The organism is Vibrio sp. Vb1166 (assembly GCF_033338695.1).
Lineage (GTDB): Bacteria > Pseudomonadota > Gammaproteobacteria > Enterobacterales > Vibrionaceae > Vibrio > Vibrio alginolyticus.
This window is the reverse complement of sequence record NZ_JAWOTE010000001.1, coordinates 115343-230685: the sequence shown is the minus strand read 5'-3', so window position 1 is coordinate 230685 and position 115343 is coordinate 115343. Positions and strand designations below refer to the sequence as shown.

Genomic DNA, 115343 nt, shown 5'->3' with positions numbered 1-115343 from the left:
GCTTACGCGTTTATTTTTTGCCGCTAGTTTGCTTGTCTTCTTCAGTCAGCTCACGAATGCGACGGCTGATGTCACGACGTGCTTTAGAGATCTCAGCGCTTTTAATGATGTGGTCATCAACACGATCTTCATAGTCTGCTTTCATATTTTTGATGATTGCGACGATTTCATCGTGAGTCATTTCTGGTTTGATGTAGTCTAGAAGGTTTTCTAGAAGATCAACACGTTTACGGTTATCACGAACTTTCTTCTCGTTATCAAGAAGCTCACGTTTTAGTTTGTTTTTACGACGAGCTTGGTTAACGATTTCAAATACGCTACTCATAGTTCTCTTTCCTAATTTTATGAATATCTTCCTCGATTAAAGCACAACATCCAGTGGCATAACAGTCTTTAGATCAATAGCAATGCAGAGTTGAACGTTTCTCAACCAATTGCGTTGTGTCCATATAATCGTGCTGCTTTCTTCGAGTTTTGGCCAACATTGTAGAATCCATCGATTCATTGTCATAACGTGGCCTTCACTATATTATCAACACCATTGAATGCAAAATGATGAACTTGATATGGACTCTGGTAACACTGCGGAGCAAGTAAATAGTCAAGATAATGAGCAAGTCACTCGCTCTGTGGCTGAAAAGTTAAAAACGGCGTATATCAACGCTCGCGAGCAACTCGAAATCATCGAAGTTGAGCTTAATCGTTCAAAAATAATGATGGTCGACCAAGATGGCAATTTGACGAGAGTGCCGATTCTCTCGGAGCATTGATACCTGACCCTATTCGTAAGGGGTGTCAGGTCTTACGCTATGCTTTAGCCTGACACCAACACCTGAACCGCTAACGCTTCTTGCACTGCTGTGTGAATTTATGGCGTATGATTTCGAAGCGATTTAGGTACAAAGTCAAATGCAAAAATAATAAGGAAATGCATTATGAAAGTTGAGCTAACGGCAATTGAAGCACGAGTTATTGGTTGCTTGATCGAAAAAGAAGTCACTACCCCAGACCTTTACCCCCTCAGCCTAAACGCATTAACCAACGCGTGTAATCAAAAAAGCAACCGTGATCCCGTGATGTCACTCTCTGAGTCAGACGTTCTCGATGCCGTTGATGCTCTTATTGAGCGCAGGCTCGTCAGTGACGAAAGTGCGTTCAACAGCCGCGTCAGCAAGTATCAACACCGTTTCTGTAATACGGAATTTGGTGATTTAAAGCTGACAGAGCAGGAGAAGGGCATTGTATGCTGTATGCTTTTGCGCGGTGCTCAAACACCTGGGGAAATTCGTACTCGTACTAATCGTCTCGCGACATTTCATGATGTAAAAGAAGTGGAAACGGTCCTTGAGCATTTAGCAAGCGAAGAGAAAGGACCATTAGTGGTCAAATTACCACGTGAGGCTGGTAAGCGGGAGTCGCGTTATATGCATTTGTTCTGTGGTGATGTTGATGCGTCCGAACTTGCAGCGCCTGTGTCTGCTGCAAGCTCGAGCTCCGATCGAGTAAGTCAGCTAGAGCTCGAAGTCGCTCAGCTGAAAGAAGAGCTGGATGAATTAAAAGCTAAGGTTGAGTCACTGCTTTCATGATGGAAAATACAACGCAGCGTTGGAGTGTCTACCTGATACGAAATAACCGCAACGCGTTGTATTGTGGTGTTACCAATGATGTTGAACGAAGATTCAATCAGCACCAAACCGGAAAAGGAGCGAAAGCTTTGAAGGGAAAAGGCCCTTTGGTATTGGAATGGTCATCGGATTTTGACTCAAAGACGCTTGCCATGCGAGCAGAGTACTATATTAAGCAACTAACTAAAGCGAAAAAAGAGCTGCTCGTTATGTCAAAAGCAAATATTGTCGTCGACGAACATCAACAAATGATGTTAGAGATAGTGGCACTCTGACAAGCCCTTGCTACGCAAAGATACACGGAAACCGCCTATGTCACATTGGCGGTTTCTTTTTGTTTTTGGAGTACCATGTAGGAATAAACTGACGCATAATGGGCTGGTGTTCTGTTTAAAGGTCCTGAATATGAAAAGCGCGAAATGTCTCTACGTTATCGAGACAAAGGAAGCGACTCAATGTACTTTATTTGCATCCACTCAGACCAAGAACCAATTTACTATTGAAACAGGCACTAAGAGGAAGGTAGATTACAAGAGTATAGGATGACTCGGCTAGGTAATGAATAGAGCTGAATTAGGCTCATAAAAAAGCTAAAAGAGCAGTAGATGAAAAAAGCGTTAGTATTCTCCCTGATTTCAATGGCCGCTTTTGCGCCGAATGTGCAGGCCACCCAAGTTCTTAATGGGTATTGGGCATATCAAGAGTTTTTAGACCAGTTTCCACAACAGAAGCAGTTAACTAGTGCGTTGGCTGAAGTGGTAAGAGAAACCCCTGTACCCGTAGCAAAAGACAAAAAGCGTCCACTGAAAATTTCTGTTGTTTATCCAGGGCAGCAGATCTCTGATTATTGGATTCGAAACATCGATGCGTTTGAAAAACGCCTAGATAAGCTTGATATCGACTATCAACTAAATCAAGTGTTTACTCGTCCTAATGCAGATATAAAGCAGCAAAGTTTGTCTTTAATGGAGGCGCTGAAAAGCAACTCCGATTACTTGATCTTTACTCTAGATACCACAAGACATCGTAAGTTTGTTGAGCATGTCTTAGATTCAAAGAAAACCAAGTTAATTTTACAAAATATCACCACACCTGTTAGGGATTGGGAACATCATCAGCCGTTTCTTTATGTTGGTTTCGACCACGCAGAAGGAAGTCGTGAATTGGCCGTTGAGTTTGGCAAGCGTTTCCCTAAACATAGCCACTATAGTGTTCTCTACTTCTCAGAGGGCTACATTAGTGACATCAGAGGCAACACTTTTATCAACCAAGTGAACCGCGATAATCAATTTAAACTACAATCTGCTTACTACACCAAAGCAACAAAGCAATCTGGGTATGAAGCTGCAAAAGCCAGTTTGGAGAAGTATCCGGACGTTGATTTCATTTACGCGTGTTCTACCGATGTAGCATTAGGTGCTGTTGACGCTCTTAAAGAGTTAGGTCGTGATGATGTCATGATCAATGGTTGGGGCGGCGGTTCAGCAGAGTTAGAGGCGCTTTCTAAAGGGGAGTTAGACGTTACCGTTATGCGTATGAACGATGATACAGGTATTGCAATGGCTGAGGCCATTAAGTGGGATTTAGAAGGAAAGCCAGTTCCCACCGTTTACTCTGGTGATTTTGAAGTCGTTACCAAATCGGACTCTCCAGAAAGAATTGAAGCATTAAGAAAACGTGCATTTAGATACTCAGATAATTGATGACAACTACATCAAAAACAAGAAAGCGTCGCTCACTGTCGACGCTTATTACCAAAATAATTATTCTCGTACTTGCTCCGATCATTCTAGGCATCTTTGTTCAGAGTTATTACTTCTCGAAGCAGATTATTTGGCAGGAAGTCGACCGAACCAAGCAGCAGACCTCTGCCCTGATCCTGAACATTTTTGATAGCCATTTTGCAGCGATTCAGATTCATCACAACAGCAATTCGAAAAGTGATGTTGTATTGGATTTTTATACAGAACGTGATGAAGAGGCACTCAATTACTTTTTCATGAGTATTGACCAGAGTGATCCTTCCCATACACCAGAGTTTCGTTTCCTAACCGATCATCAAGGTATTATTTGGGACGATGGCAACGCGCATTTCTATGGCATCAACAATCTGATACTTAGCCGACTTGCCAGTCAGGTGACCTTTAGCAACAACTGGTATTATCTACCCTCACAGACCCCGATGGGAACTCGCCATCTGTTACTTCGTCGCGTACCCGTTTTACAACCTAAAACCGGTGAAGTGATGGGGTACTCTTACAATGTTGTTGTTTTAGATAATAACTTTGGGTTGATGGAAAGGTTAAAAAATGAAGGCAACGTCGACAATGTTGTGTTGGTCGCTAACAACACACCATTGGCAAGCTCATTAGTAGGAGATGAGGCTTATCAAATATTTGACGTACTCAAACGACGAGAGTCCCAGCACAAGCTTGACCAATTATTGATCATCAAAACCCCTATTGAGGTAAATGCCGCCGAGACTGACTTGTGCTTGCTTACTGTGCAAGACAATCAGAGCGTGGTGACATTGCAAATCCAACACCTGCTAGCAATGCTAGCCTCAGTTATCGGTATGGTCATGATTGCGCTAATGACTAAAGAATGGATCGAGAATCGAGTAGTTGAAGAGTTAGGATCCCTGATGGCATATACCCGCTCGGCTCGTGAAGAAAAAGGATTTGAGCGTTTTGAGGGGTCAGATATTGAGGAATTCGATCATATTGGTTCGACACTAGAAAACACTTTTGAAGAGCTTGAAGCACAAAAGCGCTCTTTCCGCGACCTGTTTAACTTTGCGTTATCTCCTATTATGGTGTGGTCTGAATCGGGTGTGCTTGTCCAAATCAATCCGGCAGCACGCAAAGAGTTAGTCATGGAAAACGATATTGAAACCATGCACCCAGTGTTCAAAGGTTTCAAAGAAAAGTTGATGCCACACCTTCGCATGGCGGCTCAGGGAGCTACGTTGACAGGCGTTAATGTGCCAATTGGAGACAAAGTATATCGCTGGAACTTATCGCCGATTCGAGTTGATGGAGATATTAGCGGTATTATTGTTCAAGGTCAGGATATAACCACGCTAATTGAGGCGGAAAAACAGAGTAACTTGGCGCGCAAAGAAGCAGAGAAATCTGCTCAAGCCCGTGCCGACTTTCTGGCTAAAATGAGCCATGAGATCCGAACGCCAATCAATGGAATTTTAGGGGTTGCTCAATTGCTAAAAGACTCTGTGGAAACAGAAGAGCAGAATAACCAAATTGACGTACTTCGACATAGTGGTGAGCACTTACTTGCTGTTTTGAATGATATTTTGGACTTTTCGAAGATTGAGCAGGGTAAGTTTAATATCCAAAAGCACCCGTTTTCTTTCACTGATACAATTCGAACGTTAGAAAACATTTATCGTCCTATTTGTGAAAGTAAAGGCGTCAACCTTGTCATTGAAAACAAAATAGATCCCAATGTTGAAATCTTTACTGACCAAGTTCGTCTGAACCAAATTTTATTCAACCTAGTCAGTAACTCAGTAAAGTTTACGCCCTCGGGTAGCGTGCGCTTGCATGCTGAACTGGAGCAGTTCTATGGTGCTGACAATAGCGTGCTGGTCGTGGAAATTACGGATACAGGTATCGGCATCGAGTCTGACAAACTCGACCAAATGTTCGAACCTTTTGTTCAAGAAGAAGCAACAACGACTCGAGAATACGGTGGCAGTGGCTTAGGGCTGACCATTGTGAAGAGCCTTGTCGACATGCTGGAAGGTGATGTTCAAGTCCGCAGTCAGAAAGGCTTAGGAACGACTTTTGTCATTACAATGCCAGTGAAAGATCGTGAGCGAGTACTCACCCCTCTTGATTCGAGTTTGCGAGTTAAGCCAGGTGAACTATTTACAGAGAGTCTCAAAGTGTTGTTGGTAGAGGATAACCATACTAACGCATTCATTCTAAAAGCGTTTTGTAACAAGTACAAAATGCAGGTTGATTGGGCGAAAGATGGGTTAGAAGCAATGGAATTCTTAAAAGATCATACTTACGATTTGATACTGATGGACAACCAACTTCCGCATCTTGGTGGAATTGAAACGACCAAAGAGATCCGACAAAAGCTGAAACTAGGCACGCCAATTTATGCGTGTACTGCTGACACCGCGAAAGAAACCAGTGACGCCTTTATGGAATCGGGTGCGAATTACGTGCTTCTCAAGCCGATCAAAGAAAATGCGCTCCATGAAGCATTTGTGGATTTTAAACAGCGGTTCTTAGTTGAGCGAACATAAGGAATTGGCTCACTACGGGATAATCCAATTATTCATTATCTGAAAAGCACAACACCATGACTGTGGGTTGTGCTTTTTTGTATCTGACCCTTTTACTCTTATACAAATCAGACTTTTCAGACTTTATTGGTCTCGACGTTTGTTGTGTACATCGCTGCATTTCAAATTCAAATATAGTGTTGTGTTACTTAGATTTCTCCCCCTTCACTGACACACCTAACGTGATTTCAATCACAAAAAGATATTTACTTAGCGTGCTAACTATTTTATATTACTTAGCACGCTAAGTAATTGAGTAGATCTTATGATTCAAGACATCAACAGTTTGCGAGACCTTTCTCTGGCTGAAAAATTATCTCGTGTTGCTCGTTTGTGGAAAATGGTTGCAGATCGCGAGTTAGAGCCTTTAAACCTAACGTATCCGCGTTGGACTGCGTTATGGAAGCTTTATCGAATGGGTGACAACATCAGTCAGAAGCATTTGGCTGAAGCGCTTGAGATCGAGTTAGCGTCGTTGATGCGAACATTAAAATTATTAGAAGAGCAATCTCTGATCACTCGCCATTGCTGTGAACATGATAAGCGAGCACGCATTGTTAGCCTCACAGTAGAGGGGAAAACCCTACTAAAGCAAATGGAGGCTCGAATTCTTCAAGTTCGAAGCAAGCTCCTAACGGACATCAACGACCAGGAACTTCAGCAGCTTTCATTGATTCTTGATCAGATTGCTCACAATGCGCTTGATTCACTTAGCGAATAAGTCAGAAAACCGAATTAAAAGAGAAGTAAACGCCTATGACTCCAGATCAAAAATTCGCACGTTGGATCAAATATTCTTGCGTCGCGTTTGTCCTTGTCTTTGCCTATTTTCTAGTTGCAGATCTCGCCATGCCGTTGACGCCTCAGGCAATGGCAACGCGTGTGGTAACTAAAGTGGCCCCCCGTGTGAGTGGGCAGATTACACATCTTTATGTTGCCAACAACCAAGAAATAAGCCAAGGCGATCTACTATTTCAGATTGATCCCCAGTCCTATCAGCTCGCCGTAGAAAAGGCTCAACTTAACCTTGAACGTGTGATTCAAAACAACGAACAACTTGATGCTTCTATTGCTGCGGCAAAAGCAGACGTTGAAGCGAGCAAAATCGTGGCGGAACAAAAAGTTCGCGAAGCAAAACGTCTTAATACCCTGTTTCACCGTAATGGTACTTCGCAACAGCAGCGCGATGACGCACAGAGCAGTGCAACGGCAGCTAAAGCGAACTTACTGGCCGCACGTGCTCGTTTAAAAGAGTTGGAAGTAAACCGCGGTGATTTAGGCGCAACGAATGTGAATATCCGCGTGGCGCAAAACCAGCTAAAACAAGCGGAACTTAATCTGTCTTACACTCAAGTCTCGGCGGAACATGATGGCGTTGTCGCTAACTTGCAGCTCGAGACGGGGGCCTATGCGGCAGCTGGTACACCTCTTGTCGCTTTAGTCTCCGATGACGTGGATATCATTGCCGACTTTCGTGAAAAGAGTTTACGACACTTTAATCAGAACAGCCGTGCGTTAGTGGCTTTTGATAGCTTACCTGGTGATGTATTTGAAGCTCGTATTACGAGTGTGGATGCCGGGGTCAGCTCGGGTCAATTCGATGCGGATGGCCGCTTAGCAACACCAACTGACTCAAACCGTTGGGTGAGAGACGCGCAGCGCTTACGTTTACATTTAGCTATCGATGAGCCTCAGCAGCGTGCATTTCCAGCAGGGGCACGAGCAACCGTGCAGTTGTTGCCAGAAAACGCATTATCTGGCTGGTTAGCGAGATGCCAGATCCAATTCTTGAGTCTTCTTCATTATATTTATTAACGAGGAGGCGATATGAAGTTATGGGACCACCCCATGTCGGAAAACGACTTCCGTCAGTGTTTGCGCATTGCAACTGGTGCGACTATTGGTTTCACTTTATGTAAAGTATTTGGTTGGAACTATGGCGTATTCTTTACTGTAACCCCGATGCTGTTACTTGGAATGGTGCCAGTCATGAGTCTACATGCCGCACGACAACTGATTTTTTCAGCGGTTGTGTGTGGATTAGAAGTTGGTGTGCTTGGTGGGTTGTTTGGTGGGCACCCAGGCATGATGACAATCATTGCATTCGGGTTGTTCCTGTATAAATTCGCCTGTATGTCAAAAGGGAGCTTATTCTTATTTGGAGCGAACAGCGTACTGAGCTTAAGCATCATGCTGCACTTTGCGAGTTATCCAACCACTGACTTAAATGACCTAATATTTAGCAACCTGCAAGCGAATGTTATTTCAGTGATCGTTGCTTATGTGGTGACATTTTTGATTCCCGATGCGGAACCTCGTCAGCCACCAGCGAAACCGTCGCAGCCTAAACAGAGTCATCGAATGCGTCATGAAGCCCTTATGGGGGCGAGTATCGCTACAATGTCTTTCCTTGTATTCCAGCTATTTGACCTCAGTGACTCTATGTCTGCTCAGGCGACAACCTTACTTTTATTGTTTCCTATGCATTGGAACGGTGCTTTAGGGTATGCGCGAAAAAGAGCAATGGGGACCTTGATGGGGGTGACCTTTGGTATTGTCGGACAACTTGTATTATACGATTGGTCGGATACCTTATTGTTTATCGTCCCATTGCTTTGGATTGGTGCGATGATGTTCAGCTATATGCACGTGAAAGAGTCTAGCGGTTCGGGAGCCGGATTTGGCGGCTTAACCACATTAGGCATTTTGTTCGGCCAATATCTTACTCCGGATGGTGACTTAATGTTCAGTGCGCTGTATCGCGTGAGCAGTATTTTGTTTGCTATTGTTGCGACGCTGCTTGTGACCTATACGGTTCACAGAATACTCAACAGCTTTGAGGCGACGCGCTTTAGCGAGCAGTAAGTTCAGACGTTACTGGTTAGAAAGGATTGCTCCAGTAACTCTGTTTTTAGTTCGTGAGTCATCGCAATGGGACTGGCAAACTTAATTCCAACTACCCATCCCTTCACCAATTTCTTAATGTTGGCAATGACACATCGATTTTCTTCTCCGATATAGTGGCTTAACGGGCATTCGATGGTAACACTCTCACCCACGTTGAATTCGGGCTCAATCAAGGTTGATATACCAACACCTGCTAGAGAAAAATCGATAAGGCTACCGTCGTAGACATTCCCTGCATGAATAACGTTACAGTCCATTTGCAACTTGTAACGCTCATGTTCCCGAACTGGTTTGGTTGCAAATGTTCCTGGAATGCGGATAAACAAAAGGGGGGATGGTCGAACGGTCGTCGTCAGCACGCTGGACTTAAACGCAATGACATGGCCTAACTCCGTATCTGATACTCCACGCACGATGACATCGGCGTTGGGGAGTTTCCTCATCACTTGCTCTTCAAGCAAACGCATTGGTATATCAAGAATCAAATAAGCATTTTCTTTCATCCCAAGATAGGTGGTGGAATACGTATATTGATCCTTAGGCCCAAATTCGAAATTAGTAGAAAGTTTCATTCCCGGTTTGAGAAACCTATGCAGTTCATCTATAGTATGAGTGGCTGGCATCACATTGGCGTTTTAATTTTTAGTTAAGCTGAGGCTATCAAAACGCCATTTTGTTATTCAAGATAGTAAGGCATAAGTTTTTGTAAAATCATCGCTATCTGTGAAGTGGTGGGCGATAAGTTTGGTTCATTCCACCTTTCATAAAGATTTGGCTTGCCACAATACTGCCGCATGTGACCAACATCAGCGCTAACCAAGTGAGAGAATCTGGTTGTTCACCAAAAATTGGAACGGCAAGAAGTGTCGCGACGACTGGAGTTAATGAACCAAAAGCTGCGCTGGCTTCGGCACCGATGATCCTAATTGCATAAATGAAAGTGAAAGAAGCGATTAAACCTGCGCCAACACCTTGTAGCATCGCGTGGCCAAATAACTCCTCCCATGGCCACTGGCTGAACGGTGTTACCACCAAATAACTGTCTACCCACCCGAAACCAACGGCGATGATGAGCAGAGCCAAAGACGCAATTGCAACGAATCCTGCACAGACGTGTGCATTAAGATTGGCGACACGAGCGCTGATGGTGAAAGCAGCCCACATGATGCTGCCAGTTAGAAACAGGATATGCCCTTGTAATTGAGACCAGTTGTACTCTGCGCCGCTATTAGAAAGAAGGAATACGAAAATCCCTAACAACACCGTAGAAAGCCCGATTAAGCGGTGAGCACTCAGCGACTGTTGATAACAAAGTACCGCGATAGCAGAAACAAACAATGGCAAAGTGCCAGGTACTAATGCACTGCCGTGCGCCACGGGAGCGAAATGCATAGCCGTTCCGACGACCAGAAGATAGGGAAGGCCGCTTCCAACCACAACACCAACCAGGTAGCGTTTAGGCACGACGCGCAGCGACTGTTTATGCTTAATCACAAATGGTAATAAAATTATACTTGGGATGAGAAAGCGAACTAACGCGATATCGGCTGGCTGCAAGGCAGAAATTGCGCCCCCTTTTAAAGAAATAAAGAAACCAGACCAAAGCAGTAAGGTCGTTAATATAGCTGCGTATCCCAAGATCATTATCGACATGTCCATTTGTAAATGATGTGTTAATTGTTGAATAAAACTCTTGCCAAAGGGAGGCAAAGTTTGACGTAATTAGGCTTGATGTTGGTGATAAATTGCGTATAAATGTTAATTGTTAGTGATTAAAGGCACGGAAGAATAAATGGATAAAATTGACAGGCAACTTATCAACCTAATGCAGAAGGATGCCACTCTGACAACTGCAGAACTTGCTGACCAAGTAGGGCTATCGGCATCACCTTGTGCAAGACGCATTAAGCGTTTGGAGCAGGAAGGTGTAATAAGTGGTTATCGAGCTATTGTGTCCAGAGACACTGTAGGCATCGCGATGACTGTATTTGTTGAAGTGAGTTTAAATAACCACCAAGCTTCTTCGATTGATGAGTTTGAACATGCCGTTGTTGAGATGGATGAAGTGATCTCATGCCATGTCGTATCAGGGGCCTATGATTACCTGTTAGAGGTGGTCAGTAAAGATCTCGCTGGTTATGAAACATTTACTAGAAAGTTACAGCGATTAGAAAATGTGAAAGATATTCATACCCACCTGGCGATTAGACAAGTGAAAGGAAATGGCAGTTTGCCGATTTATGCATAAGAAAGATGAAATTTTTCGATAGACTTAAGATTGCCCACTATCATCGAAAGCGATATAGACAGTTTGGTAAAGACAGAGCCCGAACTCTGGGATGGGCAGATAAGTATAGTCAGATCAGCCGTTTTGAGGCGTTGTGTCGAGGGTTAACGTTAGACGGTTCAAGTATTTTAGATATTGGGTGCGGCTACGGAGACTTGTTAGCGTTTATCGAACTTACGGGGGGGCTTCCTCAAAGCTATATTGGCATTGATCAGCAAAAACAATTTATCTCTGAAGCCAGAAAACGAGATTTTCGTACGCAAAGTAAGTTTATATGTGGCGACTTTTCAACGTTGGTATTGCCTCGTTGCGATTTTGTTTTTGCTTCCGGATCATTGAACTATCAATCCACCAACCCAAATCATGCCATTGAAATGATTGATAAAATGTTCCGAGCGACAGAGAAAGGTTGTGTGTTTAACTTGTTGGATGAATCCAAACTACCCAGCATGAAAATGTTAGCGTCGCACAATAAAGAAGGTGTCTTTCGCTATTGTCGGTTGCTGTGTCCGAATACACGATTGATTGAGGGGTACTCCGAGCACGACTTTACGATTGCCATGATCAAAAAAGCGGAGTCCGTTTCCTGACTCCGCTTTATAAATTCTTAAGCCTTATTGGTTTTTGTATTGTGAGATTTCACAGTTACCTGTGTATCTATCAACCTTGAATGAGAACGCGGCTGAATGGTATTCCCTCCCATCACTCCATATTGTTTCTCCGAAGATTTTACACAGATCCAAATCACTGATTGAACCGAACTCTTTTACGTGCCTAACTACTGACAAAAACTTGGCTTTGGTAGCATTAGGACATTCCCTGTTACTTAATCGATTGATAACCATGTTTGTAGCATCATCTCCAGCCAAATGTGACTTTTTATTAAATTTTATTAATGGCTAAACTAACCAAAAAATGTCCATAAGTAAAGCATTAATGTGACGTATGTCTCTATAAATTGATTGTCTTGGTCATGGTTTAGTCAAGTTTGTCAAAGGGAACAATCCCATTATTTACATTTGATATCATTCACGACTAAGGAAAGATAAAAAGCACGAATAACGTCCAATATTGGAGTGAAAAACCAACATCGTCTATTCAAAACTGGCTCTGTTTTTACTTCGAAACATCTTGAGCGTATTGAAGCGCTCGAGCTTCTTTATCATAGACTTGTGACAGAGTTTGATATTGTGAAGAGAGGCGCTTGTAATCTTCAGCAAGTTCCAAAGCGTTGGTGTTATACCATTCCGCAGTTATTTGATTGGCTGTTTTGTTTGACTCGCGGCACTTCTGGGCCAGTATCTCCCACCCATTTGCTGACCATTGGGATTGTGTGCTCAATTTAAGCAGCTGATTCGCTTTAGTTGTGAGCTCTTCTTTGTATTGAATCGATGCTTTTAATTGCGCTTTGAACACATTTTGGTTCGACTTGGCACGCCAAAGTAGCACGAGCTCATGCAGTGAAAAGGTTTCGGACAATAACTGACGCTGTTTATGTTCGGTCAAAAGTGTATTGAATACCTCAACATGCTGATTGTAATTGGACTCTAAACGATTGAATTGGGTAAGATTGTCATTCCACGACGATGGGTTACATTGAATATTGGCGTGCCCCGTTATCGGGAACAGAAGAAATAGTAGTATCCAATTGAGTCTGTTGATCATTATTGCTCGCGTTAGTTGACCTGCTCTTTTGAGTATATACCCAAATTTCTACGACATGCGTGCTGCTGGTGGGATAAGAATAAAGAATGAAAAGGAAAAGGGCATGAAGAAAATTCTCGTCGCATTGATTGTCATGCTGTTGCTCGGCGGAGCGGGGGCTGGATACTATTTCTTCTTTATGCAGAAAGATGAACCTGAAGCACCAAAGGCTACACAAGTCGAGCAATCGTCACTGCAAAAAGAAACATCCAAACCGATTCTGGATTTAGAAGCCGCTCCCCCGGAAGTTACCGAGTACTACGTTATTGAGCGTCGTGTCAATGTTTACAACAAGCCTAACCTTAATGCTTTAGTTGTCGATACGCTCTATAAGGGAGAAAAAGTATCGGTGTTAGAAAAAGTAGATGGGTGGTACCGAATCTCCGGTTATCTTGTCTATGAAGAGGGTGGAGAAGAAAAAGCCGAATGGTTGAATGCTGAAGGGTTATCGGATGCAGAGCCAGTTATTAAAGAGCAAGAGCGCTTAGAGATATTGGATGAATACCTACAGAAGTCGGATGATTTAAAAGTTCACTTGGATATTTTCCGTAAGAAAACACAGCAATTGTTAGACGATGAAACCTGTGATCCGAGTGATTTTGAGGAGCTCGGTGGTTGGGTGCGTTCTGTGACGTTCAAAAAGCGCAACGTTTACTTCATCTATTGTGGCGGTTTGGAGCAAGAGAATAAGATCTACTTAGATGTTGATAAGGGCGAGATTTTTTATCGATAGCTCACCACTAATTACACTCGTTCTCTAAAGACGTTTTGATAAAAGCAATAACGATGCAAACCTGAAATCAGAGATTTATAACTTTTTAGTTGTGAACCATAATCAATAGGAATACTATCATTAAGCCAAGTGACCTAACTTGGTTCTTTGTTTTTTTAGTGAGTTCCTATGCCTTGGATTTACCTTAGAAAATTGATTTTGCTGCTATTTGCAATGGTATTGCTACCAGTGCATGTATCTGCTGCGCAAATCGATCACAAGGCTCACGTACCGCACTTTTCTAAGCTACAACCTTTTGTAGCCGTAAGTGTATCGCCAAACTCTTCCGTCGATTTTTCTGAAGCTTCAGAAGAAAGCTCTCAATCTCCAGTATCTGAAGGCCATGCAAGTCTCGATTCCGTTGCTTTGTTTAACTCTCAGCGCTGGACGTCTTACTTACGGGAAGGGCTTGATGACGAGCACGTAGATTTTGTCGGCGATCTCACTACTCCGTTTTACGCTGATGCGGGTTACGCATACAGCTTGATGGACATTAACTGGCGTAACAACCAGTCCACATTTTATCATTTCACAAGCGATCATCGCATTTCTGGTTGGAAAGAGACCAATGCCATGTACGTCGCACTCAATAGTCAGTTTTCTGCCTAAACACCATTTATTTGCACCATTGTGCACTCTTAACACGACGATTGTATTCGACAGGACGTGAGCGTTCTGAGCATTTCATACCTTGAATTTATTCTGGGAGCACCTGTCGTGTGTTAAGCCTTGTTATTAAAAGCTTCACTTCATCGTGAAGGGATGATGTTTACATGAAAAAAACACCAAAGCAGCAAAAGAACAGAAAGCTGATGAATCACTACTCAGCTTGGAAATATGCAGTATTAATCACGACGGTCATTATTTTAACCCTAAGTGCTATACCAACTTGGTTTGGCGAACAGCCTTCTATCCAGTTGACGTTTTCGGAGCAAAACAACAGTGAAATGTCGGTTGTTCATCTGAATCAACTGCTAAAAACCAACCATATTTCAGCCGACAAAATCATCGAAAAAGACGGCAAAACAACCATTGTATTCGATGGTGAAGATGCGCAAAGTAAAGCTCGTGCGTTGTTAAACAAAGAGCTAAATAAAGACGACAGCATCACTTTCTCATACGTATCGGTTGCGCCAGAATGGTTAAATGAGATGGGCTTTAGCCCAATTAAGCTCGGTCTTGACCTTCGTGGTGGCGTTCAGTTCTTGTTGAATGTTGATGTGAATAAAGCGTTTGAAGAACAACGTGATGCGTTGATTGATGAAATCAAAGCGAATCTGCGTGATCAACGTGTTCGTGGTGTGCAAGTTCGAGCAGAGAACGGCAACCGAATTACGGTAAACAGTGACAGCGAGCAAGCATTGTCGGAAGTGAACAAGTTCTTGCGTCAAAATTACCCGGGCTGGATTTCAAAAAGTTCATCTCGTGGCTTTGTGCTTGAACCGAGTGAACAAAATATCCAAGAATTTCAATCGTCGACTCTTCAACAAAACCTGAAGATCATGCGTGGTCGTATTGAAGAACTTGGTATCACAGAAGCACTAGTGCAACGCCAAGGTAAAGAGAGCATTCGAATTGAGCTCCCTGGTGTACAAGATCCTGCTCAAGCGAAAAACGTTATTGGTGCAACAGCAAGCTTGGCGTTTTATGAAGTGAAAGATGCGAGCCAAGCACACAGCAGCCAAGATCTTGTTCTTCAAGATAATGATGGTCGTACTGTGATTTTGGCAAAACGACCAGTTCTAACGGGCGAGCACATCGTGAACGCTCGTGCTGGTGTCGACAAAATGGGCATGTCAGAGGTAAATATTTCTCTTGACCACGCTGGTGGTAAGAAAATGAGTGACTTCTCAGCAACTCACATCGGCAAGCCAATGGCGACCGTTTACCGAGAGTACAAAACAAACGATCGCGGTGTAACTGAGCGTAGTGAGCGCGTTATCAGCGTCGCAACTATTCAATCTCAACTTGGTAGCCAGTTCCGTATTACTGGGGCAGGTAGCATGGACGATGCGCAGCAGTTGGCGCTATTGCTTCGCGCGGGGTCACTGACCGCGCCAGTTACTATTGTGGAAGAGCGAACAATCGGTGCTTCTCTGGGTGCAGAAAACATTGAAAACGGTTTTGCAGCACTGGCTTTAGGTATGGGACTAACACTGACCTTTATGGCACTTTGGTACCGCCGCTTAGGTTGGGTAGCAAATGTGGCGCTTTGTGCCAACATGCTTTGTTTACTTGGCTTAATCGCCTTGTTACCAGGAGCGGTTCTAACGCTTCCAGGTATTGCCGGTTTAGTGTTAACCGTCGGTATGGCAGTAGACACCAACGTTATTATCTTTGAACGTATTAAGGACAAAATGCGTGAAGGCCGCAGCTTCGCTCAAGCGATTGATCTTGGCTTTGACAGCGCATTCTCGACCATCCTTGATGCCAACATTACTACCATGATCACCGCCGTGATTTTGTACGCCATCGGTAATGGCCCAATCCAAGGCTTTGCCTTAACACTCGGATTAGGTTTGTTAACCAGTATGTTTACAGGCGTATTTGCCTCTCGAGCAATGATCAATTTAATTTGGGGCCGCGATGCCCGTCGTGATGTGAGGGTTTAATCATGGTCGAAATGCTAAAACAAAATATTCGTAAAATTCGCTACTTTACTACGCTAGTTTCCATCATTTTAACGGTGATCGCGATCGTCGCTCTAGGCTTTAAAGGGTTGAACCTAGGTTTGGACTTCACTGGCGGTATGGTGACAGAAGTAAAGGTAGATAAGCAGCTAACTAACCATGATCTGCTTGACGTTCTGCAACCAAAGCTTGGTGAATCTGCGTCAGTGACACGCTCTGGTGAAGATGGCCGTTGGGTGATTCGTTACTCTGCGCCGGAAGATGGACAAACGTTGCCAAGTGTAGAAGAGGTGTTGAAGCCAATCTCTCACCAAGTTGATGTTGTCAGCAACAGTATAGTTGGCGCTCAAGTTGGCCAAGACTTGTTTGAACAAGGTGGCTTAGCATTGTTGATTTGTGTGTTGAGTATTCTCGGTTACTTGTGTTTCCGTTTTGAGTGGCGTTTGGCAAGCGGTTCACTGTTTGCTTTGGCTCATGATGTGATCTTAGTGCTTGGTTTCTTTGCAATTACTCAAATGGAGTTCAACTTAACCGTTTTTGCTGCTGTGCTGGCGATTTTAGGTTACTCATTGAATGACTCGATCATCATTGCAGACCGAATCCGTGAGCTGTTGATTGCGAAACAGAGTTGGAAAACAGAAGACATCAATGATCAAGCTGTTATCGCGACGTTTTCACGCACTATGGTGACATCTGGTACGACATTGATCACTGTTGGTGCATTATGGATTATGGGAGGAGCGCCTTTGGCTGGTTTCTCAACCGCCATGTTTATTGGCGTTCTGTCGGGTACATGGTCTTCGATTTCGATTGGTACTGTGCTGCCGGAGTGGTTGAAACTGGAGCCGAAACATTATCTTCCAGTTGAGATTGACGCAGCGCCGTAGCATTATTTTTAAGGTAAAAGTGCTTGCGCCACTCATCTTGAGTGGCGCTTTTTTGTGCTTATTTCACGCGCATCAAGCGATGTTTCACAAGTCCCAAATCGAACTCTAAGACTTGTGAGCGCTTCATTGCTTCGACTTTATTCAACATCGACTCTTGGTAGCCTTTCTTCTTCATCCACTGAAGAGGTACAGAGAAAGTATCTTCATTAACGACATAAGACTCGCCTTTATGCTCACCGCTATAGACGTTCACAACCCAAACTCGGGCTTGAAAGTCCAATACTTCACCCATGACTTTAGCGATTTTATTCAGAATATTTTTCATTGTTTCCAGTTTGCCTTAGCTTAGTAGCAACCAGACACCAACTCCCATCATTAAAGTGCCTGCGATACGGTTCATTAGGCGTACATTCTTAGACTGACCTAATACGTGTTTCAACCCTTTACCACCAGTAGCGTACAGAGACATGCAAATGAACTCAAACAGTAAAATAATGGAGACAAGTATGATCAGTTGCGGTGCAAGTGCTGCGTTTTGGTCTATAAAAGGCGGTAAAAGAGAAATCATAAATGCCCAGCCTTTTGGGTTTGCGATTGCGGTAACGAAGCCTTGCATGATAAGTGCGATATTGTCACTCTTTGGTGTTTCTAAGTTGTCGACATTAATCGCAAGTTTCCCTCGCGACCGCCACATTTCAACTCCAAGATAGAGTAAATAACCGCCACCAATGAACTTTAACGCGATAAACATCCAAGGATAATTGAGCATAATCGCAGCGATACCTAACACCGCAGAGACTGACACCAGCGCGACACCGAGAAGTTCTCCTATCATCATCCATAACGTGCGACGATAACCGATACTCATACCTAACGTTAGGGCGAGAGTCATGCACATACCAGGCGTGATTGAGACAAAAAAGAAAGTAGGGATGAACATACTGAGCAATGCAAGATTCATATCTGTTGATGATTTAGTGATTAAAGAGAAGCCACAAAGATAGTGCAAAGTGGAAAAGGATGCTACTACAAAGCGAGCGATTACTTTCACTAGTAGCTAGTTGATGTTCTTCGAATATATAAATTTAAAATGAAATTATATTTTAATCTATGCGTCATAATAGTGCGTATTGCACCAGTATGAGACAAGCTCTTATATCATTTTTAGATTAAATATATTTAATTTATTATATTTTATCGGTATTAATCATCACTGTGTTAAAATAATCGAATTGATAACTAAATTATCATTAAATGCAGTAATTAAATGATATGTTTGATAATTATTTTTACTGATAATTGAATTATTATTCTAATCTCAAGTTTGTTGTAATCATATAGGCTTAAAATTCAGATCTTAAATCATGACATAATGTAACGTCTACCATTCTGTATGTAAGTGTATGATATTTAATAATTATATTTCTATTTCTGTTGGTGTAGCTTTTGTGGAAGTGTGATTTAAAACAATGACTTATGTAAAGTTAACCATTTTATAACATTTCACGGGTAATGAGATCTAAATCAATCTTATGCAATTGGGTGAGTTTTTTATTTGAAATGTAATATTTCTAGGTTAACTTAAAATAAAGGCAGCACGGGATTGGTTGTCAAAAGAATAAATAAACACGTCAGTTGGTGAACTATTTCATCAGTGTATTAAGTTTGCTTTTTAAATGCCGTTAAGAATGGAGTCTTCAATGAAGAAAGTCGCTTTGATCACTGGATCAAAAGGCGGAATTGGTTCTGCTATTTCCTCTCAATTAGTCAATGACGGTTACCGTGTAATCGCTACTTATTTCACAGGTAACTACGAATGTGCGCTGGAGTGGTTCAACAGCAAAGGGTTTACCAAAGATCAGGTTCGCCTTTTTGAGTTGGATGTAACAAACACGACAGAGTGTGCAGAGAAATTGGCGCAATTGCTTGGGGAGGAAGGAACCATTGATGTTGTTGTCAACAACGCAGGAATCACACGTGATGGCGTGTTTAAAAAGATGACTGCGCAAGCTTGGAATGATGTCATCAATACCAACCTCAATAGTTTATTCAACGTTACGCAACCCCTCTTTGCAGCAATGTGCGAAAAAGGCGGTGGTCGTGTCATCAATATCTCTTCAGTCAATGGTCTTAAAGGGCAGTTTGGTCAAGCAAACTACTCGGCGGCGAAAGCTGGGATGATCGGTTTCTCTAAAGCCTTAGCATACGAAGGTGCTCGCTCGGGTGTGACAGTTAATGTTATCGCTCCGGGTTACACGGGTACGCCAATGGTTGAGCAAATGAAGCCAGAAGTGCTGGAATCCATCACGAACCAAATTCCAATGAAACGTCTTGCGACACCAGAAGAAATTGCAGCATCAGTGAGCTTCTTGGTCAGCGATGCGGGCGCCTACATCACCGGAGAGACTTTGTCGGTGAACGGCGGCCTATACATGCACTAAGGAGAGAAGATGATGGAAAAAGTATTTATCGTAGCGGCGAAGCGTACTCCAATTGGTGCTTTTGGTGGCAGCCTGAAAAATACTTCTGCTGGCGATCTGGCAGCAGTAGCGATTAAAGGCGCGTTGGAAGCGGCAAAGTTGCCTGGCGACAAGGTTGACGAAGTGATTGTTGGCAACGTTGTTGGTGCAGGTCAAGGAATGGGTGTTGGCCGCCAAGCGGCACTGTTTGCGGGGATTCCTGAATCTGTTCCTGCATATGGCGTAAACATGGTTTGCGGTAGTGGCATGAAAACGGTCATGGATGCCGTGTCCCATATCCGTAGTGGCGATGCTGAGATCGTTGTTGCAGCGGGTGTTGAAGTCATGTCTCAGATTCCGTTTGCCGCACCAAGCAGCATTCGTGATGGCAACAAAATGGGCAATCTGGAGCTAAAAGATCTGCTCGTAGCGGACGGTTTAACCGATGTTTACAACCAATATCACATGGGTGTGACGGCAGAAAACGTAGCAAAACAAATCGGCTTAACTCGCCAGCAGCAAGACGAATACGCGCTGTCTAGCCAACAGAAAGCGGTAGCCGCTATCGAAGCTGGCAAATTTCAAGACGAAATTGTGCCAGTGGAAGTAAAGCAACGCCGTGAAACCGTGATGTTTGATACGGATGAATACCCAAAAGCGAACGCGACAATGGAAGCCTTAAGCAAGCTACGTCCTGCTTTTGACCGCGAAGGCACTGTGACTGCGGGTAATGCATCAGGCATTAACGATGGAGCGAGTGCGATTATCGTGGCGTCTGAAAGCGCAGTTAAAGCGCATGGATTAACGCCGCTTGCTGAGATCGTAAGCTATGCGCAATCGGGTCTTGATCCGAAGATCATGGGCCTAGGTCCTGTTGAGTCGGTCAATAAAGCACTCGAAAAAGCAGAACTCACAGTAAATGATATCGACGTTTACGAGTTAAACGAAGCATTTGCAGCGCAAGCACTTGGCGTGATTCATCAGTTGGCGGAAACAAACCAAGTTCCAGTTAACGCGATTCAAGATAAAGCGAACTTTAACGGTGGTGCTATCGCGCTAGGACACCCGCTTGGTGCATCTGGAAACCGAATCTTAGTCACGCTGGTTCACGAGCTTCATAAGCAAAATGGTCAATATGGCGTTGCTTCACTTTGTGTGGGCGGCGGCATGGGCACGGCTGTGGTTGTAAAGACAGTTAAGTAATTATTTAAACGGACATTTTTTAATTCTTTCTCTAGGAGACAAACCATGTACACAGATTTCTTCAAAACATTTAGCGATCAAACTGAAAAAAATCTAGAACCTTACTTGAAGTTCAACAAGCTAGTGACAAAAAACGTAGAAGTGTTGACCGAGCTTCAATTGAACGCCATTCGCACATACAGTGAAGTGGGTCTAAACCAGATGAAAGCAGCGACAGAAATCAAAGACGTAACGTCATTGACTGCTTTCAACAGTCAGCAACTAAGCGTACTTACTAAACTTTCTCAACAAATGATGGATGACAGCAACAAGCTTCAAGCGATTGCAAAAGAGTTCAAAGAAGACGTTGAGAAAATGACTTCGGAAAATCTAAAGACTGTTACTCCAGCGTAATTTGTCCGATTCTCGCCGCCCCTAGATTTGGGCGGCGTTGTTTTTTCCGAATATAGGAGTAAGACTATGTTTCAACACTTCTTTTCGGACTATCTTGTGAAGCTTCAGGAAACCAATCATCAGTGGTGGCATGATTTCGAAGTGAACAAGGCAGTCGTGAACTCTCCTTTAAACAAGGCCATGCAAGAAGTGAACTTTGAGGATACTGCCAAACTGTTCGAACAAGCTGCGAATCAGCCTGCTGCGATTTTAAAGCTGCAAGCACAGTGGTGGGAACAGCAGCTGCAAATTTGGCAGAATGTTGCATTGGCAGGGAACCAAGCACAAATCGTCGAAGCTGAAAAAGGGGATAAGCGTTTCTCAAACGAAGCGTGGCAAAATGAAGCCATGTATAGCTTCATCAAACAATCCTACCTTTTATTTAGTAAGACCTATCTGGACACCATCGAGTCTTTGGAAGGCTTAGATGAAAAGACGAAAGAACGTATTATTTTTTTCTCTCGCCAAGCCATTAACGCCCTTTCTCCTTCCAACTTCATCGCCACTAACCCAGAGCTTTTGAAGCTGACACTTGAGCAAAACGGCCAAAACTTACTGGCAGGCTTAGAGCAGTTGAAAGAAGACGTTGAGTCGAGCGCAGACATTTTAAAAATTCGTATGACGAATAACAATGCATTCCGCGTGGGAGATGACGTTGCGACGACACAGGGCAATGTGGTTTTTCAAAACGAATTGTTTGAGTTGATTCAATATCGACCTCTAACAGAGAAAGTGAATGCGACGCCGCTGCTCATCGTCCCACCTTTCATCAATAAATACTACATCCTTGATTTAACGGCAAAGAACTCAATGGTTCGATGGTTGTTAGAGCAGGGGCACAGTGTATTTATGATGTCTTGGCGCAATCCAGGCAAGGCACAAGCGCACATAGAGTTTGGTGACTACGTGACAGAAGGCGTAGTGAAAGCCGTCGCTGCAATTGAAGATATAACAGGACAAGAGCAAATCAATGCTGCTGGTTATTGTATTGGTGGTACTGTTTTAGCAAGCACGGTTGCGTACTACGCTGCAAAACGTATGAAGAAGCGCATTAAGTCTGCCACTTTCTTCACCACGTTGCTCGACTTCTCTCAACCAGGTGAAGTCGGCGCGTATATCAATGACACCATTGTTAGTGCAATTGAAGCGCAAAATAACGCGAAAGGGTATATGGACGGCCGTTCCTTAAGCGTGACGTTTAGTTTACTGCGTGAAAACAGCTTGTACTGGAACTACTACGTAGACAACTACTTGAAAGGCAATAGCCCAGTCGATTTTGACTTGTTGTACTGGAATAGTGACAGCACCAACGTCAGCGCTGCATCTCACAATTTCTTGCTTCGCGAGCTCTATTTAGAGAACAAGCTGGTGCAAGATAAAGGCGTCAAAATTGGTGGAGTATGGATTGATCTAAATAAGATCAAAATTCCTAGCTATTTTGTGTCAACGAAAGAAGACCATATTGCGTTATGGCAGGGAACTTACCGTGGTGCGCTGAACACGGGTGGTAACAAAACATTTGTCCTCGGTGAGTCTGGTCATATTGCGGGCATCGTGAATCCTCCAGCTAAAAATAAGTATGGTTATTGGTTGAACGATAATTTGGATGACTCTGCTGATGAGTGGTTGAATAACGCGGAACACAAAGAGGGATCGTGGTGGACACACTGGAACGAGTGGTTACTCCAATTCAACCCTAAAGAGCAAGTTGAGCCTTTCCCTATTGGCTCAGAAAACCATCCGGTTATTGATGAGGCGCCAGGACAATACGTCAAACAGGTTCTGCCAGTAAAAGAATCTTAAACAACTCCCTATAGCAGTAAATCTTAGCGGCCTTTATGGTCGCTTTTTTTATGTATGATTGCTTGTTTATTGTTGGCAAGTACCATTGAGTAATAAATAAAAAGCGCCGAGCATTTGCTCGGCGCTCAGTGTCAACAAATAGGCTAGTTGACGAGTAGAGATGCGTTACGTTACACCTCTTTATCCTTACCAAATGACAGCAGCCAGAGAGAGATTGCTGCTACCGCCACAAAGCCGGAAAGAATAATCACTGGCATAGCACTGTAGCCAAGGATATGCCAAATTACAGATTCTAATGTACTCATGGTAAGTCTCCTTAGTGCCAGCCTTCAACGCCGCTCATGTCTGGTAGTTTGTGCGCAATACCTTTGTGACAGTCTACACATGTTTTCTCGCCTGAAGCGAGAGCGGTGGAGTGCTGTTCTGCCGCACGTGATCCTTGCTGAGAGTAATCCATGAAATCAAACTCATGACAGTTACGACATTCAAGAGAGTCATTCTTTTTCATACGTGCCCACTCTCGCTCTGCGAGGTGTCCACGACGCTCTTGGAACTTCTCTGGCGTATCGATCGTCTTCGTTACGAAGTGTGCAAATAGCTCTTTAGATGCCTGTACTTTACGAACGATCTTATCCGTCCATTCATGAGGAACGTGACAGTCTGAACAAATCGCACGAACACCAGAACGGTTGGAGTAGTGAATTGTTTCTTGAATTTCAGCAACGATCGGCGCGTGACAGCCAGAACAGAATTCTTCTGTGTTGGTTGCTTCCATACCTGTGTTGAATGCGCCCCAAAATAGAAGGCCACCAGCGAAGCCTAGAAATAAAACCACACCAGCGGCAGCTTTACTCGGGCTCGACAGTCTCTTCCAAAACGCTTTAAGTATTTTCATAAGTAACCTCTTAGTACTCGCGTTTCAATTACTGAAGCGAATCGACTGCCTTAAACTCGTTTTCCACTAGTGGTTTTGCATCCGTTTGTGGAACGTGACATTGCAAACAGAAGTAACGACGAGGAGACATATCTGCCAGTACCGCATCTTCTCTGTTTACATAGTGCGTTACGCTAATTTTAGTCGCACCTGACTCTTTTGCATTTTTCCAGCTATGGCATGCAAGACACTTGTTAGCATTTAACGAAATTTCGTAGTGACGAATGCTGTGTGGGATCAACGGTGGTTGATAAACATAGCTGTCTTCAACAATTTGATCTTTAGGGAAGTCTTTGAACTCGTCTGCTGGACGCGTATCTTCCAATTGAGACATTCCACGTAAAGATTCTAGACCTCCAATACCACCTGGATTATCCAACTCAGCTTGCGCAATGCCTGTCACTAACGCACCTACAGATAAAACTGCGACAAGTAATTTTTTCATCATTTCATCTCCGCCTTTATGGCTTAAATTCTTTATTAGGCCGCCATAATGACGGCCGTAGCATTCAGTATCTGAAGGTTAAGCAATCTTAGTGATTTTGACTGGGCACTTCTTAAAGTCTGTCTGTTTAGACAGTGGATCAGTCGCATCTAGGATAAGCTTGTTAATCAAAATACGTGCATCAAAGAACGGTACGAATACCAAGCCTTTTGGCGGACGGTTACGACCGCGAGTTTCAACACGAACGCGTACTTCACCGCGTTTGTTTGCCATGAGTACTTCTTCACCACGACGAACATTGCGTGCTTTTGCGTCTTCTGGGTGCATGTAACACACTGCGTCTGGTACTGCTTTGTATAATTCAGGTACACGACGAGTCATGGTGCCTGTGTGCCAATGCTCAAGAACACGACCAGTACATAACCACATATCAAATTCATCGTTCGGTACTTCTGGTGGCGCTTCGTATGGCGCGGAAATGATCTTCGCTTTGCCATCAGCATTGCCGTAGAAGTCCCAACCAGAACCTTCTTTTGCGTATGGGTCTGAACCTTCTTTAAAGCGCCACTGTGTTTCTTTACCATCAACAACAGGCCAACGTAGACCACGTACTTGATGGTAGCGGTCGTATGGAGCCAAATCATGCCCGTGACCACGGCCAAATGTTGCGTATTCCTCAAACAGACCTTTTTGAACATAGAAACCGAAGTGGTGAGCATCGTCATTCAGTTCACGAGCTTCTTCGATAGGGAATTTGTCGACGTTACCATTGCGGTAAAGTACGTCGTACATTGTTTTACCACGGTATTGAGGCGCTTTCGCTAGAAGCTCTTCAGGCCACACTTCTTCCATTTTGAAGCGTTTCGAGAACTCCATTAGCTGCCACAGGTCGGATTTTGCTTGACCGACTGTGCCCACTTGTTGGTACCAAGCTTGAGTACGACGCTCTGCGTTACCGTAAGCACCTTCTTTTTCAATCCACATTGCGGTAGGAAGAATAAGGTCTGCTGCTTGTGCTGTTGCTGTCGGGTATGGGTCAGACACAACGATGAAGTTTTCTGGGTTGCGGTAACCTGGAAGACGTTCTGTGTTGATGTTTGGACCGGCTTGCATGTTGTTGTTACATTGAACCCAGTAACAGTTCAGAACGCCGTCATTCAGCATACGGTCTTGCAATACGGCGTGGAAGCCAGGTTTTGGTGGAATCGTACCTTCTGGCAGTTTCCAGATGTCTTCTGCAATCTTACGGTGTTTAGGGTTAGCAACCACCATGTCCGCTGGTAGGCGGTGAGCAAACGTACCAACCTCACGAGCGGTACCACATGCTGATGGTTGGCCCGTTAGTGAGAATGGACTGTTCCCCGGAGTCGAGATCTTACCGGTTAGTAGGTGGATGTTGTAAACCAAGTTATTCATCCATACACCACGAGTATGCTGGTTCATGCCCATTGTCCATAGAGACATCACTTTCGTGTTTGGATCCGCGTATTGCTTCGCAAGCTCGATAAGCTTCTCTTTCTCAACACCAGAGATTTCAGATGCTTTCTCTACTGTGTATGGCGCTACTGATTTCTTGTACTCTTCGAATGAGATAGAAGTGAGTTTGCCAGAGTTCGGGTTCTTCGCTGCTTTTTGTAGCGGATCATCGTCACGTAGACCGTAGCCGATGTCAGTGTCTGCTTGAGTGAAGTTCGTGTGTTTGTTCACGAAGTCCCAGTTTACTGCATCGTTTTCGATGATGTAGTTTGCGATGAAGTTAGCAATTGCAAGGTCAGACTGAGGATTGAAAATGTAGCCGTGGTCTGCCAACTCAAATGAACGATGGTAGTAAGTAGAAAGCACGTTCACTTTAACGTGAGGGTGGCTTAGGCGGCGGTCAGTAATGCGAGTCCATAGAACCGGGTGCATCTCTGCCATGTTTGAGCCCCAAAGAACGAAAGCGTCTGCGTTCTCAAAGTCATCGTAACAACCCATTGGCTCATCGATACCGAATGCGCGCATGAAACCTACAACGGCAGAAGCCATACAGTGGCGAGCGTTTGGATCAATGTTGTTTGATCGGAAGCCTGCTTTCATTAACTTTGATGCAGCGTAGCCTTCCATTACTGTCCATTGGCCTGAGCCAAACATACCTACGCTTGTTGGGCCTTTTTTCTCGAGGGAAGCTTTCCATTTCTCAGCCATGATGTCGAAAGCGTCATCCCAAGAGATAGGTGTAAATTCACCATCTTTGTGGAATTTGCCATCTTTCATTCGTAGCATCGGTTGAGTTAGACGGTCTTGACCGTACATGATCTTAGAAAGGAAGTAACCTTTGATGCAGTTCAGACCTTTGTTTACTGGTGCTTCTGGGTCACCCTGTGTTGCTACCACTTTGCCGTTTTGAGTGCCAACAAGAACAGAACAGCCTGTACCACAGAAACGACAAGGTGCTTTGTCCCATGTGATTTTGGTTTGATCAGAGCTTGCAATCAGGTTGGCTGCAGATGCTGGTAGTGTCACACCTGCGACAGCAGCAGCTGATGCAGCCGCGTTTGCTTTCACAAACGCACGTCTTGTCATTTTCATACTTCACCCTCGATTTGGGAATGTTGTGTTCCAGTGTCTTCTTCATCCGTTTCTTCAAGCCCAGTTTCGATTTGGTGATAAACCAATACCGTGCTTAAGACGTTCGGTAAATTGTTAATGGCATCGATAGTGTCTGTGATGAAACCTTGGTTCTCAGTTTCAAGTACGACGATAATCTTGCCTTCAGGACTGTCACCATAGATTTCCGCATTTTCGTGTGCTTCTATCTTTTGTTTGATTTCGTCCAAATGTTCCGGCAGCACATGTACTACCAAACTTGAAATATGCACTTCATTTAGTGACATATAGCTCTCTCATTTATTTTTATTGCCTTTGGCCGACGACATTCGGCTTAGGCTGTTGTATTGCTCACATTGATGGATGAAGTCGGGCAAACTGAAACACAGGCGCCGCAGCCGTTACACTCATCAAGGTCTAAATTGGGTTGTGCTACTTTCCCCAGTTCTAATTTGAACTGAATTGCCATCGGGTCGCACATATCCCCACAGCTTCGGCATTCGACATTTTGTTTTGCTAAGCAGTTATCGTTGATACTTGCTTTTGCTTGCCAAGGTTGTTCTGTTTCTGGCAAGAAAAGGGGCTCAGGACAGGCGTTTGCACATTGATAGCAAAATGTGCATTCATCGATGGAAAAATCGACCGAGGGGAATCCGCCATCACTTTTGGTTATAATCTTTGTTTCACAGGCCTCAATGCATTTACCGCAGCGAGTGCAATCGTCCGTAAACTGTTGCGGTTTAGTTAACCAAGGCAAACGTACGGCGTTGTCGGGGTGCGCTTTTCTTGCAAAGAGTCTTCTTCTGGAAAGGTCTACCACTTAGTCACCTCGAAACTTGGAACCCAAACTAAGCATAGTCCACAATTTTCATTAATAAACTGTCATTTAAACTAACGAAATTGTAGTTTTTGACATATTTGTATAAATACCTCTTAGGGGGTAAATGGTATGCAATATTGTTTTGGATCAATAAATTCCGTCGCAGGTGATCACATATTGATAAAGTTGAAAGGTAATGGGTTCATTGCACGTACAAATAGGATTGTTAATGGGCGAGGAACTCAGATTGTTTAAAAATGTGAAAAAGTCAGTGACGCGCACGATTGCGTCCGCGATGCTTCTTATTTTGCTGCTCTCAGTCGCTACGACTGGTTTTGCGATTTTTACGTTAGCGTCCAGTTTGAACGATGCTGAAGCCGTCAATGTTGCTGGCTCGATGCGAATGCAAAGCTACCGTCTGGCGAATGATATTCAGGTTAAATCTGTTGACTATTCTTCACATATTGACGCATTTGAACATTCGATATATTCACCTTCAATGAAAGCGCTTCAGCATTGGTCTGTGCCTGAAGACATCACTCACGATTACTACCGTCTTATTATCAGATGGCATGAACTCAAGGCGGTGCTGAGAGGAGACAACCCGGCAGAATATCAACTCCTAGTGGCCGGTTTTGTTGAACAAATCGATGAGTTTGTATTTAAGCTGCAAAGCTTTTCGGAGCAAAAACTGATTAACTTAGCCTGGATCGGCGGGTTAGGGTTGGGTGGCATCCTTTGTGTCAGTATGTTTGTCGTTCATTTTGTGCGCCTCGAAGTTGTTCGGCCTCTGCGTGCCTTAGTTTTTGCTAGCGAGCAAATTAAAAATCGCTCATTCAATATATCGCTCAATGTATCTAGCGACAATGAAATGGGAATACTGACTCGAACCTTTAACCGGATGGCGACAGACCTTGGTAAGTTGTACCGAGGATTAGAACAAGCGGTTGATGAGAAAACACGTAAATTGCAGCATGCCAACCAGTCTTTAGAAGTGCTGTATGACTCGTCAAAAGAACTCACGGCGTCGCGTATTAATCAAGACAATTTCCAGGCGATTTTGCAGCATATCGTCAGTCTTGAGGGCATTAAAGCGGTCAAACTTGAAATCGAGCAGCTGGGAGAACCGAGCTGGATATTGATGGAAGGAGAAGAATGCTGCCAAGATTGTGATGAAGATTGCCACGGTAAAGCCCTGATGCTAGATGGTGAGCACTTGGGCTATTTATATTGGAAAGCAGGGTTACCTTGTCCGAACGAGGCTCTTATTGACAACTTCGTGCAGATTTTATCACGCGCCGTGTATTACAATCGGGCGCAGCGCCAAGCAGAACAAATTCTGCTGATGGAAGAGCGAGCCACTATTGCTCGGGAGTTGCATGATTCATTGGCTCAAGCACTCTCTTACTTAAAAATTCAGGTCGCTTTGTTGAAGAGAAGCGTAAAGAACTTGCCTGACGAAAAGGCGATCGCGCAGGCTAATCAAGTTATTGCCGAGCTAGATACGGGCTTATCTGCCGCTTATACGCAGTTACGCGAGTTACTGACGACGTTTCGTCTTACGATTAAAGAGGGCAGTTTTGGCCAAGCATTGCAAGACATGGTTGAAACGCTCAGTGAACAAACTGCTGCGGACATTACGCTAAAAAATAGACTTTCATCAACTGAACTGGATGCACATCAGCAGGTTCATTTACTACAGTTGATAAGAGAAGCGGCAATTAATGCTATCAAACATGCGCAAGCAGATAATATTCACATTCAATGTCTCGATAATGATGGAAAAGTCACAGTAACCGTTAGCGACGATGGAATAGGCTTTGAACATCAAGACGAAAAATTAAATCATTACGGTATGAGTATCATGCAAGAGCGGGCCGCTAGACTGCATGCCGATCTTCACATCGAAGCATCGATAAACAAAGGTTGTACCGTAAAATTAGAATTCCAACATAGTAAGGAAGTAAACAGTGACAGTGTGTAAAGTAATGCTGGTGGATGATCATCCACTCATGCGAAGAGGTATCCACCAGCTTTTAAGCTTTGAGCCTGAGTTTGAGGTCATTGCAGAAGCAAGTAATGGCGCGGATGCAGTAGCGAAAGCGCATGAGCTGGAACTGGATCTTGTACTTCTTGATCTTAATATGAAAGGCATGTCTGGCCTTGATACTTTGCAAGCACTGCGTGCAGATGGCTGTGAAGCCAGAATTGTCATTCTAACCGTTTCAGATAGCCCAGCAGATATAGAAGCAATAGTTCGAAGTGGTGCCGATGGCTATTTATTGAAAGACACTGAGCCTGATGAGTTGGTTGAGTTGCTAAAACAAGCGCATCAAGGGGACAAGGCATACAGCCAAGAAGTTTCTAAGTATTTGAGTGAACGCTCAGAGCAAGAGGACGTGTTTGATACACTGACCGATCGTGAATCTCAGATCTTAAGAGAGGTGGCAAGAGGTTTCCGCAACAAGCAAATTGCCGATCGTCTTTTTATCTCTGAGTCTACGGTTAAAGTACATATGAAGAGTTTACTTAAAAAGCTTCAAGTTCCTTCTCGTACTGCAGCAACCGTCCTTTATCTTGAGCGCTTTGGCGACATCAAATAACATTGTTGGATTTGAATCTGTAATAATAAATAAAATCAAACAGTTATATTGATTCTGACGAATGAAAAAACCGCCTGTTAGGCGGTTTTTTTACTTGTCTGGGCGAATAGAGTACAAGTCACTGTTGTGCTTACCACACTCCAAATAGTACTGATAAGCCACTTTTTTGCTTTCAGCAATGACTCTCATGCAGTGCATTTTCCCCTGTTCAAAATATCGAATCTCATATTCTACACTGGTATCAAGTTGCTCAGCGGCTGCCATACTTCGCCTCCATAAACCATCCAAAAACATCCATGCAAATTATATGCCGTTATAGGGAGCGTCGTTCGGTACGTTTTTTAGCCGATAATTGCGCTCTAACTCACTTTTTTGCGGATAGCTGTGATCAAAAAGTTAATTTCAAACTCTATATATTATTAAGGTGGCAATCAATATTTGTCACACTGGTGTAAGTTTGCCGCAATACTAAGTGATACAGGTTGAGTATAGAACTTAATCAACAGAAAAGGGAATACGAATAAGTGACTAAATTAAAGGATGTATCTAATAAGGCGCTTCGTTATGGCCTTCTATTTTGTTTCGTATTTCTGCTTGCCGGTTGTGCGAAAAAGTTTTTATACAGCAATATCGATTGGTTCGTGCTCGATTACTTAGAGGACTATGTCTCGTTGCAAGGGGAACAAGAAGTCCTGGTGGAAGAGCGCTTATTATTGTTGGCAGACTGGCACAAGAAAGAGGAGTTACCATTATATATCGAACATTTAAAAGACCTTGAGAGATTAAAAGCGAGCGATATCACCTTAAATTACTTACAACAAAATCGAGATAGAATGCGAGCGCATTACGATAGAGTGGTAAGCAAAGCAGCACCAGATCTTTTTGCGTTAAGTTTGCAGTTAACGAAAGAGCAAGAACGCGAGTTTTTGAGTAATGTACAAGAACATTATCAAGAGCGAAACGCAAAATATGCCGATAAGACAGAAGACGAAGTGCGTGAAATTATTCTGGATAACACTGAAGAGTGGATGGAAGAATGGCTGGGGAATCTATCAGGAAATCAGCGTCAATTAGCTCAAAGATTTTCTCAGCAAGTTATTTTAAACAGCCCTTTATGGAGAGATTATCGAGCCACGGTATATCAAGAGCTCGAATACTTGTTCGACAACAAATCTAATGTTGTGACTTATCAAGATATATTTATGCGACTCTTGTTCGAGCCAGAGAGTTATTATAGTGAGCAGCTTTCTCTGAATATTGACTCTAACTTTGCATTGGTTGATCAACTGACATTAGATGTTTCTCGTTCGATGACCGATAAGCAATGGCGTCATTTTCGTGAAAAGGTTAAAGAGTGGCGAGTATTGGCTGAGGAACTTTTAGATTAAATTCATGCTTCAATGAGCGAAAGCAAAGCGCAAAAGCCTTTCTTATCAAAAAATGATTCAAAGCAAATTCTTATTGAGCTAAGAGCGTAACATAGCGTGAGGTTTGATGAGGCAACGTCAGCTTATCAATGCGTGATAAGGCCTCATCGTACAAAACAATGAGAATAAATATGAAACATTTAGTTGAAAGATTTCTTCGATACGTCACGTTTGATACCCAATCCAATCCACATGTGACGCTTTGCCCAAGTTCACCTGGTCAGCTTGTGTTTGCTGAGTTACTTAAAAAAGAGATGATCGAGCTTGGTTTAAGTGACGTGACTTTGGATAAAAATGGCTACTTGATGGCTAAACTGCCAGCCAATGTTGATTATGAGGTTCCTCCTATCGGCTTCATTGCCCATATGGATACCGCGCCGGATGCATCTGGCAAAAACGTAAAGCCGCAATTCATCGAAGATTACCAGGGTGGCGATATTGCATTAGGGTTGGGGGATGAAGTGTTATCTCCCGTGCAATACCCAGATTTACATCACCTACATGGCCACAATCTTATTACTACCGATGGCACTACATTACTTGGCGCGGATAACAAAGCCGGTATCGCAGAGATTCTTTCCGCGGTAGCTCTGCTACTGGAAAACCCAGACATTCCACACGGCGACATTTGTATCGGCTTTACTCCGGATGAAGAAATCGGTCGTGGTGCAGATTTGTTTGATGTTAAAAAATTTGGCGCGAAATGGGCATACACTATAGATGGTGGCCCGCAAGGTGAATTGGAATACGAAAACTTTAATGCAGCAAACGCTGATGTAATTTTTCATGGTGTTAGCGTTCATCCAGGTACTGCAAAAGGCAAAATGGTCAATGCGATGAACTTGGCTGCGAAATTTCAAGTTCAAATGCCCCAAGATCAAACTCCGGAAACAACCGAAGGTTACGAAGGGTTCTTCCATCTAAAATCGGCAGAAATGGGCGTTGCACGAAGCGAGCTAGGTTACATTATTAGAGACTTTGACCGTCAAAGACTTGAGGATCGAAAAGCCTTTATGCAGAAACTCGTCGATGAAATGAACACGGGTTTACGCCATGGTTCTGTAGAGCTAAAAATAAAAGACAGCTATTACAATATGAGAGAAATGGTTGAGCCTTACCCTCATATCATTGAGCTGGCAAAGCAAGCGATGGAAGCGTGTGATGTGGAACCGATTATAAAACCTATTCGTGGTGGTACAGATGGTGCTCGTTTATCTTTTATGGGTTTGCCGTGCCCGAATATCTTCACCGGTGGTTTTAACTTCCACGGAATTCATGAGTTTATTTCTGTTGAAATGATGGAAAAATCAGTACTCGTTATTGTCAAAATTGCTGAGCTCACAGCGAAAAAACACAGTTAAAAGACTACGTCGAGACCTCTTGCAGATTTAATAACAAAATAGCCCAGATCTTCCTGGGCTATTTAAATATTAAGATGGAATACTAGCGCACGTCTTTGTCTTCAATTTCAATGTCTTCTAGTGGTAACCAGTCGACTTTCACACCCGCTTGATCGAACATATCTTGACTGACTTGGATTTTATCTCCCCAGCGAGATAAAAAGTCTTCAGACTGCTCAGGGCAGTGTACGTGTGAGATCCCTGTTTGAATGATCTTTGCCGCGCAGTTAGGGCAAGGAAAATGCGTTACCCAAATATCACATCCGTCTAAGTCACGTTTTGAGAACAAAATTGCGTTCTCTTCCGCGTGCAGTGTTTTAAGGTATTTCAACTCGCGCTCATCGGTGTCGACACTGTCAGAAACACCATGCGGATAGCCATTAAATCCAACAGATACAATGCGATTCTGTTTAGTAATAACGGCACCGACTTGTGTTGATGGGTCCTTACTCCAAGACGCCACTAGTTCTGCCATCTGGTAAAAGCGTTTCGCCCATTTAGAAATCATAGTCATCCTCTCTGTCGAAGGCGTTGAATTAATTGAATGATAACCCATTTATATTAAAAAAATAGTCAAAATCGGGGTCTTGAGTATGAAGGCGTCACTTTTTACCTTTTTAGCCACAAAACGTTCTTATCTTGAGCACTGAATCTCACTTTACGCCCGAATACAATACTCCCGTTAGTGTTTCCAAGCACACGCTAAAATTCGCGATCTCCTAAGGCGTATATTAAATAGTTATGATTGAGTTGTATGTATATTGCTCATTGAATACCACTGTTAACTAAATTACTTTATTTTCCTTTTGTTTCTCATGTTTACATTTAGAAACACCTTGGGCGCTTTTCAGTGAAGTTTTCAGTGGCAGCAAGGAGTAAGGTTGATAGGAATTCAACAATATCCTGTTCTATAAAGACGGTAAATACATGCAAAAGAAACCACTTGTCGCACTAATGGCGGCTACAGCAATCCTCGCTGGATGCGGGGAAGCTAATAATGCCCAAACGAAAGGTCAAGCGCCTCTCGTAGTGACTCAGGATGTCACGGTTATCGACTACCAACCGAGCAAGTCTTATATCGGTCGCATTGAAGCAGTAGAAGATACCAATATTACCGCGCAGATTTCTGGCTACTTAAAAGCTCGTCACTTTGAAGAGGGGCAAATGGTAGAAAAAGGGCAGCTCCTTTACTCTATCGAGCCATCTTCTTTTGAAGCCCAAGTCGCGAGTGCTAAAGCCGCACTTGCACAAGCTAAAGCGGCGCTAAAAAAAGCCGAATTAGATCATACTCGAGGTAAAAACTTGTTGCCTCGCGGTAGTATCTCTCAATCTGAGTTTGATGCTTTAACTGCGGCACTTCTTGGTGCGAGAGCAGAGCTAGAAGCGGCAAATGCTCAACTTAAACTTGCTGAAGTTAACCTTTCCTATACTCAAATCCGAGCACCTTTTAGCGGACGTATTAGTGATACCAAAGTGAGTACGGGTGATCTGGTTTCTCCGTCATCTGGCGTGCTGACAACTCTGGTGAGTTTAGATCCAGTTCATACCTCATTTAGTGTGAGTGAGCGTGAGCGTTTAGCTATGGGTATGGATCAAGTAAAAGGTGATGGCTCGGCTGAATCAAACCGCGTTGAAGTTCAGCTTGAACTGGAAAATGGACAGTTTTTTGAGCATCTTGGTAAGCTTGATTTCTTAGGTAATCGTATTGACACCAAAACGGGTACGATTGCTATGCGCGCGCTAGTGCCAAACCCAGAGCAGAAGTTACTTCCGGGTCAACACATCAAAGTGAACTTGAGAGATAAGAACACGAAAGACGTTATTGTTATCCCACGACGTGCCGTACAGACTGACTTAGAAGGTGACTTTGTGATGGTGATGGCTGAGGGAAGTGTGGCAGAGCGTCGTAACGTCGAGCTTGGCCCTCAGGTTGAACAAGGCATTATCATTCGAGAAGGGCTCGATCAGGAAGATACGGTTATTACACAAGGCCTACAACGTGTGCGTAATGGTGTAGAAGTGCGCCTTCAAGCACCTGCTGAAGATAAGCAGTAGGGGGCACTATGTTAAGTCGTTTCTTTATTCAGAGACCTAAATTCGCGCTGGTTATTTCGATCATATTAACGCTAGCCGGCGCGATCTCACTGGCGATTTTGCCAGTGGCTGAGTATCCACAGATAAGCCCGCCATCAGTAAGCGTTTCGGCTTACTACACTGGCGCGAGTGCGGAAGTTGTCGAGCAGGCCATTGCGGACCCCATAGAGACCTCAGTCAACGGCGTTGAGGATATGATATACATGTCTTCAAAGAGCGCGAACGATGGCTCTTACAGCCTAAACGTCACGTTCGATGTTGGCACCGATCCAGATATGGCGCAAGTTAACGTGCAAAACCGCGTGTCACAGATTGAGTCAAAACTGCCTCAAGAAGTTCGCATGGTTGGTGTGACGGTGAAAAAGCGTTCACCTGACTTGCTGATGGTACTTAACTTCTATTCACCTGATGGCAAATACGATGATCAGTTCTTGATTAACTACATTAACTTGAATGTAAAAGATCAGTTGGCTCGTGCGAAAGGTATCAGTGAAGTTAACGTGATTGGTGGTGGCGAATACGCAATGCGTGTTTGGTTAGATCCTGAAAAAATGGCCAACCTTAAGCTAACCACGTCAGACGTATACGCCGCTTTGGCTGAACAGAACGTTCAAGTTGCGGCAGGGCGTGTAGGTGCAGCACCATACAACAATCCGCAAGAAGTTCAGTTTAACCTTGTGACCAAAGGTCGCTTGGAAAGCGTGAGTGAGTTTGAGAACGTAGTCCTTCGAGCTAATCCCAATGGCTCTACGGTTTATCTGAAAGATGTTGCTCGCGTTGAACTAGGCAAAAAGTTCTACGATGGTAACGGTAAGTTCCGTGGCCAGGACGCGTCAATCGTTGCGTTGTCTCTTCAATCGGATGCGAATGCGTTAGAAAGTGGTCAGGCCGTCATGGAGCTCCTTGAAGGCTTGAGCAAAAACTTCCCAGAGGGAATGGAATACGAGACCAGCTACGATACAACCGTGTTCGTATCTGAATCGATCAAAGGGGTAGTAAAAACACTGATTGAAGCGATTCTATTGGTGATTGCTGTAACTTACTTGTTCTTGGGTAGTGCGCGTGCAACGTTGATTCCTGTTGTCGCGATCCCCGTTTCTCTGATTGGTACGTTTGCCATCATGCAGGCAACGGGCTTCACCATTAATACGGTTACTTTGTTTGGCTTGATCCTTGCGATTGGTATCGTGGTGGACGATGCGATTCTGGTTATCGAAAACGTCGATACTACCATGGCGAAAGACCCAAGCATTTCACCGCGTAAAGCGACGTTGCTAGCGATGAAAGAAGTAACGGGACCAATCATCACGTCGACCTTGGTTCTACTTGCGGTATTCATACCCGTCGCCATGCTGCCAGGTATCACCGGTATCATGTATCGCCAGTTCGCTTTGACCATCTGTATTTCGGTTGTGATTTCATCCATCAATGCATTGACGCTGTCTCCAGCACTTTGTTCTCTGGTATTGAAGCAGGGTGGGGGCAATACCGCTAACTGGTTCCAGGCTTTCAACCGAGGCTTAGAGCGCATCACTACGCGTTATGGCCAGATCGCTGGTTTCTTGGTGAAGAAGTCTTTACTGCTCGTGACGTTCTTTATAGTTGCTATCGCTGCGGTCACTTTCTTTGCGAAAACCACCTCTACAGCGTTTGTTCCTCAAGAAGATAAAGGCATTTTGCTGGTTAACGTACAGCTACCAGATTCAGCCTCTTTATCACGTACTGAAGAAGTCACCAATGATTTAATGAAAATGATCGGTGAAGAACCTGGTGTGGATGGTGTGACGGTTGCGAATGGTTACTCGTTTATGACAGGCGCAGCAGCATCAAACGGTGCTTCTGTATTTATCAAATTGCATGACTGGGATACTCGTAACTCGCTGCAAGGAGAGCACTCTGCTAATGCTATCGCGGCACGTATTAACGGTCGAGCGGCGACAGAGCTACCTCAAGCGGTTGTTTTTGCGATGGGACCACCGGCGGTTCCTGGTATGGGCGCTGCGTCTGGTTTTGAGTTTGTGCTTGAAGACACGCTAGGGCGAAGTCGTACCGATTTGTCGATGGTCATGGGAGAAATGATCCAAGCGGCTAACCAAGCGCCTGAAATTGCCTACACGTTTAGCACGTTCCGCGCGAATGTTCCGCACTACTACGTTGATATCGATCGTGAGAAAGCGCAGCAATTAGGTATTTCGCTGTCGTCTATTTTCCAAACCTTGCAAGGCAACTTAGGTTCGCTTTATGTGAATGACTTCACCATGTTTGGTAAGAACTTCCGCGTAACCATGCAAGCTGATAGCCAGCACCGTAGCAGCATGGAAGATCTAGAGCGTTTCCATGTTCGTTCTTCGAACGGTGATATGGTCCCGTTAAGTACGCTAGTGAGCTACGAGCAAGTGTTTGAGCCTGATGTGGCGTGGCGTTACAACATGTACCGCAGTGCTATCATTCAAGGCCAACCAGCTCCGGGTTACTCTAGTGGTGATGCGATTGCAGCAATGGAACGCGTTGCTGCTGAAGTTCTTCCGCAAGGGTACACGTATGAATGGACAGGTATGGCTTATCAGGAAGTGCTTGCGGGTAACCAAGCCATTTATGCGTTTGCGCTGGCTTTGATCTTCATTTACTTGTTTATGGTGGCTCAGTATGAGAGTTGGAGTATTCCACTGGCTATTATTTTGGTGGTCCCAGTAGCAACGTTAGGTTCCTTCCTTGCGTTGAATCTAACTGGCACGCCGCTTAACTTGTATGCCCAAATTGGTCTTGTCTTGCTCATAGCCTTGGCGGCGAAAAACGCAATTTTGATTGTGGAGTTCGCCAAGCAAGAGCGTGAAGAAAAAGATGCTGATATCGATAGTGCAGCGGTTAAAGGAGGCACGTTACGTTTCCGCGCTGTGAATATGACCTCTTGGTCATTTATCCTGGGTATCTTCCCGCTTATCTTTGCCGCTGGCGCGGGGCACGTGAGTCAAAACTCACTCGGCGTGTCGCTGATTGGTGGTCTATTGTGTGTGCTTCTAGCAGGTACATTCTTGATCCCAGGCTTCTACGCTCTGGTGCAAAGACAGCGTGAGAAAGTTCATGGCGGCAACACCAAGCTGGTTCCTCTTGATGATGAGTAATCACATCCGAAGTGCGCAGTAAGCACGAAGTGACAATTGAAAAAAAGCCCGAAGCAATGGTTGCCTCGGGCTTTCTATTTTGAAAAAGGTTTATTTTAGCGCAGTTTTGAATTGTGCAACGGCTTCATCCATATCATGAGCTTGAGCAGAGACAGAGTTCACTTCATGCAAGCATTCCTGAGCAGATTGCATGTTATTCTCAGATATTGCGTTTAGCTCGGTGATTGAACCGCTAACTTGGTTCATAACGATACCTTGTTCTTCAATTGCTGAAGCTATGCGCTCCGAATTACCTTGAATTGAATGCATGTCAGTGATGATCTGCTGTAGGCTAGAATCCAGTTTTTCAGAAGCATTAAGTGTTTGTTGCCCTTGATCGTTACATTGATCAATATCAGCAACAACTGTAGACATTTGAGTTTGAATGTCTGCAACGACCCGCGTGATTTCCTCTGTGGATTGATGAGTTCGGCTAGCTAGGGCGCGTACTTCATCGGCGACAACTGCAAACCCGCGGCCTTGTTCGCCTGCTCGCGCGGCTTCAATTGCTGCGTTGAGAGCTAGTAGGTTGGTTTGCTCTGCTATTTCTTGGATGATGTTCACGGCACCACCAATTTTATCTACATGCTGATTCAGCGAGCCAATCGACTGCTGGCTGTTTGATAAAATCGTGGTTAGTTGACCGATGTTGGTTACCGTCGCCTCAACAACTCCTCGACCTTGTTCGGCATTATTCGCTGCCTGATGTACGCCTTCTACCGCAACTGATGTGCTTTCAGAGATTTCACCTATCGTGGCAACCATTTGCTGAACTGCCGTCGCCATTGATGCAGTGTGGTCAGTTTGAGTGTGGAATTGCTCCATAACGCCTTCTAACTCACGATGCATATTATCGGTACTTGCAGTGAGTTGCGCCGATTTTTCTTGGGTACTACTAATTAGATGCTCAAGCTTATCCAATAGGTCATTGAGGTGATGACTGATATCAAATAGCTCGTCTTGACCTTTCAAATCAGATCGAAGTCCCATGTTGTTCGTTTCGCTGATACTTCGAATGGTGCCAAGTAAGCTATTCACTCGCGTATTGATTGAACGTGAAATTTGCCAAATCAATGCGAAAATAACGACTAAGATCAGAGCTGTAATGACCTGCTTGATGGTCGACATTTGTTCATCACGTTGTGCGGCAGCAGAGCTAAGGGCTGTGGAAAAGGTTTCAAATTGCTCTTCTACGGCATGAGATAATGCGCGAGTTTCACCGAGTAGGCCTTTGTCATAAGCAACCCCAACAACTTGCTTTTGGGCCGCCAATTGCTTACCTGTTTTGATAAGCTCAGGAGCATATTGCCCCTCAAGCAAGTCACTATTGAATAGTCCTGCTTTTACCGCAGAGTCAAAACGGACTAATGCCAATAACTGCTGGTGGTCTGAACGTTGTTTTGCTTCTAATAGTGCTTGTTCGTAACCAGCGAGAAGCCCACTCTTTGAATCAAGCCCGTATCGTTGGTAAGCGCTGACCAGATTCTGAAAGCCCCTTTGGTATGCGAGCAAGTCTTGCTTAAATTGTTGACTGGAAGGTAATTCATTACTCTTGAGTATGTTCGCAAGCTCTTTTTCTGTGTCTATAAACTTGTCAACATTGGCGTCAAACTTATTTAGATATTTGTCATTACTACGTAGTAGGAAATCTTTTTCATTTCTGCGTAAGTTGAGTAAGCGTATTTCTAGATCACCAACGAGTTTGATGGCGTGATTAAGGTCATTGCTCTTATTTTCAAAATGGGATGACGTACCCAAAAGGGCCACGATGCCTAAAATGGCGATAACTCCGAGGAAGTAGAGTTTTTGCCTAATAGTCATATTGTTGTTTCCTGAATAAGTAACTAAAAAGAGAAATCCAATGAGATTTCCAAGGGCTAGCAAACGTTGTTCAACTAACATGTCGAGAAAACGACATGCACTAATACAGCACTTTTTTACGTTGCTGTTTTTTCGCTCCGTGCTTGTTTTTTGTATCAAGTCGTCGGCGTTGAGAAGCGCGGGTTGGTTTCGTTTTAATACGCTTCTTCTCCTGTAAAGCGGCAGCTTTTATCAATGCTTGAAGCCGATTTAGGGCGTCTTCCTTATTTTGTTCTTGTGTCCGAAATTGTTGCGCTTTGATGATGATCACGCCATCTTTACTTATACGACTATCAGAAAGTGCAAGTAATCGCTCTTTGTAAAAGTCAGGTAAGCTTGAATGCCGGATATCAAAGCGCAGGTGTATAGCGGACGCTACCTTGTTAACGTTCTGGCCACCATTTCCTTGAGCTCTAATTGGGGATAATTGAATTTCCCACTCTTGAATTGTGACGGAGTTCGAAATTTTGAGCATGATAAGTAAATGCCGGTAAGGACGATTGAAAGAGCTGATAAATTAACATTACAGATGCACAAATAGAAGAAAAGACATGAGCACGATTGATTTTAGACCCTATGAGGGATTCATATTTGATATGGATGGTACTCTAATCGATACCATGCCAGCCCACTTGGCAGCTTGGCAAGCAACTGCTGAGCGTTTTGATTTTCCGTTTTGCCAGGAATGGTTTCACAGTTTGGGAGGGATGCCGAGCTTTAAAATTGTTGAGGAACTAAATCGTGTGCATGAGCTTTTATTAGATCCTAAAACTGTCGCGACATTTAAAATGGAAACATTCGCTGCTATGGAGCTTCATGGTGACGTTATTCCTTGCACGAACATCGTGTTAGAGGAATATTTAGGCCATAAGAAAATTGCAGTCGGTACTGGCAGCCAACGAGAAAGTGCCATGCGCTTATTAAGTCATGCAGGTTTATTAGACAAGTTGGATGTGGTAGTAACCGCGAGTGATGTAGAGAACCATAAACCCTTTCCAGATACCTTTTTGATGGCCGCGAAACAACTCGACTTGGAGGCGTCACAGTGTCTTGTGTTCGAGGATACTGAGCTGGGGAAGCGAGCGGCGCATGCAGCTGGTATGGATTGCGTTATGGTGCAAGATAATGAGTTGATCTTTTTCCCAAAACCATAGTGGCAATATCCCTTAATATGAGATCAAAATGGGGTGCAAATGCACCCCATTAATTTTTACCACATCATCGATCATGAATCATAGATGCTTATTCTGGTTGAACTAGCTCTTGGTATTCAAATGAAGGTACCACAACTTCTACGCGACGGTTTTTCTCACGACCTTCGCGAGTGCTGTTGTCAGCAACTGGGTTTTCTTCACCCATACCTTTAACTGTCAAACGATCTGAACCAATGCCAGCTGCGGTTAGGTAATCAGCAACAGATTGAGCACGACGCTCAGACAGTTTTTGGTTGTATGCCGCAGGGCCTGAGCTATCTGTGTAACCAGTAATCTCTACTTGAGCTTGAGGATATTCGTTCAAGAATGAAACAAAGTTGTCCAGACGTTCAGAAACGGACTCTGTTAACTTAGCACTATCGAATTCAAACGTACCTGTACCGTACTCTTCTTTGTGCACCTTGCTCATCATCACTGGTTCTGGATCTGGCTCGATCACTTCTTCCGTTACAACTGCTGCAACAACTGGAGCTGCTGCGAATTTGTAGTTAACACCGATACCAAAGAAGTTAGCATCCATGTCGTCCCACACGTCGTCAGACATGTCTTGGTAGCGTTGGTATTCAGCGCGAACACTCCAGTTTCTATCGATCGAGTATTCAGCCCCCAAAGAACCTGTTGGGACAAAGTCTGTTTCGTCATCAGACATCATGTAAGCACCACCGATCTTAGCAAACAGATTCCAAGAGTCGTTTAAGTGCCAGTTGAATTTAGGTGCAAGTGTTAAAGCCGTTAGATTGCCGTCAATCGTATTAACCGTGTTAGCCCCTGACATCGAGTTAGCTTTGTAGTCGCCTAAGAAGTCTACGCCGTACTCTAGCCCAATGATATCGGTAAAGTCATAACCGATATGTAGTCCTGCACCGAACGCTTCATCATCACAAGGGCTATTTAGATAGCAAGCGTCGTCAAGTGTAGTCATGCCCACTTTGCCCCCGATGTACATTTCAGCTTGAGCAGAGTTTAAAAGCGCGCTACTACCAGCTACCACTGCTGCTACTGCAATTGCTACTTTGTTCATAATGTTTCCTTGTATTGATTGCATATTAACTTCTACTTCGTTTTATCAAAAAATTAGAAAAAACCAGCGTTTATAAGAAATTAGTTTAATATTCTAATCATTTCATATCAAGCAACAATATATTTGAACTTGATCAACATTTACTACCCAAAAATACCTCACAAACTTCTGATATTTCTTACATTGTAGTAAAGATTTTTTGGTGCATAAGAAAATTGATGATTATTTTGAACTTTTTTTCGTAAACTTTACTTTACATTGTGCGCGGTGGTTAACAGGTGGTTTTTATTTGCATTTATTTGCAAAAACTGATTGCAAGTCTACGCCTAAGCCGATAAGTTACTTAAACGCTAGACAGAAAATGACCACAGCCCTTGATGCTGCTCGCTTTGTGAACAATGTTGCAATGAGTTCAGTTGGTAAAAATGGGGTCGGAAATAAAACCAGGAAGTAGAAGTAATGTTTCAAACTGATGATGTAAGAATAAATAGAGTAAAAGAGTTATTGCCACCTGTTGCAGTATTAGAGAAGTTCCCAGCGACTGAAACCGCTTCTTCGACCACTTTTGATTGCCGTAACGCCATTCACAATATTCTTGAAGGAAAAGACGATCGATTACTCGTGATCGTTGGCCCGTGTTCTATTCACGATCCGGCTGCCGCGGTTGAGTACGGTAAAAAGCTAAAAGTACTACGTGATGAACTGGGCGAGCAGCTTGAGGTTGTTATGCGAGTTTATTTTGAAAAGCCGCGTACAACCGTTGGTTGGAAAGGCCTTATCAATGACCCTTACTTAAATGACACCTATAAGCTAAATGATGGTCTACGTATCGGACGTAAACTTCTTCTTGATCTAACCGATATGGGCTTGCCAACGGCAAGTGAATTCTTAGATATGATCACACCTCAGTACGTGGCGGATTTGATCAGTTGGGGCGCTATCGGTGCTCGTACGACAGAATCTCAGGTTCACCGCGAGCTAGCTTCTGGTCTTTCTTGTCCTGTAGGTTTCAAAAACGGTACAGACGGGAATATTAAAATAGCGAGCGACGCGATTCGTTCTGCAAGCGCTTCCCATCACTTCCTTTCAGTAACAAAATACGGTCATTCCGCGATCGTAGAAACCGCTGGTAATCCAGACTGCCATATTATTCTACGTGGCGGTAAAGAACCAAACTACAGTGCAGCACATGTAGCTCAAATTAAAGATGAGCTGGACACCGCAGGTCTGCCGAAAAAAGTGATGATTGATTTTAGCCATGCTAACAGCTCGAAGCAGTTCAAGCGTCAAATGCTGGTGTCTGATGATGTATCCGAGCAAATCTCTGGTGGCGAAGAAGCCATTTTTGGTGTGATGATCGAGTCTCATTTAGTTGAAGGTCGCCAAGACTTAGTGGATGGCAAAGCAGCCACTTATGGTCAGTCGATTACTGATGCATGTATTGGTTGGGAAGATACGGAAACGGTACTTCGTCAGCTTTCTGATGCAGTAAAAGCGCGCCGCAACAAGTAAGCTCAACAGAAAAACTTTTTAAAAGCGAAAAGTGAAGAGCCAGAGGTACTATGCCTCTGGCTCTTTTTGTTGAGAATTACTCTCATATCTTTCTATTGCTTCTGCTTTCCTATATGTTATCTGTATACGTTGTAACCAAAAGGAATTTGGAATTGAATCGTAATGTATGGCTTCTATCCCTCTGCCAAGCCTTATTAATGACAGGGAATATTTTACTCATATCTGTTATTGCCCTTATTGGCAAAACACTTGCGCCGTCATCAAGTTTTATCACATTACCAGTTGCACTGCAGTTTTTGGGACTGATGGCCGCGACAATTCCCGCGTCGCTAATTATGGGCAAGTTAGGGCGTCGCCTTGGTTTTAGCCTTGGTAATGTCATTGGCATTTTGGGTGCTAGTCTAGCGACGTATGCATTAAGTCAACAAAACTTCTATCTGTTCTGCATGTCTACGTTTTTGCTTGGTGTTGGTATAGGTTTCGGTACTCTATACAGGTTTGCTGCCATTGAAGTGTGTGAAGAGTCGGCAAGGCATAGGGCGATTTCGATATCTATGGCGGGTGGGGTGTTAGCGGCGATCCTTGGACCTAATTTGGCGGTGTACTCACAGCAGTGGTCAGGTGATGGCTTATACATTAGTGCATTTGCTGTGCTTGTCGTGCTTTATATAACTGCGTTGGTTGTGCTACAAACCATTCGTTTTCCACCTGCACACACGCAGGCGCTACACGCTAAGGCGGATAAGCTGAGACTGATTATTCGTCGACCTAATTTCATGCTGGCAGTTATCGCGGCAATGGTTGCGTACGCGGTGATGAACATTTTAATGACAGCAACTCCTTTAGCGATGATTGGTTGTGGCTTTGATTTTGATAAAGCGGCGGGAGTGATCGAATGGCACGTGTTGGGTATGTTTGCACCTGCGTTTGTCACGGGCCGTCTGATAGAGCGGTTTGGCGCTAAGAATATGATTTTGGCGGGTGGATTGCTATTTGTTGCTTGTATTGGAATTAATATACATGGAGTGTCTATCTGGCATTTTAGTCTTGCTTTAATCCTGTTAGGAATAGGGTGGAACTTTATGTTTATCGCAGCAACCGGGCTGTTTAGTCAAAGTTATGAAGCGAAAAACAGAAGCAAGGCTCAAGCGTTTAATGAATTCTTCGTGTTCAGTTGTGTCACCATCACCGCATTACTATCTGGTTGGCTTGAGTCTACCGTAGGTTGGCAGAATCTTAATTTGTATGTTCTTCCATTTGTGTTACTCGTTATCGCGATGTTTGCGTTAAAAACGAATAAAAAGCCAGAATCACAAACCGCTTAATTGAGGCTTAATATATAACCCGGCCGATCGTGTCGGGTTTGTTTATTAGCTCAAATCAACAATCTCTTCTTTATCTTTTTATCGATAATGTGAATTCCCACAATAAAAATGTCGATTTGATAAGACTTTTTATCTAACTTTTTGTAATAAAAATAAAAATCCTGTATATATCTTGCCGAAAATCAATAAAAACTAAAGAAGTTTCGTCTATGTCAGCCAATATTTCTCATAAAGCTCAAGAAACTCTCGTGAGGGAGTCTGAGGAACTCGTCTCAACAACGAACTTACAAGGTGTTATTACATATTGTAATGAAGCCTTTTGCCGCGTTGCTGAATACACTCACGAAGAACTTGTCGGTCAGAACCACAATATAGTTCGTCATAATGATATGCCTAAAGCCGCTTTCGGTGATATGTGGGCACGCCTTAAACAAGGTAAAGCCTGGCGTGGAATGGTTAAGAATGCCACTAAGTCTGGCGGTTACTATTGGGTTGATGCTTATGTCACCCCTATCTACGAAGACAACCATGTTGTTGGGTATCAATCAGTGCGCGTGAAACCAAAGCGAGAGTGGGTTGATATTGCGACAAAAGCCTACAAAAGCATGCGTGCTGCAGAGAAGTCTGGTCGAACTTGGTCGTTGAAAATCAATGAAACCATTCGCTATGCGATTCTACTTGGTGCACTAACCGCACCTGCAACCGCATATGCGTTGTCTGTTGAAGGGCCGTTGGCTTGGCTTGCAAGTGCGTTACCTGCAAGTGTTCTGGCTCTGTTATTCCGCCAAGAGTTAATTGATACACCTCAGCAACTTAAAAAGTTACAAAAGCAATATGACAGCGTAAGTCGCTTGATCTATTCCGGTAACACGGCATTTTCGATTGCCGATTTCCATATCAAAATGCTATCCGCAAGAATTCGAACCGTGTTAGGAAGGATGACTGACTCCGCATTGCCTTTGCAGCATTGCGCCGAAGAGCTTAGTCAAACAACGGCAGAAGTCTCGGCTGCATTAAATCAGCAAAATACCGATATTCATCGTGTGCGAGATGCTACCCAAGAGGTGGAGTCGTCGGCAAATTCGGTTTCTTCGAGTACCAATGATGCCCATATGTTGATTGATGATACATTGAAGTCATGCTTGATGGCGAAGGAGACCATCGATCAAACGCACACCAATCTAGCGAAGTTAAGCCTTCAAGCTGAAAAAGCGACGGAAACGACGTATCAACTGAGTGATCAGGCGCAGAAGGTGAACCATTTGATGGAAGAGATTGGTGGGATCGCAGAGCAAACCAATTTACTGGCACTCAACGCGGCGATTGAAGCGGCAAGAGCAGGGGAGCAAGGTCGTGGTTTTGCTGTTGTAGCTGATGAGGTCCGCGCGCTTTCTGGGCGAACATCCAATGCAACTGAACAAATCCAAGCCTCTATCTCCACTATGTTGGCAACGATTCAAAGTTGGCAGAAAGATATTCTGGCAAACAAAGAGCAAACCGATGCCTGTTCTCAAGTAGCAGAACAAAGCGCGTTGCGTTTGTCTGAAGTTGAACAGATGATGCAAACCATGAGTGGGCTGATGGTTGATGTAGCAGAAGCGGCGAATAACCAGTTAAAGCTATCTAGTGATGTAAACCAGCACATTCATTCTATTGCTTCGACCGCAGAACAAAACTTGGCAGCAACACATTCAGTTGAGCAAAATAGCCGACAGTTGAAAGACCAAGTACAAGATTTCTATCAGCTCGCACTTCGATTTGAAGACAAATAGTCGTAACGAAAGTTGTGATGTTTATGTCCTGGCTGCGTTTATGCGAATAGGAGCCAGATAAAAGAAAGCCCCGCCATTGCTGGTGGGGCTTTTCAGTTTTCACATTCGCAATAGAGAAAACTGACTATCTTTTTACTGCAATTACGCGAGTAGCTCTTTTGCTGTGTTCACTACGTTTTCAGTCGTGAAACCAAACATTTTGAATAGTTCGCCGGCTGGTGCAGATTCACCGAATGAAGTCATACCAATGATGCGACCGTCGAAACCTACGTACTTGTACCAGAAGTCAGCAATACCTGCTTCAATTGCGATACGTGCTGTTACGTCTGATGGCAGTACAGATTCACGGTAAGCGGCGTCTTGTTTGTCAAATGCATCTGTTGATGGCATTGAAACAACGCGTACTTTCTTACCTTCAGTAGTTAGCTGTGCTGCTGCTTCTACTGCTAGTTCAACTTCAGAACCTGTTGCGATAAGGATTAGCTCTGGCTTGCCTTCGCAATCTTTCAGAATGTAAGCACCTTTCGCGATGTCTGCTACTTGTTCTGCTGTGCGCTCTTGTTGCGCAAGGTTTTGACGAGAGAAGATAAGTGCTGTCGGTGCATCTTTACGTTCAATCGCTAGTTTCCAAGCTACAGCGGACTCAACTTGGTCACATGGACGCCATGTGCTCATGTTTGGTGTTAGGCGTAGCGATGCCATTTGCTCAACTGGTTGGTGAGTTGGACCATCTTCGCCAAGACCGATAGAGTCATGCGTGTACACTTGGATGTTCTGAATTTTCATCAGCGCAGCCATACGCATTGCGTTACGTGCGTACTCCATGAACATTAGGAATGTTGCGCCGTAAGGAACGAAACCACCGTGTAGCGCGATACCGTTCATGATCGCTGTCATACCGAATTCACGCACGCCGTAGTGGATGTAGTTACCAGAGAAGTCGCTTGCTTCTAGAGACTTAGAACCAGACCACATTGTTAGGTTAGAAGGTGCTAGGTCAGCAGAGCCACCCATGAACTCTGGTAGTAGAGCACCAAATGCTTCTAGAGCATTTTGAGACGCTTTACGTGATGCAATGTTTGCTGGGTTAGCTTGAAGATCAGCAATGATTTGGCTTGCTTTCTCTTCCCACTGTGCAGGAAGCTCACCGTTTACGCGGCGTTTAAATTCAGCTGCCAGCTCAGGGTACGCTGCTTCATAAGCTGCAAATTTCTCGTTCCACGCTGCTTCCTTAGCTGCGCCTGTTTCTTTCGCTGACCATTCTGCGTAGACTTCTTGCGGAATTTCAAAAGGACCGTGCTCCCAACCTAGTTCTTTGCGTGTTGCTGCGATTTCTTCTGCACCTAATGGCGCACCGTGACAATCGTGTGAACCAGATTTGTTTGGTGAACCAAAACCGATGATAGTCTTAGTACAGATAAGTGTAGGACGTGGATCCGCTTTCGCTGCTTCAATTGCTGCGTTGATTGCGTCAGCATCGTGACCGTCTACTGCTGGAATTACGTGCCAGCCGTAAGCTTCGAAACGTTTAGGTGTATCGTCAGAGAACCAACCTTCAACGTGACCGTCGATAGAGATGCCGTTGTCATCCCAGAATGCGATCAGCTTGCCTAGACCAAGAGTACCTGCAAGAGAACATGCCTCGTGCGAAATACCTTCCATCAGACAGCCGTCGCCCATGAACACGTAAGTGAAGTGGTCAACGATGTCGTGGCCTTCTTTGTTGAATTGCGCTGCTAGCGCTTTTTCAGCTAGAGCCATACCAACCGCGTTAGTGATGCCTTGACCTAGCGGACCCGTTGTGGTCTCGATACCTGGCGCGTAACCATACTCTGGGTGACCAGGAGTTTTAGAGTGAAGCTGACGGAAGTTTTTCAGATCGTCGATAGACAACTCGTAACCTGCAAGGTGCAGTAGAGAGTAAATCAGCATTGAGCCGTGGCCGTTAGACAGTACGAAACGGTCGCGGTCTGCCCACTCAGGGTTTGATGGGTTGTGGTTTAGATGAGAGCGCCAAAGAACTTCAGCGATGTCAGCCATACCCATAGGTGCACCTGGGTGACCAGAGTTAGCTTGTTGAACACCATCCATGCTTAGCGCACGGATTGCATTTGCTAGATGTTTACGATCCATAGTGATTACTTCTCGATATTTGATTTAAATAGAGGGAACTCGCCGAAACAAGTTCAAATAGAATTTTTTGAAAATAGTGTTGATGGTAAAAGCGAGTAGACGGGCTACTCGCTTTTGGTAAGCAATTAAAGCTTAGCTTCGATCATCGCTTCTAGTTTGCCTTGGTCAACGGCGAAGTTGCGGATACCTTCAGCCAGCTTCTCAACAGCCATTGGGTCTTGGTTATGTTCCCATAGGAACTCAGCGTGAGTCATTGGTGCTGGACGCTCAGCTGCGCCTTTAGAATCAACTAGTTTCTCAACTACTTCACCTTCAGCTGCTTCTAGTTCTGCAAGTAGAGCAGGAGCGATAGTTAGACGGTCACAACCAGCTAGTTCTAAGATCTCACCGATGTTACGGAAGCTTGCGCCCATAACTACAGTTTTGTAGCCGTATTCTTTGTAGTAGTTGTAGATCTTAGTTACAGATAGTACGCCTGGATCTTCTTGAGCTTCGAAGTCACGGCCTTCTTTCGCTTTGTACCAGTCCATGATACGACCAACGAATGGCGAGATTAGGAATACACCCGCTTCTGCACAAGCACGTGCTTGAGCGAACGAGAATAGAAGCGTTAGGTTACAGTTGATGCCTTCTTTTTCTAGGATCTCAGCTGCGCGAATGCCTTCCCAAGTTGAAGCCAGTTTGATAAGGATACGGTCGTTAGCGATGCCAGCATCGTTGTACATTTTCACTAGTTGACGAGCTTTCGCTACGCTGCCTTCCATATCGTAAGATAGACGAGCGTCTACTTCTGTAGAGATACGACCTGGGATAGTTTTTAGGATTTCTTTACCGATGTTTACTGCAAGCATGTCACAAGTATCTTGAACTTGTTGAGCTTTGTCGTTGCTCTGTGCTTTAGCGTATTCGATTGAAGCATCGATTAGAGGTGCGTACTCTGCGATTTGAGCGGCTTTAAGGATAAGAGAAGGGTTAGTTGTTGCGTCTTCTGGCTGATACTTTTTAATTGCATCAATTTCGCCAGTGTCTGCTACTACAGTCGTTAGTTTACGAAGTTGCTCTAACTTGTTGCTCATAATCGATCATCCTATTTAAATGGGCTTAAGCGTGATTTTTGTTATCACAGCTTGTGCATTTGCAAGCGAGTTAGCTAACCGTCTCATCGCATTTAATGAGACATCTGCTCAGCCAACTACGGAAAATTTCGTTACCGAACAAATGCTATGAACATTTGATCGATAGCTGAGTAAATGATGTGTCCATATTTATCCTATCTATGCTGAAAGTCAATCGCTGAAATGGACTTATAGTGAACTTCATCAACGTTTTTTTACTGTGTGTTTAGTGGTTAACCCAAATAAACGTTTGCCCTTATTGTTCAAAGCTTGAGCGTTGTCCAAGAGGGTAAAAAATTGTAGTGAGAAAATGTTATTGCGATGAGCAAATGTAGCGTTTAAATTGATAAAGAACATATGCTAAGTCAATGAGCATATGTTCACTTATTGCATACAATATCGATCCTCTTAAAGGGCGAGAGAAACCATGAGCAGTTCTAATCAAGATATTTCCATTGAAAACACGGATTTGTTGACAGAGATTTCCGTCGCGTATTATCAAGACGGTGCGACTCAGGAAGAGATATCGAGAAAATTTGCCATATCACGCGCAAAGGTCGGGCGAATGCTCAAGCAGGCGCGTGATGAAGGCATTGTTGAAATTACCGTTAAATACCATCCGGTGTTCAGCGCCAAGATCGAACAACGTTTGATCGAGCGATTCGGCGTTAAGCGCGCGCTTGTTGCTCTTGATCAACCGAATGAAGAAGCGCAACGACTACAGGTATCGGGATTGGTGTCCAATTATCTCACTAGCACGCTCAAAAACGGCATGGTGGTGACGGTCGGACAAGGGCGCAACGTATCGTCCGTCGCTCACCATATAGGTGTTATTACGCCGCGTGACTGTAAATTTGTGTGTGGCATTGGTGGTATTCACCCGCGTGGCGGTATGTATAACGCCGACCATATTTGTCGTCAGTTGGCGAAGAAGTATGGGGGAACCTCTGAAACCCTTTATGCGCCGGCATACGCAGAAAATAGAGAACAGAAGTTGGCCTTCATGCAAAATGCAACCGTGAAACAAACGCTCGACCTAGCGCGTAAAGCCGATGTCGCTTTGGTTGGTATTGGTGACATGAGCGAAAACAGTTACATGGTCGACTTAGGTTGGTTTACGCCTGATGAAGTGGTTCAGTCGAGACTTCAACAAGGTGTGGTAGGGGATTTTGCAGGTTATGACTTCTTTGATATTCACGGTAATGTAGCGAACACGGTAATGAGTGACCGAGTAATTGGACTTGGTATTGAAGAGTTTCGGCCGATCTCGGAAGTTATTGCGATCGCAGCTGAGAACAGCAAGCCACTCGCTCTACTCGGAGCATTAAGAACTGGAGCGATAGACGTGATCGCCACGAGCGTTAGCAACGCATTAACCGTGCTCAACTTAGATGAGCAAATGCACGGTAACGCGACATCTGAACGCTAACGGAAATAGTCGGCTTTTGATGTAGTCAGGCTATGAGGAGGGACAAATCACTCATAGCCAGTTTCTATTTCGAAATGACAAGTTTGGTTTAGAAGCTGCGTTTAGTTTATTGGAACACATCATCTTTAGATAAACGTAAGATACTTTGTTAAACAGACACTTGTCTTAACACTCGATAGGTAGAGAGTGGTCTGCACCCCATTCGGTCCAAGAACCGTCGTACACCGACAGGTTGTCCAGACCAATTTGATACGCCGCGAGTAATAAAATGCATGCGGTTACACCGGAACCGCAACTAAAAATAATCGAATTGTCACTATCTATCGTTAGTGCGCTAAATATCTGTTGCAACTCTGAATTTGGTTTAATGTGACCGTTGGTCAAGAGTTCTTGAAACGGTAAGCAAACCGAATTTGGAATGTGCCCACTACGTAGACCTTCTCGTGGCTCAGGCACTTCACCAAGGAATCGTGCTTTGGCTCTGGCATCGATGATGTTGGCACTTTTATTGGTTGAATGAGCAAGAACATCTTGTGCACTCAAAAAGGCATTTTGGTTGAGCTTACCTGCAAAGTTACCTTCTTCGCTTGGTTGCGATAGGGTACTTTCAACAGGGAGTCCGGCTTCAACCCAAGCGGGATGGCCGCCGTTTAAGACTCGAACATTATCATGTCCCATAGCTTTGAACATCCACCAAGCTCTTGGCGCGGCTAAAGTGCCAGAGTTGTCGTAAACCACAATCAAATCTTCGTTGTTCAAACCGAGTTGTAGCGCACTTTGGTTGAAGCCTTCTTCTGTTGGCATCATATGCGGCAGAGAAGAACCGGGTAAGCAAAAGTCATTGTCGTAATCAAAGCGTAAAGTATTTGGAATCCACTTATCTTGAATCTTTTTGCCTTCAGAAGGGATTTGAAACGCAATACTAGCGTCGAGGAGCTTGACGTTAGGTTGGCCGAGAAGGCTATTGAGTTCATCAGTACTAATCAGTGCTTGCATTGTCTTTAGTTTGCTAGGTGGATAATCTTACTGTTTTACAACAAAAAAATCGCATGTTCAAAAGAACGATACGATTTTTAAGCTTGAGATTGAAGATTTATGATGAAAGGTCGCTTTCGCTATGCCTTCAATCTATCTAGTTACATGGTCCAAGTGTTGTCTCCAGAAGTAATCACTTTCTGAATTGGGTCACTGCCGTCATAGAACCAAATTTCAACAAGTAGGCTACCTTGGCTATCAGAAACATTAAAGTCGACGTTTGCTGTACCGTTGTTGAGTGGAACCGATGCGACTTTGCTTGGATATTTTGCATCGTAGTTACCTGAACTGTTCTCGACAAACTCTTTGTACACGCTTAGGTGTGCACGTTGTGAAGAGAAACCACTGATGTCTACATTGAGCGTACCCTCCGTCACTGGGTTGTAGCTAAAGCCATCCGGTACTACTAGGTCCTGCATGGTTGCATTTTCTACAGTTACGGTAGTCTCTTCTACGGTTATTTCTTCCTGCTGGGTTGTGTCTTCCTCTGCAACGGTGGTTTGGGTTGGTGAAGGTGGTGTACTGTTACCACCTCCGCCGCCACCGCCACAAGCTGTTAGTGCTAATCCCATGATGATTGTGATAAGTGCTTTCATAATGTTATCTCCCTATGGAATGTAGCATTTGTTAGGTGTTGGAGCGGTGTGCCAATCTGTGCTTAGTTCGCCACCAGACTCAGCCCAAGTTTGGAATTGAGGGTATGCATCGACCATGTCTACTCGCTCTAGCGGCCAATCCCAATCTTCTACTATCAACAGTGCCCAAGGTAAGTTGTTTGCTGTTTTGAAGTACACACCTTGCGCAGGGTCACTTGCATCGACGCCGACACCGAAGAGGTTTTGGTCATCAAACTGTTCTGTTGGTGCTTGGTCTGCTAAGTGAACTTCCCATTTACGACCTGGTTGGAAGGTAATCCCATCGCCATGGTAAGTCCCCGGCGTTGCGAAGATGAACGGGTCGTATGGCATGGCTTGAATCGCAGAACGGTCAGAGCCTTCAGTGAAGTACACATTCAAGGTAAAGGTGAGTGAGACGTTATCATCACAGCCAGACTCTGTGCGGAAGTAGCTACAGCTGCTCGCCGCGTGTGTGCTTAAGTCTTCACTGATGATGAAAATGGCTTCATCAGAAATACTTTCCAAGCCATTAGATGCTTGCTCTACACCATTGAAGGATAGCGTTGTTAATCCGTTTTCAATCGAGCTTCTCAATACACCCGGTAATCGGATTGCGAAGCCATTTTTGTAACTTGCGCCGTAAGCCGCTAGGTCACCAGTAATTTGAATATTCTCAACATGCCCCGCAAGACTGGTTTCTGTGATGCGGAATTTCACGACCACATCGTTCATGTCGTAGTCTGCGGTGTATGGCCAGTTATCTTCGTAAGCGACGGTGGCGTAATCTTCTGCACTCGGGAAATATTCCACTGAGTAGCCATTACCGGTGATGGTAATTGGGTAATCTTCCACCTCACCAGACGTTGAGCCACCATCGTAGTTTAATCCGGTTTGTTGGCTAAAGCGGAATCGACTCCAGCTAGAACCCTCTGTTGCGGCTGTTGAGACTACAAACGGTAGAGGGTTATTACCCGCAGACAGTAATTGGTCGGTAAAGACTTGTTCGCCTTCATCATCAAAGTCACCATCGCGGTTCCAGTCAAACCATGCTGATAGGTAGCCGGAAGTAGAAGCTGTCACATTCACAATTGAGCTTAAGCCTGGATCAAGTGCGGATACAAAACCAACACCATCTTCATCGGCTGTGCCCACAGAGTTGTCGTTTGCTTGACCGTCGGCATCACCATCAGGAGCGACTGAACCAAGCCAAGTTACACCGTCGACTTCGTGGCGAGGACCGTTTGACGCAAGTGTTGTGTGGTAGCTGTCTGGAGCATCACCGAAATCAATTGGCTCGTCTTCGTTAATCACTGGAGCGTTTGCACAACGTGCGCCATCATTTTGGCTTGAGCTTGGACCGTTGGATACAAACTCAACCGCAGGAACGATACCTGCTGCGATATTGGCTGCGTTACCTTCCGAAAGGTCAACGCGATAGATTTTGCCATCTTGGTTACGTGACACGTAGTAGTTGCCGTTTACATCGAAGTAGCCAGCACCAAATGTGCCTTTCTCACCTGTGTCACCTATCGCAGTTGCGCTACCATTTGATGGGTTGAACTGATATAGCACACCAGAGTTGTTGTCGATGCCGTAAAGGGAGCCATCACCTGGATGGAATGCAAAGTCGGTTAGGTTCACAGTCGCTGTTGAGCTGATTTTCACGATGCTCAATGTCGCATTTGGATCAGAATCGAGCGGAGAAAGGTCAATGGAGAAAAGTCCTTTGCCTTTGCGGTACAAGTAGTAGACGTGGTTGTAAACGTCACCTACGTAAAACGTGTGGTCGGTAGGAAGACCCGAAACATCAAGTGTCTCTGCTTGGAAGTCTTGACCAAGACGAACAATCTTTTTGTTTGTGGTGTCGTAGCCGTAGATATAACGGTCAGTGAAGTTAAAGCCTACACCGTTGATGCCCGAAGCCAAACCTGTGTCGTCCTCTAAAAGAGTCGTAGAACCTGTAACCAAATTGACGCCATAGATTTGAACCGGGGTTGATTGGAACAGGTATGCTTTGCTTGGGCATGTGTCAAATGGCGCCGCTTGTGCATAAGCGCTCGCTATTAGAGACCCAAGTAGTAGTGATGTCCTTTTCATAATTCGCCCTCTCATTGGTTCGTGATATATGCAATGAAAGGAATGTGCCAACTTTTAAGTTGTTGAATTTTATTGGGTTAATATTTGTAAGAAGAAGGGTTTTAAATCTGATTGTCAAAATGAGAAAAAGCCCAGCATCGAGTTGGGCTTTTTGGGAATGATTAGAGGTTTAGAACTAGCTACAAACCGGACAGGTGGGCATTTTCATCAGATTCATTTCTCGCCAAGACATGCTGAGCGCGTCCAAAATCAGAATTTTGCCTTTCTTTGGTTGGCCGTAATCAGCAATCACTTTAATCGCTTCCATCGCTTGTACTGCGCCAACAATACCCACAACAGGCGCCATGACTCCGGCTTCGACACAACTTAGCGCATCGCTGCCGAAGAGGGCACTTAAGCACTGGTAACATGGTTGCGCTGGATCATCGTAAGTAAACACACTCACTTGGCCTTCCATACGAATGGCCGCGCCTGAAATCAGCGGTGTTTTGGTCGCAAAACATAGGCGGTTAAGTTGATTGCGCGTATCGACGTTATCTGATGCATCGACAACAATAGTGTGCTGTTCGATCAAGCTTTTTAGCTCTGTATCATCAAGACGCTTTGCGATGGTATCTACAATGATGTGCGGGTTAAGCTCGCGTAGTGCATCGGCCGCTGATTCTACCTTCTTACGACCAATATCCGCATCGTGATGCAGTACTTGGCGCTGAAGGTTAGACAACTCGACGATATCATCATCAATCAGCGTGATTTTACCGACACCAGCCGTCGCCAAATATTGGCTTGATGCGCAGCCTAAACCGCCAGCACCAAGCATCAATACCGATGCTTGTTTGAGTGCTTCTTGTCCTTCAAAGTCAAACTGACGAAGAATGATTTGGCGGTTGTAACGCAGCATTTCCTGATCGGAAAGAATATCCACAACGTCTTCCTAGTAAAGGGTTGAGTTGAATAGTTGAACCTGAACCGTTTCGCCCACTTCAACTCGGCCGCGCTCACGTTCCAAGACAACAAAACAGTTCGCTAGGCTCATTGAGCGGAATGCACCAGAGCTTTGGTTACCGGTTGTTTCAACCACAAACTTGCCATCTTCCAATGTGTAGATACCACGTTGGTAATCGGTACGACCTGGTGCTTTCTTAAAGGCGGTTTTGGTTGTTGCTGGAATAGACTCGGGTGCTTTCCATTCGGTATGGCCTGCAAGTTTTGCCAGCATTGGTTGAACAAGCACGTACATAGTGAGCACGGCAGAAACCGGGTTCCCCGGCAGACCACAGAACCAAGCAGTGCTTAGCTTACCAAACGCGAAAGGTTTACCCGGCTTGATTGCTAGCTTCCAGAAACCGATTTCACCAAGCTCTTCAAGAATGTCTTTGGTGTAATCCGCTTCGCCTACACTGACACCGCCGGAGGTCACAACCACATCTGCCAATGTTTGCGCTTGTTCAAAGGTTGCTTTTAGAGTCTCTGGGCAATCTGGAATGATGCCAAGATCAACGGCTTCACAACCGAAGTTCTCGATAAGTGGTTTAATACCGTAACGGTTGCTGTCGTAGATCTGACCTTCGTCTAGCGGCTCGCCCAGTGGTTTAAGTTCATCACCAGTAGAGAAGAACGCAACTTTTGGCTTACGTACTACTGTCACATGGCTAACACCAAGCGACGCAATCATCGGAATATCGCGAGGTGTTAAACGTGCACCTTTTGCCAGCACGATGTCGCCTTGCTTGATGTCGTCACCTGTTGGGCGGATGTTGTTTTGTGGCTTCACGTCGGTTCGGTTGAACTGAATGCCAGCATCTGTTACTTCAGTGTTTTCTTGCATGATAACGGCATCACAACCCTGTGGGATTTTTGCGCCAGTCATGATGCGAACACAGGTACCTTGAGGCCATTCACCTTCAAAAGGTTGTCCTGCAAATGATTTACCTGCCAGAGGCAATACAGAAGATGACTCAAGATCTTGAATGCGAATAGCGTAGCCATCCATTGCTGAGTTGTCGAATGGCGGTACGTGGATAGGAGACAAGATATCTTCTGCCAGTACAAAACCGAGTGCTTCAGCAAGTGGAAGAGAAAGCGTTGTTTGGATAGGTTTGATTCGCGATAGCATTTTGTCCATCGCTTCTTCAATTGGCATCAAGCCAGGTGCGTCGCAGCAGCCCATTGAGAAAATCCTGTGTTCTTTTGTTTTGTGGCAACTTTACCATAAAAGGGGACTGAGTAAGAATGTCCACCTATAAAATATGGGTGTAATTATTCAAAAATCCGAGTATCCTTGTCAGCCATCCAAAAGGGGTAAAAAACCTGCGGAGCTCAAGAAAATCAGCTCAGTACCTTCATCTGATGTGACTTGGTGTAAAGACACGAACTGAGCAACTCAAAGCGAAAAGTATGAATGCAATTTTGATTGGGTTTGTACGAAGGCTGAAGTAAAACAAAAGAGGAAGTGGAATGTCAGGTCTTAGCGAGTCAGCGAAGTTAGTAAAAGAAGCGCTAGAGCAACGCGGTTTGGAAACGCCAATGCGTCCAAACAACGTAAGTCGTGAAGAGAAGAAAGAGAAGATCGAACACCACATGCGTGAGATCTTAGGTCTACTTCAACTTGACCTTACCGACGATAGCCTAGAAGAAACCCCTCACCGCATTGCTAAGATGTACGTTGACGAAATCTTCTCTGGTCTGGATTACTCCAACTTTCCTAAAATCACAGTGATTGAGAACAAGATGAACGTGAGCGAGATGGTTCGCGTGAAGGACATCACCGTAACCAGTACTTGTGAACACCACCTTGTGACCATTGATGGCAAGGCCGCTGTGGCTTACATTCCACGTGGAAAGATCATTGGCCTGTCAAAGATCAACCGTATCGTTCGCTTCTTTGCTCAGCGTCCACAAGTACAAGAGCGTATGACTCAGCAGATTCTTGTTGCACTTCAAACGCTGCTTGAGTCCGATGATGTGGCAGTGACGATTGACGCAACACACTACTGCGTGAAATCTCGCGGTGTGATGGATGCAACTAGCGAAACGACAACAACTGCATTGGGTGGCATCTTCAAGAGCAACCCAGCAACGCGTGCCGAGTTTCTGCACGGTTTACGCTAGGTAACTAAGCAAGTTTCTAAGAGGATGGCAAACGCCATCCTTTTTTTATACTTGTTTAGAAAATGACTTCATGATTTCTGGCCAATACATTTTGACGTAACCTGCCGATACCCAAACAACCAATACAGTCGCGATACTGAGCTCTAGAAAACCAAAGTCGTGTAGCCAGTGCCAGTGAGGGTGCGATTCGGCAAAAAAAGAGGTTAAGCGATGCATTGCGATGGCGCTGATCACGGAAGGAAAGGTTACTGCCGCGATAGAAGGTTGAAACTTCAAGCGAAGTAAGCGGAAGTAACATAAGTAGATCAATAACGTCATAGTGATGGCGATCCCGGCCAATGCGCCTGTCAGTATCGGATCAGGTAAGGGAAAGTTCACCAAGTATGCTGCTAATGACAAGTTTACCGGCGCGGCCATAATCGCGAGGGTCGGTCTTGCTCGCCTTGGTAGAGAGCCGAAAAACACCAAACGATACAACACGAGTGGCAGCATGAAGAAATAAATGCCGATGCACATCATCGCTAACGTTTCGGAGAATAAGTTGTGACCTAGTTGAGAACCGGCTAGTGAACTACTGATCAGCCCCACCGGATAAAGAAACCAACTCGGTACGATATTGGACATTTTGAAGTTCATTAGCTGAAAGCTAAAAAACAGCACCATCATAGTAAAATGCAGCAAAAGCGCCATAAACCAAAGTGGATAAGCGATGATAGGCGCTACAGCGGCAAGATAATCTGCAAGGATCAGTAACGCCATACTCATTGGTGCCATTAAACTACCACTCAGCGGGTGACGAATGTCGACCATGAATAATCGTGGATTAGCGGCATATTTTATGAGTACAGGGGCGAGTAAAAGTGCGCCGAGTGACGCCAAAAATGGGCGTATCGGTTCACCAATCTCAGGAACATAGAGTGCCCAAGCTTGCCCTAAACCTATCATACCTAGTGCCAACGCGGCTTGAGACGGCGGGACACTATAAAACTGCACAAGTCTTCTCCAGTTCAAATCTACTCCATTTGATTTTTGCCTGAATGAAACAAAACATGACGATTTGGATGAAATGCTCTATTTAAGTAGCGAATACTAACAAGTATGGAGAGGGGTTTCTCATGAAAGGTGGTGAGCAAATATCAGAGAATGATAATTTTGTGAGTTTGGTATCGAATATTTGGGAAAAGATGTAAAAATGCAGAGTTTATCGCTCCAAACCCTTCGATAGTCTGGAGCGAAGTGATAACAAAGAGAATGTTATGTTGATTGATTCTCCGGTAGATCCTGCTGGCGTAACTTTTCGTTTTTGATTGTGCGATGCAGCAGCTGGCTGTAAATAGGTTGTCCACCCAACAATTGAGCAATAATCACAGCGCCCAAACAAGTAATGATCAATGGCAGGATTAAGTAGTAGTTATTCGTCATTTCAATCACTAACAGAATACCAGTAATCGGTGCACGTACCGTTGCAGCAAACAGGGCACCCATGCCCGCAATCGCAAATACACCAGGCTCGATATCAAGCGCAGGGAGCAAGACATCAGCACTTGCTCCGAACGCATAACCAAATAAGGTTCCCAGAGCAAGCATAGGTGCAAAGATGCCTCCCGGCGCACCAGAACCAAAACAGAGCAGGGTTGTAATTACACGACCAAAGAAAAGCAAAACTAAAATGGATACCGAGTAGTTACCGTTAGTAATGTCAGGAATAAGGCCGATACCACCACCAGTTAGTTGGGGTACGTACAAAAGAAGCAAGCCAAACACGCCTCCCAGTAACGAACCTACAATCAAGTAGCGCTTACGATCGTTTTTGTGAATTGCGACAAAACTGTCTTGTGCCACGGTAATCAGTTTATTGAAGATCACGCCAAACACGCCAAACAATGCGCCAAGCAATAAAAACAGCCATAGGGTTTGAAGCTCTGGCGACTGGTATTGCGGCATAGTGATAACGGCGTCTTGCCCGTTGATGGCGCGAAACACTATGTTCGCCATAATGGCAGAAATGATCACTGCGCGAATTGAGATCAAAGAGTAGCGAAACTGAGGTCGCATTTCCTCCACAACGAACATAATGCCTGCGAGCGGGGCATTAAAGGCCGCAGCCAAACCACCAGCAGCACCAGACGCGAGCAGGGAGTGGCGGGTATCGTCATCCTTTACCCGGAATATATCGGTCACCATTCGACCTACAGCACCACCCATTTGAACGGTTGGGCCTTCACGACCAAGCACCATACCTGAGCCAAGTGCGCCCATGCCGCCGAAGAATTTTACTGGTAGAACTCGCCACCAGCGCACTGGACGAATATTATCCATTGCCCCTTCGATTTCAGGAATACCAGAACCTGCCGCTTCTGGCGCAAAGCGGTGCACAAGAAAATAGCCAATAAAAGCTAAAAGTGCGCTAATGAGAACCGCTGCCAGCCACAACGGTAGAACATTACCAATTTCGCTTCTTAACCATTCTGTTCGTGTTTCAGAAACGAAATGAACGGCAAGCTCGAAATACGTACCGACAAAACCAGCCAACGTACCCACAATGGCGGCCATAATGAGAACAGAAAATGGTGTTGACCCTCGAGAGACAAACTGGTTAATCGCATCTTTCGGTACGTGCGCCAACACAGATTTCACAATTCTCTCGCGTTTGGTCATTAAAAAGCTCTCCTGTTGCTGGGGGAAGGGACGAAAGAAAGTATACGCTTCGCAGAGTCTAGACCTAATCAATAAAGATGCAATTTAGCTTTTCACTATTGAGTGTTCGAAGTGTCGCGATATTATTCATTCACTCAGATTGTGCTATTGCTCTCATAATTTAGGATAAAAAACTTGTTTTTTGAGAAAAATGAACCATGCTTTAATTGTAAAGCAACATGACTGCTTCAGAAGGAGGGATGTGAGGTTTTACACACAATTTGGATGGATTCAAACCCTACGGTAAGTCCTCGTTTTATGTTCGGGATGCATCAATAGACATCGCCGATTCGCACACTCACGATTGAGTAACGAGGTAGAGGCGCACGAACATGTGCGCCTTCTTAATTTCTGCGTTATAACTTTCATCACCATAACTTTCATCGCCACCTGCCACTATTTTTCTCTTGAACATTTTCTTGCAGTTAGTAATGTCTTGGTTCGATGTCAACCAACTAGAGCAGTGCATGCGCTTTTATCTTCGACTCTTACTTTCTTTATGTTGTTGTTCGGTAACGTTTCCGGCACTTTCAACGCCGAGCTGGTGGCAAGACACGTTGTCAGCAATGCCATATTCCAATTTAAAAGAACGTATAGAAAAAAGTGGAAGCTGGTATGGTTGCGAAGTGCAGTTGCGAGACAACTCAACGTTTATCAGCGCATTTTGTTTGGATGATTTTTCGTACTACCAGCAGCACTTGTATGGTGAAGTGATTTTGAGAAGAGAAAGTGCTCAGTTCTCGTTTCTCACTGAATACGAGTGGCAGCGTCTGAATGACTTACTTCTCAACTTAAGAAAGGATGGGTTAGTTTTACGCAGAGTTACTATCGGACAAGAACACTATGATGTCGTTGAAGCTCTGGAAAAGAAATCTTCCGAACTTGTCGATAAAGAAGTTGTTTTGTTGATGAACCGCTATCCACAAGAAACGATTCGAAGTTTGCTTTGGGTAAAACCGGACGAGTTTCTGACGCCATCACCGTCCTTAAATGTGCAATTGCGCAGTGATGGCGAAATTATCGAGGTCAAAGTGACTCGTTTTTAGATTCTTTATGGAGAGATAGGAAGGTCGCCATTGCAGACTCATCCAAAAAACCATCCGATTTTTTGTGAGCGCGCAGGTATTGATAGCCTGCAATTAGCTTGCGGTGTATCTCTTCTGCATCGTCTGACAACGGCTGATTCATAACGTGTTGAAAGGCAAGTTTGTACGCATCCATATCCACGACTTCAGCACGGCGATATAAATAACCACATCCCGTTGCTAACCATTCGAGAGAGCAATTGGCGCGCATTGCAATTTGATTTGCTTTGGTTAGGCTAGGTTCACTGCCTTTAAGGTATTTGCGTATTAAAGCTTCAGACACATCGACGCGTCGAGCGAACCCGCTGATGCTTTCTTCTCCGATCAGGGTGGCTAGGCGTTGGGCAAAAGACATATTTCGTACTCCAGTTCGAATTGCGAAAGTTTACCCGTTGAGCCGGTACGAAAACAAGACTACGATGAATGCAGATCAATTGAAGGAGAAAACCCATGGTTGCAAAAGTAGTAACTGCACCAAAAGGCCCAGAGTTCTCAGAGCTGGTTCAAGGATATTGGCGTGCAGTTGAGTGGGGAATGACGGCTCAAGAGCGTTTGTCATTTCTTAAGCAACACATTGAGTTAGGCATTACGACAGTCGATAACGCCGACATCTACGGTAATTACGAGTGTGAGGCGTTGTTTGGTGAAGCGTTAGCTTTAGACAAGAGTGTTCGTGAGCAAATTCAGATCGTGACGAAATGCGACATCAATTTGTGTGGCGATAAAACGCCAGAGCGTAAGATCAATCACTACGACACGAGCTCAGCACATATCTACCAATCGGTGAATAACTCGCTAGAACGTTTGAATGTGGATGAAATCGACGTACTTTTAATTCATCGTCCTGACGTGTTAATGGATGCAGACGAGGTTGCAGAAGCATTTTCTGAGCTTCACAAAGTCGGCAAAGTGAAGCACTTTGGCGTGTCTAACTTCACTCCACGCCAGTTTGAACTGCTGCAATCTCGCTTAGGTAAGCCGTTGGTTACTAACCAAGTGGAAATCAACCCACTTAACTTTGAGGTTGCTCACGATGGAACGCTTGATCAAATGCAAATGTTGCGCACGCGACCAATGGCTTGGTCTTGCCTCGGTGGTGGTTCAATTTTTAGTGGTGACAGTGAGCAAGCTGTTCGTGTCCGTAACGAATTAGAAGCAATTCGTGAAGAAGTGGGCGCAGCGAGTATTGATCAAGTAATTTATGCCTGGGTACGTCGTTTGCCATCTAACCCTATTCCAATCATTGGCTCTGGTAAAATCGAGCGTGTGCAAACTGCAGTTAATGCATTGAACATCGAACTTACTCGAGAGCAATGGTATCGCGTATGGGTGGCTTCTAAAGGCCATGGTGTGCCATAGAATTGATATCTTATCGATGAAATTATTATTAAAGGCATCCTCTAGCAGGGTGCCTTTTTAGTTTTAGCGCGTTACTGTTTACCCATTATGGAAATGGAAAGAATGAAATTCGAGCAAAAATGGGCTTTGGATGTTAGCTGCAACTTTTTGCTTACTTTTGGTGGAGGAGTTTTACCCATGTTTGTTTTATGTCACTAAACAGCGAATGTGATGCTTGCTTTTTAGTCATTTTGTTCACTCATTCATTCATATTGCGTATGCTTATTGAATAATAAAGAAATAAAAAACTCGTCAGTTTTCTCGTATTACATGCTGTAACAATCTGTTAGACTCCGGCGCAGATTGTGGAATATAAAAAGGTGATTGAATGTCTTTTCCCGTACTCATCTGTGATGATTCAGCGTTAGCACGCAAACAGATGGCGAGATCACTACCAGCCACATTGAATGCCGATATTACGTTTGCTATCCACGGAAAAAACGCGCTAGAAGAACTCGAAAAAAACGAGTTTAAATTGATGTTTCTTGATTTGACCATGCCAGAAATGGATGGCTTTGAAACACTAGAGCACATGCAACGGTTGGGGGATAAAACTCCGGTGGTTGTTGTGTCGGGGGATATCCAACCTAAAGCGAAAGAGCGCGTGTTCGCACTGGGTGCAAAAGCGTTTATTCAAAAACCGATCGCCAAAGATGAACTCAAGAAGGCGCTTAAAGAGTTGGTCGAGCCAGAACCTCGTCCTCAAATTATCACGCCTGTCTCTATTGAGTTACCGATTTTACGTCGTCGCGATATTTACATGGAAGTGGCTAACGTTTCAATTGGTCGAGCAGCCGATGCGTTGGCGCGTCACTTTGACGTGTTTGTGCAACTACCTCTGCCGAACGTCAATATCTTTGAAGTGAGCGAACTTCACATGGCGCTACGCGACTTGGCGTCGCATGACAACGTATCGGGCGTTTGTCAGGGATTTTGTGGCGAAGGTATTGCTGGCGAAGCGCTAGTGATTTTGAGTGATTCAAGCGTATCTGATCTCAAAAAGTTGATGAAAGTACCAGCAGACAGCGAAGAGCTAGAAGAGCTTGAGCTGCTAATGGATATTTCTAATATTTTGGTGGGGTCGTTCTTAAATGGTTTAGGCGAGCAGTCTGAAGTCCGATTCTTCCAAAGTCCACCGGTACTCCTTGGTCAGCACATCTCAATTGACTCGATCATTGAATCTACAACTGGAGCATTCAGCCGCACGATGACATTCGAAGTGAGCTACAACATTGAAGGAACGTCGATTCGTTGTGACTTGTTGTTTATGTTTGTGGACGAATCCTTGCCGCTGCTTGATAACAAACTGTCTTATCTAATGGAGGAGTTCTAATGTTGAATATGCCAGCAGAGTTTGAACAATTCCATTGGATGGTGGATATGGTACAAAACGTTGACATGGGCTTAGTGGTCATTGATCGAGATTACAATGTACAGGTCTGGAATGGGTTTATGACTCATCACAGTGGTTTGCAGTCTCATGATGCGATAGGTCGTTCTATATTTGATATCTTCCCTGAAATCCCACAGGAGTGGTTTAAATTAAAAACAAAACCAGTGTATGACCTAGGCTGTCGCAGCTTCATCACATGGCGACAACGACCTTACTTATTCTGCTGTCGCAATGTTCGACCAGTTACGCAGCAAGCGGAGTTTATGTACCAGAATGTTACGTTGAACCCAATGCGCACACCGACTGGAAAAATCAACTCGTTGTTTTTGTCTATACAAGACGCGACGGCTGAAGCTCTGATGTCTCAGAATCAATAGCGATAAAAAACTTTCTCAAAAGCCAAGGTCCGCCTTGGCTTTTTTGTATACTTATAATTGTGTTTCCCAATGCGTAGAACGTGAATATGGACTTTAATCTCGCCCTAAAACTCTACACCGCAGAGCAAGTAAAAAACGGTGAAACGCTGGCTGCGCAAATGACTGGTGTTTCTATGTATAGCTTAATGCAACGCGCTGGTATGGCCGTGTATGAGCGCTTTTTACATCTGTATCCTAAATCAAAAAATATCTTAGTGATTTGCGGTAAAGGGAATAACGGTGGCGATGGTTACGTATTTGCATCTCTTGCGAAACAAGCTCAACTCAATGTACATGTTTTCCAAATTGGTGATGTATCTGTGCTAAAAGGTGATGCTTTGCGCGCATACCAAGACTGGCAGTCAATCGACGGTGTTAACAATGATTGGGATGAATGGAATACCGCATTGCTAGAAGCAGATGTGATCATCGATGCCATGTTAGGCACTGGTTTAAGCGGTGAGGTTCGTTCGGAGTATCGTCGCTATATTGACCAAATTAATCAAATTCATACCCCTGTGATTGCAGTCGACGTTCCTTCTGGTCTGTGTGCTAATACAGGTGCAGTTTTAGGTGATGCTATTCGTGCCGAGCATACTGTAACCTTTATTGGGGTTAAACAAGGCTTATGCACTGGACAAGCGAGAGATCGAGTTGGCGAGCTCTACTTTTGTGGTTTAGGCGTCAATACTAAGTTTGATACTATCGAAGTAGAAAGTGCATTAGGTATTGATCATCAGGTTGTTTCAAGATTAATGCCCAAGCCAAATCCAACGGTCCATAAAGGTGACAACGGGAAGTTGCTTTGTGTTGGTGGCAATCAAGGGATGTCTGGAGCGATTCGTTTATGTTCCTCCGCTGCGATTAGAGCCGGAGCGGGTTTAACTGCCGCAATTACTCACACGAGTAGCCTTATTCCACTGCAGGTTGGTTGCCCAGAAGTAATGAGCCAGAGCATCACCGCTGACTTACTCAGGGATACTGAGAACGACTTAACTAAACGCATTCGCTGGGCTGACGTATTCGTGTTTGGTCCTGGCTTTGGAGATGATGAGTGGGCTTATCAAGCCTATCAATATCTGGCTCAAGAGCAGAAACCTAAAGTTGTTGATGCTGATGGCCTCAATATTCTAGCGATGCTGAGCCAGCGGTGCGATGGCACTCTGGTGTGCGACAACCATCGAGTGATCACGCCGCATCCTGGAGAGGCAGCTCGACTACTAAATGTAACCATTCAACAAATAGAAAGTGACCGATACTCTGCGGCAAGACAACTGCAAGAGCGTTATGGCGGTGTAGTGGTTTTAAAAGGCGCGGGGACGCTTATTTACGATGGAACGAGAATGTACGTCTGTCTAGCGGGTAACGCCGGAATGGCGACGGGGGGAATGGGAGATGTGTTATCTGGAGTCATTAGTGCATTACTAGCCAAAGGTTTACCAATTTCTGTTGCCGCACGTTTAGGTGTGGTACTTCACAGTCATGCTGCTGATATAAACGTGAGTCAGAATGGTCAAATTGGTCTTTTGGCAAGTGATGTCGTTAGCACTCTTCGTACCGCTATCACCCAAGAGCTCTATCGAGTTTAATTAGATTTCATGCATTTTTGAGAAAATTGGTCGATTTTTTTGAGTACTTTTTTACGAATTAGCAGGGCATCTTAGTATTAGGTGATTGAGTTTTAGGCAGATTTGAGAGGTGATGCGTTTTAATTTTTAAGATATGACGCAAAGGTTTGCGCAATGGGTTAACTTAAGTGCTTTCTCAAGTTGTTGATAGTTATAAATAATAAGAGGTTTTGGTGACTTGGGGAGCGTTTTTGATATGCGATTTTCAAGATGGTATCACAAAAAAAATTCAAATATCAGACTTGTAGGAAATAAATCACAGCCTATAATGCTGAAAACCGGAGCGTCTGCCAACGCTCCGGTTTTTTTGTGTCCGAAGAACAGTGAACTCGTCTGCCAACGAAATCACTACGCACTCTGAAATGACACATATACATATGAATCAAGGAATTACACAATGCGTATCGAACAAGAACTTAAGTTAGGTTTTAAAGATGTACTGTTTCGCCCGAAACGTTCTACCCTTAAGAGCCGTTCTCAAGTAAATTTAACCCGCGATTTTACATTCAAGCATAGTGGTCGTCAATGGTCTGGTGTGCCAGTAATCGCAGCAAACATGGATTCGGTTGGTAGCTTTGCAATGGCTAAAGCCCTAGCTGAGCATGGTGTAATGACCGCTGTTCACAAGCATTACACGGTAGAAGATTGGGCTGAGTTTGCTAAATCAGCAGATAAAGTAACCATGAATAACGTTATGGTGTCTACTGGGACATCTGACGCAGACTTCCAAAAAACCAAAGACATCATGGCACTTTCAGATGAATTTATTTTCATTTGTATCGACATTGCAAATGGTTACTCAGAGCATTTGGTCGAGTATGTTGAACGCGTGCGAGCAGAGTTCCCAGACAAGGTCATTTCTGCAGGCAACGTGGTTACTGGTGATATGTGTGAAGAGCTAATCCTAGCTGGTGCAGACATCGTTAAAGTGGGTATCGGCCCAGGCTCTGTATGTACAACTCGTGTAAAAACGGGTGTTGGTTACCCGCAGCTTTCTGCAATCATCGAGTGTGGTGATGCAGCGCACGGCCTTGGTGGCATGATCGTCGGTGACGGTGGCTGTTCTTGTGCGGGTGACGTAGCGAAAGCATTCGGTGGTGGCGCGGATTTCGTAATGCTAGGTGGGATGCTAGCGGGTCACGAAGAGTCAGGCGGCGAAGTGATCGAGAAAGACGGCGAGAAGTTCATGAAATTCTATGGCATGTCGTCGAAGAGCGCGATGGACAAGCACTCAGGTGGTGTCGCTGGCTACCGTGCGGCCGAAGGTAAAACCGTATTATTGCCATACCGTGGTAGTGTTCACGGCACTATTCAAGACATCCTTGGCGGCGTTCGCTCAACATGTACATACGTAGGTGCAGCAAAGCTTAAAGAGCTAACCAAGCGTACTACATTCATCCGTGTTCAAGAACAAGAGAACAACGTGTTCGGTAAAGAGTAAATCGACTGAATGTAAAAAGTGTAAAAGCAACCATACGTTATATCTATAGCAGATAAAACTATACTATATGCAGCTATGAGCCAGAGTGAGATTGATTTCTTACTCTGGCTTTTTGCTTCTCATTTGTTTGCGCTTCAAAATTAACTCTAAGCGATTTTAATAGTTGGTCGAGATTCGACTTGTTCAAACGGTAATGATGTTGTAACTGGCATGAGCTGTAAAACGCTTGAAATCTGACAGTCTCTATTTAACCCAATATAGTCTTTGACATTAGCGACTCGCCAAGTCATGTCTCCGTAAGTACGCAGATAGAACGCGGGTGATTGATGACTGTTATGTCTAATAACGCTCCATTGGGTAATATCACTAAAAAAGACTTCAGGGTTATCGGATGTCTCAAACTCATTCGCCATGATGCCCAAAGGTATATCAACGCGATTAAGTAGCTTTTGTCCGAGTGAGAAGGCTTCGTCGAAGTTAGTTGGTTGTTCGCTTAACTGCTTAATTGCATAGGTTTGTACAAATCGAGACGGCGGTGTTGGGTCGGCGGGTAGACCCATCAAGCCAGCGCCATTGATTGATTGAAGTGGGCCAGGCACTTGGACATGACGTTGCATGGTTGCTTCATTGTTCGGTTCTGGGTTGTAGTTGCGCAAATTGGAAAAATAAGAGAGGTGATTGACATGCCAATGGTAATTTGGGCAGTTAGTCATTACTCCAACGTAGGAGTGGTCCACAACCACTTTATAATCATCAAAGTCGTATTCGGTACATTGATAGCGTGCTTGCTGATTTTCCTCTTTGCTGAACATATCGCTTTCTTTGAATGCTCGATAGATATGCATATTACCGTTAAGAAACTCAATGACGGCACTGTCATTATTTGCATCGTGAATCACGAAATGCTGGTCCAAAGCCATGTTGTCACTCTCTGTTTCACCAGTTGAAATAGTCGAGTTAAACACGTAAACGGGGTGGGTGGTGAAGTAGGTCACCATCTCGTCCACAGTATTAAACGTAGACAAGATAAAAGTACCAAACAGGCCGCTGCCTAATGCAAAGGCATCATCAGGGATGTGAGAGGTCGATACATTTTGATTGAGAATGGGCAAGTACAGTGACCCAACAGAAAGGCCAGATTCATTAATGCCATCAGCTGTTAAAAGAGGGTTATTATACCGGGTAATGGCATTGCAGTGTATGAAGCTCAACTCTCCCTGCCAATTTGCTCGAAACTCACATTCTTTACTGTGACGTTTTGGCGGCTGACCATTGAAAACACGGTCGGCTTTTCCGTCGGAAGTAAAGGTCGTAATTTGGTAAGTTTGTTGGGCTCTAAACCAAATCTCGGTCTGAAGGTTAACTGCAAACTCCATGGTTCTAGCGGATAAGGTTTGGTTGTTGCAACCATAATTGATATTAACATCTGTACACATAGCCATGCTTTCCGTTGTTTATCTTGAATGATGAATATCCAAGAAACCCTCTGAATCAAATGCTTAGAGATTACGTGGATATAGATGAATTGCGCTTTAGTAATGGTTTTAGCCATTGAGATAAGCGCATGCTATTAAGTTAAGCATTCAATCAAAAAACGTCAGTAGCAGTTTAGTATCAGTTGATAGAGTTAAAATAAAAAGTGATGTATTAAGTAAAACTCTTTGATCTTAGAAATTAATAATATATTTATTTTTTCAATCTTGGTTACTCTAGATTTAAAGTTTATTTTAAAAGTGATTTGTATTTATTCGATTATCTTGCAGTGGTGATATAAAGTGAGAACATAAAGTTAACAATTTCAGATTGTGATTGAAAATGGGGAGAGTCTTCAATCCAAATACCGAGAAATGAAACTGCCCGAGAAGTTGTGCAACTGTCTCGGGCGAAGTGATGAATCAGGTGAGCAGCTATAAAGTTTTCTCACAAGAACCGCTAAGTGGTGGAGATATTTTTAAATTATCATTAAAGATTTCTACAACGACGGGGCCTTTATTTTCATCTTTTGCATAGTATGCACAGGACTTGTCCCCAGTATAGGTTTTACCTGCCTTTTTGAAACTGTAATACCAGGAGTCATGGGTAGCGGCACCGGATTCAAAACTAGCAGATTCAGATTGTTCGCCAATATTCAAGTCGAAATGAACCTCCATTTCCGGAGAGTCTTTAAATCTCACATATCCGGTGATTTTATCGTTGGAGTTATTTTTAACGTAAAATGAACCCTTAGTTGTCATAATTTTTCCTCTTTTTTAATTTCTATACGTGATAGAACGGCCAAATGACGTTCTGTTAATATATGCTTTTTAAGATGCATATTGATGTTAAATGATGGTCTTATTAGTTCTAAGGTGATTAAACTTATCCTTAGCGTATTTTTCTTTTATACCGATTAAGTCGCGGTAGCTTCGATCAAAATAAACGCTTGTCGGAATTGCCGGATCTTTAAAGCTGATGAAGGCACCATAGGTTCCCGGTATATCAGCTTCTCTGGCTTTATCAATCCAGTCCATGGCTCTGTTTACATCAACAAGTACTGGGTTATTTTGTAGTTCTAGTTTTTGCTTTATCTCTTCATTCCACCAGGTTTGGTATTGGACTGTATATTGACACTGGCGGTAGGGGAAAGATATGTCTTCAAGGTCGTCTGAGTGATGATAAAAACCGCCAGTGATCGCCCCTAAGGTTACGTAACTAAATAGCCCTTGATCGCGGTTTTCTGGCTTTATCAAAGGTGAAGTTAAGCTTTGCAAAAGTGCAGTATAGCCTTCTGGTTTAAGACCTCGCTCTGACACCAATCGCGAAGTGATTTTGTGAGGTGCTGGGGCGTCATAATCGGGAGGGAAAGGAGAACCGTTTTGACACAAAGAATCGCGCCCCCATGTGCTCATCAGGGAGTGATCGTATTTCTTCCCGTCAAAGTCAGTGCCATGTGCTTCATAGACTTGAACTAAATCAGGGAAGCAAGCGCCAAATTGAACGGCTATAAATTGGTGAAGATCTTGTTCTGTTCCTTCCCAGTAGCCATACATGGTGCAGTGATGGCTGATGGCTGATGGTTTCAATATCACAGTGGTTAGATGATTCAGGCAGAGCATCAATTTGCAAGTTGGTGCCAAGAAGTTTAGGCGTATCGAGGCTTTTTATAGCCTGCTCCCAATTTTTTAGCACATCTATGGTAGGGTGCGTTGGTATTGGCTGAAGCATACCGTTGATTTTTGGATAGAGGTTCCACTGAAGCTCGAAGCGGTGGATCTCTTTGGGTAAAGGGAATGTTTTTACGCGTAGCTCGGTAACAATGCCATAGCTCATGCCTCCGCCGCCTCTTAGTGCCCAAAATAGGTGAGGGTTGGACTCTGCTGAGACTTCTGTGATCGTACCATCACCCAATACCACGGTTGCACTCACTAGGTGCTCACAACACATGCCGTATTTTCGCGTCCAAGGGCCCCATCCTCCGCCTTGAATATAGCCAGTCAACCCAACTGTGGCACAGGTTCCATGTGCAATCATTCGATCATGCTCTGCAAGTTTTGGTGTCAGTTGATAGAAGCGATAGCCAGCACCAATGGTGGCAATATTGTCACACAATTGGAAGGTCTTAATTCTGCTCACGTCAATCAAAATGACGTTGTCACCACTGCATTCACCTGCGTGATCATGCCCTCCTGAGCGAACACGAATCGGGAGATTGAATTGAGTTGCTGTTAGATAGGCTTGCTGAACTTCTTGCGTACTTTCGCACATGACAATGACAAAGGGTTGGTGTTGATAGCGAGTATTGAAGATGAGTGACTCGACTTGATATTGGTTCAAACCGGGAACCGGTGAAACCGTGTTTTCAAGAGGTGTCAGTAATCGTTCTTTAGGAAAACCGCACTTATCCATTTTCTGAATAAACAGTTTGGCATTATTGCCTGAGATTGAGTACGCGCTAAGTACAGCGAGGCGTTGTATTTGAGGGTTAGGGTGCTGTTCTACCACTTGGTTTTCTTTAGTTCCCTGCATCCATTCATGTTCCATTATTTTTTCCATTTGGCTTATGTATTGAATAGTTGTTCAAATATTAAACCAAATGCATACATTCACCATATCAGTTTGGTATCAGTTGTTCTGTACAAATCGCCAAAAGCATCAGCGAGAGAGCAACAATATCTGGTTGATGAAAAGAACGATCGGCATCTGCGTGACCGTGGATAATTTATGTAGTCAAGTAGATCTGAGCCTAAATTGATACTGAACCAGAATGACGTGTTATCTACATTGAATGGGTCACTAACGACAATAAATTCAGTTGGAGAACACAATGAAAATGGACTCAAAAGAATCACAAGCAATTTTTACTGCTCATTATCAAATTGGTAACGGCTTACCTGGAGGAGTGAGCTTCGATGTTAATCTACTCGTGGCCAGCGAAGACAAATCAATAGTGGGTAAAGGACATATCTTTCAGGCCGTTAACCCACCGTTAAATGTGGTGTCTGATCTCAATGGTAGTTTCAACTATCAATGCACGATGCGTGATTGTCATATCATGGTGACGTTGCAGGGCTACCAGCCTTATCTAGGCATTGCTCCTTTAGGAGCTGATCTTCATAACGTAACGCTCAACCTCCTACTTAATGATGATTGGAAATCAGGCGTGGCATTCTATCGATATAAAAATAGTTCAGGTAAATGGATTGAAGCAGCAAATCAACGCGTTACTCTACTTTTGCCTGAGCATGTTCCTAGCATCGAGAACTTTAAGGTGGAGCAAAATGATCTTGCGCCAGCATAAATCTCATCAGCGATGACACTGTGCCAAAACACAGATATTCGATGGTTTCGAATATCTGTGTTTGACGAGGTAAATCGAGTAAACACGATGACTTGACGGTGCAATTAATCGACTTTCTTCGTTTATTGAATATTTCATGGTTGAGTAGATGTGGAGAGCCAATGGTCGAGCTCATCAACACTTATTTGAGCCTGATTCAGTTGATGCTTACGCGCGGCCTGATTGAAGTTTAACAACTCAGAGACGGAGCTGGACTGGTCGAGTAAGGCAAGCATCAGATTCGCTTGTTCAATATAAAAATCACCCCATGGATGCGGATCTTCTTGGGTGAAGTTAGACAGCTTATCGCGATATTTTCGAAGTAGCGTAGGCTGCTTATACTGCCACGCTACTTGGATTCCTTGTTGGTAAAAGCGTAAATAGTTATGACCAACACAGGTAGATTCTAGCCAAGCCTCACCAGTGCGCAAAGCGGAGAGGGCCGTTGATTCATCGCCACAAATAAGTGCCTTGGTAGATACGAGCCAAGGACCAATAAAATTGTGTAGCTTATTGATATGAACAAGATCTAGAGCCGTGTCGATGTCCGAAAGGGCTTTCTCCTCTTTTCCCTGATACCAGTGCAATCTTGCACTGGACTCCAAAAGAAAAGCGACAAATCGATGAGCATTAAGCTGTTTTGAAAGTTGTAGAGCGGTCGAGATTTCGTTTTCAGCTTGCACCAAGACATTACGGTCGAGAAAGATCCATGCAGCCGTAAGCCTAGAAACAATTTCTGCTCGGCGGTTTGCCGTGAGATAGGCAAGATTCGAGGCATGCTGAGCCTGTTTTAGTGCTTCGTCAGATTGCAGTTGATAGATCATCACTGTTGCCAGCATGTAGCGATTGGCAGTTTCAATCGAAAGCAACTGATGCTCTTCACACAGTTGCAAACACTCGGTTAAGTGCTCGTATGAGCGAGCCATTTTTCCTTGTGCGTAGGCACAATCACCGAGGCCGCCAAGCGATTTTGCTTTCGCGCGAAAACAGTTTGCTCGTTGACTGTAATCTAATGCAAGTAAATGTTCTTTCTCACATTCGTCTAGCTGCCCAGTGGGGAACAGCATATTACCTCTCATCGAGTGAATTTCACACAAAGATTTATTTAACGTCAGCTTTTCGCACAGGGCTTGGGCTTGGTCTAAAATCGACATCGCTTGTACAAAGTTGTCGGTTAAACGGTAGGGGTTAATGAGGTCTAAATAGTATTGAACACGTTCAGAATCATTTTCTGTGTGATGAATCGCTTGCTCAAGAACCTCAATACTCTCTTTGATGCGTCCCATCGAATACAGGCAGTTTCCTTTCATATTTAGTGCATACGCCATCTGTGCTTTAGGTGACTCTTTAATAGCGTATTCAATAAGAGTCAGTGCTTTTTCAAATTGATAATTGCTCAGGTAATGTTTGGCGGTCTGGTCAAGAACAGTAAATACACCTTCGCCCTTGGCATGATTGATATGGACTGCATATAAGAACCGATCTCGGTTCTCATACCATTTTGCGCAGGCCATGTGTATTTTTGAACACTGTGACTTGTCTATTTGACGGAAAACAGCATTACAAATCAAATCATGATGGAAAAGGTATTGATCGCCATTGAGTTTTACTAAGCCAGCGTCGACTAACTTATCTGGTACGTAGCCGGGAATTCGAGTGATTTCACGCAGTTGCTCCAGTTGAAAGTACTGCCCCAACACAGATGCAGTACAGAGTGCTTGGCGATCTTGGGCTGGAAGTTGAGCTAATTGTATCGAAACTAAATGTTCCAATGACTCCGGAACGTCTTTATCAAACTGAGAACAAAGTAGTGTTTGGCGTAAGTATAGAGGATGGCCTTTCGCAAGCTTTATACAGTCATTGATATGTTTATTCTGTTGGCATGTGATTGAGCAAGCTAACTCGTAAGACTCTTCAGATGATAACTCCCTAAGTTCGATTAGATTCACGTTGGCAAACCAAGATTGTTTGGAACTAAGTCGTTTTTGCTGCCTAAACGTCAGAAAGAGTAAAATATTGGTGTTTGTAATATAAGGTAGCAGTGTCTCAAGAAATGCCAACATTACCTCGTCGGCCCAATGGACATCTTCAACAATAATCAAATGCGGTTTGCTGCTCTGCCGTTGTTGAATTAAGAAAGGGATAGATTGCTCTATCGTTTGTTTCAGCGTTTGGAACTCCATTAAGTTCAGCAGCTGTTTTTCTGATTCGTTGAGTGTTACCCCCATTAACCAATAAAGGCAGAGATGGAAAGAAGAGGGAATTGATGACTCGACAGTCTGCTGACGAATAGAATCATCGGTATCTTCACGAGTAAATGAACAAATTGCCCGAGTGAATATATTTTGAGGGGACAAGAGATCAGCACTGCCATGATTCAGGATTTGAATCTCTGTGGTTAAACACGAAGAACGACTCAAAGACGAAATGACCTGGTTGAGTAGGCTGGTCTTTCCTATCCCTGCGGTACCAGTAATACAATACGTTTGGCCTGCTTCTTGTTTTTGCCATCGCTTGATTCCGCTATTCAATGTTTCTAGTTCAAGTTTACGCCCTACGAAACAGTCAGTATGGTTTTGGTGTAAGGATACAAAATGCCAGTTGTTGAAGTCTGGCTCTCCTGTTAGAAAAGGTTTTATTGGTCTGGCACAATTGGACGAGATAAAGCAAGGACAAGCAGCTATTTCTCCCCAAGGGATTTTAACTAGGATTTCATTGATTGGGGTTATCGCATTCGGATGTTCCGATAGCTCAGTGATTCGATGCATGTATTTCACATTGATAAAAGACCGAATCGAAGCCGAAAGAGCAACCTTTAATTGAAGGGCTAGTTGTCGAATTCGCTCAAAAATATATTCGTCCGATTCCTGTAAAGACCAAGTAAGAACAAACGTTCGGTTTTGTATTATGGGTGTAGTGTTTTGGCTGAGAAGTAAGGTTTGCAGAGCCTTTGCGGTCAAATCACACTTTGCTTCGATTGCAAAAATAAAAAAATATGGTGGTGATGAAGATACATTTGTAAATAATGGTTCTGAGGCCCGATCTATTAAAAGGTCCTCTACGGGGACAGAAAAGTATTCCGCGAGATTGGATGCGGTACGATACAGCACATTCGCCCCAGACTCTGCTCGCTTTATAGAAGCAATAGATACGACAAAACCCTGTTGAAAGCATTCTTCCGCCAGTTTTTCTTGGCTCAGTCCTAATTTCTTTCTCAGTTCTTTGAGTCGTAATACGTTGAGTGGAATTCTTCCATCCCTATTTGCCATATTTCACTCCGTTGTAACGTATAGCTTTTCCCAGTAAACCTGAATCGATTGGATATGTTGAGTGAATAAATTTATCTTATTTCACCACATATATAATACTAGTAGTTAAAATGTTATATACGAAAATGAAATGGGTATTTTAATCTTCAAACCACCTTAATTCATTGTTATATTAGTGGTGTTTTTTTTATTAATAATTTTGATATTTATTTTTGTGAGTTCATGTTTTTCTTAATAAGTTTTTTGAAATATCTTTAAACTTATATCTTTTAAAAGATTGCACACCTTAAACTTATATTGGGCTTCATTAAACTTTAAAAATTAAATTCTTTAATTTTAGAGATATAAATTGACAATCTTATTTTTAGTGTTTTTTTTGCTCTCTATTCTGGCTAACTGATTTTTTCTAGTCTATAAATCAAATATCGGCAATTTCAAAATAACTGCCGAAAAAATTATTTTAATTTCAATATTATAAATAGTTGGCTTTATACTATGGATATTGGCTTTTTCTGCCTGTTAAAAGGCTTTCATATTACACCACACTTGAGTGCCGCGCTTACCTCTATTAAGGAGACTGCGTGGCTGCCATATGTCAAACGATCTTGCCATCGAGGGGATTGGCAAGCGCTTGCTTTAGAAGAATCACATCGAAAGGCCTATTACCCTAACTATTTACTACTCTCTGAATTTACAGGATTAGAACTGTTTTTATCTCAATTTTTCTGCCCAATTTTGTCAGTACGGTTTATGAAGTTAGAGCCGGGAGCTGAGATATTGTAACGCGGACCTCTGGCATATGTTTTTCTCAAGTACAGGTGTGTTACATCATTAACTACTGCTACAGCGGCAAGTGAGGTTCATGAATTATGCAAAAAGGCTCATCTATAGAATTCTACCAGCAACGTCCTCAATCTCGTGAGACGGTCGGTGTTGAAGAAGTGCAGCAACAAACTCAACAGTTTGGTTTTGCTGAACCCGAAATGGATGAGCTGCTTAAGTACTCATTACGGACTCAACTTGAGGCTATGCTCCCAAACCAACTCAGCACGGCTGAACGCCAACGGCAACTGAAAGAGAGTTTCGCTGCGGCAGTTGAGCTCGTATTGAAGGAGACGAAAGTTGAGCACCGAACACTGGTGCAAGCCTTTCAGAGCATGTATGGCAACGCTTGCCAATCTCTTTCTCTGGCTAAACTCACTCAAGAGGAACTGACCCGACAGTACATTTCCACGTCTGGGCTGGTGATGTCCCCACTTAACTGTAAACACACCATCAAAGATGTGTACCGAATTAAAGGCTTTGCGTGTGGTATAAACAAAGCTATCCAACATATGCTTGCCAACAAGTCACAGGTTAAAGTGCTTTATCCAGCTTGCGGCCCCTTTGCACCATTGCTGCTGCCTTTACTTGCTCACTACAAACAAAGTGATCGAATTAGCGCAGAGCAGCTTCAGGTGACACTAGTAGATATTCACCCCGGAGCCATTAAAGCACTCAATCAATTGATCGCGGATCTCGATATCGCAGACTACATTGAAGCCTTAGTGGAAGAAGATGCTACCCAATTTTCGCCAACTCAAACGTTTGATCTCCTGATACTTGAAGCGATGCAGCATGGCTTTAGTCGGGAAGGGTTCCTCAGCATCGCGAAACATTTGGTTCAATATTTACATATTCAAGGCGAAATGATCCCCAATCAGGTATCTGTGCGCGCCATGATGGTCATCGGGGAGACGGAATTTAATCAACAATGGGAAAAAGCAGAGTATGCACATTCCAACCATTGCCAGCCGGAAGCGATCGATGATCGAATTGATCTGGGAGAAATTCTTAACGTCAATAAAGCCATGTTGCTCAGAAGCGAGATTTTTGAGCTAGATGGTGGAATAAAAATGCTGCAAGGCAACACCATTGAGCTGCCGAAAGATGTGCCAGATATGGCAAAACGTATCCTCGCCATTTACAGCCATATCGATACTTACGGAGATGCGATGGTCGGACAATACGACTCTGGTATTACCCATCCTAAACCCGACATGACTTTTTATGTGGATGCCAAGCCCAAAGCTGTTGAACACCATTACTTTGAAGCGAAGGGAGGGGATAAGGTCAGTTTCTATTATCAGTTAACCGGATTGCCAGGTTTTGTCGCCACCCATGGATGATTTCGATATGCAGCAAAAATACGTCGTTTTTACAGGAAGTTGTTACGCCTTGCCCATCATTCAGTTGTTGGCACAACAGCATAAATTGGCGGGCGTGGTAGTACCGGAAGGAGAACTAAATCCTGACTTACAGCAGCTACAGAGCTATCTGAGCGCTCAATCGATTCATATTGCTCAGTATACCGCCAATGACAGCAGTGCTTTGATAGCGCAACTCGATGTTTGGCGAGTCACGGATGGCGTTATCTATTTGTTCAGGCACATAGTTCATTCCTCGCTGTGTCAGTTTTTCAACGGAAACTTGTACAACATTCATCCGGGAAAGCTGCCCGAGTATCGAGGCCCGATGCCTCTCTATTGGCAATTAAGAGAGGGTTTAGACACCTTTAGCCTCACCCTGCATCGTCTTGAGGCATCGGCTGATTCCGGCGCTATAGGAATGGAGTTAGAGGTACCATTTCACCCGTTTGAGACCTTAACCAGTGCTCAGCAAAAAGCGTCACAAATGACGGCTAAGCTGATGTATGACTTCCTCATCGCGCAACAAAAGCAAGGGCTGGTTTGGCGTGAACAAGTATCAAACCCCAACGAAGTGGCACGAGCAGTAAACCAACATGATCTGCACCTTCGTTGGAACGTGCAAACGAGTCGCGAAATCGTCAACTTAGTGCGAGCAGGCAATCATGACTTCGGTGGTGCGATGTTGAGCTTGCCAAGTGGTGTCGCCAATGTTTTGCAAGCAAGCGCAATGGAGACTTCTTTAGTCGGTGTAGAGGCGGGGAGAATTCTCGAGATCAGCCCACAACATGGGTTACAAGTGAAAACGTTAGATAGCGCCATATCAATAGATGTTATTGCTACACCGCAAGGCGTGTTTTCGGGTTATCGCTATGCGCAAATGGCTGGGCTAGATGCTGGGATGTCATTGCTCCAGCACGCTTCTGCTTGTGAGTAAATAAATATCTCAATACGGCTCTTTGCGGCAGTGATGAAGCCCGTAACGGTATTTAGTAATGCGAGATTGGAAAGTTTTAACCAACCACACCAATTTCGTTATGGGCTGGTTTTAACTTAAGTGTATACGTTGAAAGGAAGAACAGTATGGCTACAGAACCGTATCTTGGGACACTAACCGCATTTGGTGGCAATTTTGCAATTAGAAATTGGGCAATGTGCTCGGGGCAAATGCAGGCAATTGAAGATAATCCAGCGCTCTTCTCTCTAGTTAGCACTCTATACGGAGGTGACGCCCGAACTACCTTTGGTTTACCTGATTTGCGTGGCCGCAGTCCAGTTGGTGTAGGCACACGACCTGGGGGGATGGATTATCATCAGGGAGAAAGATTGGGTACTGAACTGGTAACTATTGATATAACTCAAATGCCAGCACACTTACATACGGCAATTTTTACCCCTCTTGGCACTTCTGCACCTGTAACAGGCAGGATGCAGGTTGCTACCAATGCTGCAAATACACAGGTACCCGATAGTAATTCGTATATAGCGCAAAACTCTACCCCCGGGTTCTATAAACCGACGTTTCAGCAACCAGATTTGACCGAGATCGAAGGCTTAAGTGTGTCTGGTAGTGGCTCGGGCGGAGGTACTGTAACTGTGACTGAAACAGGCGGTTCAATGCCACTTAATATTCTGAGCCCGGTATTGCCGATTAATTGGTTAATTGCCACTGCGGGAGTATACCCACCGCACAGCTAATCAACCAAGAAAGAATTGGCTGAATCTTTAGCTAATCCTTTCCTATAAAAAAATTAAATATTTAAGTTGATTATGATAACCCGGCCATGTTGATAAGGCCGTCATCTTCAGGAGAGGAAAATGAGATTACATCGTCAGGTTGCGATCGCAATTACAACAGCATGGGTGTTCTCAGCGTTTTTTTCCGGTGGAGCCTGGGCTGCACAGCAAACGATTAACTACTCTAATGGTTCAGGTTCCAATTTTAGTGAGGTGGAGACCGGCGTCACAGGGGGTATGCCCTCAGTCACTCTTACCAATGCAGGTACTGTATCTATGGTATTAGATGCGGGCACTAGCTCGGATGGCACTCCGTTTACTGGCCTAAATGACCTCGGATTTGTAGCTGGTGTTCTTTACTCAAATACCATGATTAATGAGTTCAACAATCGTGGCTTCCGCTTTTTTGAGAAATCAAGTACTAACTTCAGTTTCGACGAAATTACCTATATGCAGGGGTCGGCCCGAGACTCAGATAAAACGTATCAACTTGTGTTAACTGGCTTCTCTAATGATATTCAAACAGTGACCGAAACTGTCACCTTGCCAAAAGGTGGTGAAGCAAACTCAGGGTTACAGGACTTGTTTACCCTGACCCGTGGTACAGATTTTAATGATTCGGCATGGCAGGACGTTGATACAGTGACTATGGCGTTTACCCGAAGTCCGGGTGCTGACTCTCGTTATCTTATCAGAAGTATCAAGATTGATGACGCTGCGGTTTCAGACTCTACCGCGCCTACTTTTGTCAGTGCGAGCTCAACTCCCACTGATGATGCAACCAATGTTTCTGTTAGCAACAACATCGAGATTGCCTTCGATGAAAATATTGAGCTGAAGAGCGGCAATATTACCATTCGTAATGTTACCGACAGTCGCGACTTTGAAGTATTTAATGTTGCCACCGAAAGCGATGGCACAACAACATCACCAGGCGCTGGTCGCATCAGTGTTACCAACAATAAAGTTTACTTAAACCCAACCAGTGATCTGGCAGGGAACCGGACCTACGCCATTCATATTGAATCCAGTGCCGTGGCTGACAGCGCAAATAATAGCTTCGCTGGGATCAGCGATGATGCCACATTTAACTTTACTACGGTCGATACCACGCCAAATGCGCCATCTACACCCGATTTAGATGCTAGTTCGGATACCGGATCATTAAATACTGATAATATTACCAGTGACACTACTCCAACGTTTAGTGGGATTTCCGAGAGTGGATCGATCGTTACTTTATACAGTGATCAAGTCGGTGGAGGTGCAACGGTTATTGGCACAGGCACTGCTACTGGAGGAAACTGGCAGATAACAACCAATGAGTTGGCGTCTGGTATTACACATGCAATAAGTGCTAAAGCGTCTGATAGCGATGATAATGTTAGCTCGGCATCCAACGCGTTAAGTGTCACCATTGATACAATAGCACCATCCGCAGTGAGCATTACTACGCCGATTGAGGCTGACAGTATCGTCAACGCTGCAGAAGACAACGATGTGTTGATCGCTGGCTCCGGCGCGGAAGCAGGCAACAGCGTGACCGTGACTATCACAGACAATAACAGCTCTGTCAGTCGTACGGTGACGGCCGACAACTCAGGCAACTGGACGCTGAGCGGCAGCGAGCTGGATGTCAGTGGCCTGAACAATGGCACCCTGACGGTGTCTGCAACCCAAGCAGATATAGCAGGTAATATCTCCATCGCAGCTAGCCAGAGTGTTACCCTAGACAATGCAGCCCCATCAGCAGTGACCATCACCACGCCGATTGAAACCGATGGTATTGTCAATGCGGCAGAAGACAACGACGTACTGATTGCTGGCTCCGGCGCGGAAGTAGGCAACAGCGTGACCGTGACTATCACGGACAATAACAGTTCTGTCAGTCGTACGGTGACGGCCGATAACTCAGGCAACTGGACGTTGAGCGGCAGTGAGCTTGATGTAAGTGCGTTTAACAACGGCACCCTGACTGTGTCTGCAACCCAAGCAGATATAGCAGGTAATACTTCTACCGCAGCCACCCAGAGTATTACTCTGGACAATGCAGACCCATCTGCTGTAATCATCAATACGCCGATTGAAACTGATGGGGTCGTCAATGCGGCAGAAGACAACGACGTACTGATCGCTGGCTTCAGTGCGGAAGCAGGCAATAGCGTGACCGTGACTATCACGGACAATAACAGCTCTGTCAGCCGTACGGTGACGGCCGACAACTCAGGCAGCTGGACGTTGAGCGGCAGTGAGCTTGATGTCAGTGGCCTGAACAACGGCACACTCATAGTTGCTGTGACGCAATCGGATACGGCGGGTAATACCTCCAGAGTGACCACCCAGAGCATTACCTTAGATAACGCCGCACCATCAGCTGTGACCATCACTACACCGATTGAAACCGATGGTATTGTTAATGCAGTGGAAGATAACGATGTGTTGATTGCTGGCTCCGGCGCGGAAGCAGGCAACAGCGTGACCGTGACTATCACGGATAACAACAGCTCTGTCAGTCGTACGGTGACGACCGACAACTCAGGCAACTGGACGTTGAGCGGCAGCGAGCTGGATATCAGTGGCTTGAGCAATGGCACCCTGACTGTGTCTGCAACCCAAGCTGATATAGCAGGTAATATCTCCACCGTAGCCACCCAGAGCGTAACCCTAGATAACGCAGCGCCATCCGCTGTTACCATTTCCACGCCGATTGCAATCGACGGTATCGTCAATGCGGCAGAAGACAATGATGTGCTGATTGCTGGCTCCGGCGCGGAGGCTGGCAATAGTGTGACCGTGACCATCACGGACAATAACAACTCAGTCAGTCGTACGGTGACGGCCGGCAATACCGGGGCTTGGACGACTATTGGCAGTGAGTTTGATGTAAGTGCGTTTAACAACGGCACCCTGACGGTCGCGGCGAGCCAGAGCGATGCGGCGGGCAACACCTCCAGTATAGATAGCACAACAATTACGTTAGATAACGTGAGGCCAACTGTTTCTTTGAGCAGCTCAGACCTTGATTTGATCTCTGGCGAAACGGCGAGTATCACGTTCACCTTAAGTGAGTCCTCAAGTGACTTTACTGAGTCAGATGTCACCGTCACTGGCGGCAGTTTGTCTAACTTTGCGGGCAGCGGTGACAATTACACGGCCACCTTTACGCCGGATAGAGACAGTACAAGTACAGCGACGATTAACGTGGCGGCAGATTTCTTTACCGATGCTGCCGGGAATAGCAACACTGCTGCGTCTCAACTGTCTATAACCGTTGATAGTTTAGTGCCGAGTGTGACTATCTCCAGTGATAAATTGGCGCTGAAAGCGGACGAAACGGCGACCATTACCTTTACCTTAAGTGAAGCGTCGAGCGATTTTACCGAGGCGGATATCACGGTTAGTGGCGGTACTTTGTCTGGTTTTGCTGGCAGTGGTAGCAGCTACACTGCGACCTTTACACCAACGGAAGAGAGTGCGACGAGCGGTACTATTGAAGTTGCCACAGGCACATTTACCGATGCCTCTGGTAACACCAATAGTGCAGCTACACCACTTTCCATCAGCGTCGATACTGTGCTTCCAACCGTTAGTATCACTAGCTCCAGCGCTGCGTTGAAAGCGGGTGAAACGGCAACACTCACGTTTACCTTGAGTGAAGCCGCAACTGATTTTTCCGAAGCCGATGTGACCGTGGCTGGAGGAACTCTTTCTAACTTTGCGGGCAGTAGCGCCAGTTACACGGCTACCTTTACACCTGCAGAAGAAAGCACTGAGGATGCAACTATTGATGTTGCAGCCGAGAAATTTAGCGACGCAGCTGGCAACCTCAATACAGCAGCGACTCAGTTGTTGATCTCAGTGGATACGGGGATCCCGACTGGACATAGCATCAGCATTGATCAGGAGAGCATTAACAAAACCAACGAACAGGCGATGAGCTTTACCTTCGCAGCAGCTGAAGTGAACGCGATGTTCACTTATAGCGTGACCGACGGTACCACGACCATTGACGGCGCTAGTCAAACAATTTCTTCGGAGACCATGCAAGTAACGGGCATTGACGTCACTATTTTGCAAGAGGGGACGTTGACAGTAAGCGTGGTGGTAACCGATGCCGCAGGCAACGCATCTGATGCAGTGACGGATACTGTGACCAAACGCTACGATGTCGCGCCAACGGTAGTTGATGATAGCTTCTCGACTGAGGAAGATACGGCGAAACAATTTAGTCTGTTAGCCAACGATTCCGATGTTAATGATGACATGGTCGCTTCTTCTACAACGATTAAAACGCAACCAATTAAAGGTCAGGTGTCGATCAGCAACGGCGTTGTTACCTATACGCCAAATAATAATGAGACAGGCACAGATAGCTTTACCTATACCGTGAAAGATGCCCTGCTGCAGGAGTCGCAAGAGGCGACAGTGACCGTCACTATCATGGCTATAAATGATGCGCCAGTCGCTAAAGCGCTGACCATCAACACCGACGAAGATACCGCAAGCGCAGCAGTCAGCGCGCGTAGTCAAGCGGAGGATGTTGAAGATGGCATCCCAACGGGTGATTTATCGTTAGTTAGTTTGCCTCAAAAAGGACAAGTAGCCATTGATCAAACTGCAGGCACTTTTGTATATACGCCGAATCCGAATGAAAATGGTAGCGATAGCTTTACTTACACGATCGCAGACAGTGAAGGCGGCGTTTCTCTTGCGGCCACGGTCAGCGTCAATATCGGTTCCGTCAATGACTCACCAGTAGCGGAGGAAGACAGTTTTACTTTTGATGAAGATATCACATCGACACTCGATATTTTAAGTAACGACAGTGATATTGAAGATGGGTCATTCACCCCGAGTAGTATTACCCTGCAAGATCTTGGTCAAGGAGAGGGGGTATACAGTTTTGCCACGGTCAGTGTCAATGTCGATGGGACCTTAAAGATTGTGCCAACAGCGAACGTTAATGGTCAACATAGCTTTACCTACATGCTAACCGATAGTGGTCAAGCAGTCTCAGTGCCTGCAACCGTCACGCTCAATATTACGCCAGTGAATGATGCCCCCGTTGCTGTTGATAACAGTGCACAACTACTAGAGGGAGGCTCCTTCGAGGTCAATGTATTAGGCAATGATAGTGATGCCGATGTTGGAGACAGTTTTGAACTCACTAGTGTCACAGTCGTCGATACGCCAGCACATGGCAGTGTGAACGTGACGGCGTCAGGAGCGATTGTTTACAACCCCAATGAGAACTACTTCGGTGAAGATAGCTTCACCTATACGGTGGCAGACTTAGCAGGTGCTGTATCTAACGCCGCAACAGTGACCATGACAGTAACACCAGTCAACGACGCACCAATGGCGCAAGCACAGTCACAAACGCTTGATGAAGACAATAGTTTGGTGATCACGCTGGTTGGTTCAGATATTGATAACGATGATGACACTCTGCAGTATCTTATCACTGAGCAAGTCAGTCATGGCGTGCTAGAGCAGTTGACCAATAATAGTTGGCGCTATACACCAGAAGCGGACTTCAATGGCTCCGACTTCTTCTTGTTCAAGGTCAACGACGGTGATCTCGACTCGACAGAGGTTCGTGTCGATTTGACGGTTAATGCAGTCAACGATACACCAACCGCGACCGATATCAGTGCTACGGGAGAGGAAGAAATACCGCTGACCATTACTTTAAATGGTAACGATGCAGAAGGCTCATCTTTGAGCTATCAAATTGTAAAATCGCCAGTCAACGGTAATGTTACCGTCACAGGCAATCACGCGGTTTATACGGGTAACAGTAACTTCTTTGGTCAGGACAGTTTCACTTACAGCGTAAGTGACGGAGAACTTACCTCTGGAGTGGCGTTAGTGACCATCACGGTGAATAACGTTAATGACGCGCCAGTGATTACGGGTACCCCATCGGCGCAAGTTGATGAAGATAGTGTGTATCAGTTTGTGCCCGCGGCATTGGACAATGACCCAGCGGATACTCTGACCTACTTGATAGCTAACAAGCCACCTTGGGCTACATTTGACAAGACAACAGGAGCGCTTTCTGGCACGCCAAGTAACCGTTATGTGGGGACTTATCCAGGTATCGTGATTAGCGTATCCGATGGCTCTATTTCTTCCTCATTGTCAGCTTTTTCGATTACTGTGAATAACGTTAACGATGCACCCGTTATCTCTGGTTCACCAGCAACACAAGTGAATGAAGACAGCACCTATCTGTTCACGCCACAAGTGTCAGATGTTGACAGCCAAGCCTTCACCTTCAGTATCGTGAACAAGCCATCTTGGGCTAGCTTTGATGCATCAACAGGCACGCTTAGTGGTACACCAGATAATGGTGATGTTGGCAAATATCAGGGCATTGTTATCTCGGTTTCTGATGGTCTCACGACCACAATGCTCAATAGATTCAGTATTGTGGTTAACAATGTCAATGACGCGCCAGTGATCAGTGGCACTCCTGCTCTTACCGTCAACGAAGGCAGTACGTACCGCTTTGCGCTGCAGGCATCGGATGTTGATAGTAGTAGCTTGAGCTTTTCAATCCGCAATAAACCATCATGGGCAACCTTTGATAGAGCAACTGGGTTGCTAAGTGGTACGCCGGAAAATGAGCATGTTGGCAGCACCAATAATATTGTTATTAGTGTCTCAGACGGTGAGCTAAGCACATCTTTAGCAGCGTTTAGCATCACGGTAATCAACGTTAATGATGAGCCAGTGGCGGTTAATGATACCTATGTCTTTACCGAGAGTAACGATGGTAGCTACTTATTGGATGTACTCAGCAACGACAGCGATGTTGATCTAGATACATTACAACTGGAATGGGTTAAACCTACATCTGGAACGGCAACGATTGTGGGCAGTCAAATCCAATTGGTAACGACCTCAATTGGTACAGTGGCAGTGCAATACAGTGTGAAAGATGGTAACGGTGGAAAGGCCACCGCGAAAGCAATCGTGACAATTAAAAGTGCGAAATTGGACGCACCAACAATAGCCGCACCTTCAGATATCGAAGTGAACGCAACTTCGCTCTTTACTAAAGTTGCATTAGGCTCTGCTGTGGCACGAGATAGTACAGGCAAGCTATTACCTGTTTCATTGGTCGACAGCACGACCTTTTTCCGACCTGGAACTAATACGGTCTATTGGCGCACTCAAGACTCTGATGGAAACGTCGCTGAAGCTAGTCAAACGGTAACAGTGTATCCACTGATAAGTATCTCCAAAGATGCGCAAACCACGGAAGGCACCAATCATAGCGTATCGATACACCTTAACGGTCCTTCGCCGAGCTACCCAGTAATCATACCTTATACGGTTTCAGGAAGCACGGACAGTGATGACCACACGCTCACCTCTGGTGAAGTGGTGATACCTAGTGGTACCGAAGGCAAACTTTCGTTCGAACTACTTAATGATGGACAAAATGAGGGCGTTGAAACCTTAGTGATTGATCTGGACAGCACCCTTAATCTAGGTAGTAAGCGTCGTTACACCTTGACAATCTTTGAAGAGAATGTGGCTCCGAAGGTCACGGTAAGTGTATCTCAGGCGGGGGAGCAGCGGAGCCAAATTGAAAATGGTGTTGAACCGGTCACAATCACGAGCAGTGTTAGTGATGCCAATATGTCCGATATACACAGTTTCAGATGGAGTAGTGATAGCGATGTACTTAACCAAGCGATTGCGGGGCAGATGTACAGCGAAACATTGACTTTCTCTCCGCAATTACTGAGTTCAGCGATTTACAATTTGCAATTGACAGTTACTGACAATGGCACTCCACCATTATCAGTGACACGGAATGTCTATTTAGAAGTGGTACAAACATTGGCGGAGCTCGGGAGTGAAGACAGTGATGGCGACTTAATCCCGGATGATCAAGAAGGTCATAATGATAGTGATGGTGATGGTATCCCTGATTATCTTGATGCAATTTCTGACTGTAACGTAATTCAACAGGTTGTGTCAGAAAAAGATCGCTTCCTCATTGAGGGGCAGCCAGGTGTCTGTTTACGCAAAGGAATAACCATTCTGACTAACGCAACAGGAGGAGCTTTATTGCTGGATGAGGAGCTTCCTAAAGATATCAACATGAAGAGCATAGGGGGAATCTTTGATTTTGTAGTAACTAATTTGCCGCTGCCCGGCCAAAGCTATCAATTAGTTTTGCCTCAGCGTTTACCTGTTCCAGCAAATGCAGTGTACCGAAAGTATAACGCTGAACAGGGGTGGATAGACTTTATTGAGGATGCTCAAAACACGGTTTCTTCTAGTGCTGGCGAGGCTGGTTATTGTCCGCCACCAGGGCACAGTTCATGGTCACAGGGTCTGACTGAAGGTGACTGGTGTGTACAACTTACCATTGAAGACGGTGGTCCGAACGATGATGACGGATTGGCTAATGGCAGTGTCGTTGACCCTGGCGTCGTTGCCGCTCGTGTAAGCAATAATACACTCCCTCAAGCGATTGACGACAATGCGTTTGTTAGTCTCAATGGTACGGTGACGATCGATGTATTGAGCAATGATGCTGATGCTGATGGTGATGGGCTGAAGGTAAGTCGCGCTTCTGTAGATATTGGTAGTGTTAGTGTGGTTGATAACAAACTAAGTTATGTCACTCAACCACAGTACTACGGGGAGGCTTTGATCACTTATAGCGTAACGGATGGTAATGGTGGAACGGGATCGGCGAAGGTGACGGTAAATGTGGTAAACAGTCAGAATCCGAATGCGGTGGACGATAATATTACCACCGATGATCGTACCCCTGTCACGGTTTATGTCCTTGCTAACGATACCGATCCGGATAACGACACATTGAAGTTGGTTTCAGTCCAAGCGCAGTATGGGCAGGCGGTCATGAATGCAGATCAGAGCGTGACCTATACCCCTACCTCAGGGTTTGAAGGCAATGATGTGTTGACATATATCATTCAGGATAGCCAAGGCCTGCAAGACGCGGGGAAAGTTATAGTGACCGTTAAGTTGGTAAGAGATGTAAAGGTTGAAAATACTTCAGCAGGATCATTGGGTGGCATGGTGTTGATGCTTTTGATTTTGTTAGGAGCTATGCAACGTTATGGAAGAAACAGTGCTCTAGCACTAATTGCTGTGTTTAGTTTTAGTAGTCAAGCGGGCTGGTATGTTGATGTTCAAATGGGGTCAAGCCATGCAGATGAGCGTGATGCTGTTAAAGGTGATAACGTAATCTCTACTGACAACACCGGGTTCTATCGCTCTGTCGGGTTGGGATATACTTTTTCTGATCAATGGTCTGGAACTATTCGTTATATTGATATGGGTGAAGGTAGTGCTACATTGCGTAGTGCTACTACTTCACCAGAAGACTATCACGCCAATGTCGCATCTATAGCCCCACTCCTTGTTAAGGGCATGGGCTTCGACATCGGTTATAAGTTCTGGCAATACAATTCATGGTCCGCAAAACTGAGTTTGGGGGGCTTGTTCTGGGATACCGATATTGAAAGTACGTATCAAGGCAGCAAGATAACGACGGAAGTGGATGGTTTTGATGGATATATTGGTGCAGAAGTTGGCTACAACCTCTCAGATAATTGGGAGATCGGTGTCCAAGGCGCTCGTTATTTTTTACATGAAAATGATGTTGATATAATTGCGCTACAACTTCGTTATTTTTTTGAGCCGTTAGCAGCGTATTAACTTATGGTTTGGTATTTTTCGATAATTTATATCCCAATTGCTCATGAAGCGGTATGGTAAATCACTGGAGATTAATGTCGTGATTGTGCTCTTTATTATGTAGGTCAATAGTCTATAACAAATCCTTAATTACCTTGAAGTCTTTTCTTCTTTAACATCTAGCGAAAGATAGTGTTTTGATAGAGTGTTAAGCAGAACTTACTGTTCGATATTAGAAAAATAAGGTTCATTGAATGCTCGATGTGAACTTAAAAGAAGATGATTTACGCAATAGGGTTGCTGGTAGTGCTGCAAATGTCAGCGTGATACGTCGCTTTACTTTGAACCTAGTACGTTTACAGTCGAAGAAATATAGTGTTGGGGCTGAAGCCAAACCAAGCGTGTCAGAGCGACACAGTTCGTATTGAACCCTTATTGGGTTGAAAAGCGTTCCACGCTGGCTGTCGCCCTGATGCTGATAACTGCGACGATAAATTGATACCGAGCAAAACGATAATTTTATATCTGTTTTAATCCAATATTGATTGAATAATATCAAATGCTTTTTCTATTTTTTGGGTAGGAATAATGCCAAATCCAAATAAGAGGGCATTAGAATGATTGTTGATAGAAAAATGCGATGATGGGTAAACCGCTACATTTGATGAAGCAAATTTATTCATCATTTGTGTCGCGCATCCCGATACTTCAGCTGCTATATGCAATCCACCTTGGCTTGGAATACGTTGTAAGCAATCTATGTTGTCAATTAATTGAGTTAGCTTATTATACCTTTCGCTGTAGATTTTATTCATATTGAGTAAATGGTGAGAGAAATGACCGTCACGCATGAATTCGTCAAGTAGGATTTGAGACACTACAGATGTACTTCTTCCCAAGTGCCATAACATATTTGAAATTGGCTCTATTAAAGACTTTGGCGGAATCATATAGCCAATGCGTATGCCGGGAAATAGTATTTTAGAGAAACTGCCTATCATAACGACGCAGTCATTTTTGTCTTGTGACTTGAGAGCTTTCTTACTGGTATTGAGATAGTGATATTCCGAATCATAATCATCTTCGATAATGATTGCGTTATTAACTTCTGCCCATCTCAGCAGTTCTAACTTCCTGTCAGCTGAGTAGCTAAAGCCTAAAGGGAACTGATGACTAGGCGTTGTATAAATAATTTTGGCATTAGAAGCGATTGATTCAACGACAACACCTTGGTCGTCCATCGGCACGGAGCCTATTTGCGCGCCAAGTAATCGAGCTTGATTTCGAAAAACAGGATATCCTGGATCTTCCGTCGACACGAGATCCCCGGGAGAGAGTAATGTAAGGAGAGTCGTCATTATTGCCTGCTGGCACCCTTGAGTAATGATGATGTCTTCAGGGTCACAGATTACGCCTCTCGAGTGTCTCACATACTCGCAGATAGACTCTCGTAAACAAGCTAACCCTTGTAAATCACCGCCATGTGCAAACTCTGGAGTTAATGCATTGAGCCTACTCAGTCTTGAGTGTCGCCAAATATGCTTTGCTATTCTCTGATGATCAGGAACGCCTAAAGTGAAGTCATAGTCTAGATTCTTTGGTGCGATGATCTCTGGCTTCTTCGATGCGTTAGTGCCAAACACCCCTAGTTGGTAGTGTTTTATTGGTCTCTTATCTTGATTCACCGTTTGTTCTAGAGCATTACTTACGTACGTGCCAGATCCTGCCTTTTTTACTATCCACCCCTCGAACTGAAGTCGCTCATACACCGAAATGACAGTGTTTCTTGCTATGCCTAACTTTTTCGACAGCATGCGGGTTGACGGTAATCTCTCATTTGATCGTAATCTGCCTTCTAATATCCCTTGGTATATCTCGGAGTAAAGTTGTTGGCTGGTGACTTTTCCAGTTTCGAAGTGTAGTGAAAATGGCATCGTTTTCTCTGTAGACGTTGAAAAGTGGTTCTAAAGCGTTGTGAGGATGTGGATCTGTATATACCAAGTATATCTACCTAGTATACCGTTATCGTGATATGGAGAAAGCGTAATTGAGTACACTATTTCCCCATTTTGGAAACGGATGTTACTTACATTCGTATCTAACCGGCCTACCTATCAACGGTGATCAGGTTTAGACCTGTTTATATCGCACTAAAAATTTGAAGACACAGTGTTATTCATCGAGGGTTAACGATTGGAGTTCTTCAAGTCAGGATTACTTTTATATAAAAAGTTAAAAGCCTTGGAATAAACTAGAAATTAATTATAAGTTAAAATTAAAAAATTGAGGGTTCAATGAAGTTAAACAATGCCTTGCTGGCCATTTTATCGCTCACTTCTTTCGTCACGTTTGCGAAAACGGAGTTAACGGTTAGCAGTCAATTAAAGAGCGTAGTTGATGAATGCGCTAAAGGATTAATCAACGAATACGACATTCCGGGGTTGGCTGTTGCAGTAACGATTGATGGTAAACGTTATTTTTATAATTACGGTTTGGCTGACGTAAGTAAGGGGAGTTTAGTCACCAACGACACAATTTTTGAACTCGGCTCTATCAGTAAAACTTTTGCTGCTACTTTGACTGGGTACGCCCAAGAAAAAGGTAAGCTAAACATGGATGACAAGGTCAAAGATTATATTCCAGAATTAGAGAATAGTGCTCTGGGTAATACCAAGCTAGTTAATGTCGCCACCTACACTGCAGGTGGTCTACCATTGCAATTCCCTAGCGAAGTAACGAACGACGCTGAAATGATGCAGTACTACAAAACGTGGAAACCGGAGTACGAAGCCGGTACTAAGAGGAAGTACTCAAACTCTAGTATTGGTCTATTTGGCTACATCGGTGCCTTGAGTATGAAGTCAGACTATACGGAAATGATGGAAACCGTCATCCTGCCTGAGCTCGGTATGACCAATACCTTTGTCGATGTACCAAAGGATAAGCTTAATAACTATGCTTTTGGTTATAGTTCTGAGGGAAACCCCGTTAGAGTTAATCCAGGTATTCTTGATGCGCAAGCCTATGGTATTAAATCAACGAGCTCAGATATGCTTCAATATATCGAAGCAAATATGGGGCAAGCGCAACTGAATAATGATATGGAGAATGCGCTAGAGCAAACTCACATTAAGTATTTTAATACCGATACATTTACGCAAGCAGTAGGGTGGGAAGGTTATGATTATCCCGTCTCACTTTCACAATTATTGAAAGGTAACTCCAGCGACGTAATTCTCAACGCTAAACCGGTTCAAGCAAGTGAATCCGGTACTCTCGGTCGAGACATTTGGTATAACAAAACGGGCTCAACAGGTGGCTTTGGGGCATATGTCGCGTATGTACCCTCTGAAAAAATAGGCATAGTGATTCTGGCGAATAAAAACTACCCTAATGCAGAAAGAGTAGAGGCTGCTTACCATATTATTAGCTCAGTGGTGAAGTAAATTTTAGTGGTAATAGGCACTACGTAATTATTAGAGCTTATTTAGATACATACTATCTACAGTGTTTTATTAGATAGTATTTATAGGAGTATTCATGAAAACTAAGCATTGGTCTAAGGTGACTTTGCTACATGAAGTTGTTACGAACCCAAATATAACGATTAAAGGTAAACATAGTTATTACAGTGATTGTTGGGACGCCGGTTTTGAAGAGTCTGTTGTAAGATATCTACAAGGCGATGAGTTCAGCCGAGATTGGGAACCAAAATGGAAGATTGATAAGTTACATATAGGTGACTTTGTCTGTATTGCAGCGGAAGTTGTCATTGTTATGGGGGGAAACAGTACACATAGAGCTGATTGGTTCTCCTTGTACCCATTTATGGACTTTATTGAAGAAGCGTACGTCGGGAAAGGAGATACTCATATTGGCGATGGCGCCTGGCTCGGTATGCGATCCATGATAATGCCGGGTGTGACTATCGGAGAAGGAGCAATCGTTGCGGCAAACAGTGTGGTGACGAAAGATGTTGAGCCTTACAGCATGGTTGCGGGGTCACCAGCTAAGCATGTCAAATATCGCTTTTCTCGAGAGACGATAGACGAACTGCTTGCTCTTAGGATATATGATTGGCCTGATAAGAAAATCGACAGCCTGAAGAGATTTTTATGTTCAGACGATTTAGAAGGGCTGAGAAAGGCAAGCGCTGAATATGATAGAAACCACTCATAATCGTGACAGCGTCACTGTTTAGAAAGTAAGAAAGAGGTATTGTTGGGCCTCTTTGTATTAGATATCTAGCCAATACAATGAGTAATCATTTTATTCTTTTATTGATCTTTTACGTGAACATGATAGGGCGCGTACCATTTGCGTTCAAGAACAAGAGGACAACGTGTTTGGTTAAGGGGAAACCGATGGGATATCGGGAAATTATAATCATTAAGAGCCGCATGTAGCGGCTCTTTTTGATCCTGAAATTGGTTAGTGGCGACAGACTACGAAGCGCTCAGAAGGTTACGAGGACTCGCTTCAGATAAATGAAGAAAGAGCGAATCGAAGTGGCTGTTGTTACCTATTTGACTGCTCATACCGTTGCCATTCCGCTGTTAACTCTGCTTTTTCTTTTCTCGCTGCAATCAGCATTTCTATATTTACGTCAGTGTTTGGGTGCCTTTGAATGTATCGCTCGTAATCAACCGGAACACCATTGATGTGCAGTTCAAGATGTAAATGCGGCCCTGTTGTTCTTCCTGTGTTACCCGTTTTCCCTATCACTTGTCCTCGGCTGATCTTCTCTCCAACATGGACGTTGCGCTGAGATAAGTGTAGGTAGCGTGATACAGAGCCATTTGTGTGGCGGATATTAATGTAGTTGCCTGCAAAACGGTTGTAGCGGGACTTTAAAACGATGCCATCAGCAATACTACGAATCGGTGTACCTACAGGTGTGGCATAATCAGTGCCTAAGTGCGGAGTCGTTATATTGGTCACTGGATGTGTTCGCTTTAAGTCATAGTCAGAGCTCACTCTGTAGTTTTTATCAAAGGGTGAAGAAAACATGAACTGATTATTTATCGACACACCATGCTCATCAAATACGTTACCGTGACCATCATTGATAATAAATAAATCAGTTTTACTGCCTAAATAGTAAAAAGAACTAATGTAAGTTTCATTTTTACTATTTAATTTAGTTCTTAAGATAAAGTTATCACCTCTTTTAATAGAGTCAATAATATTAAACTTGCTTTTGATAAGTGCTAATAGCAAGTTGATCTCTTTTTGACTCACTCCTGATTTTAATAATGAAGCGACAAAAGAGTATTCAACAACACCGGTAGTGATTTTTTGCCTACGAGTCTTCTTTTTAATTGATGGCTGCACATTCTCACTTTCGAATTCTAAAGGCTTGATGGTAGGTAGCCTATCCACAGGAGTGAGGAAGTAGTGAGAAAGCGATACGCTAATCAATATGATTAACGCAGTAGTGATAAGGGCTACGGTAGGAGCTTGCACACTCCTTTTTATTATTAAAATAGTCATTAGTTTTGTTGGTTTATCAATACTGACAGTTGTGCGTAGAGTATAATATTTTAAATAAAAACTAGCATTAAAGCATGAGTAATTCCTCTGTTTTAACTAAGTTAATAATTATAGGATGTAAAAATAATTTTAATAATTCAGTCAAAGTGACGGTTGGCTTGGTGTTTATGCCTATTTTGTTGGTGTTAATGTCACGTTGAGAAAATATTTTTCAATAATATAATCTCGGGAAAATATATTTTGCCAAATTACTATGTTCGCTAAAAATACGCTGAAATTAACATTAGGTCTTACGCTTACATCTCTTTTATTGAGTGCATGTGGTGGTGGTGATGGAGGAGACAACACACCTCCAGCTAGAAGCAAAGGAAGCATTTCCGGTATGGTGTTTGACGCCCCAGTCAATGGCGCCAAGATTGAGGTTTTCGAGTTCAAAAATGGAAACTTAGGTCGGAAGTTGGCTAACACGACGTCTGATGCCTTCGGAAACTATCTGCTAGAGTTTGAATCGTCGTCAATGCCTCTTTTTGTTGTTGCAAAAGAGGGGAGTTATACCGATCCGTTTACAAATGAAACGGTATCTGTGAGCAATGCGAAGACACTTAAATTTGAAGGTGTTGTGAACTTTAAAGAGGGGAGTGAGCAAAAGTTAATGCTTACTCCGCTGTCGAACTTGGCAGCAGGCTTGGCAAAGTACAAAATTTCTCAGGGGGCCACAGATGAAAGTGCCTTTTCAACCGCTTTGGGTAGTATCAATAGCATGTATGGTTTTGACGTAAATGAGACCAAACCTATTGATATAACCAAAGGTGGGCAAAGCAGTTTTGCTAGTGCTGGGCATCAATACGGCGCTTTATTAACTGCATACTCGTCTTACTCTTACGATCTTATAAAAAAATACGGCAACAGCGATAACGTCTACACTTCAATGCATTTCGCTGACATCCAATATCGGGATGTTATTGCAGATGGTGTTCTTGATGGTCTTGAAGTGAGCCAGACTTCAGGAGCAGTGACTCCCCTCAGCTTTGGACAGAAAAAGATAAACAGCGACGTTTACACACGTGACTTATCTCAGCACGTTTTGATCGTGGTAAACGACCCAAGTATCAATATTTCTGGTACTGATGCTGCCGACTATGTCGACTTTAGTAAGAAGCTTAATGACTTAGGTACATATGGCAGTACAGATGGCGTCATTCCACCGCGAGATGGGACGGAGATTGATACCACAGCGCCTATCGTGACACGCATTGACCGTGATGTACTTGCAGGCACCGATAAAGTTGACCTAAAAATTGTTGATGATATCGGTGTAGAAGACGTATCCGCCTTTATTCAGTATCAGATTAATGGCTCGTGGTCTGGTGAATTTCAATGTAACGACATACAAGATTTTGGAAGCACATTCTGTTCGGTTGAATTTGATGATTTTGAAGTTGGCCTTCGAGAGACCAACGTTAAAGTTAACATTAATACCAAAGAGATCGATAGTGTAGATATGAACCCTGCCACAGGGCTCTCAAACGTAACAGCAGCACGGTTAGTCTTGTATACAGCGGATGTACTGGGTAATGAGTTAATTCCAGGCAGCCATTCGGGTCTTCATATCAACTTTAAATGGGATAACGATGCGCCTGTTATCGATATTACATCGGCGAGTGCAATTAATAACCAACTTAAAGAATACGTTCTGAAAGGAGTTGTAAAAGAAAGCTCGCAAGAGATTAGTTCGGTCAGTATTTCATTTAAAGATGGCTTACATGAGGGCGTCACATGTTCTCCTGTCACTGTAGAGTCTGGAAATGCTTGTGAGTTTAGTAAGGCTTACCCAACTGATGAATTCCTATCTACGACGGTCTTTGAGGTTCGAGCGAAGGATAGCAAAGGCAATACGGGCTCTGCGCAGCATGCAGTAAGTCGTGACGATCAAGCGCCAGCACAGACGATAACCTATCCTGAAGGTACGTCAATGACGTACGTAAATGTGGGTTTAGATGGTGAACGAACCACTTACGATGGTATCTACTCTCAAGATACGTACACCCCAGACAATGTTCAAGCAAGCCGCGATTTCCTGAAGATTGACTATGCGTACGCAAGTTTAGGGATTCAGAACTCATTAAAAGGGATAGATTTTAGTAACTTCAACGCTAATTTATTGAAAGAGAATAAAATCCCTTATGTTCGTGTGAAAGTATCAGACGTAAATACCGATACGGTTTTAGGCTCCAACGCTAATAAGCTAAAGCTCGTCGTCAAGTACTACGTAAGCCAAAACAACGATAACAACTACTCACTTCAGCAAGTTATTGACACAACCGCATCAGATAACGATTACATCGCAAAAATTCCGCACGAAACGCTGTTAGATAGCAATGGGCGAGTAGAGGATGTCATCTATTACATTCCTTTTGTAAGAGATATTTTGGGTGACAGCTTTAAATCGGTATCAGAAAACAGTAGTCAAAAGTTAGTCATTCAAACCGTCGATGAGTCTGATAACGAAAGCACTCCAAGAGAAGTATATTTTAGAAGTAGCTTTGACCTACCAACCATAAAAGTGGTGACACCATTTATTGGTGCGCGAGCTCAACTTGAAGGGTTGAGCCCAAGTGGTGAATTCACTTCACTTGCAAGTTGTACCACTATCCAGCAACTGGAAAGTGACCAGTCTATGGCTCTTGACGTAGCGAGCTGTGAAACCACAACTGACGTAGTGAATTATGATTTCATGCGTGTTCGTTTAATTGGTATCGAAGGTAGTGAGCCATACTATTACCAATGGAAAAGAGATCCAGGGACCAAGAAAGTAACGGTTGACTTAAACAAGGCCAATATTGGTGTGTATTTTAAGCTCAACGGTTCTCAAACTTACTATATTACTGAACTATCGACATATCAGACTGGTTTGTTTGATTTCCAGTGGGATCAAGTGACAGCGGGAGAGAAAACTTCAGAACGTGCGATTCAAATTCTTGATGAGGTGCGCTACGCGTTATCAGGTACGAATAACAACTCATTCTTTGGGTTTGACCCAACGGTTGTGTCTTATGCAACCAATGAAATGCTTACGACTAAAGCGATTCCAGACAAGCCATCAAATGACTATCTACACCGATTCCTTGTTGAAGCAATTGATAGTATTGCCGAGAGAATGCCAAGAAATAACTCATTAGATTTTGCATCTGCTATTTACGATGATTTTAGCTACGATGGAAAAGCAAATGGTATAGGGGCCGGAGGAAGTCAAGTTACGCTCGATTCTTACACGTTTGGCGCTGAAACTTACCGAAAAGATCTGGCGCAATCCTATTATGAAATCATGGCGAGCAAATACGGTATTGAGACCAATATCGCGCAGCTCTATGCTGATGATATTTCGATGGCTAATCCTGACTTAAATGGTAAGAACATTTTTGATACAGAGGGTAGCAGTATCGATACCTTGCCTCCGCAGCCAAAATTAACCATTGAAAGCGGTAGAGAGACGATGGTTGGTAATAGGCTTTATATCGCTGGCGAGGTTGTTTCTAAAATTGTCCTAGACGATCCTTCTGGTATTGTAGGAACCGACGCTTACGGTCCGAAGTTTAGCACGATGTGGTATCAAGCCAATGAGCCAAATATTGAAATACCACTGGACATCAACATCGTAGAAAACTCAGGCAACAGCAATGCTTATCGAAAAGAGTACTTCTTCACCCTTAACTCCCAGTCTAGTGAACTAAAAGACATTATAGAGTTTGCCGTGGAGACCAGTGCTATGGACCCACATGGCAATGCGTATGGTTATAATGGTAAATCTCCGTTTATAGAATCGGTGTTTATTGATAACGATTTCCCTAAGGCCAGTTACCTTCCACCCAATGATGTCGATGGTAAACCTGTAGAAAACGGTATTTATTTAAATGCGAACAATACTCATGAATTAACCTTCAAGGTTGAGGATATTGTTGGTGATAAGCTTGCCTCGAGGGGCCTTGTTTTCTACCAGCAAACCGGTGAAAAAGTAACATACACACCAGAAAACTTTGCAAGTAACTCGAAAGACGCGTTTAAAGTCAAACTATGTACGGGAGAGATTTGTTCAAATCAAGGCTCTACGATTTATCCTGGTGATGGAGATTGGTTAGTTGTTGCCGCAGCAGAGGACAACTTAGGTAACTCCGTTTCAGAGTTAACTAGCACCGCTCCGAGATTCAATATTCGTATCGACTCTGAAGCTCCTATTGTAAAAAGTGAGCAGGTTCAAAGCCGTTTAGGTGGTAATAACCAATGGACACCTGTCATTGATTGGGGGACGTTAAGCTCTGGCAATAACGTAAAAATAGATTTGCGCCGCGGATCTGGTCAGGCTCTGACATTAGAAAGCTGTGACCCTCTAACAGAGGAGTGTGACGTACCATACCTAGTTGGTGAACAGCCTGACGTCAAAGTCCAACTGGTTTCAAAAGCATTTGATTACGATGAATGGAATGAGTTTTACGTCACTGCGACGGACAACGCTTACCCTGCCAATGTTAGTACAACAGGGAAATTTACCTTCCAAGTCGATAACAAAGGCCCTGAAATCATCCTAAACACGCCTTGGGTTGAAGACACATTGTCTAAAGAGAACTATGTCATAGGGCGTGAGTTCAATGTGCGATTTAAATCCGTAATAGACGATTCAGACCTTGAGCAAGTCTCGCTGTATCAAAGTGGTAAAGATTCGCCAATTAAGACAATTGTGCCAACGGATTCATCTAAAGAGTTTGTCATGTCTCTTATCAAGAGTGACACAGATAAAATAGACATTTCTGAAGATGAAAAAACAACGTCATTGTATGTAAAAGCAACCGATATATATGGTTTTGAGTCTAGTTCTAACACGCACAAGGTTATTCTTGATCGTGATGGGCCAACATTAGGATTAAGTGGTTTCAATGCGAATGACTACTACTTAGGTAACTATGTCTTTGACCTAACGGCGCTAGACCTAAATGCTAACGGTGATGTTTCAATTAATGGCGTAAATAGAGAAAGCCTAGAGTATTGGACGTTTAGCGATCTGGAACCATTACCTGGCTCTCCTGGTACAAAAATCAATGAGGATCTCAAAGTGAGCCTTGGTGATTTAGGTACGGGTACACACAAGATTCGTTTAAAAGGGTCTGATGTTCGTGGCAACACAACCTTAACCAGTGATGAGCAAGATTTTACCGTCAAAGTGTACAACTCAATCCCGCAGGTGACGCTGGCGATGAGTTACACGGATGGAACGCCAATTACAAACAACACCATCTATCAAGATGGGAATATCGTACTTACGCTTGATATTGTTGATGATAGTGGCGTTGATCGAATTGACTCAACGTATAGATTCTCTGGAGAGCAAAACGGGACTAACTTTACGTTCTCAGAAACCGCAGATGGCACTTGGACTGCAACGTTGCTTTCTACACAAATTGCCAAAGATGGTAATTATGAACTTGATATCAAAGTTTATAACAAAGTTCGTTACCTTGATGAAAAAGACCGAAAGGTTGGAAAAGTAAACCAAACCTTTAGCGTACAGCGTGAAGGCGTGGTTCTAACAGTTGAAAGCCCGCTGGACTTCCAAAATTACTTATCTGATGGTGTTCTTGATGTCACCTTTACTACAATGAGTGCGGTCAAAGCCAAAACGTTAGAGTGTTGGGTTCGTGAAGAATACAACTCTCTAGATGCGCCACCAACTAATGAGCAACCAACTTCTGGTGTTATCAACGTATCGCAAGAACCTTACAGTTGTAGTGTCAATGTTGGGCAAAACATGACCAAAGCACCTGTCACTTTGATCACTAAAACCTTGGGTACAAATGGGCGTGAAACGATCAACAAGTTCAATTTCTCGATGGTGGATATTGATGCACCGACAGTCGTGGATGGTAACTCATACAGTTTTAAAGGAAGTGATGTTTGGTTTGATGAAGCTTTGAAGAAGAAGATGCTCACATTTGAGCTCTCTTTTAATGATGCTTTATCAGGCGTGAATACCGAAAGTTCAGATGAATATCCAAAGTTGGTTCGTAATCTTGGCAACAAAGCTTATACACCAACGACTTGTGCCAAAGGTGTTGGAAATATCAAGTGTACGTATTCTGAATCCTATGCCGATATTATTGATGGCCTGAGTACAACTCAAGAATACAAAATCAAGAACTTATCTGATTTAGCAGGAAACTTGACGCCAGAGCACGATCTACTGCTTGAATTACCTAAAGGTTCGGTAGTCGTTGAAATTACTGATCCGGTTGGAAACACAACCATTAATGGTCAGCAGCTTGTCGCCAAGTTCAGAATTAAGCTGTATGAAAACTCTAGACTAGACAATGTGATGGCCAGATTTGGAACGGAATCCTACAACTATAAAGATAATCCGGAGAAGTTTGCACAATTAGAGGTGTGTGCAGATGATCCAACCTACAAGTGTTCAACATTTACAAGTGAACTTCCTAGCGATGCGGATGGAAAAACGATCAGGACAACGATTACTGCAACGGATGTGTGGTCGAGAGTCGGTGAAGCGACCGTTGATATTAAAGTTGACAACACACCTCCAAGTGTTGGCGATGAGATTATCGTAACTGAATCGCCAACAAATCCAGATAATGTTCGTTTTCGTTTCGACATAACGGACACTGGTAGCAGCCTGGCAAAAGTAAACTATTCGGTTTTAAACCCAAGCTATCAAGAAGAAAGAGTAGAGGATGGGAACGGTTCATCTACGTACTTTGAACTACCGAAATCTCAGTTAGAGGGGCGTGGTTCAATCACGGTTGATATCAAAGCGACAGATAGCGTCGGACTGTATTCTGATATCAGAAAAGTCATTGATATTAGTGTTCCTAAAGTCACAGTTGATTTCGATGGAATTACGAGTTTGCAGGGTGGGAAACTGTTTTTAACCAAGGCAAGCCAGCCGTTTACGGTATCTACGGTGGAAGGAGAAAGAGTGAAAGCTTCACAATATTCTGTGGAGCTTATTCCAAGCCTCGGTGATTCCTTGCGTTACTCAGGTGATGTTATCTCATCTAGTGGTAATGGAATGATGAACTTTGCCGTCGATAACCAAGGGGCATATACCCTTAAGGTGACGGTGACGGACTCAGTTGGAAGAGAGAATACAAGCTTTGAATTACTAGGCAAAAGTTATGATGGAAAGGTTATCGAATCTATTGTTGATTATGACGCTCCAAGTATTTCGGGCTTAAGTGCTAATCAAACCTCTAAGGTGCCGACAAACGATAAGTATCAACTAGAAATTAGTGCATACATTACAGATAAAAATTTAAATCTCGTCACGTCAAAAGCGGTGAGTGGTGGTAGCACAGTGGCTCCTCAAGCGATTACTGAGCCGACAACTGAAGCGGGGCCTTATGTTATAAGCTATTTGTTACCGAAAGGCGATCATACGATCACGGTGGCAGCAACAGACAAGGTGGATAACAAGAGTGAAAGTTCTATTGATGCGCATGTGGAAGCGGCAACCGTTCCCGGGCTAAGTATCTCTACCGCCTCAAGCGCCCCTCTTTTTGGAGGTGAAGAGATTACACTTACGTTTAACTTTACAGAAGAAGTTACGAACTTTGATATCTCAGATGTCCATCTTGTCGCTAGTGATAACGGCGCAACAGGAACGTTAAAGCAAGATACGTGGTCCACTTCAGACAACGTTACGTGGACGGTTAATTACATCAGTCCAGAAAAGCAAGATAAAAACATAACAATACAGGTAGAGGACGATAGCTACCAAAGTACCAACACCATTCCTGGAAAAGGAAGCAGCTTAAGTACCGCGGTTGAAGGAACCTTACCAAAACTGACCAATGTGACATTTAACCCTGAGCATCAGAGCGTGGGGCAAAGCGTGAGTGTCTCGCTTCAGTTTGATAAAGAGATCCAAGAGGCGACCGCTACGCTTGGCGGCAATCGCATTAGTTCTCTGTCAGCAACGGCAGATAAAAAGGTCTGGGTTGGTGATGTACAAGTTCCGAGCACCGCGCTGTTAAGTGTCGACTTGGTTGTTAGTCAATTTAAAGATTTGACTGGCAACATAGGTGAGGATAACACCGCTCACGAATTACCGATCACGCCAACCTTAGCCATCACGCCAGTGGGCAATGTGGATGAAACGCATGCCGCCACGCTACAATTCGAAGGCACGTCGACACGTTTTGACGGTCAGTCCCTGCGTCTTGAAGTAAAAGCCCAAGGCAGCGCGACGGTATTGAAAAGCAGCAGTGCGACGGTACAAGCCGGTGGCAATTGGACCAGTGACGCGATTGATATGAGTCACCAAACCAACGGCACTTATACCGTGATTGTGACAGGGACGAACTCTGCGGGCATTGAAGTGAGTGAAAGCCAGAGCTTTACACTGGCGCAGTCTCTGCCAACGCTGACTAACGTGACGTTTACGCCTGAGCACCAAGCCATCGGCCAAAGCGTGACGGTGACGCTGGAATTCGATAAAGATCTGCAATCCGCCGCAGCGGAGTTAGGTGGCACGACGATCACCTCGTTAGTGGCAACCGCGGACCCAAGTGTTTGGACTGGTGATGTAGTGGTACCAGACTCGTCAGAGCTGAATGTGGCGTTACTAGTTCGTGACTACCAAGACTTATCAGGGAATACCGGTAGCCAGAACACGGCTTACTCCATGCCGATCACGCCGACCTTAGCTATTACGCCAGTGGGCAATGTGGATGAAACGCATGCCGCCACACTACAATTCGAAGGCACGTCGACACGTTTTGACGGTCAGTCCCTGCGTCTTGAAGTGAAAGCCCAAGGCAGCGCGACGGTATTGAAAAGCAGCAGTGCAACGGTACAAGCCGGTGGCACTTGGACCAGTGACGCGATTGATATGAGTCACCAAACCAATGGCACTTACATCGTGATGGTGACGGGGACGAACTCTGCGGGCATTGAAGTGAGTGAAAGCCAGAGCTTTACACTGGCGCAGTCTCTGCCAACGCTGACTAACGTGACGTTTACGCCTGAGCACCAAGCCATCGGCCAAAGCGTGACGGTGACGCTGGAATTCGATAAAGATCTGCAATCCGCCGCAGCAGAGTTAGGTGGTACGACGATCACTTCATTAGTGGCAACCGCGGACCCAAGTGTTTGGACTGGTGATGTGGTGGTACCAAGCACGTCAGAGCTGAATGTGGCGTTGCTTGTTCGTGACTACCAAGACTTCTCAGGGAATACCGGTAGCCAGAACACGGCTTACTCCATGCCGATCACACCAACCTTAGCTATTACGCCAGTGGGTAATGTGGATGAAGCGCATGCCGCCACGCTACAATTTGAAGGTACGTCGACACGTTTTGATGGTCAGTCCCTGCGTCTTGAAGTGAAAGCCCAAGGCGGCGCGACGGTATTGAAAAGCAGCAGCGCAACGGTACAAGCCGGTGGCACTTGGACCAGTGACGCAATGGATATGAGTCACCAAACCAATGGCACTTACATCGTGATGGTGACGGGGACGAACTCAGCGGGCATTGAAGTGAGTGAAAGCCAGAGCTTTACACTCGCGCAGTCTCTGCCAACGCTGACTAACGCGACGTTTACGCCTGAGCACCAAGCCATCGGCCAAAGCGTGACGGTAACGCTGGAATTCGATAAAGATCTGCAATCCGCCGCAGCAGAGTTAGGTGGTACGACGATCACTTCATTAGTGGCAACCGCGGACCCAAGTGTTTGGACTGGTGATGTGGTGGTACCAAGCACGTCAGAGCTGAATGTGGCGTTGCTTGTTCGTGACTACCAAGACTTATCAGGAAATACCGGTGGCCAGAGCACGGCTTACTCCATGCCGATCACGCCGACCTTAGCCATCACGCCAGTGGGCAATGTGGATGAAACGCATGCCGCCACGCTACAATTCGAAGGCACGTCGACACGTTTTGACGGTCAGTCCCTGCGTCTTGAAGTAAAAGCTCAAGGCAGCGTGACGGTACTAAAAAGCGGCAGTGCAACGGTACAAGCCGGTGGCACTTGGACCAGTGACGCGATGGATATGAGTCACCAAACCAATGGCACTTATACTGTGATGGTGACGGGGACGAACTCAGCGGGCATTGAAGTAAGTGAAAGTCAGAGCTTTACACTGGCGCAGTCTCTGCCAACGCTGACTAACGTGACGTTTACGCCTGAGCACCAAGCCATCGGCCAAAGCGTGACGGTAACGCTGGAATTCGATAAAGCATTGCAAGGTGCTGTGGCGGAGTTAGGTGGTACCACGATCACTTCATTAGTGGCAACCGCGGACCCAAGTGTTTGGACTGGTGATGTGGTGGTACCAAGCACGTCGGAGCTCAATGTGGGGTTGGTTGTTCGTGACTACCAAGACTTATCAGGGAATACCGGTAGTCAGGACACGGCTTACTCCATGCCAATTACACCGACAATACACCTAGACGTTATCAACGATGTTACTGGAGTGGAAAGCATGACAGTAAGTGGTAGCAGTGAACGGTTTGAAGATGGTGAGTTCATAGATATTAAAGCAGTCGACGCTGATGGTACAGAAGCCACAGGAATGGCTACCGTGCTTTCAGACTCATGGACAACTGATTTAGATCTTTCAGGACTGAAGGAGGGGGTAGTGACGATTTATGTAAATGGTACCAACAAGCTTTCCGCCTCTGCCGAAGAGGCTCTAGCAACATTTAACTATGATCGTTTCGCAAGTACAGCCTCCTTAGGTGCTGTTTACAACCGATATTTTAGTGATAACAAAACTTTAAAAAATGCGGCATAAATAAAGCGAGCGTTTAGCTCGCTTTATTTCTTTGGGACTTTTTGTGATATTTATCAAAATAATTGCCTTTATTGATAAGTTACTCGAATTAATGAATCGTCTTAATACAAGGCTGAATAACTATAATAACTAGGCCAATGTTGCTTTTAGGTGTGTATGAAGTGATTGTGATGGTTGCTCGGCAGGTGCTGTGGTGAATGTGTCGCGTTGAAAATCTTTTTAAATATTATATATTTACGCTCGTTTCTATACTCTGAGTATAGTGTTCTGCATGAGGTCGATGGGTAATACCTCGCCTCTTTAACTCGCGATGAAGCAAATTTAATCCTAGCAAGCTTCAGAGCAGTTACTTTTGTGAGTGCGTAATGCGCTCACCTTTTTATTTAAACTTCCTCAGTAACAGTCAATTTGTTGTTTGTTGCTGAGGAGGGCACCTCATAAACTTCTGAATTTCCTCGTGCTTACCTGAAGCGCACGTTACTACGATTTTTGTTAACTTCAGTCCATAAATTAAATTTTTTTAGATAGTAAGATTTTACCATTTTGACAGAGTGGGTGATGTTACTGGCTTTTGTTGTGGTCAAATCGCATGTTTTGATAGCAAAAGTCACCATTTTTTTGGTGTTTTTGATTTCGGGCGATTTTTCTATCTCGTTGAAAATAAATGGCTAAGTAAGTAGGATACGCAGACCAAATCGTACTTGTAAGCCTTATCAGCTTAATTGTCACCGCAGCCATATTTACGATGTTGGTTGTGGAGAATTCAAATGCATTTAGTTTGCAAATTTATACTTAGCTCGAAGCTATCCTCCAACGAGCTATCTTATGTTCTTACACCGGACGAGTGTATAGGGCAGCTTTCGCGTTTGCGAAATTCAGATGACATCCTTAGAAACCTCCCTAAAGAGTTGGCGCAAAAGATTTCCATCTCTGCCAAAAAAACGACCAGCGCATTGCTAGCTGCTATAAGAATCGAATTGGGAAAAGGCAATTGGGTGTCATTATCTACCGTTGCACGTCGGTCGCCATTGACGGACTCTCAGCTGCAAAGCTTCCCTAGATTTAAATCACTCGTTGACTCTGTACCTGCTTCGAATGAACGCAAAGCTTTTAAAGCAGGATACAAGCAGGTTACCGACGATGTTGCTTTAGTTCGTAGTTACACGCATGTCCCCTCTGAGCCAAGTCCAGATCAAAAAATCGTTGTCGAGTTTGCAGGGCAGTGGTCTAGCAACGTGGCATGTTTGATGTTGGGAAAAACGGAAAATCAAAAAGAAAAAGTGACTGTAGGCAAGGCTGATACAGAAAACAAACACCGCAGCCTCGCGACATTTAAAGATCTCGAAGCTGAGGGCAAAACGCTCTATATCAAAATCCCTTGCACTGACCAGCCTCAGCCAATCCTGCTTAAACTCGCCGAAGACCTGCAACCCGTTGATAAAGAAACTCAGATGGATGAGTGGGATAACGTGTTGGTGCCTGTGGTTCCGCTGCACTTCCCTAGTAGCGATAAATCAGATGAAGCTGCAGAAGTGTTTAAATCAGGCTACGTGTATGTTGTTTGGAACAATAAAATTTGGCGCGAAGTGGCAATTACGGAAAATGGTTACTTTTCAGATACGGACATTAATAGTGTTCGTGAAGGCTCTAGACCCAAAAGGCACGCCGATATCTATATGACCAATCCTGAAACAGGCGGTGTTTTCGCTTATGAGCCTTTCCAAATCGTGCAGAACGGCAAGGTGGTAAGTGAAGGCTCTTTGAATGGCTCTGGAGAGGCTCGAGTGTTCAACTTAGTTGAGGAAGAAGTTGAGATAGTCATGACAGGCTATGAACCACAAATCAAAGAAAAGATTGAAACAAATTTGAGCCCTATTAATGCTTCTAGCCCAGTGGAGCGGAGCGCGCAAGGTTACCCTCTCCCGCATATATGGCTTCCTTACAAGATTAAAGGTGAGCCTCAAGAAGTATATTTGGCTTATAACAGTAAACGATTGAGCGAGAGTGAACTATCTGAACTAGAAAGTGATCCCGGAACCAAGGCCATAAAAGTCACTGATCTTAACCATTATAGCAGTGAGAAAAGCTTTAAAATTGGAGACGGTTCTGTTCGTCTGCTCTCAGTATTACCAAGTGCTGCGACCTCAAAACCTGAAAAATACGCAATGTTACGAAGCCAGCTAAATAAAAATGTAGCGGTCGTGTATTTACTTAAATCTGTCGAGATAGTTTTCGAATATCCGGGCTATACGACGCTGGACGAGTCAGATGATTACTTTGAGTTAAGGCAAAGCGATGGTGATTGGTCGCAGCGAGTGTGCTTGCGCCAATGTATAAAAAAAGAGAATGGTTCTAGGTTGATTCGTTTTACTGGTTGGCCTGCAGAGGTTAAAGAAGTGGATCTTCTCCGTGGTTATCAGGGCAATAGTCATCACGGAAGAGATAATAAAACGGTCATTTTTGCTCAAACACCCATTGCGGATTTACTGGCTTACAAGAAAAAAGATCAGCCAAGTTAACAAAACAACTTATTCGGGTTGCGTTGTCACATTATTAAACGCGATCGAGAAAGATAACGAAGAGAATATAAGATGAACCTACGTCATACATTATGCTTGATTACCTTAGCGGTCTTATCTGGTTGTAATCAAGAATCAGCCAAGGAACCAGAACAACACGCGCCAAAACCTCAGACGGTTCAAGACCGAATCGCAGAAAAAAATGCTCAACAGTGGGAAGATGGTCGTGTTTATATTACAGAAAACAATTACGTTATTTATGACAAAGAGACGGGTAAACCTAAACACTTTATTTTTAAAGCTAAAGAATGGCCACGTGAAGATCTCACCAATGAAAGCTCTTATGATTTACCACGTGTAGTGTTTCGTTGGGATAACGCCCGAAATGAAGCGAAAGACCACTATGATCAAAGGGATAAAGTGTGGAGTATCAAAACGGATGGGACGGACTTGCGTCTGGTCGCAGATGAGTTTGTTGGCAAAGTTCGTCTAATGCGTGTCTCTCCAAATAATCGCTACTTGGCTTTGGCCTATTCGGCCTCAGAAGGGATGTTTAAAGTAATTAAAGATCTTAAGACGGGTGAGTATATTGAACTAGGTCGTTCACGTGGCTACCCAGAGTTTCTATGGGCAGAAGACAGCAGCTATCTTTACTACGTAGACAAGTTTAAAGACTGGAAGTACACCTTAGCGACAGGCGACAAACAGCAAGTAGACACAGAGTTTAATGAGTATTCCGTGATTCAAAAAGGAAAAAGATACGTACTAAACGACTTTGGCGTTGCAGTTTATGATGAGGCAAAAGACGAATTTCTCTTTAGCACGGGAATTAATCCTGATGAACAAAATCTGGGTGATTATAAGTTTAACAAACGTAGTATTAGTCCAGACGGTAAGTACGCTTGGGGTGAAAGTAGGAAGTTTCGTTATCTAATTGATATCGAGCAGGATTCATTTCAACAAGAAGAAATTGTACCGCGAGCGGTAGGTAAACTGCGCTATTTTGAAATTTTGAGTAAAGATGCGAATTATGCTCGGGATGGAGCGGCGCGGGCCATCCTCAGTAAACTAAAAGAAAATAAAGAATTTGGTTCTTATTTAAAATGGGAGCAAATAGGGACGGGCCATAGTGCCAGTAACTCTTCTCTTTACAACGCCTTTGCCAACAATGGTGATTTTGTTAAAGGGGATGAACTGTGAGCACTCATGATACCAGTAACGCGATACCTTTGTGTGCAAATTACTATTTGTTTGGTGTTTATTATGAGGGGGAATTTAACTCTCAAACTAAAACAACTGAATTCCCATCTTGGCATTCAGAGGAAAGCTTGGTAAGAAAACAAATCGCTAATATTCGCCCTTTAGCGAAAGTGCCGATGCTTAACGTCACTGATAGCGATAGCCCTAAGCTTTGGGCTACCGACCATAAATTTAAGTTATGTTCACTGGGTAACGGAAAGCCCGATCAATATGGGGCTTTTGAGGTCCTGACACCAGAGCACACAATTCATGCGTTAGGTAGGGATCTACCCAAAGAGGGTGAGCAGACCTTCACTTTCCGCTTTCCGCCCTTGCCTTTAATAGCTTCACTTTCTGAGTTAAACCCCAAAGAGTTAGCTACAAAAGTTGCAGAGTTGAGTAGCCAGTTGGAAAACAGCGAAGCAAAACTCACCTTGACAGAGGTCAGCATTGAACAATTGGCTAAGCCTTACGAACCAGCTGCGAACGGGGGGCTCAGCGAAGAACAGGCAGAATATAATAAGTGGTATGAAGATGTAAGTGAATCGGGAGAGACACTAAAAGGCTTCGTTTTACCTGTTGTGGCGAGTTGCGCGGTGGTTTTTTCTGATCAAGGCTATGAAAGTGCGACGGTTACTTTGCAAAAGTTTGACTCAACCAAAGAAGGTGGGGAATACAAAACGATAGGCTCTTCAGTACAAGCGGCATTACCTGAAGATGAGCTTTCAGAAGAAAATGCTAAGCAATATCCATGCGCGATGTTTCACGTTGATCCTGCTGATTTTAAAGAAGGCTTATATAGTATCCGTGTCGAATTTATTCCAAGCCAGATGAAAAATGGTGTTCCACAGTTCATTAAAGACGCTCATATTCAGCAATTTTCTGAAGGCTTAGATACAGTCTATACTTACGAGCTACGTGAACAGATTACCTTTTCTTCAAGCACTCCGTTAGGGAAATTTGCCATTGTCAGTGGCGATATGATCTCCCTTGAGGAATCCTTGATTTATCAATACCCTCAGTACTTTGGAAATATGAAACATTACCTTCACGGTAATGTACAAGGTGTAACAGCCGATACGCCAGCTTCAAGGAGTATTGCGTTACTCAAGAATATCCGAGATGTGTCTGCTCAGCTAGGAGCAGGGCTGCTGAGCGGTAGCTTGCAAGACACTTTAGACCGTGATGGCCGCCAAGCGGTGTTTAATAACGTCTCGAAACTGTATTGGGATGCAGTTAAGTCCGAGATGCCGCCTGCGATGAAAGCGGCGGGCGAATTGTATTACGGTATTTACAGTACGAAAGAAGCGCTTGATAAGTTGCAGGAACTCCACACTCCAACTATCGCGGGTGTTGGTTGGAAGGCGCTATTTCACGATAAGGTTTTTAACACCAATGAAGCTCGGTCAAGCGCACTTGCACTTTCTTTAGAATCACGTCTGGGTAACCGACGTGTGGTTGCCGGGCGAGTTGCGGAAGCTTGGCTTTCTGGTGGTAAAACCGTTGGTTTTAATGGCTTCGGAACGGGATTGACAGCACTTAGTTTGTATAAAAAAGCTAAACAGCTGGTTAATCAAAATAAAAAGGTTGATAAAGCAGAGCAAGGAACAGAAGAAGTTACAAAAGACTACCTTGCTCAAATTCCAGTTTGGAAGACAGCTAACCATATCCAGGAAGAAAAACTAGAACAGGCTTTAAAAGATGCGCGTGATCAATCTGGCAATCAGATTGACGCCATTCTCGTAAATAGCTCTAGAGGCGCAGGAATAAAAATAGAATTTGCCTTTAACTCGCGTGAAAAAGAGTTAAAGGAGCATGCACCTATATTTAAACAGCTTGCTGCTTCTCTTGCCAACGTTTTAGAGAATGAGCCAAACCTTAGAGTAGAGATAGAAGGGCATGCTTGCCAAGTCGGTACCGAGAAAGCAAATATGCAGGTCTCGGCAGAGCGCGCAGAATATGCGAAAAAACTGCTCATGAAGGAGTTCCCTGTTTTTGAAGGTCGTGTTTCGGTAGCCGCTTTTGGTGAAAGTAAACCTGTCTATGTTCCCAAACAAGGTGAAAAAGTCGACCGCAATAACCTTAATCTAAGACAAAACCGTCGGGTTGTAATCCGTATTTACCTGCAATCCCTGAACATATTCTTTCATCCCAGTCGCTATGGCTCGCATGCAATGGAACGCTCTAGGCTTGCTCTAGAAGCTGAGATGGTTGCGCAAGATAAAGCAGAAGTCGCACTGCGAATGGCGATTTTTGACAGTGTCGTTGACGTCGCTTCCTATATTCCTGCTATAGCTCCTGCGGCAAGAGGGTTTATGCTTGCCATAGAGGGGTCAAAGACAGCAATATCTGCGGTGAAAGTGATTGATAGTTTAATGTTGGACTCCTTCCTAGAAGAGTTAAAGCAAAGCCATGAGGTTGTCAGTGAGCTTGAAAGGCTGGCAAAAATACATATCGAGTTACTTAACGATTTGCGACGCAGTAAGGTAGATGTAGGTATTGAATGTAGGTCTTATCAGGAACTCATTACTCACCTTGAGAGCGAAGAAGTTCGTAAGGAGGTGTTAAAACGCTACCAACTACGAGCGCTTGCTATTAATGGCTTAGTGTTATTACTCGCTGACCTAGGATCTCAAACCAAACGGAATTCTAATATCTCGTTTAGGTTTTTGGTTGAGCGTTACAAGGTGAAGGAATACATTGAGAACTACATTTTGAGCGATGATTGGTCTGTACATACGATCAAAGGAAACACCTTAGCGGCTAACTGGAAGAACCGTTGTGATAACGAGTACTACACCGAATTATCGACAAAGATGCCACAAGGTGCGCAGCATTGGCCTGCTCCAATAACAACTAATAGCAAAGTTTCTCATCTCTCTATAACCGAAAACAGGGATAGCTTTAAAGCGTCAGGTGCATTTAATCAAATCTTCCCGATACAAACCATGTTGTTTGAACACCCAAATGAAACGATGTTTGATAACTTTACCGAGTCATTTAACCCGCAGGGAAGTGAGTTAAAGAAAGATGAAATCGGCTATTGTCGAATACTTGTTCAGTCAGCTCGTTATACTGAAAGTGATGAACCAGAATGGATGTCATATGATAGTTGGATTCAGCAATCTAGCAACAGTCGCCTAGGTCCATACGATAAAGTGAAAGTGCAGTTGATACTTAAAAAAGAACACAAGTATGCGAAGCCAGTTACGATTGGCTACGATCGCGTTGACGGGCTCGAAAATATTAAAGGCCCAGCTTTCAGTGACTGGATGCTGCCAATGAAGGTTAGTGACTTCAAAACTGATCCTGATGGGCGAATAAGTGCTTTTTACAAGCAACAGGGGATTGATGACGGCGCTACGTTGATTGCTATTGAGCATATTCCCTCATTCCGCTTCGGTGATGTGATGATCGACGGTATGAAACCAATGACCTCTAAAGCAAAGCTAATGTTCTCTGATGCAATGTTCAGTATGGCAGTTTCCGGAGCAGCGATATCGGGTCAGCCAAGCGACTATTTTGCAGAAGCGGATTCCTTTAAGCGCTATGTAAAAGGCGGAGGCTTCCAAAATATGCGTTACTGCTTGGGAATTAGAACGAATCAAGGGCAACATAGTTTTTACTTACCACAAGAGTACAGTCTGGGGCAGAAGTTTGATGATGCTGAAGATGAGTTGCAGATTGGCGCTTTAAGTACAGAAACTAGACTGGTTTTGCTTGATACCTACTTGGGAGAGCAGCAACTGCGTCTACGTGAACAGGACCTTATGGTAGAGAGCTTTACCTTAATGGCAGGTGAGGGAGACAAAAATACCATCCCTATACTTCATGGCATTAAACAGCAATTGGTGGCTATAGACACCAAAGCGTCTGGTTTGAACTTTTTCAGTGAAAGAAAGTGGTACCAATCGGCTGATAATATCTGGCGTGATGGTTTCTCATGGGGAAACAAAAAGAAAGACGATCCTGCCAGTATTTATGTACTGATTTTGGGTGAAAGTCATGAAAAAGCACTTTATGAACGTTTGGGTATGCCGTGGGAAGCAGTGAATATGTGCATTCAACTGGCGCTCGACGGAAATGATGGCAAGCCAGTTAAAGGTCCTCTTTACTTCACCGATATGTATCATATTGGTGAGTTTGCCTATAAAAACGAAGAATGGATGTTTACTGAATCTATTTCCGAAAACCATCGAGAACAAGTTGATGCCATGAGTGAGTTTATAGGTGAAGCTGTAGGTAGTCTCACTAAAGAGAATGAACTATCTAAGAGCAAAAACTATACGATGTACTGCATGAGGTTTAACTTGGAATATGTTGCACCAACGGGAGTTAGGTTAAAAGGTCTAAGACCGTTTGGTGGTGTAATTGGTGGTAAAGCGAACTTGGAGCTTTCGGTTGCTCATCTAAAACAAGTCGGATTAAATGGAGCTGATGACTATGATATTGGTCGTGATGCTGTAATTTCTATTCCTTCTTTAAATGCGGATAGTGCTTTGGCTGGTAATTTCTTTAGTGATATGCCTTGGTTAATTGAGAAAGAGTCGACAGAGGAAGGCGTAGACAAGTCTGCGGCTGAAACTTGGAAGCAGTATAACGAATCTCAACGCAAGAAATGGTTGAAAGATTGGATTGAGAAACAACCTGCGGTAACTCAAGCACCCAAGCCCTTGGAAAAGTCACTTGATAACCCTTCCTAGGTGCAAAAAAACCGCCTTCGGGCGGTTTTCTTTTCTTATCACTTCATACTGAATTTAGAAGTTTCTTTTTAACCCCCATCAACCAGCTGCAGAAATG

General features: G+C 44.1%; 83 protein-coding genes (1 of these 83 cut by a window edge). 48 read left to right on the top strand and 35 right to left on the bottom strand.

Translation table 11 applies throughout. From position 1 onward, the window contains the following. Positions 1-10 precede the first annotated feature (10 nt). The gene (locus R7E51_RS00905) at positions 11-325 is read right to left on the bottom strand and encodes a DUF496 family protein (protein ID WP_005373603.1); all 315 of its coding nucleotides are present in this window, start codon (positions 323-325) and stop codon (positions 11-13) included. Between the two features lie 241 nt (positions 326-566). On the opposite strand from R7E51_RS00905, the gene R7E51_RS00900 reads away from it, so the two are divergent. The 8 genes from R7E51_RS00900 (at position 567) to R7E51_RS00865 (ending at position 8808) form a co-directional block, all read left to right on the top strand. Next, positions 567-770 (top strand): hypothetical protein, encoded by a 204-nt coding sequence (locus tag R7E51_RS00900; protein ID WP_031777159.1) that lies wholly within the window; start codon positions 567-569, stop codon positions 768-770. Positions 771-935: 165 nt separating this feature from the next. After that, positions 936-1586, top strand: a complete 651-nt coding sequence (locus R7E51_RS00895; protein ID WP_005373594.1) for a YceH family protein — start codon at positions 936-938, stop codon at positions 1584-1586. Then, positions 1583-1900: a GIY-YIG nuclease family protein gene (locus R7E51_RS00890; RefSeq protein WP_005373593.1), complete on the top strand. Its 318-nt coding sequence runs from the start codon at positions 1583-1585 to the stop codon at positions 1898-1900. The genes R7E51_RS00895 and R7E51_RS00890 overlap by 4 nt, the downstream gene beginning before the upstream one ends. Before the next feature lie 330 nt (positions 1901-2230). Further along, positions 2231-3328: an autoinducer 2-binding periplasmic protein LuxP gene (locus tag R7E51_RS00885; RefSeq protein ID WP_104976231.1), complete on the top strand. Its 1098-nt coding sequence runs from the start codon at positions 2231-2233 to the stop codon at positions 3326-3328. Then, the gene (gene luxQ / locus R7E51_RS00880) at positions 3328-5904 is read left to right on the top strand and encodes a quorum-sensing autoinducer 2 sensor kinase/phosphatase LuxQ (protein WP_167416149.1); all 2577 of its coding nucleotides are present in this window, start codon (positions 3328-3330) and stop codon (positions 5902-5904) included. The genes R7E51_RS00885 and luxQ overlap by 1 nt, the downstream gene beginning before the upstream one ends. Before the next feature lie 304 nt (positions 5905-6208). Continuing rightward, entirely contained in the window at positions 6209-6664 is a 456-nt protein-coding gene (gene slyA / locus R7E51_RS00875; protein WP_005385638.1) for a transcriptional regulator SlyA, read from the top strand. A 35-nt stretch (positions 6665-6699) separates the two neighbouring features. Beyond that, the gene (locus tag R7E51_RS00870) at positions 6700-7758 is read left to right on the top strand and encodes an HlyD family secretion protein (RefSeq protein ID WP_005385639.1); all 1059 of its coding nucleotides are present in this window, start codon (positions 6700-6702) and stop codon (positions 7756-7758) included. Positions 7759-7770: 12 nt separating this feature from the next. Further along, complete coding sequence (locus R7E51_RS00865) at positions 7771-8808, top strand: DUF2955 domain-containing protein (RefSeq protein WP_017635179.1); 1038 nt, start codon at positions 7771-7773, stop codon at positions 8806-8808. Between the two features lie 2 nt (positions 8809-8810). Here R7E51_RS00865 and R7E51_RS00860 read toward each other — a convergent pair whose 3' ends face one another. Both R7E51_RS00860 and R7E51_RS00855 read right to left on the bottom strand, forming a co-directional pair. Then, a complete protein-coding gene (locus R7E51_RS00860; protein ID WP_206957497.1) occupies positions 8811-9473 on the bottom strand; it encodes a flagellar brake protein in 663 nt (220 codons plus the stop codon). Positions 9474-9567: 94 nt separating this feature from the next. Next, entirely contained in the window at positions 9568-10494 is a 927-nt protein-coding gene (locus R7E51_RS00855) for a DMT family transporter (protein ID WP_053307237.1), read from the bottom strand. 148 nt (positions 10495-10642) lie between these two features. Here R7E51_RS00855 and R7E51_RS00850 point away from each other — a divergent pair, with 148 nt between their 5' ends. Both R7E51_RS00850 and R7E51_RS00845 read left to right on the top strand, forming a co-directional pair. Next, complete coding sequence (locus tag R7E51_RS00850) at positions 10643-11098, top strand: Lrp/AsnC family transcriptional regulator (protein ID WP_005373581.1); 456 nt, start codon at positions 10643-10645, stop codon at positions 11096-11098. Positions 11099-11103: 5 nt separating this feature from the next. After that, entirely contained in the window at positions 11104-11727 is a 624-nt protein-coding gene (locus R7E51_RS00845; protein WP_017819884.1) for a class I SAM-dependent methyltransferase, read from the top strand. Between the two features lie 526 nt (positions 11728-12253). Here the strand turns inward: R7E51_RS00845 and R7E51_RS00835 are convergent. After that, a complete protein-coding gene (locus R7E51_RS00835; RefSeq protein WP_017635183.1) occupies positions 12254-12802 on the bottom strand; it encodes a hypothetical protein in 549 nt (182 codons plus the stop codon). A 103-nt stretch (positions 12803-12905) separates the two neighbouring features. Here R7E51_RS00835 and R7E51_RS00830 point away from each other — a divergent pair, with 103 nt between their 5' ends. The 4 genes from R7E51_RS00830 to secF all read left to right on the top strand — a co-directional run bounded on the left by R7E51_RS00830 (position 12906) and on the right by secF (position 17130). Beyond that, complete coding sequence (locus R7E51_RS00830) at positions 12906-13574, top strand: SH3 domain-containing protein (protein WP_047101210.1); 669 nt, start codon at positions 12906-12908, stop codon at positions 13572-13574. Positions 13575-13742: 168 nt separating this feature from the next. Continuing rightward, the gene (locus R7E51_RS00825; protein WP_206957479.1) at positions 13743-14222 is read left to right on the top strand and encodes a hypothetical protein; all 480 of its coding nucleotides are present in this window, start codon (positions 13743-13745) and stop codon (positions 14220-14222) included. A gap of 164 nt (positions 14223-14386) precedes the next feature. Further along, positions 14387-16225: a protein translocase subunit SecD gene (gene secD, locus R7E51_RS00820; protein ID WP_206957481.1), complete on the top strand. Its 1839-nt coding sequence runs from the start codon at positions 14387-14389 to the stop codon at positions 16223-16225. 2 nt (positions 16226-16227) lie between these two features. Then, the gene (secF, locus tag R7E51_RS00815) at positions 16228-17130 is read left to right on the top strand and encodes a protein translocase subunit SecF (RefSeq protein WP_005373567.1); all 903 of its coding nucleotides are present in this window, start codon (positions 16228-16230) and stop codon (positions 17128-17130) included. Between the two features lie 58 nt (positions 17131-17188). Here secF and R7E51_RS00810 read toward each other — a convergent pair whose 3' ends face one another. Continuing rightward, positions 17189-17455, bottom strand: coding sequence for a hypothetical protein (locus R7E51_RS00810; protein ID WP_017819888.1), 267 nt, complete (start codon positions 17453-17455; stop codon positions 17189-17191). Between the two features lie 15 nt (positions 17456-17470). Further along, complete coding sequence (locus R7E51_RS00805; protein WP_021035942.1) at positions 17471-18091, bottom strand: LysE family translocator; 621 nt, start codon at positions 18089-18091, stop codon at positions 17471-17473. Between the two features lie 739 nt (positions 18092-18830). On the opposite strand from R7E51_RS00805, the gene R7E51_RS00800 reads away from it, so the two are divergent. From R7E51_RS00800 to phaC, 4 genes are all read left to right on the top strand, one after another. Further along, a complete protein-coding gene (locus R7E51_RS00800) occupies positions 18831-19571 on the top strand; it encodes an SDR family oxidoreductase (RefSeq protein WP_005373555.1) in 741 nt (246 codons plus the stop codon). Between the two features lie 12 nt (positions 19572-19583). Further along, positions 19584-20792: an acetyl-CoA C-acetyltransferase gene (locus R7E51_RS00795; RefSeq protein WP_031777157.1), complete on the top strand. Its 1209-nt coding sequence runs from the start codon at positions 19584-19586 to the stop codon at positions 20790-20792. Positions 20793-20837: 45 nt separating this feature from the next. After that, on the top strand, positions 20838-21185 hold the full coding sequence (locus tag R7E51_RS00790) for a phasin family protein (RefSeq protein WP_005373550.1): 348 nt from the start codon (positions 20838-20840) through the stop codon (positions 21183-21185). 66 nt (positions 21186-21251) lie between these two features. Continuing rightward, complete coding sequence (gene phaC / locus R7E51_RS00785) at positions 21252-23027, top strand: class I poly(R)-hydroxyalkanoic acid synthase (protein WP_017819891.1); 1776 nt, start codon at positions 21252-21254, stop codon at positions 23025-23027. A 170-nt stretch (positions 23028-23197) separates the two neighbouring features. Here the strand turns inward: phaC and R7E51_RS00780 are convergent, their stop codons facing one another. The 6 genes from R7E51_RS00780 to napF form a co-directional block, all read right to left on the bottom strand. After that, a complete protein-coding gene (locus R7E51_RS00780; RefSeq protein ID WP_005373546.1) occupies positions 23198-23332 on the bottom strand; it encodes a TIGR02808 family protein in 135 nt (44 codons plus the stop codon). An 11-nt stretch (positions 23333-23343) separates the two neighbouring features. Continuing rightward, a complete protein-coding gene (locus tag R7E51_RS00775; protein ID WP_005373542.1) occupies positions 23344-23922 on the bottom strand; it encodes a NapC/NirT family cytochrome c in 579 nt (192 codons plus the stop codon). Positions 23923-23950: 28 nt separating this feature from the next. Continuing rightward, positions 23951-24406 (bottom strand): nitrate reductase cytochrome c-type subunit, encoded by a 456-nt coding sequence (locus R7E51_RS00770; protein ID WP_005389061.1) that lies wholly within the window; start codon positions 24404-24406, stop codon positions 23951-23953. A 78-nt stretch (positions 24407-24484) separates the two neighbouring features. After that, positions 24485-26974 (bottom strand): periplasmic nitrate reductase subunit alpha, encoded by a 2490-nt coding sequence (gene napA, locus R7E51_RS00765; RefSeq protein ID WP_005389060.1) that lies wholly within the window; start codon positions 26972-26974, stop codon positions 24485-24487. Then, the gene (locus R7E51_RS00760; RefSeq protein ID WP_005373535.1) at positions 26971-27279 is read right to left on the bottom strand and encodes a chaperone NapD; all 309 of its coding nucleotides are present in this window, start codon (positions 27277-27279) and stop codon (positions 26971-26973) included. The genes napA and R7E51_RS00760 overlap by 4 nt, the downstream gene beginning before the upstream one ends. A 47-nt stretch (positions 27280-27326) precedes the next feature. After that, complete coding sequence (napF, locus tag R7E51_RS00755) at positions 27327-27812, bottom strand: ferredoxin-type protein NapF (protein ID WP_005373529.1); 486 nt, start codon at positions 27810-27812, stop codon at positions 27327-27329. 247 nt (positions 27813-28059) lie between these two features. On the opposite strand from napF, the gene narQ reads away from it, so the two are divergent. Then, a complete protein-coding gene (gene narQ, locus R7E51_RS00750) occupies positions 28060-29796 on the top strand; it encodes a nitrate/nitrite two-component system sensor histidine kinase NarQ (protein ID WP_025767926.1) in 1737 nt (578 codons plus the stop codon). A gap of 4 nt (positions 29797-29800) precedes the next feature. After that, on the top strand, positions 29801-30415 hold the full coding sequence (locus tag R7E51_RS00745; RefSeq protein ID WP_031777156.1) for a response regulator: 615 nt from the start codon (positions 29801-29803) through the stop codon (positions 30413-30415). A gap of 90 nt (positions 30416-30505) precedes the next feature. Here the strand turns inward: R7E51_RS00745 and R7E51_RS00740 are convergent, their stop codons facing one another. Further along, positions 30506-30679, bottom strand: a complete 174-nt coding sequence (locus R7E51_RS00740) for a hypothetical protein (protein ID WP_005373524.1) — start codon at positions 30677-30679, stop codon at positions 30506-30508. Positions 30680-30939: 260 nt separating this feature from the next. On the opposite strand from R7E51_RS00740, the gene R7E51_RS00735 reads away from it, so the two are divergent. Together R7E51_RS00735 and pepT are read left to right on the top strand one after the other, a co-directional pair. After that, complete coding sequence (locus R7E51_RS00735) at positions 30940-31803, top strand: DUF6279 family lipoprotein (RefSeq protein WP_005389049.1); 864 nt, start codon at positions 30940-30942, stop codon at positions 31801-31803. Positions 31804-31973: 170 nt separating this feature from the next. Next, positions 31974-33203, top strand: a complete 1230-nt coding sequence (gene pepT / locus R7E51_RS00730) for a peptidase T (protein WP_031781280.1) — start codon at positions 31974-31976, stop codon at positions 33201-33203. An 82-nt stretch (positions 33204-33285) separates the two neighbouring features. Here the strand turns inward: pepT and R7E51_RS00725 are convergent, their stop codons facing one another. Beyond that, a complete protein-coding gene (locus tag R7E51_RS00725; protein ID WP_005373515.1) occupies positions 33286-33750 on the bottom strand; it encodes a dCMP deaminase family protein in 465 nt (154 codons plus the stop codon). Positions 33751-34169: 419 nt separating this feature from the next. Here R7E51_RS00725 and vmeY point away from each other — a divergent pair, with 419 nt between their 5' ends. After that, positions 34170-35297, top strand: coding sequence for a multidrug efflux RND transporter periplasmic adaptor subunit VmeY (gene vmeY, locus R7E51_RS00720; RefSeq protein ID WP_017635193.1), 1128 nt, complete (start codon positions 34170-34172; stop codon positions 35295-35297). 8 nt (positions 35298-35305) lie between these two features. Then, a complete protein-coding gene (gene vmeZ / locus R7E51_RS00715) occupies positions 35306-38458 on the top strand; it encodes a multidrug efflux RND transporter permease subunit VmeZ (RefSeq protein WP_005373507.1) in 3153 nt (1050 codons plus the stop codon). A gap of 90 nt (positions 38459-38548) precedes the next feature. Here the strand turns inward: vmeZ and R7E51_RS00710 are convergent, their stop codons facing one another. Further along, positions 38549-40318: a methyl-accepting chemotaxis protein gene (locus R7E51_RS00710; RefSeq protein WP_025767924.1), complete on the bottom strand. Its 1770-nt coding sequence runs from the start codon at positions 40316-40318 to the stop codon at positions 38549-38551. Between the two features lie 100 nt (positions 40319-40418). Next, the gene (gene arfB / locus R7E51_RS00705; RefSeq protein WP_017635196.1) at positions 40419-40832 is read right to left on the bottom strand and encodes an alternative ribosome rescue aminoacyl-tRNA hydrolase ArfB; all 414 of its coding nucleotides are present in this window, start codon (positions 40830-40832) and stop codon (positions 40419-40421) included. A 76-nt stretch (positions 40833-40908) separates the two neighbouring features. Between arfB and R7E51_RS00700 the strand changes: the two genes are divergently transcribed. After that, the gene (locus tag R7E51_RS00700) at positions 40909-41511 is read left to right on the top strand and encodes a beta-phosphoglucomutase family hydrolase (RefSeq protein ID WP_054574702.1); all 603 of its coding nucleotides are present in this window, start codon (positions 40909-40911) and stop codon (positions 41509-41511) included. Between the two features lie 88 nt (positions 41512-41599). On the opposite strand, the gene R7E51_RS00695 is transcribed toward R7E51_RS00700, so the two are convergent. Further along, a complete protein-coding gene (locus R7E51_RS00695; protein ID WP_017819897.1) occupies positions 41600-42592 on the bottom strand; it encodes an OmpA family protein in 993 nt (330 codons plus the stop codon). A 459-nt stretch (positions 42593-43051) separates the two neighbouring features. On the opposite strand from R7E51_RS00695, the gene aroG reads away from it, so the two are divergent. From aroG to R7E51_RS00680, 3 genes are all read left to right on the top strand, one after another. Further along, the gene (gene aroG / locus R7E51_RS00690) at positions 43052-44104 is read left to right on the top strand and encodes a 3-deoxy-7-phosphoheptulonate synthase AroG (protein WP_005389030.1); all 1053 of its coding nucleotides are present in this window, start codon (positions 43052-43054) and stop codon (positions 44102-44104) included. A 152-nt stretch (positions 44105-44256) separates the two neighbouring features. Continuing rightward, complete coding sequence (locus R7E51_RS00685) at positions 44257-45429, top strand: MFS transporter (protein WP_025767923.1); 1173 nt, start codon at positions 44257-44259, stop codon at positions 45427-45429. Between the two features lie 209 nt (positions 45430-45638). Then, a complete protein-coding gene (locus tag R7E51_RS00680; protein WP_017819900.1) occupies positions 45639-47201 on the top strand; it encodes a methyl-accepting chemotaxis protein in 1563 nt (520 codons plus the stop codon). 141 nt (positions 47202-47342) lie between these two features. On the opposite strand, the gene tkt is transcribed toward R7E51_RS00680, so the two are convergent. After that, positions 47343-49334: a transketolase gene (tkt, locus tag R7E51_RS00675; protein ID WP_005373489.1), complete on the bottom strand. Its 1992-nt coding sequence runs from the start codon at positions 49332-49334 to the stop codon at positions 47343-47345. A gap of 125 nt (positions 49335-49459) precedes the next feature. Next, positions 49460-50410 (bottom strand): transaldolase, encoded by a 951-nt coding sequence (gene tal / locus R7E51_RS00670; protein WP_206957483.1) that lies wholly within the window; start codon positions 50408-50410, stop codon positions 49460-49462. Between the two features lie 466 nt (positions 50411-50876). On the opposite strand from tal, the gene R7E51_RS00665 reads away from it, so the two are divergent. Continuing rightward, positions 50877-51878, top strand: coding sequence for a sugar-binding transcriptional regulator (locus R7E51_RS00665; RefSeq protein ID WP_005387670.1), 1002 nt, complete (start codon positions 50877-50879; stop codon positions 51876-51878). Positions 51879-52043: 165 nt separating this feature from the next. On the opposite strand, the gene R7E51_RS00660 is transcribed toward R7E51_RS00665, so the two are convergent. From R7E51_RS00660 to moeA, 5 genes are all read right to left on the bottom strand, one after another. Then, a complete protein-coding gene (locus R7E51_RS00660) occupies positions 52044-52874 on the bottom strand; it encodes a sulfurtransferase (protein WP_206957484.1) in 831 nt (276 codons plus the stop codon). Between the two features lie 140 nt (positions 52875-53014). Further along, on the bottom strand, positions 53015-53509 hold the full coding sequence (locus R7E51_RS00655) for a hypothetical protein (protein ID WP_054701851.1): 495 nt from the start codon (positions 53507-53509) through the stop codon (positions 53015-53017). A gap of 12 nt (positions 53510-53521) precedes the next feature. Then, entirely contained in the window at positions 53522-55627 is a 2106-nt protein-coding gene (locus tag R7E51_RS00650; RefSeq protein WP_171342605.1) for an LruC domain-containing protein, read from the bottom strand. Positions 55628-55802: 175 nt separating this feature from the next. Next, positions 55803-56552 (bottom strand): molybdopterin-synthase adenylyltransferase MoeB, encoded by a 750-nt coding sequence (gene moeB, locus R7E51_RS00645; protein WP_171342604.1) that lies wholly within the window; start codon positions 56550-56552, stop codon positions 55803-55805. 9 nt (positions 56553-56561) lie between these two features. Further along, entirely contained in the window at positions 56562-57797 is a 1236-nt protein-coding gene (moeA, locus tag R7E51_RS00640) for a molybdopterin molybdotransferase MoeA (RefSeq protein WP_171342603.1), read from the bottom strand. A 287-nt stretch (positions 57798-58084) separates the two neighbouring features. Here moeA and folE point away from each other — a divergent pair, with 287 nt between their 5' ends. Continuing rightward, positions 58085-58738 (top strand): GTP cyclohydrolase I FolE, encoded by a 654-nt coding sequence (gene folE / locus R7E51_RS00635; protein WP_005373478.1) that lies wholly within the window; start codon positions 58085-58087, stop codon positions 58736-58738. Positions 58739-58783: 45 nt separating this feature from the next. Here the strand turns inward: folE and R7E51_RS00630 are convergent, their stop codons facing one another. After that, a complete protein-coding gene (locus tag R7E51_RS00630; protein ID WP_017819907.1) occupies positions 58784-59731 on the bottom strand; it encodes a TDT family transporter in 948 nt (315 codons plus the stop codon). A gap of 261 nt (positions 59732-59992) precedes the next feature. Further along, positions 59993-61396 carry a H(+)/Cl(-) exchange transporter ClcA gene (clcA, locus tag R7E51_RS00625; RefSeq protein WP_005373473.1) on the bottom strand — a complete coding sequence of 468 codons (1404 nt, stop codon included), beginning with the start codon at positions 61394-61396 and terminating at the stop codon, positions 59993-59995. A gap of 470 nt (positions 61397-61866) precedes the next feature. Between clcA and R7E51_RS00620 the strand changes: the two genes are divergently transcribed. Then, positions 61867-62481, top strand: a complete 615-nt coding sequence (locus R7E51_RS00620; protein WP_080773711.1) for a hypothetical protein — start codon at positions 61867-61869, stop codon at positions 62479-62481. On the opposite strand, the gene R7E51_RS00615 is transcribed toward R7E51_RS00620, so the two are convergent. Next, a complete protein-coding gene (locus tag R7E51_RS00615) occupies positions 62462-62875 on the bottom strand; it encodes a helix-turn-helix domain-containing protein (protein WP_005373470.1) in 414 nt (137 codons plus the stop codon). The genes R7E51_RS00620 and R7E51_RS00615 overlap by 20 nt on opposite strands. Positions 62876-62970: 95 nt before the next feature. On the opposite strand from R7E51_RS00615, the gene R7E51_RS00610 reads away from it, so the two are divergent. The 5 genes from R7E51_RS00610 (at position 62971) to R7E51_RS00590 (ending at position 68796) form a co-directional block, all read left to right on the top strand. After that, complete coding sequence (locus R7E51_RS00610) at positions 62971-63879, top strand: aldo/keto reductase (protein WP_206957486.1); 909 nt, start codon at positions 62971-62973, stop codon at positions 63877-63879. A gap of 367 nt (positions 63880-64246) precedes the next feature. Next, positions 64247-65251, top strand: a complete 1005-nt coding sequence (locus R7E51_RS00605) for a response regulator (protein WP_005373466.1) — start codon at positions 64247-64249, stop codon at positions 65249-65251. Continuing rightward, on the top strand, positions 65251-65688 hold the full coding sequence (locus R7E51_RS00600; protein WP_005373463.1) for a PAS domain-containing protein: 438 nt from the start codon (positions 65251-65253) through the stop codon (positions 65686-65688). The genes R7E51_RS00605 and R7E51_RS00600 overlap by 1 nt, the downstream gene beginning before the upstream one ends. An 86-nt stretch (positions 65689-65774) precedes the next feature. Continuing rightward, positions 65775-67316, top strand: coding sequence for an NAD(P)H-hydrate dehydratase (locus R7E51_RS00595; protein WP_171342602.1), 1542 nt, complete (start codon positions 65775-65777; stop codon positions 67314-67316). A 436-nt stretch (positions 67317-67752) separates the two neighbouring features. Continuing rightward, positions 67753-68796, top strand: a complete 1044-nt coding sequence (locus R7E51_RS00590) for a GMP reductase (protein ID WP_005373458.1) — start codon at positions 67753-67755, stop codon at positions 68794-68796. A gap of 146 nt (positions 68797-68942) precedes the next feature. Here the strand turns inward: R7E51_RS00590 and R7E51_RS00585 are convergent, their stop codons facing one another. The 4 genes from R7E51_RS00585 to R7E51_RS00570 form a co-directional block, all read right to left on the bottom strand. Further along, entirely contained in the window at positions 68943-70232 is a 1290-nt protein-coding gene (locus tag R7E51_RS00585) for a linear amide C-N hydrolase (RefSeq protein ID WP_017635214.1), read from the bottom strand. A 471-nt stretch (positions 70233-70703) separates the two neighbouring features. Beyond that, the gene (locus R7E51_RS00580; protein ID WP_005373454.1) at positions 70704-71030 is read right to left on the bottom strand and encodes a hypothetical protein; all 327 of its coding nucleotides are present in this window, start codon (positions 71028-71030) and stop codon (positions 70704-70706) included. A gap of 87 nt (positions 71031-71117) precedes the next feature. Continuing rightward, positions 71118-71825 (bottom strand): hypothetical protein, encoded by a 708-nt coding sequence (locus R7E51_RS00575; protein ID WP_242531373.1) that lies wholly within the window; start codon positions 71823-71825, stop codon positions 71118-71120. Then, complete coding sequence (locus R7E51_RS00570) at positions 71749-72816, bottom strand: FAD-binding oxidoreductase (protein ID WP_242531374.1); 1068 nt, start codon at positions 72814-72816, stop codon at positions 71749-71751. The genes R7E51_RS00575 and R7E51_RS00570 overlap by 77 nt, the downstream gene beginning before the upstream one ends. A 283-nt stretch (positions 72817-73099) precedes the next feature. On the opposite strand from R7E51_RS00570, the gene R7E51_RS00565 reads away from it, so the two are divergent. Next, positions 73100-73573 carry a DUF1842 domain-containing protein gene (locus tag R7E51_RS00565; protein ID WP_005373450.1) on the top strand — a complete coding sequence of 158 codons (474 nt, stop codon included), beginning with the start codon at positions 73100-73102 and terminating at the stop codon, positions 73571-73573. 134 nt (positions 73574-73707) lie between these two features. Here R7E51_RS00565 and R7E51_RS00560 read toward each other — a convergent pair whose 3' ends face one another. Further along, positions 73708-76881, bottom strand: a complete 3174-nt coding sequence (locus R7E51_RS00560; RefSeq protein WP_025767914.1) for an AAA family ATPase — start codon at positions 76879-76881, stop codon at positions 73708-73710. An 869-nt stretch (positions 76882-77750) separates the two neighbouring features. Here R7E51_RS00560 and R7E51_RS00555 point away from each other — a divergent pair. The 5 genes from R7E51_RS00555 (at position 77751) to R7E51_RS00535 (ending at position 90925) form a co-directional block, all read left to right on the top strand. Next, positions 77751-79049, top strand: coding sequence for a hypothetical protein (locus R7E51_RS00555; protein WP_085569137.1), 1299 nt, complete (start codon positions 77751-77753; stop codon positions 79047-79049). A 7-nt stretch (positions 79050-79056) separates the two neighbouring features. Beyond that, on the top strand, positions 79057-80004 hold the full coding sequence (locus R7E51_RS00550; RefSeq protein WP_224721233.1) for a formyltransferase family protein: 948 nt from the start codon (positions 79057-79059) through the stop codon (positions 80002-80004). Between the two features lie 146 nt (positions 80005-80150). Then, positions 80151-80765 carry a phage tail protein gene (locus R7E51_RS00545; protein ID WP_005373442.1) on the top strand — a complete coding sequence of 205 codons (615 nt, stop codon included), beginning with the start codon at positions 80151-80153 and terminating at the stop codon, positions 80763-80765. A 120-nt stretch (positions 80766-80885) separates the two neighbouring features. Continuing rightward, positions 80886-90518, top strand: a complete 9633-nt coding sequence (locus R7E51_RS00540) for an Ig-like domain-containing protein (protein WP_206957488.1) — start codon at positions 80886-80888, stop codon at positions 90516-90518. A gap of 233 nt (positions 90519-90751) precedes the next feature. Further along, a complete protein-coding gene (locus R7E51_RS00535; RefSeq protein ID WP_017821908.1) occupies positions 90752-90925 on the top strand; it encodes a hypothetical protein in 174 nt (57 codons plus the stop codon). 102 nt (positions 90926-91027) lie between these two features. Here the strand turns inward: R7E51_RS00535 and pdxR are convergent, their stop codons facing one another. Then, positions 91028-92431 (bottom strand): MocR-like pyridoxine biosynthesis transcription factor PdxR, encoded by a 1404-nt coding sequence (pdxR, locus tag R7E51_RS00530; RefSeq protein WP_017821907.1) that lies wholly within the window; start codon positions 92429-92431, stop codon positions 91028-91030. A 360-nt stretch (positions 92432-92791) separates the two neighbouring features. Between pdxR and ampC the strand changes: the two genes are divergently transcribed. Then, positions 92792-93943, top strand: coding sequence for a class C beta-lactamase (gene ampC / locus R7E51_RS00525; protein ID WP_206957490.1), 1152 nt, complete (start codon positions 92792-92794; stop codon positions 93941-93943). A gap of 94 nt (positions 93944-94037) precedes the next feature. Further along, a complete protein-coding gene (locus R7E51_RS00520) occupies positions 94038-94676 on the top strand; it encodes a CatB-related O-acetyltransferase (RefSeq protein WP_005373432.1) in 639 nt (212 codons plus the stop codon). Between the two features lie 339 nt (positions 94677-95015). Here the strand turns inward: R7E51_RS00520 and R7E51_RS00515 are convergent, their stop codons facing one another. After that, positions 95016-95990 (bottom strand): peptidoglycan DD-metalloendopeptidase family protein, encoded by a 975-nt coding sequence (locus R7E51_RS00515; RefSeq protein ID WP_021707562.1) that lies wholly within the window; start codon positions 95988-95990, stop codon positions 95016-95018. A gap of 253 nt (positions 95991-96243) precedes the next feature. Here R7E51_RS00515 and R7E51_RS00510 point away from each other — a divergent pair, with 253 nt between their 5' ends. The 4 genes from R7E51_RS00510 to R7E51_RS00495 all read left to right on the top strand — a co-directional run bounded on the left by R7E51_RS00510 (position 96244) and on the right by R7E51_RS00495 (position 115246). After that, positions 96244-106785 (top strand): tandem large repeat, encoded by a 10542-nt coding sequence (locus R7E51_RS00510; protein ID WP_318127884.1) that lies wholly within the window; start codon positions 96244-96246, stop codon positions 106783-106785. A gap of 767 nt (positions 106786-107552) precedes the next feature. After that, positions 107553-109304: a hypothetical protein gene (locus R7E51_RS00505; RefSeq protein ID WP_206957785.1), complete on the top strand. Its 1752-nt coding sequence runs from the start codon at positions 107553-107555 to the stop codon at positions 109302-109304. A 72-nt stretch (positions 109305-109376) separates the two neighbouring features. Then, complete coding sequence (locus R7E51_RS00500; RefSeq protein ID WP_054577785.1) at positions 109377-110504, top strand: hypothetical protein; 1128 nt, start codon at positions 109377-109379, stop codon at positions 110502-110504. Further along, positions 110501-115246, top strand: a complete 4746-nt coding sequence (locus tag R7E51_RS00495; protein ID WP_017820383.1) for an OmpA family protein — start codon at positions 110501-110503, stop codon at positions 115244-115246. Before R7E51_RS00500 ends, R7E51_RS00495 begins: the two co-directional genes overlap by 4 nt. 78 nt (positions 115247-115324) lie before the next feature. Here the strand turns inward: R7E51_RS00495 and R7E51_RS00490 are convergent, their stop codons facing one another. Further along, a protein-coding gene (locus R7E51_RS00490; RefSeq protein ID WP_017820382.1) for a sigma-54-dependent Fis family transcriptional regulator crosses the window boundary here: on the bottom strand, positions 115325-115343 show its 3' end. Its footprint extends 1613 nt past the window's final position; the window shows 19 of its 1632 coding nt (coding positions 1614-1632); its start codon lies beyond the right edge, outside the window; the stop codon is at positions 115325-115327.

What these genes read in the sequence shown, in the direction of transcription:
- R7E51_RS00745 (WP_031777156.1), top strand. Translation starts at nt 29,801, where the DNA reads ATGCTGGTGGATGATCATCCACTCATGCGAAGAGGTATCCACCAGCTT.
- vmeZ (WP_005373507.1), top strand. Translation starts at nt 35,306, where the DNA reads ATGTTAAGTCGTTTCTTTATTCAGAGACCTAAATTCGCGCTGGTTATT.
- R7E51_RS00515 (WP_021707562.1), bottom strand. Translation starts at nt 95,990, where the DNA reads ATGACTATTTTAATAATAAAAAGGAGTGTGCAAGCTCCTACCGTAGCC.
- ampC (WP_206957490.1), top strand. Translation starts at nt 92,792, where the DNA reads ATGAAGTTAAACAATGCCTTGCTGGCCATTTTATCGCTCACTTCTTTC.
- R7E51_RS00860 (WP_206957497.1), bottom strand. Translation starts at nt 9,473, where the DNA reads ATGCCAGCCACTCATACTATAGATGAACTGCATAGGTTTCTCAAACCG.
- R7E51_RS00725 (WP_005373515.1), bottom strand. Translation starts at nt 33,750, where the DNA reads ATGATTTCTAAATGGGCGAAACGCTTTTACCAGATGGCAGAACTAGTG.
- tkt (WP_005373489.1), bottom strand. Translation starts at nt 49,334, where the DNA reads ATGGATCGTAAACATCTAGCAAATGCAATCCGTGCGCTAAGCATGGAT.
- pepT (WP_031781280.1), top strand. Translation starts at nt 31,974, where the DNA reads ATGAAACATTTAGTTGAAAGATTTCTTCGATACGTCACGTTTGATACC.
- R7E51_RS00605 (WP_005373466.1), top strand. Translation starts at nt 64,247, where the DNA reads ATGTCTTTTCCCGTACTCATCTGTGATGATTCAGCGTTAGCACGCAAA.
- R7E51_RS00885 (WP_104976231.1), top strand. Translation starts at nt 2,231, where the DNA reads ATGAAAAAAGCGTTAGTATTCTCCCTGATTTCAATGGCCGCTTTTGCG.
- pdxR (WP_017821907.1), bottom strand. Translation starts at nt 92,431, where the DNA reads ATGCCATTTTCACTACACTTCGAAACTGGAAAAGTCACCAGCCAACAA.
- R7E51_RS00845 (WP_017819884.1), top strand. Translation starts at nt 11,104, where the DNA reads ATGAAATTTTTCGATAGACTTAAGATTGCCCACTATCATCGAAAGCGA.
- R7E51_RS00900 (WP_031777159.1), top strand. Translation starts at nt 567, where the DNA reads ATGGACTCTGGTAACACTGCGGAGCAAGTAAATAGTCAAGATAATGAG.
- slyA (WP_005385638.1), top strand. Translation starts at nt 6,209, where the DNA reads ATGATTCAAGACATCAACAGTTTGCGAGACCTTTCTCTGGCTGAAAAA.
- R7E51_RS00580 (WP_005373454.1), bottom strand. Translation starts at nt 71,030, where the DNA reads ATGACAACTAAGGGTTCATTTTACGTTAAAAATAACTCCAACGATAAA.
- secF (WP_005373567.1), top strand. Translation starts at nt 16,228, where the DNA reads ATGGTCGAAATGCTAAAACAAAATATTCGTAAAATTCGCTACTTTACT.
- R7E51_RS00830 (WP_047101210.1), top strand. Translation starts at nt 12,906, where the DNA reads ATGAAGAAAATTCTCGTCGCATTGATTGTCATGCTGTTGCTCGGCGGA.
- R7E51_RS00790 (WP_005373550.1), top strand. Translation starts at nt 20,838, where the DNA reads ATGTACACAGATTTCTTCAAAACATTTAGCGATCAAACTGAAAAAAAT.
- arfB (WP_017635196.1), bottom strand. Translation starts at nt 40,832, where the DNA reads ATGCTCAAAATTTCGAACTCCGTCACAATTCAAGAGTGGGAAATTCAA.
- R7E51_RS00780 (WP_005373546.1), bottom strand. Translation starts at nt 23,332, where the DNA reads ATGAGTACATTAGAATCTGTAATTTGGCATATCCTTGGCTACAGTGCT.
- R7E51_RS00850 (WP_005373581.1), top strand. Translation starts at nt 10,643, where the DNA reads ATGGATAAAATTGACAGGCAACTTATCAACCTAATGCAGAAGGATGCC.
- luxQ (WP_167416149.1), top strand. Translation starts at nt 3,328, where the DNA reads ATGACAACTACATCAAAAACAAGAAAGCGTCGCTCACTGTCGACGCTT.
- R7E51_RS00550 (WP_224721233.1), top strand. Translation starts at nt 79,057, where the DNA reads ATGCAGCAAAAATACGTCGTTTTTACAGGAAGTTGTTACGCCTTGCCC.
- R7E51_RS00535 (WP_017821908.1), top strand. Translation starts at nt 90,752, where the DNA reads ATGCTCGATGTGAACTTAAAAGAAGATGATTTACGCAATAGGGTTGCT.
- R7E51_RS00610 (WP_206957486.1), top strand. Translation starts at nt 62,971, where the DNA reads ATGGTTGCAAAAGTAGTAACTGCACCAAAAGGCCCAGAGTTCTCAGAG.
- R7E51_RS00520 (WP_005373432.1), top strand. Translation starts at nt 94,038, where the DNA reads ATGAAAACTAAGCATTGGTCTAAGGTGACTTTGCTACATGAAGTTGTT.
- R7E51_RS00560 (WP_025767914.1), bottom strand. Translation starts at nt 76,881, where the DNA reads ATGGCAAATAGGGATGGAAGAATTCCACTCAACGTATTACGACTCAAA.
- folE (WP_005373478.1), top strand. Translation starts at nt 58,085, where the DNA reads ATGTCAGGTCTTAGCGAGTCAGCGAAGTTAGTAAAAGAAGCGCTAGAG.
- R7E51_RS00590 (WP_005373458.1), top strand. Translation starts at nt 67,753, where the DNA reads ATGCGTATCGAACAAGAACTTAAGTTAGGTTTTAAAGATGTACTGTTT.
- R7E51_RS00810 (WP_017819888.1), bottom strand. Translation starts at nt 17,455, where the DNA reads ATGAAAAATATTCTGAATAAAATCGCTAAAGTCATGGGTGAAGTATTG.
- R7E51_RS00615 (WP_005373470.1), bottom strand. Translation starts at nt 62,875, where the DNA reads ATGTCTTTTGCCCAACGCCTAGCCACCCTGATCGGAGAAGAAAGCATC.
- R7E51_RS00555 (WP_085569137.1), top strand. Translation starts at nt 77,751, where the DNA reads ATGCAAAAAGGCTCATCTATAGAATTCTACCAGCAACGTCCTCAATCT.
- R7E51_RS00545 (WP_005373442.1), top strand. Translation starts at nt 80,151, where the DNA reads ATGGCTACAGAACCGTATCTTGGGACACTAACCGCATTTGGTGGCAAT.
- R7E51_RS00660 (WP_206957484.1), bottom strand. Translation starts at nt 52,874, where the DNA reads ATGCAAGCACTGATTAGTACTGATGAACTCAATAGCCTTCTCGGCCAA.
- vmeY (WP_017635193.1), top strand. Translation starts at nt 34,170, where the DNA reads ATGCAAAAGAAACCACTTGTCGCACTAATGGCGGCTACAGCAATCCTC.
- moeA (WP_171342603.1), bottom strand. Translation starts at nt 57,797, where the DNA reads ATGGGCTGCTGCGACGCACCTGGCTTGATGCCAATTGAAGAAGCGATG.
- R7E51_RS00740 (WP_005373524.1), bottom strand. Translation starts at nt 30,679, where the DNA reads ATGGCAGCCGCTGAGCAACTTGATACCAGTGTAGAATATGAGATTCGA.
- R7E51_RS00620 (WP_080773711.1), top strand. Translation starts at nt 61,867, where the DNA reads ATGTCTTGGTTCGATGTCAACCAACTAGAGCAGTGCATGCGCTTTTAT.
- R7E51_RS00650 (WP_171342605.1), bottom strand. Translation starts at nt 55,627, where the DNA reads ATGAAAAGGACATCACTACTACTTGGGTCTCTAATAGCGAGCGCTTAT.
- R7E51_RS00805 (WP_021035942.1), bottom strand. Translation starts at nt 18,091, where the DNA reads ATGAATCTTGCATTGCTCAGTATGTTCATCCCTACTTTCTTTTTTGTC.
- clcA (WP_005373473.1), bottom strand. Translation starts at nt 61,396, where the DNA reads ATGACCAAACGCGAGAGAATTGTGAAATCTGTGTTGGCGCACGTACCG.
- R7E51_RS00570 (WP_242531374.1), bottom strand. Translation starts at nt 72,816, where the DNA reads ATGGAACATGAATGGATGCAGGGAACTAAAGAAAACCAAGTGGTAGAA.
- R7E51_RS00795 (WP_031777157.1), top strand. Translation starts at nt 19,584, where the DNA reads ATGGAAAAAGTATTTATCGTAGCGGCGAAGCGTACTCCAATTGGTGCT.
- napA (WP_005389060.1), bottom strand. Translation starts at nt 26,974, where the DNA reads ATGAAAATGACAAGACGTGCGTTTGTGAAAGCAAACGCGGCTGCATCA.
- R7E51_RS00710 (WP_025767924.1), bottom strand. Translation starts at nt 40,318, where the DNA reads ATGACTATTAGGCAAAAACTCTACTTCCTCGGAGTTATCGCCATTTTA.
- R7E51_RS00565 (WP_005373450.1), top strand. Translation starts at nt 73,100, where the DNA reads ATGAAAATGGACTCAAAAGAATCACAAGCAATTTTTACTGCTCATTAT.
- R7E51_RS00680 (WP_017819900.1), top strand. Translation starts at nt 45,639, where the DNA reads ATGTCAGCCAATATTTCTCATAAAGCTCAAGAAACTCTCGTGAGGGAG.
- R7E51_RS00855 (WP_053307237.1), bottom strand. Translation starts at nt 10,494, where the DNA reads ATGATCTTGGGATACGCAGCTATATTAACGACCTTACTGCTTTGGTCT.
- R7E51_RS00775 (WP_005373542.1), bottom strand. Translation starts at nt 23,922, where the DNA reads ATGAAAATACTTAAAGCGTTTTGGAAGAGACTGTCGAGCCCGAGTAAA.
- R7E51_RS00770 (WP_005389061.1), bottom strand. Translation starts at nt 24,406, where the DNA reads ATGAAAAAATTACTTGTCGCAGTTTTATCTGTAGGTGCGTTAGTGACA.
- R7E51_RS00870 (WP_005385639.1), top strand. Translation starts at nt 6,700, where the DNA reads ATGACTCCAGATCAAAAATTCGCACGTTGGATCAAATATTCTTGCGTC.
- R7E51_RS00695 (WP_017819897.1), bottom strand. Translation starts at nt 42,592, where the DNA reads ATGAACAAAGTAGCAATTGCAGTAGCAGCAGTGGTAGCTGGTAGTAGC.
- R7E51_RS00800 (WP_005373555.1), top strand. Translation starts at nt 18,831, where the DNA reads ATGAAGAAAGTCGCTTTGATCACTGGATCAAAAGGCGGAATTGGTTCT.
- tal (WP_206957483.1), bottom strand. Translation starts at nt 50,410, where the DNA reads ATGAGCAACAAGTTAGAGCAACTTCGTAAACTAACGACTGTAGTAGCA.
- R7E51_RS00595 (WP_171342602.1), top strand. Translation starts at nt 65,775, where the DNA reads ATGGACTTTAATCTCGCCCTAAAACTCTACACCGCAGAGCAAGTAAAA.
- secD (WP_206957481.1), top strand. Translation starts at nt 14,387, where the DNA reads ATGAAAAAAACACCAAAGCAGCAAAAGAACAGAAAGCTGATGAATCAC.
- R7E51_RS00905 (WP_005373603.1), bottom strand. Translation starts at nt 325, where the DNA reads ATGAGTAGCGTATTTGAAATCGTTAACCAAGCTCGTCGTAAAAACAAA.
- R7E51_RS00585 (WP_017635214.1), bottom strand. Translation starts at nt 70,232, where the DNA reads ATGTGTACAGATGTTAATATCAATTATGGTTGCAACAACCAAACCTTA.
- R7E51_RS00600 (WP_005373463.1), top strand. Translation starts at nt 65,251, where the DNA reads ATGTTGAATATGCCAGCAGAGTTTGAACAATTCCATTGGATGGTGGAT.
- R7E51_RS00655 (WP_054701851.1), bottom strand. Translation starts at nt 53,509, where the DNA reads ATGAAAGCACTTATCACAATCATCATGGGATTAGCACTAACAGCTTGT.
- R7E51_RS00500 (WP_054577785.1), top strand. Translation starts at nt 109,377, where the DNA reads ATGAACCTACGTCATACATTATGCTTGATTACCTTAGCGGTCTTATCT.
- R7E51_RS00665 (WP_005387670.1), top strand. Translation starts at nt 50,877, where the DNA reads ATGAGCAGTTCTAATCAAGATATTTCCATTGAAAACACGGATTTGTTG.
- R7E51_RS00760 (WP_005373535.1), bottom strand. Translation starts at nt 27,279, where the DNA reads ATGTCACTAAATGAAGTGCATATTTCAAGTTTGGTAGTACATGTGCTG.
- R7E51_RS00700 (WP_054574702.1), top strand. Translation starts at nt 40,909, where the DNA reads ATGAGCACGATTGATTTTAGACCCTATGAGGGATTCATATTTGATATG.
- aroG (WP_005389030.1), top strand. Translation starts at nt 43,052, where the DNA reads ATGTTTCAAACTGATGATGTAAGAATAAATAGAGTAAAAGAGTTATTG.
- R7E51_RS00835 (WP_017635183.1), bottom strand. Translation starts at nt 12,802, where the DNA reads ATGATCAACAGACTCAATTGGATACTACTATTTCTTCTGTTCCCGATA.
- R7E51_RS00890 (WP_005373593.1), top strand. Translation starts at nt 1,583, where the DNA reads ATGATGGAAAATACAACGCAGCGTTGGAGTGTCTACCTGATACGAAAT.
- R7E51_RS00865 (WP_017635179.1), top strand. Translation starts at nt 7,771, where the DNA reads ATGAAGTTATGGGACCACCCCATGTCGGAAAACGACTTCCGTCAGTGT.
- R7E51_RS00575 (WP_242531373.1), bottom strand. Translation starts at nt 71,825, where the DNA reads ATGTATGGCTACTGGGAAGGAACAGAACAAGATCTTCACCAATTTATA.
- R7E51_RS00825 (WP_206957479.1), top strand. Translation starts at nt 13,743, where the DNA reads ATGCCTTGGATTTACCTTAGAAAATTGATTTTGCTGCTATTTGCAATG.
- R7E51_RS00895 (WP_005373594.1), top strand. Translation starts at nt 936, where the DNA reads ATGAAAGTTGAGCTAACGGCAATTGAAGCACGAGTTATTGGTTGCTTG.
- R7E51_RS00510 (WP_318127884.1), top strand. Translation starts at nt 96,244, where the DNA reads ATGTTCGCTAAAAATACGCTGAAATTAACATTAGGTCTTACGCTTACA.
- R7E51_RS00540 (WP_206957488.1), top strand. Translation starts at nt 80,886, where the DNA reads ATGAGATTACATCGTCAGGTTGCGATCGCAATTACAACAGCATGGGTG.
- phaC (WP_017819891.1), top strand. Translation starts at nt 21,252, where the DNA reads ATGTTTCAACACTTCTTTTCGGACTATCTTGTGAAGCTTCAGGAAACC.
- R7E51_RS00505 (WP_206957785.1), top strand. Translation starts at nt 107,553, where the DNA reads ATGCATTTAGTTTGCAAATTTATACTTAGCTCGAAGCTATCCTCCAAC.